The organism is Paenibacillus sp. FSL H3-0310 (assembly GCF_038002785.1).
GTDB classification, from domain to species: Bacteria; Bacillota; Bacilli; order Paenibacillales; family Paenibacillaceae; genus Paenibacillus_AQ; species Paenibacillus_AQ odorifer.
In genome coordinates this window covers 288357-403699 of record NZ_JBBODC010000002.1, presented here as the reverse complement: position 1 = coordinate 403699, position 115343 = coordinate 288357, and the positions used below count along the sequence as shown (strand labels likewise).

Genomic DNA, 115343 nt, shown 5'->3' with positions numbered 1-115343 from the left:
ACGAATTATCAAGCTGATCAATACTGTGGCGGAGGCTGTCAACAAAGATCCGGATGTTAAAGGCAAGATCCGTATCTTTTTCCTTGAGAATTATTCGGTATCTTTGGCCGAGAAGATCATTCCTGCTGCGGATATTAGTGAACAGATTTCTACAGCGAGTAAAGAGGCTTCCGGTACGGGGAATATGAAGTTTATGATGAACGGTGCATTAACCGTAGGTACGATGGACGGCGCTAACGTGGAAATGCATGAGATGGTAGGGGACAACAATATGTTCCTGTTCGGTCTTCGTGCTGAGCAGGTAATGGATTATTATCAGCATGGCGGCTATCACGCACGTGATATCTACAATGGGGATAGCCGTGTGAAGGAAGTATTGGATCAGTTGGTTAATCCGGGACCTATATGCTGTCATGGTGCGGAGTTTGAGACCATTTTCCATTCTCTTTTGGATAATAACGATGAATTCTTTGTGCTTAAGGATTTCGCAAGTTATGTCGAGACTCATGTCGAGATTGACCGGGCATACCGCAACCGTCAGGAGTGGCTGAAAAAGTCTATTATAAATATTGGTCATTCCGGTAAATTCTCAAGTGATAACACGATTAGCCGCTACGCCGCGGAGATTTGGAATATCAGTCCGGTACGGCTATAGGCTCAACAAGAATAGGCTGTCTTATAAGTAGGAGATTCCTACAAATGAGACAGCCTATTTCTTATGCTCTATAGGGCAGAGCTGCTTTAGATAACTTCCGATACCAGGGCTGCGAACCGCTCCAGGAACCGGCGTTCCTCATCATCAAAACGATCTTTCAGCGGACTGTCGATATCGAGTACGCCAAGCAAACGATCATCCTTGATCAGCGGGACAACAATTTCGCTGTTTGAAGCGGCGTCACAGGCGATATGTCCCGGGAATGCATGCACATCTCCAACTACTAACGTGCGTCGTTCCGCAGCAGCCGTTCCGCAGACTCCACGAGACAACGGGATGCGGATGCAGGCAGGAAGACCTTGGAAAGGCCCGAGCACAAGCTCCTTGCCATCAAATAAATAAAAACCGGCCCAATTCGTATCCGGCATAGCGTGTTTAAGCAGTGCCGAAGCATTGGCCAGGTTGGCCGTTGCACTTGGTTCGTCCTTTACTAATGCTTCTAGTTGGATTAGAACCGCTTCAAACTGCTCGTTGCGTGTTCCATCGTAAGGCATAGCTTGAAACATGAAGCATCACCTTCCTGTACTTTAAATTCAAATATGAACTCATAACTGTAATTATCAACATAGTACAGCTAGACATGATACGTCAAGCGACAATACCAATCTGTAACAATATGGAATCTTCCATGAAGTCCATGAAATGCGGAACAGCCACAATAATGTTTCCGGGGATCGGTCAGAGGGTAATGCTAGTATAAATACCGAAGGCTATATAGCCGGAAGAGGTGGAATATGCGCGCTGATGTACAGAACTTGTTCATAGGAATTCATATGCTTTATTGTGCACGGGATAAAGATGTGACGATCTCAGAGATGCTGCTCGGACTTGAAGATCTGGGGTATCGTGTAGGAGAACGCGAAGTGAAACAGGAATTGGAAAAGCTGACACTGGACAACTTTCTGACTGCCCATACCGAAGGGTACAGTATTACGGGGACTGGAATTGAAGAGTTCAAGGATATTCGAGCCAAACTTCAGGTGTTATGCAGTGAAGTTATTCATGAAGCGGAATGAAATCATTGTAGTTAAGTTTAATAAAAAGACGTCTGCATTTAGGGAGTGTTTGCTCCCTGCTGCAGACGTCTTTTTACGTTAACGCGCAGAATTTGTTCTTTTCAATGTTAAAGAATTTAGAACTTTTATCTTAAGGATATACTCTTGAATGATGTATAATTGATAAGTTGAAGGGGGGCAGAGACTTGTATAACTGCAATGGAGTGATACCCACACTGGTCGGCAGTAGAGTGAAGCTGTGTGCTATGACTACTGAACATGCTTCAGCATTGTATCAGATCTGGTCTCATCCAGAGGTCACCCGCTGGCTGGGGGCTCCAGCATTATCCTCTATCGAAGAGACTGAGCAACTGATTGCATTTTTATCACAGATGGCTCAGGAAGAGGACAGCTTACGCTGGAGTATTGTAGGACCCGGAGGTGAAGTTATAGGGAGCTGCGGGTATAACTATTGGCAGTTACAGGGAGCTTACCGCGGGGAAATTGGCTGCGATCTGGCGCCTGCCTTTTGGGGGCTTGGATATATGAAAGAAGCGCTTGGTTTAGTGCTCAACTTCGGCTTCAATAGGATGGGGCTGAATCGGATAGAAGCGCTGTGTCATCCTGATAATAATCGTGCGGAGAGGCTGGTTCAAACGCTCGGCTTTCAGAAGGAAGGTATACTGCGTCAATATCGTCAGACCCCTTCCGGCTTTCAGGATGTGACTCTACATGCGCTTCTGCGTGGGGAATGGCAATGATTTGATTACATAAAGAGAGGGTTTGGAACATTGAAGTCAACAGGGGATTTAGAACGTAAATTAATACTGATAGGGGTGCTGCTAGCTACCTTTTTGGCTGCGATTGAAGGAACGGTAACAGGACCAGCGGGTCCAGCTATCGTAGGTGAATTTCAGGGAATGCAGTGGCTTAGCTGGATATTCACTTCTTATTTGCTGGCAATGGCTATTACTACTCCTATTTTCGGCAAAATCAGTGACCTCTTTGGACGCAAGCCGGTGTTCATGTGGGGGGCAGCTGTTTTTTTATTAGGCTCATTATTATGCGGTATTTCGCAAAGTATGGAACAGCTGATCCTGTTCCGGGCAATACAGGGGATTGGCGCGGGTGCGCTCATTCCAATGACCTTTACCATTATCGGGGATATTTACAGTATTGAAGAGAGAGCGAAGACACAAGGATTACTTAGCTCTGTATGGGGGATTTCCTCTTTGGTAGGCCCTCTTCTTGGAGGATATGTTGTAGATTACCTAAGCTGGCGCTGGGTATTTGTCTTTAATCTGCCGTTTGGTTTACTAGCAATGGTATTTATTGCCCGTTATTTGAAGGAAGAAAAGGTACGCCGGAAAGCACAAATTGATGTGGCAGGTGTGCTGCTGTTCGCTGCTGGTATGGGCGCATTACTCTTCGGTCTCTCCACAGGAGGACAGAATCTGGAGTGGACATCCCCACTGCTAATCGCAACTCTAAGTGTGGCTGTTATCCTGCTAGTCTTATTTTTCTTTGTGGAGCGTCGTGCTCCTGAACCTATGTTGCCGCTGGGTCTATTCTCGAACCGCAATATCGCAGTATCTACAGGCGCTAACCTGCTGGTAAGCACATTAATTATTGGGCTTTCTACGTATGTGCCATTATGGGTGCAGGGTGTATCCGGAAAAAGCGCCGCCATCTCAGGTTTGCTACTGGCGCCGATGTCGGTAGGCTGGATGTTTGGTTCGATCGCCGGAGGGCGGATGATTCTAAAAGCGGGTTCGCGTCGAACCGCAATGCTTGGGTTGATTATGATCGCTGCGGGGGCTATTGGCCTGGCTTTCTTAACAGGGGAGTCTTCACAGCTGCTGCTCTTAAGCTTGATGCTGGTCTGTGGAGTTGGCTTTGGGTATTCTTCTACAGTCTTTACGATTATCGCGCAGTCCTCTGTTGCGTATGAGCAACGGGGAGCATCTACAGCGCTTAATGCGTTCACGCGTTCTTTAGGACAGACTGTTGGGGTGGCTATTTTTGGCTCCTGGCTGAACTTGAATATTGATAAGCTGTTAAGAAAACAACCAGATTCGAACATCTCAGGAGATGATATTAATAAGCTGCTTGGATCACATGCAGGAACCAACCTGTCTGGGGAAGTATCAAACAGTCTGCGTGATGCCCTTGAAGGTGGTCTTCATTCATTATTTATCGTAATGGCAGTTTTCGCTGTTTTGTCGCTGATAATTTCCTGGGGTTTGCGCAAGGGTGTGCCTTCAGTAGAGGATGCTTCATCGTCCTTGAAAAAGGCATAACTTATTAGGTAGATAGCGTGTTAAAGTGGTTGAACCATACGAATTAACTCCCTGGAGTGGAGTACGGAGTGACGCATGGAATGACCGACGGTGTGGCATATGGAATGACGCATGGACTAACGGACGGAGTATCACATGAAATGACGCATGGAGTGACACATGGAATCACGCACGGAGTAGCACATGGAATAACGGATGGGTGGCACGCCAGATTGATGTAACCTCTAGAGTAGAGCGTCGATGGAAGCAGTGGAAGCAGTCGTTAGACATATTTAGTTGTATTTAGTACAACTATAATCCTGCCGTTAACTCTTCAATGGATATAGCTGTATTTAGTACATCTATTTTCTTGATTTACTCGCCTAGGGGTACTTTTTCTGGTTTTTAATTGTACAGAATACACTTAAAGTTAGAATAATCCGATTTGCATACGAAATAGCTGTATAGAATGCAGTTATTCCTTTAGCTACTGCTCAGGTTCCCATCAAGATCGGGCGCTGAAAATATAGCGGGTTATATCAAAAGTGGATTTTACTGAGAGTGGTAGTTACGGTCAGCTAGAAGGGACGTCCAATCGGAAGTGTGTTCGCCAAGTCCAATCGGAGGTGTGCTACGCCAAATCCAGTCGGAAGCGTGCACGCAAGTCATGCCGAATAAGGATGACGATGATCCGAGGTTTGCCAAAAGCGGACCTCAAAGTCCGTCTTCGGCATCGACTTACTGCCCTAACTGATCAGTTCCCAACTAATGTTCGGCTAACGGAGGCTGTAAAAAGGCACTCAAATTTTGCTCAGAGGGGTCATAAGGACTTATATCATCTGCTCAAGTAAACTGCCGCAGAACAAAAGAAAACCAATGGGCGATTCTCAAATAAATCGGAGAATCGCCTATTGGTTTTCTTTTTACCATTAACAGAAATCAACAACAGCTTGTCTAAAACACATAAATAAGCGACTCTTACTTACGAGGAAGAGGGGATAGCTTCTCAGCTTGTAGACCCATCTTTTTGAGCAGAACAATCATTTGTTCCTTCTCATCATCATTCAGACCGCTGAAAGCAAGATGCAGGCGTTCTGAATATTTCGGATACATCTCATTCATGAGACGTTCACCTTCCGTAGTCAGCTCCGCAAAAATCACACGGCGGTCGCTCGGACAAGGCTTACGCTGCAAATAGCCGCGTTCCTCAAGCTTATCGATTACGTAAGTAACGTTGCCGCTTTGCAGCAGCAGCTTGGCGCCAATTTGTTGAATGGGTTGTGGTCCCTTATAATACAACACTTCCATAACGGCAAAGGCAGTCGGATTAAAACCTTCAATTTTGCTGCCGGTAACAGCATGTTCATTAATGCTCTTAAAAGACTTGGCAAATACCCGGTACAAATGTAGTGTTAATTGCGTATCACGTTCGTAAGATTGTATCATGCTTCTCCACCCTCTATCGTTAATCATGTGTGAACTCATCGCACAGTTTGCAATCAATAGTCATTAGTGCACGGGTTACCTGTGCAACGAACCTTGAGATAACCTTAGAATACGTGAAAGAGCGAATGAAGAACATGTGATTTGTCACAATGAGCACACTTTTAATTATTAAAAATCAAACAATTTTTTGAATACGATAAAAACGAAGGTTTTTTTGATTTCAGTCTTTGAAAGGATAAGAATTTCAGTCTTAGGTTCAAGCGCTATTTACGCCTCCAGACGGATGATTGATGTTCTCCAATATTTTACTATTACTTCATCGAGAAATAGTAACGGGGAGTGAAGTAAGATGGAGGAACAACTGGCTCATGATTCAAAAGAAGGAAAGCTAACGGCGAATAAGCCCTTTATGCTGCTTATTGCCGCACAGCTTGTATCGAATGTGGGAGACTGGTTGCATATCCTAGCGCTACTGACAATGGTAGGTTTTAAATGGAATGCGACACCGTGGGAAATTACGGCTATATCTTTATGTATGGCTGTGCCGTTGCTCTTAGGAGGACCGTTCGCAGGTTATTTAAGTGATCGTTTTAACCGCAAGGCGCTGATGATTGGTTCGGATCTAGCTCGTGCCGGAATCGTTGTTTGTTTGGTATTTGCAGGTTCTCTCTGGCAGGTATATGTCCTGCTGGTGGCTAAAGGGATCATGGATGTACTCTTTTCACCAGCCAAAAGCGGAAAGCTCAAGGAGCTTGTCCCTGCGGCCCAGATGGATAAAGCCATGGCGCTTAGCTCATCTATCGAACAAATAACCAAAATTGTAGGTCCTGCTCTAGGTGGACTGCTGGTTGCCGCATTTGGTATTGCCGCTTGTTATGTGATTGACTCGGCTACCTTCATTTTATCGGCGGTCATCTTAATAGGACTGCCGCGTGCGGCTGCACTGAAGAAAGATGCAGCAGAGGATAGCACAGGGGAGAATGGTGCTCGGAAGTCTTTTCGCCAAGAAATGTCGGCGGGTCTGCAGGTGATCGTGGGAATGCCTGTAGTACTTTGCGGGATTGCTATGCTGGTGCTAGTGCTGCTAATGCTGCAAATTGGTGATTCGCAGATTGTAACGTTATTCCGGGAAATTCCGGGTGTGAACGGTGATCTGCTGGGTTGGTGTGTGGCAGCCAGTGGCCTTGGCACCTTACTGTCAGCCCTGCTTGTAAGCCGTATAGGCAGTGGTAAACATACGCTCGTCTTTATGGGATTGGGAGCTGTAATTATGGGGGTTGTTTTCTCAAGTGCAGGAATTGTAACTGACCACGGTCAGGCCGGATTATGGATGAACATCGCTTTATTTGGTTCTTTTATGTTTGCTGGTGTGGGAGCAGGCCTTGCGTTCATTCCCTTCAATTCTATGCTGCAACAGCGGACCCCTGCGGAATACACGGGCCGTGTATTTGGAACTATAGGCAGTCTAACAAGTGCGGCTGTTATCTTGGGACCTGTAGCCGGTGGGGCTTTAGTTACAGCGTCAGGACCTGTCCCGGCTTTCATTCTCTCTGGTTTGCTTACAGCCCTGCTCGGAGTGTTACTGTTAATGCTGCGTGGTAAAATCGAGCGTAGAGATGAAGCGGCAATTAAACGTGAAGAAGAAATTTCAGCAACAAATAACCTAGAGCTTCTGGGACAGACCTCTCTTTAATGGGAGGTTTCTTTTTTAAATAGGAGAGTAGTTCTCTGAGCTGTGAAAAAATCAGTTTGCTTCCTTGGAGAAAGTATATATAGTACGATTAGAGAAGCTATCTTTCTGGATTGGAATTTCGATAATAATATTCATTAGAAATATTTAGGAGTTGGCGAATATGGAGAATGTAGAAATAACAGGGGATACCGAGAGCGACGAAGAGATTGTACTCGATGTTGAGATCGATGAAGCAGGCTATGAAGCAGGTGCCCCGTGCATATTCGATATTTCATTTCAGGTGCGGCGTGGACAGCTGCTCGGACTGATCGGACCAAACGGTGCGGGAAAAAGTACTACAATCAAAACACTGCTCGGTTTGCTTAAGAATACCAAAGCTAAGGTCTCCTTTAATGGAGTTAATAAATCCTATGCTTATGTACCGGAGCAGCCGGTGTTTTATGAGGACCTGACCTTATGGGAGCACTTAGATTTGGCTGCTGCTGCTTATGGACTAAAATATGAGCAGTTTCAAGAAACGGCGGAGAGGTTACTGAAGCAGTTCGGCATGAATCATGTCCGTGATGATCTTCCAGCTGGTTTCTCTAAGGGTATGAAACAGAAAATGATGCTGATGCTTGGCTTTTTGGTGCAGCCGGATGTTTATATTGTGGACGAGCCTTTTATCGGCTTGGATCCTCGGGCCACTAAAGATTTCCTGCGACTGCTGGAAGCGGAGCGGCAGCGCGGAGCTGGTGTATTAATGTCTACGCATGTATTGGATACTGCTGAGAAAATTTGCGATGATTTTGTGCTGATCTCGGGTGGCAGGGTTGCCGCTGCTGGAACGCTCGAAGATATACGTGATTATGCTGGGCTGCCGGAGGCGTCGTTGTTTGATTGCTTCGACGAACTGACATGAGTAAGCAGAAGCAGCGAGGGTTTGCTTTTCCTACCTCCAAAAAGCTATTCTGGCGGCGATTATTTTCTCATTGGCGTGAGCAATCTGCTATTATCCGTACGGCTGCCGATTGGACTGTGCTGTTATATATACTGATTCCCGGGGGATTTCTGGGAGGACGGTTATATTACGGGTTCTGGAACGAGGCATTGCCAGCTTGGAGTGGAGATTTGCCGTTTATGCTCATTCCTTCATTATTAGTGCTCCTGCTCTGTAGAGGGGGACTGGTGCTATTATTGCAGGAAGGCGATCTATTATTTCTAAGACAACGGCAGCGATGGATAAATACGATTATGTTTCGCGGGTTGCTGTACAGCCTGATCGTAACATCGTTGAAGTTCTGTGCAGCTTTTGTGCTGTTATTACCTTTTCTGGTTCGGGGATATGGAATGCTGTCATCAGAGGTATGGGCGCTGTTCGCTCTGACTCTGGCATGTAGCTGGTGCATTAAATTACTGGGGCATATTGTAAAAGTACAAAAGCAAGGCTGGCGGCGCTGGCTGTGGCTGATTCTGGCCATCTCCGTTCCTTGTGGGATCTATTTCCGTGCAGCTGCGTTTTGGAACAACAGTCCAGTTTTTATGCTGCTGATCGCAGCACTCTTTGCAGTCGTAGCGGTAATCGCTCTTCAGCGGCGTATAGTGATGCGTGGGACATTCATGAACGATGTGCGTGAAGATTATAAGCAGCGGATGAAAATAGCGGCCCTATTACTCCGCGGTGTACTGGATAAGCCACGTCCGACCCGCCATAAGCCGTGGATTTTCCGGAAATCACAGCCTTTGCTAAAATCAAAAACTGCCGAGAGCCGTTTCTCTGCGGCAGCGATTAAGGCCCTTGTACGGAATCCTGCTCATTTAAAGCTCTACTTATCGTTTACTGCTGTGTCCCTTCTAGCGATATTTATCATTCCATCAGGGTTCAAATGGCTGGGCTTTATAGTTTTAGTTTCTCTCATGACCAATTGGCTGTTGTCGTTCTGGTCGTTATTCGTGGGAGATGATTACATCGGAATTCTGCCGTTTACAAAGGAACAAAAAGCCGAAGCGGGACTGCGTGCGGTCCCTATCTTACTGCTTCCTTTTTCAATCATTTGTTCTGCGCTGATCTGTATTTCCTTATATGGATGGTTTGGGATTATCCTGTTCATCCCGCTAGGTTATATCGTTGCACTGTTTAGCTCTAGAATATTTGGAACATTTCGCTTAGCGAAATAAAGATATAAATAGAACGGAAGAGTGCCTCATAAGCCGTGAAAAGGCTGCTGGGGCACTCTTCTTTTTTTGTCTTGATTCGATCTATTGCACGCACGTACGTATGAGGTACCTAGCTAGCCTATCGGACACAGCTGCCCCTAAACATACTATTTTTCCACTTTTGGGATGCTAACGGACTCCATAGTTGCTATTGCCATGAAAAACACCATATATGAGTCTCGTTATAATGAATAGCGTCGTTGGAGTCCGAAACACTGCCCATAAGGTGATAAATTCGCAAATAACGTCATCTGGGTCCGAAGCCGCAGTAGCTGATTAGGACAGACGCTCCACATAGCAGCTGAGGAACCCAAAACAGAGGAGCGATTCTCCAATTAATGAGAGAATCGCGCAGACCGCCATTTTCAAAGTAGTAAGCTGCTTGGAGGATATTCACGTTGCATTAGAGATTATCCCAGTCGAATGTCAGCAGCGTGCTTGCCTGCTGTATATCCTGTTGAGAAGGCCGCTGTTATATTGTAGCCTCCTGTATAGCCATGGATATCGAGTACCTCGCCGCAGAAGAATAACCCCGGCATAAGCTTCGATTCCATTCTTTTGGGATCGATCTCCTTCAGGTTTACCCCGCCGCCGGTAACAAAGGCCTCGGATAGGGAACGGGTGCCATGCACATAAACCGGCATGCGTTTTAAAATCCCAGCCAATAGAAGCAACCCATTCTTGGAGACATGATAGCCAGTTGTATCCCCATCTAAGTCAGCTTTAGTCAGCAAGAGGGGGATGAGACGTTCTGGCAACAGTCCTTTCAGCGAATTGCGGATCGCTTTCTTAGGTTCCTGATCCAGCTTATCCTGCAACATTGATTCTACTTCCTGTGTGTTCAGATCAGGGAAGAGATCAATGGACATCTCCACCGTATCTGTGCCGGATTTACGTTGGACTTGTCTCAGAAATTGGCTGCACCGCAGTGCAATGGGCCCTGATAATCCAAAATGGGTGAATATCATATCTCCTCGATGAGAGATGACCTTCTTTCCTTTAGGATTCCACACAGTGAGGGCTACATCACGTAGCGACAGGCCTTGCAGCTCGCCTGACTTAATCCATTCTTCCCGTGAAAGAATCGGCACCTCTGTCGGAAACAGCTCGGTGATCGTGTGCCCTGCGGCTTCTGCCCAAGGGTAGCCATCTCCAGTGGAACCGGTCTGTGGTACAGACTTGCCTCCGGTGGCGATGATAACAGCAGTGCAGGCGATCGTCTTGCCCGAGCTCAGCTGGACTCCCTTAACAGCCTCTTCGTTATAGATTATTCTTGAGACGGGACTGTCGGTCATAATCTGCACGCCTAGACTCCGTACTTTGCTGATTAGGGCAGAGACGACACTAGAGGCCTTATCGGAAACGGGAAACATCCGCCCGTTATCTTCTTCTTTTAATGCAATGCCTAAACCTTCAAAAAAGGCGATGATATCCTGGTTATTAAAATGGTCGAAGGCACTATACAAAAAACGCCCGTTTCCTGGAATATGGGCGATTAGCTCGTCTCTTTCCTTGACGTTGGTAACATTGCAGCGTCCGCCACCAGATATTCCGAGCTTTCGGCCTAGTTTTGCTCCCTTGTCGATTAGCAGAACGGATGCCCCGTGTTCTGCAGCGGCCACGCTTGCCATTAGACCCGAAGGGCCGCCCCCAATGACGATCACATCGTAATTGCTCATGAAATTTTACTCCTTTACATGTTAAGACACGGAAGCGATTTCCGCGGGTATTCCTAACGGAATCATACCATTCTGATTCACATGTAACCAGTCTTGTCCAATCATTAGGTGATTATCGTTGTCAGGAGAGTAATCCTGTGCTTTAATCTAAGCATGTAGGGTAATTTGTCCATTTTGGGGTGTGATTGTAATTATTGGTGCGGTTAAGGATATCTTATTGCAAATATCGGCAGCATGCTCCTTTCTTTTTCTTTTTCAATGGTGGGTGGACCGTAGATTTGTGACTCGGAAAAAGGGGAAGCTCCCAAATGATCAGACCTTTTTAATTTTGGCGTGTACGTTTAGTCTTATCCTGTGCTCTCTTCTTTCGACAACTCTGTTTGGTGTAGCCTATTTGAATTTAGGATTAATCCCTGCGTATATTGGTATTTTATATGGAACTACCCGTTCGGGCATTTTGCTGTCCATTTTCTTGCTTATCTGCAATGTAATCATTGCGGAGCCTACAGGAATCAGTAACGTGATATTGAATTCAGGGGTTTTATTATATCCGCTACTGTTTGGACTGGCCAAACCTTTTAAGAAAGGTACAGTAGTTGAGAAGATCGGTATGTTATGGATGATTCTTTGTCCAAGCATGCTATTTATTGCGTTAGTCCCGATTATAGGCGGGGAAAATATATATGAATCAAATTCCGTGCAAGCATTTCTGATTACGGTGTATCTGTTTTTTACCATCGCGCTAGGTGGTGTTTTTGTATATTTTGTTGAGATGGTTAGAAGTAGATTTCGGGATAAAGTACAAATGGAGAGTATCAGTGAAAGTTTCCAGTGGGAGTCCGAGAAGCTGCAGCAGATTACCAATGTAGTCCCTCTGAGTATTATGTCTCTGGATGAACACGGAGTTGTAACTGATCTTAATGATTGTATGTTAGGAATGATGAGGACTCATTATCCCAATTTGCGAAAAGAGGATATTATTGACGAACCGGTAAAAAAGTTTTTTCACAGCTCAGTGGATACACAGGCATATATGCGGGTAAGTGATAATATCCGCTCTAAACGGCGTTCCAGTGAAAAAATGATTCATGAGTCGCGCATCTATCAGATTTATTCAGCGCCGTTAATGCATAAGAGCTCAGGGGTAACAAGTGGTGCTGTAATTATTGTGCAGGATATGACCAATGAGGAAAAACTACGTGTAGAGCTGGATCATGTGGAACGTTTGAGCTTGGTCGGGCAGATGGCTGCTGGAATTACCCATGAGATTCGTAATCCTATGGCGGTAGTTCGGGGTTTTTTGCAGCTGATGAGAGAAAAGAGTGCTCAAGAATTGGATTCTTATTATCAGATTGTGATGGAAGAGCTGGACCGCGCTAATAGTATTATTAATGATTTTTTATCCTTGGCACAGAGCCGGGTTTCTGATAAAGAGAAGGTGCTGCTGCACCATATTATAGAAGAAGTTAGTCCATTGCTGTGGGCTGATGCTAATCTTCGCGGTCAAAGTGTTGAACTGAAGCTGAGCCCATCACTGCATGAATTGGAGCTAAATGTCCGGGAAATCAAGCAGCTTATTCTCAATTTAGGACGTAATGGTATGGAGGCTATGGGACCCAAGGGGGTGCTGACACTGGAGACACGCAGTACTCATGATAAAGTGGAGTTGATTGTCACCGATAGCGGTGTTGGTATGTCAGAAAGTCAACGCGAGAAGCTGTTTTTACCCTTTTTTACGACGAAAATTCAGGGAACAGGTCTAGGCTTATCCTTGTGTCTTAGTATTGTGGAGCGGCATAACGGTAAAATAAATGTAGAGTCTGTAGAAGGAGAGGGTACGGTATTTACGATCTCCTTCCCATTGGATAAGGAGGAACCCAGCGGGGTTCGCTCTTAGATTGAATCACCCTCTACAGCATCTCTTGCTTTCACAGAGTATGAATGTATAATAAAGTTAGTAAGTACTGCTGTAATATTATCTGACAAACAGTTGAAAAGTGAAGGAGAGTGCAGAGAAATGTCCATGTCTTTTAATCAATATATGAGAGATTCAATTCAGCCTATGCGTGATGACCTGACAAGTATCGGGTTTCAGGAGCTTATGACTCCAGAAGAGGTGGAAGCAACTCTTCCAACCGCAAAAGGAACATCGCTTGTAGTCGTAAATTCGGTCTGTGGTTGTGCTGCTGGACAATGTCGTCCAGGTGTAGCTCAGGCTTTGCAAAATGAAATCACTCCGGATCACTTGTTCACAGTGTTTGCAGGTCAAGAGAAAGAAGCTACTGCTAAAGCACGTGAATATTTTGCTCCTTATCCGCCATCCTCACCTTCCATCGCACTGATGAAGGATGGAGAACTCGTTCACTTTATTGAACGTCATGGTGTAGAAGATCGTTCGGCTGCTGAAATTGCTGCTGAATTGAAAGAAGTCTTCAATCGTTTGTGCCAGTAAAAACAGTTATTCCATATAATCTCGCATCAGCCGGTAAATCGGCTGCATGCGGGATTTTTCAAAATATAAGAGCAATAATGGGATAGAATATGCTTAGAAGCATGAGCTTCGTTTGGGTGGATATTTTGATGGATATGGAACCATTTCTGATGGAACGAGGTGTGTTTGGTGAGTTTACAGAAAGAAATTATTGCGGATCTTGGCGTGAAGCCAACGATTGATGTAGAGGTTGAGGCACGCAAACGGGTTGATTTCTTAAAGTCGTACGTGCTGAACGCAGGGGCTAAAGGATTATTGATCGCCATTAGTGGTGGAGTGGACAGTGCGGTAGCCGCGGGTCTTTGTAAACAGGCTACGGACGAGCTGTCGGCAGAAAAAGGCACAGAGTATATGACGCTTGGAGTATTCCAGCCTTATGGGGTTCAGGAAGATATTCAGCATAGCTATGATGTTGCCAAAGCTTTTAATCTGACTCATACTGTGGAGACCAACATTGAGGAAGCGGTAAATGAAATTGCCCTTGAAGTTGAGCATGGTCTGAAATCAATAGGCCAACACCGCCATATGACGCATCAAGGCAAAGGAAATGTTAAAGCCAGAACACGTATGGTTATGCAATATGCACTCGCTTTTGAGAACAATCTAATTGTAGTAGGAACGGATCATGCTTCTGAAGCGATTACCGGCTTCTACACGAAGTGGGGCGATGGCGCTGTAGATATTACACCACTATCCACACTTAATAAACGTCAGGTACGTCAATTGGCTGCACATATCGGTGTGCCTGCGGATATTGTCACAAAAGCACCTACGGCGGGCTTATGGCCGGGTCAGACGGATGAAACCGAGCTGGGCATTACTTATGACGATAACAGCGACTATCTTGAAGGTAAACAGGTTAACCCTGAAGTAGCTGAGAAGCTTGAGAATTATTACCGGAGAACGGCACATAAGCGTAATGTTATTCCGGGGATTTAGAATAGGTTGAACTAGAAATCGCCACGGGTCTGCGTAGCAGCAGCGCTCGTGGCGGTTTTTGTGAGTTGGATAGCTGGATAGACTAAGAAGAATAATTATTCTGTAAGCGTAAGTGTCTGATCGATAAAATTAGTTGTCGCAGCAATCGCGAGCTCTAATTGCGGAGTCGTGCCAGCAAAAGGATGCACAGTGTTGAACGTATGATTACCCTCAGGAACCTGCACCCAGCTAATATCTGGCCGAAGTTTGATGAGATGCTCAGATCCTTGGCGGAGATGTACTCCATCTTGACTGCCTTGAATAAGGACAACTGGGAAGGACGCTTTCTGTATGCGTTCAAGGATGTTATAGCGTTCTTTGTTGTTCTCCATGTCTTCTAAAATTACAGCATCCAGCGGCATTTGTTGGCCAGTACGTCCATTAAGGACATAGGTTCTTCCTGTTTCCTTCATCTGCTGCTTTTGTTCTTCCGTCAGCAAATCGAGTTTCGTAACCCCGTTCCAGGAGATTACTCCGCTGATCTCATTGGGATGATCAAGCGTGTAGACCAAACAAATTCCCCCTCCGAGACTGTGGCCGAGAAGGAATAACGGCAGGCTGCCGAATTTCGGGTGTTGACTAAGATAGGACAACAGGATTTCCATGTCCTTCAAGCTGCGGCGATAGGTGTTGCGGGCGAACTTCTCAAGTTCAGTGAAATGCAGCAGATCTTCCCCGATGCCAGCATGAGAGAAGTTAAAAGTAATTACTTCATGCTCTTGGCTGAGAGTTGTGGCTATGTAAGGAAACATTCCCCAATCTTTAAAACCTTTGTAGCCATGGGCTATAACTATAACGCTTTTGGCTTTGCCTTGGGCTGGGAAGTGTGAGCAGCGGAGAACAGCTCCGTCTCCGGCAGGTATTTCAAAATTACGATGATTCATAGGGTAATCCCCTCTCCATATATAAAAATGAAGTAAATCAGCTAGTCTATCGTGAAGTCGCTGGATAGTCTTATTAGACTTAGAGCGCATTTTCTTTTAAGATAGCAGAAAGAATCTTGCAGGACTATTACTTTTAATAATACTTCATATGATTGATCATACCATTATTGAAGCAAAATGGGATACACGTCCATAAGGAGCGTGAAGTGTTGATTTACGGAATCGGACATGATGTGTTAGAAATTGAACGAATCTCAGAGGTAATAAATAGAGGACTGGGTAAGAAATTTAACCAGCGGGTCTTAACAGAGCAAGAATATCAACTTGCTGAAGAGCGAAGCGGGAGGTTGGCTGAGTTCGTAGCCGGACGTTTTGCTGCCAAGGAAGCAGTTGTGAAGGCTTTAGGCTGTGGCATCGGCAATGTAGTTGGGTTTCACGATATTGAGATATTGCCTGATGTTAAAGGAAAACCAGAGGTAACTTTATCGTGTGAAGCTTGGAGCAGACTAGATCTGCCAAATGGACAGAGGTACACCATTCATCTTACGATAACACATGGCCGTGATTTGGCTTCGGCTTTTGCCGTCGTGGAAGGGCCAGGTTCATAAATTGAACCCTGATTATAGAAGGGCAAGGAGCGTTATAATGACACAACAAGATCTACAAGTTCAAGACGAACAGGAGCTGCGGGAGGCTAAGCAATATTTCAGCTATCATTTGCTGGAGTGGTATCAAGGGCAGAAACGGGATTTGCCTTGGCGTCGGCACCGCAATCCTTATTATATTTGGATTTCTGAAATAATGCTGCAGCAGACAAGGGTGGATACGGTAATCCCGTATTTCAATCGGTTTATCGAAAGGTTTCCTACCGTGGAGTCGCTCGCCGATGCACCAGAAGAGGACGTTCTTAAGTGCTGGGAAGGCTTAGGTTATTATTCTCGTGCTCGCAATATACAGCATGCGGCCAAACAGGTCAAAGAGCTGTATGGCGGGCAGGTGCCGAATGATCGTGAGGCTGTGTTCAGTTTAAAGGGAGTGGGACCTTATACGGCAGGGGCTATCCTTAGCATTGCGTTCAATCGGCCGGAGCCAGCGGTCGACGGCAATGTGATGCGGGTGTTGTCCCGATACTTCCTGATAGAGGATGATATCGCCAAGGGACCCACCCGCGTAAAAATGGAGCGCCTGGCAGCTGAACTGATCCCGGAGGGGGAAGCGGCATCTTTTAATCAGGCGCTGATGGAGCTTGGGGCGCTCGTATGCACTCCTAAATCACCGCGCTGTTTAACCTGCCCGGTGATGGAGCATTGCGCCGCGCGCCTGGCGGGCTGCGAGACCTCGCTGCCCGTCAAGACCAAGGCCAAGCCGCCGCGCCCTGAGGAGCGGCTGGCGGCTTTGATTGAGGGCCGCGGTGCCAACGCGGGCCAAGTGCTCATCCGGCAGCGGCCACAAAGCGGGCTGTTAGCCCGCATGTGGGAGCTGCCGCACTGGCCGGCGCCGCCTGTGGAAGGCGGCGCCAAAGCGCGCGCGGCTGCCGGAAGCGGCGGCGCTGGACCGGCTGCGCCGGTCACTGCGGGAGGCCGGGATCTCTGCCCGGCCTGAGAAGCACTGGATGGCTGCTGAGCATATCTTCAGCCATATCGTGTGGACGCTGCAGGTGTACCGCTGCAGCGAAGAGGACGCCCTTCCGCTGCCGATAGCGGCAGAAGGACGGGCAGTGTACAACGCGGATGCGGACTTATTCTCGGGGATCGACAGCAGCATGCCTATCGAGAGATTTGAGGACGGGACCGCTAGTCCAGAGGATGGCGGAGCAGTGCGCTGGATCAGCCGCGAAGACATGGCTAACTATGCGTTCCCTAACGTTTTTCTGAAGCTACTGAACCTTTATTTTGATGAGCAGGAAGAGCGGGCGAAGCTAGAGAAGTAGAAGATTCGCCGTGTTGCGTTGCTAAAGTGCTAAATGTACAAAACCTGAGTTTGATGTATGCACCTAAGTAGGGTCGTATGCACCTAGGTATGGTCGTATGCGCCTAAGTAGGGTCGTATGCACCTAGGTATGGTCGTATGCACCTAAGTAGGGTCGTATGCACCTAAGTATGGTCATATGCGCCTAAGTAGAGTAGTATGCACCTAAGTATGGTCATATGCACCTAAGTAGGGTCGTATGCTTCAGTCTGTTCGTAGCAAATATTTGTTTATTTGGTTCAGATTAGTTCAGTCTTGTTCCAACTAAATTCTTCTGGTGTTCTATGGCTACGAGAGTGGTAAAGATTTAATTGGGGAATTCTTCCCTAAAAATAGGTCGATTTGGCTTGTAATTGATCATTTTAGGGAAAACCTCCCTAATAATTGGGAAAATATCGGTTTTATGCCCAAAACGGATAATTTTTAGGGAGTATTTCCCTAATTACTCGTGTTTATGGAGTATATCGCAGAATTTTAGGGAGTTATTCCCTAATCTATTGCTCAGCGACTCCAAACGCAGATTCTCGTAAGCCGAGTATAGATTTATTGCGATTTATTCTCATCTATACCGATCTATTCTGATCTATACCGATCCAGCGCATCCATTTAAGCGACGCAAGCGGCGTGAAATGCGGTGTCTGGGAGGATCTCAATCAATCAGTCAGTCAATCAGTCAGTCAATCTCTGTCTTTATCTTTATCCCTCTATATCTCCAACCTAAACAAAGAAGGTATCCCTTAGCCTATTCGGCTCTGAGATACCTTCTTTTTTAGTTAAATGGCATAAGCCAAATGGAATTTCTTATTTTGCGCTTTCGTAACGTTTGCCAACTTCTTCCCAGTTTACTACGTTCCAGAACGCTTTGATGTAATCAGGGCGTTTGTTTTGGTAGTTCAGGTAGTAAGCGTGCTCCCATACATCCAGTCCGAGGATTGGAGTAGCGCCTTCGCTGATTGGGTTGTCTTGGTTAGGTGTGCTTGTTACTGCCAGTTTGCCATCTTTAACAACTAGCCAAGCCCAGCCGCTGCCGAAACGAGTAGTTGCTGCTGCTGCGAAATCTTCTTTGAATTTTTCGAATCCGCCCAGTTCTTTATCGATAGCTTCAGCCAATGCGCCAGTTGGTGCGCCGCCGCCGTTTGGTCCGATAACTTCCCAGAACAAAGTGTGGTTAGCGTGTCCGCCACCATTGTTGCGAACAGCAGTACGGATAGCTTCAGGTACAGCGTTCAGATCTGTAAGAAGCTCTTCAATGCTTTTGCTTTGCAATTCAGGTGCTTTTTCCAAAGCTGCATTCAGATTAGTTACATATGTGTTATGGTGTCTGTCATGGTGAATTTCCATCGTCAATGCGTCGATGTGTGGTTCGAGTGCGTTGTTCGGATAAGGAAGTGCCGGTAATTGAAATGCCATGGAAAAATCCCTCCTGAGTTATATTAGAATTTTGTTATAGATAAAGAATTCTGGCGAACTAACGTCAAAATCCTTTATTGTAAATATGTACTATAGGGTTTCGCCCAATAGGATACTTTAATTAAACCGTATCTAGACCAATAATGCAACACTAAACAAACATAAATGTTTATAAAGTATAATTGGAGAGGGAAAGGGTTTTACAATTGTATTTAGAATGTTAAAATAAATAGTCCCTAACCTATAGACATATATCCTTATTAATACCCTTTTAATGAAGAAATGAACCCCATCCGAAATGTAAACGCTTGATATTAAGCGCTTTCAAAAGAAAAATGATGATATCACGAGAAAAGTGTGCTTTAATAGATTTAAAAGCAGGTATTCCTCGATATTTGATGCTTTTTTTTATTTTCTCTATGTTAAGGGAACCCCTTCTTTTTGTTAAATTCATAAGCCATAGACAAGGGAGATTTTAAAGAATGCACGTTCGTTCCTTTCAATTAAGCGACGTTAGCCCTGTGACTGATTTGCTGCAAACCGCATTATCGGAAGAGTGTTTCGAGAACACTATCGAGCCTTTCTCCAGGCAGCTTTCTTGGGATTCAGATCTCATTGTAGTTGCGGAAGATGAAGAAGAAATTGTTGGAGCACTGATTGGTACAATTGAGAAAAACCACGGTTGTTATTTCCGGATTGCTGTACATCCTGATTATCGCCGCAGAGGAGTCGGTAGAAGTCTGGTATCAGCTATGGAATCCAGGTTTCAAGCTCGTAAAGTCAGTGGTATCTATGTAGCCGTCGATGAGCATAATTCTTTTGCTTTGCCATTGTATGAAGCTATGGGATATAGCGAGAATCAAATCTTCAAATCTGTCCGGAAGCTGAGCATTGTTGGGTAATTTTGATCACTCAGCTGCGAAAGCGGAAACATTTTCTAGAAAAAAGAACTATAGCTGACGATATAGTCTGTTTCATTCATACTCGAGCGTATTTTCCAGAAGTCCATTGCTAATGGCTGGGAGATATGCTTTTTTATTGTTATAATATCTGCAAGTATAGACTTCAATTATTGAGAACAGAGGTGACATATTGAATCAGGAGCCCCAAGTAGATTACACGAGAAATAGGAAACAAAGACATAGATCCTCCAGATCCAAGACTACCCTGGGCGGTCGTTTGGTCTCGGAAATGAAGGATTGGCTGCTTACAGCTGTGATTGTTTTTGCTGTGATGTCTGTTCTTAATGTTTTTGTGTTCAATATATCAACGGTTAAAGGTCAGTCTATGCAGCCAACGCTCTGGGAGGGTGAGAGGCTCTTCATTAATAAAATTTCATTGCTCTTCGTAAATCCAAAACATGGTGATGTTGTCATTCTTCATGATCCAAGTACCGGACCTAGTCATAAGGAGTATTTAGTGAAGCGAGTGATTGGCATACCTGGAGATATCATAGAGGTACGGAATCATCAGTTATACGTGAATGGAAAAATAGTGAATGAGCCCTATATCGATACTGAGATTGAAGATCCGGATTTTGCAGCGTTAACCGTGGAAAGTGGCAATTATTTTGTAATGGGCGATAACCGTCATGCTTCAGCCAGCAAGGACAGCCGTTACTTCGGCTCTATTTCACAGGATATGATTGTCGGCAGGGCTGATTATATATGGTGGCCTCTGTCAAAACTGAATAGATTATAAGAAAGTCAGCGAAGATATGAAAGGAGAAGGCGGAAATGACCAATACATTTCAGTCATCGTATGCTCCCCCGCCTTCCAAGTGGGCACAGCTTAAAGCAGAGATTCAGGAGGCTGCGACATCACTCGGTATTGATGATATCGGGTTTACAACAGCAGAACCTTTTTTATATTTAAAAAATATACTGCAAGACCACCGGGACAAAGGATATGAATCTGGCTTCGAGGAACCCGATCTGGATAAAAGGACAGTTCCAGCATTGTCTTCTGGAGACAAGCCGTTATCTATTATTTCGATTGCAGTGGCTTACCCTTCTAAAATGGAGAACCCTCCTAAATCTGAGCCGGGTGCACGTAGAGGCATCCTCGCCCGGGCATCTTGGGGCAGGGACTATCACCATGTGCTGAGGGAAGCCTTAAGTAAGCTAGAGGAATTTATTCACGAGCGTGTACCGGAGGCTGTGCTGGAAAGTATGGTGGACACCGGTGTTCTAGTAGATAGAGCGGTAGCGGAAAGAGCGGGAATAGGCTTCAGCGGCAAAAACTGTTCTATCATCTCACCCAAATGGGGATCATGGATTTATCTTGGGGAAATGGTTACGAACATTCCTTTTGCTCCGGATGAACCTGTTGAAGAAGGCTGCGGGGAGTGTACTAAGTGCATTGATGCTTGTCCGACCGGAGCGCTTGTGGGTCCGGGTCAGCTTAACGCACAGGCTTGTATTTCTTTTTTGACGCAGACTAAAGGGTTCCTCAGCGAGGAGTATATGACCAAGATCGGCAATCGTCTATACGGCTGTGATACTTGCCAGATTGTATGTCCCAAGAATAGAGGTAAGAACTGGAATCATCGCCCTCAGATGCAACCTGATCCTGAAATTGTGAAGCCGCTGCTGCTGCCGATCCTTGATCTTAGCAATCGTGAGTTCAAAGAGAAATTCGGCAATAGCTCAGCAGCCTGGAGAGGCAAAAAGCCGATGCAGCGAAATGCGATCATTGCCCTAGGCAATTTTAAGGAAGCCGGGGCTGTGCCAAAGCTATCAGAGATTGTTCTGAAAGAGCCGCGGCCAGAGATGCGGGGCACTGCTGCTTGGGCGCTTGGACGTATTGGCGGTGATGAGGCTCTAGCGGCTGTAGAAGCGGGTTTAGAGCGCGAGGAGGATAGCACGGTGAGGGAAATGCTAAGCCGGGCGCAGGATGTGCTCCTTACTGGGAAGAAGGCACGGGAGGACAGCGATATTAATGGAGGAAAAAGTTCATAGACAGGTTGCATATTGCCAATTGCTGTCCAGTTCCTGAAATGCTATGATAGATTCGCGTGCCATATGGCGATGCAGACAATAGAGTGTAGAGGTGGGCTTTAGATGAGTATCGCATTACCTATTATTACATTGGTCGTAGGTCTCATCGGTGGTTTTTTCATCGGTGTATATTATCTGCGCAAACAAATGACAAACATGCAGAATGATCCTGAAATGCTGCAAAAGGTTGCAAAGCAAATGGGTTATAACCTGAACGGGAAGCAAATGCAGCGTGCCCAGCAAATGATGAAGACTCAGGGACAGCCAGGTGCGCGCCCAGGAGCAGCTAAAGGGAATAAACGTAGAAGTAAGTAACCGGGTCCGGATAACATGTATACGGGTGCGGAAGGGGGAGACATCATGGGGAACATCAAGGAATATGTGAACGGTAAAGTTGCAGAGAACCGTGAGCAAATCGAGTATCACGTTGAGAAAATATTAGAATTAATCGGTGAAGATACCGGCCGCGAGGGACTGCTGGAAACACCGGCACGTGTTACGCGGATGTACGAGGAGATATTCGGCGGTTATTCGATAGATCCCCGCGAGGCGCTCGGCGTTACTTTTGATGAGTCTCATGAAGAGCTAGTGATTGTTAAGGATATCGTCTATTACAGCCAATGTGAACACCACATGGCTCCTTTCTTTGGTAAAGTGCATATAGGATACATTCCGAGCGGACGTATTGCTGGACTCAGCAAATTAGCTCGGCTTGTTGAAGCAGTAAGCCGGCGTCTACAGGTTCAAGAACGCATTACGGCGCAAATTGCTGATATTATGACGGAGGTGCTAGGCCCCCACGGTGTTATGGTTGTTGTGGAGGGAGAACATCTGTGTATGTGTGCACGCGGAGTGAAGAAGCCAGGCAGCAAAACGGTAACTATGGCTACTAGAGGGGTCTTCCGTGAGGATGCCGCCGCTCGTGCGGAGTTTCTAAGCTTGATTAAGGAATAAATATCGGGGTGCATACCTCGAAATTGGAAGGACCCATCGTTCACGTAATGTGAATGATGGGTCCTTTTTGGTCAGGGTGTGGGAATAAGAGTGATGTTCACTGTGAATTGAAATAATATCAAAAAGGCTTCCAGGCCAGTTTACTGGCAGCAGCATAACGTTCTGAGACGTAAGGCCAGTTAACGACCTTCCACCAATCCTCAATATAATCGGCCCGATTATTCTGATGTTTAAGGTAATAGGCATGCTCCCATACATCCAGAGCCAGTAACGGAACCACGTCCCATTGTGACAGGTTCTGATGTTTCTCCGCAGTCAAAATCTCCAGTCTATGACTGCGTGGACTCCAGACGAGAATAGCCCAGCCGCCACCTTCAACCTTATTCGCAGCTTCTGTGAACTGTTTCTTGAAGCTGTCATAGCTGCCAAAGCTTTGTTCAATGGCTTCCAGTAAGGCTCCAGTTGGACGCCCGCCACCTTGTGGAGACATTACGTTCCAGAAGATTGTATGGAGATAGTGGCCTGCCCCATTAAAGGCTAGCTCCCGCTCCCAATGCTTAACGAGATCGAAATCTCCTTTCTTGCGAGCCTCAGCTAGCTTGTTCTCCGCTTTATTTAGTCCATCTACATAACTTTGATGGTGTTTATCGTGATGAATCCGCATGGTTTTCTCATCGATGTATGGTTCCAGCGCATTATAAGCATAAGGCAATGGAGGCAGCGTATGTCCGCCAATTGGCACAGCACTCATTTCACGAATATCAAGGATAGTATCTGTAGAAGGAATAAGTCCCTCATTCCGAGTGACATTGTCCTCTTCTGTTCTTACGACATAGTCGGCTGCTGTATAATCTCTCATAATTTGCGTGAGCTGTCCGGGTGAGCTCAGAGTGTGCAGTACGGCAAGGAAATACTCTGATTCGCGAATAATATGCAGGATCACAGTGGTAGCAAGGGGGACGGCTTTGACGGCTGCGCTACTTTCCATAATGGCAAAAAGCTGCCGAACAAATTCTTGGGATTGGGTACAGGAGATATGCAGCAGCTTTTCTGTTTCCGCAGTGAGTTCAGCCTGACTTGGTGGAGAAGCAGAGAGGGCAGAATTCAATAACTGCTGAGCGGCCATCTCTGTGGCACCGAAGACCACTGCCCATTCATCCAGCAGTTTAACATAGGGTTCCTCCAGGTTAGGTACGATTGCTTTGATAACCTCGGTATGCTCTTTCTCTTGTGTTTTCCAGAATACGATTTCTTCTAAAATACGTACTGGCAGCATCGGCCCGTATACATATAACATTCCAAGAAAACCTCCCGTGATATGTCTTCATCAGTCCATTATATGTGTGCTCATGATAGCTTATGAAGAGCATAAGAACGCGATAATAATATCGTTGACAACCGTTTGATATGGTGAAATAATACAGGAAAATAAAGGCAATGATACCGAAAGGTACAACCTCGCGAAAAGGAGGGTGTACCTTTTTTTGTCGTGTGGCCGATTAATGAAATCCTATGGGGTAGTAGAAAAACTTTGAGAAATGAGATGAGGGTATGAACAAGCTTGAGAAGAAGCAATTTTATAATCAGCTGTTAAAATTAGCGGTACCGATATCCCTCCAAAGTCTAGTCATGGCGGTGCTGTATTTAGTAGATCAATTGATGGTAGGGCAGCTTGGGGGTGTAGCAATCGCTTCGGTTGGGATGGCTAGTAAAATCTATAGCGTGATTTCAGTGGTACTGGCGGGTCTTGCTACGGGTCTTGCTATATACGCGGCTCAATATTGGGGGAGTAAAGACCGAAAGAGCATCACACCACTACTGGGATTAAGTCTTGGAATTGGCCTGATCTTGTCGGGTTCATTTACGATATTTGTTTTTTTCAACCCTCGGCTATGTCTGTCTATTTTTACAACGGATAAAGAAGTGTTGGAGAATGGGTACATTTTTCTGAAAATCGTTGCCCTCAGTTATATTCCAACGATGTTGACGATGCTCTATTCGGCGGTTCTACGAAGTTCAGGACATGTAAAGTATCCAATGATTGTTAGCATAGCTGCTGTAGGAATGAATATTATTTTAAACTATGCGCTTATTTTTGGGCATTGGGGATTTCCAGAGCTTGGACTTGCAGGTGCGGCATATGCAACGTTAATCTCACGTATAGTCGAAAGTGCTTTGATTGTCGGAGCCGTATATCGTGGAAAGCTGCCGGGTGCCGGAGGTATTAAGGAACTCAGTTCGTTTTCGAAAGCGCTGTGCATACCTTTTTTAAGAACGATAGCACCTATTGTTTTAACGGAATTGGTTTGGGTCTTAGGGGAGGCTTGTTATTCCGTAATATATAGCCGTATGGGCACAGCAGAGATGACCGCTATGACAGTGACCTTTCCGCTGCAGGGGTTGACGATTGGGCTTCTGGCAGGGCTTTCTGGTGCAGCTGGCATTATGGTCGGACATAAGCTGGGAGAGAATAATAATGCAGGTGCTTTTCAGTATGCTCGTTTTTTTGTTCGAATAGGAGTAGGGATTTCATTGCTGCTTGGTGTTCTTATTGCTGTTCTTGCCCCGCTCTACGTCTCAGCCTTTAACTTAACAGTGGAAGAGCGACGAATGGCCACTTCCGTTATCTGCTTTTTTGCTCTTTTTTTATGGATAAAGGTGGGCAATATGATGATTGCGGGAGGGATCCTGCAGAGTGGTGGCGATAGTAAATTCGTCTTTATTATGGAAGCCTCCACAACTTGGTTGCTTGGGGTGCCTCTAGGGCTACTGTTGTCATGGGGATGGAAACAGCCTCTTCCCTGGGTATACTTCTTTCTGTCCCTGGAAGAGGCTGTTCGATTGGTTATAGGTTACGTGCGTTTTCGCCGTGGTAAATGGTTGAAGCAGCTGACCCATCAGGGGACAGAGGCGGATTGTAGTGCTTAACTAGTTACTTGCCATCGCCGGCTGATTGCCATTGTAGGTTTTGGCTAGTTGAACATTTCCTAAGAAAGCAGAGACTCGCCGCAAATACTCACGCGGGTGCTCACGGAATAGCAATTCATGATGGCTGCCCTCTACGACCCAGGAATCTGAGAACGGATTGCTTTGGTTCGCGGCCAGCTTTTCGGCAATAGGATAAGGAGCTTTATCATCTTCGGTTCCATGCATGAGTAGAATAGGGAAAGGATAATCTTCGGATTTGACCTTCGCATAAGGAATTTGATTCAGCCCCGTACCATTTAGAACTGGGAACAGCATTTCCATAATCGCCAGGGAAGGCTGGCGGGGCAGATCAATATTTTGCTTAATATTATGATACAGCGTATCTGGCTCTAACAAAAAGGTGCTGTCCAGAATCATCGCGTCAATGTCCTCTGATACTAATCCTGTTTGCAGTGCTGTGCCTGCTCCCATGGAGAAGCCCCATACCACTAACTCCTCAGCTCCACGTTCTTTAGCAAAATCAATAGCTCCTAGAAGCTGCTGGGATTCTTTTTTACCTCCGGTTGCAATATCCTTGTTGCCTTGGGCAGCAAAGCCGTAATCAAACATCACGACATTGAAATTCAGACTGTGTGCATAGTGAGCGAGATCGTACATAGGTACCCAAGATTCTTCCCGGTTGGCGCCATAGCCATGGCTGAACACGATAGTTTTGGTAGCCCCTTCGGAGGGAATATACCAGCCGCTCATCATCCGACTTCCATCTTTAGCTGGAAACGTCACATCCTCGTATGCTAGACCTTTGGCCTGCATGGGATTGGAATACAGAGGTGCGACCGTTGGATTAGATAATACCCAGGCGATATAGCCATGAAGTGAGACAAAGCAGAAGGCTAAGAAGAAAAAAATAGATAATAGCAGTGCAACGATAATATGCTTCACACGAATCATCCGCAGCGATAGCCGGGACGAACTGCCTTGTTTAGGTAGTTTAGGTCGACGGGAGACGGTTGTGCCGGTTTGGCGAGTTGCCAGATCCATATGGTCCCCTCCTAAGAATGATGTGAGTACTAGTGCCTAGAAGAATTTGTAAAAATGATTCTAAAGCATCAGTAGATAATTTAATATGTTAATCGTATGAAAAAGCCCTTACAAAGTCAATGAATTAGATGCTTTTGTAATGTAACTGTAAAGTGCGGCCCAACCTTTTCCGGCACATTTTTGGCACAACTCCGGCGGAGTGAATATACTGGACTTTCCATAGAGTTTTGCACTAAGATAGAGTTAGTTATAATGTAACCGAGTTTCATTTGATGAAACACGAGGGGGAGATTGTCATGGAGGACCGAAAGCTTACAGTGCGTGCGGTAGAACGTGCGCTTGATATATTGCTTTGTTTTACGCAGGACAGAGATTTAGGGTTGACGGAGATCGCTTCAAAGATTGATTTACATAAAAGTACCGTCCATCGGCTGCTGGCAACCTTGGAGGAAAAGGGCTTCCTCATTCGTAATCCGGCCACTGAGAAATATAGTTTGGGTATACGAATTTGGGAATTGTCTACGCATTTGCCTGCTTTTGATGAGTCGGCCGCGGTATTATTGCCGTCAATGGAACGACTGCGGGATCGGTTAGGGGAGACCGTTAGTTTATACTTACGCGACGGCATAGAACGTGTGCGGATTCAGGCGGTTCAGAGCCAGCAGGCCATCCGGCGAGTGGCGCAGATCGGTGCGAGATTGCCTTTATCTGTGGGCGCATCAAGTAAAGTGCTGGCAGCCTATGCTCCTCCAGAGGTGCTGAAAGAATTGCTGGAGAGTTCGGGATGGCCGGACTACGTTGAGAAGGATGTCTATCAAGAGCAGCTTAATGACATTATCCGGCTCGGATATGCCACTAGTTTCGAGGAACGCGAGCCCGGCGCGGCCGCGGTGGCGGTGCCTGTTACGGGCCGCAGTGGAAATGTGATTGCGGCGTTATCACTGTCCGGCCCAGTTAGTCGCCTATCCCGAGATACGCTAGTGGAATATGCCGCGGTACTGAAGGAAGCGGCTAGTGAAATGGGCATGATGATTCCTTAATTCGCTGGCTGAGACATACCTTGTTAAACAGCGAAGCAGCGATCTCTCCGTTACTGGAGGATCGCTGCTTTGCTGTTTTGGGGAGGGACTAGCCTATTGTGGGTAAGTGGCAGGAAACGATGGGTAACTGATGGATAATTGCTGGCTGACTGATGAGTGACTGATGGGTGACTGATGGGTGACTGATGGGTGACTGATGGGTGACTGATGAGTGAGTGATGGATAATTGATGGGTAACTGATGGGTAATCAACAGCTAACTGACGGCTAGCTAATGGCTAGCTAATGGCTAACGGCTCCCCTACCTTGCGTTGGTTTGGTGAGCTTCAGTGAATATACGTTTCTTTGGAAGCCTCAGTAACTCGTAATGCTGAGGCTCGAGCGTTTGAACCCCGGGTCTAGATAGGCAGAGGGACGGAGGGGCGGGAGGGTAGAGAATCCACCGCGAACCTACAAGCCAACGAGCCAACGAACCCACGAACCCACGAGTTAATGAACTCACGAACCCACGAACCCACGAACCCACGAACCCACGAACCCACGAACCCACGAACCCAAGTATCTCATAACTCGTACACAAGTAATCTCGGGTTGATAATTAGATATTCCCTGAGGCTTCCGGACTCAGAAGACGCTATTTGCCCATTTAAAGCCTTTTTGGCAGAGTTTCGGACCCCAGTGCAGCTATTCGGCAAAAATGGGCTCCTGTAGCGTGTTTTTCATGTCAATAGCGACTATGGAGTCCGATCGCACGCCATAAGTCGGATAATAGAGCGTATAGGGTCATCTGAGTCCGATAGCGCGGAATCCTAAGTGTCCCCTGAGACGTGCGGACTCAGGGGACGCTATTTGCGAATAGACAGCCAGTTTGGCGTAGTTTCGGACTCCAATGCAGCTATTCGACCAAAACGGGAATCTTTAGTATGTTTTTTATGCCAATAGCGACTATGGAGTCCGATCGCACGCCAAAAGTTGGATAATCGAGCGTATAGGGTCATCTGGGTCCGATAGCGCCGAATTCTAAGCGTCCCCTGAGACGTGCGGACTCAGGGGACGCTATTTGCGAATTTACAGCCAGTTTGGCGTAGTTTCGGACCCCAGTGCAGCTATTCGACCAAAACGGGAACCTTTAGTATGTTTTTCATGCCAATAGCGACTATGGAGTCCGACCCCGCGCCAAAAGTCGGATAATCGAGCGAATAGAGTCATCTGAGTCCGATAGCATGGAATCCTAGGCGTCCCCTGAGGCGCGCGGAATCCTAAATGTCCCCTGAGCCTCACGCAGCAATGGTGAAGATCCCAAAGACAACAGACAGTGGCACCCCACCCGCCACAAATTGGCTGCTGGAACGACTCCATAAAAAAGGGACTGCTCACAGCCACTCATGGCCGTGAAACAGTCCCTTTTTAAGTTACTTTAAATCTATTCTACCGACACCGCGGAAGAGTCTGTAGCATCTGCCAGCATCTGGCGAAGAACAGTCTGCAGGATACCGCCGTTGCGATAGTAATCAATATCGACTGTACTGTCGAGTCGTGCAATGACAGGGAAATCGAATTGTGTGCCGTCTTCACGGGTAGCCGTGACAGTTAGCTCTTGACTTGGTGCCACGTTGTTATCGAGACCAGTAATGTTGAAGGTCTCGCGTCCGGTCAGTCCCAAGCTGCTCCAGCCGTGGCCTTCTTGGAATTGAAGAGGGAGTACACCCATACCGACCAGATTGCTGCGGTGAATCCGCTCAAAACTCTCAGCGATAACTGCTTTAACGCCAAGTAGAAGCGTACCCTTAGCCGCCCAGTCACGTGAGCTTCCTGTACCGTACTCCTTACCAGCGATGACAATCAGATTTTGTCCAGCATCCTGATAGAGCATGGAAGCATCATAGATGGACATAACCTCGTCGCTTGGCAAGAAGGTAGTAACGCCGCCTTCTGTACCAGGAGCTACTGCGTTACGAATCCGAATGTTAGCGAACGTACCGCGCATCATGACTTCGTGGTTTCCGCGGCGTGAGCCGTAGGAGTTGAAGTCTGCACGTTCTACACCATGATCGCGCAAATATTCGCCAGCAGGACCAGAGGTAGAGATATTACCCGCTGGTGAGATATGGTCGGTTGTCACGGAATCAGCAAGCAGCGCTAGAACGCGTGCATCTTTGATATCCTTAATGTCTCCTAGACCGTCTGCCAGATGTTCGAAGAATGGCGGATTCTGGATGTACGTGGAATTATCATCCCACTCATACAGCTCGCCTTGCGGAACAGGAATCGAATTCCAACGTTCATTAGCGGTGAATACATTTTCGTATTTGCTACGGAACATCTCCGGACTAAGGGAGAGACCAATGGCTTCACGAATTTCAGCAGTGGTTGGCCAGATATCTTTCAGGAATACTGGCTCACCTTGCGGATCAAATCCAAGTGGCTCAGTTTGCAAATCGATATTTACTGTACCAGCCAGTGCGTAAGCAACTACGAGCGGCGGTGAAGCCAAGTAGTTTGCTTTTACCTGAGCATGTACGCGGCCTTCAAAGTTCCGGTTACCGGAGATGACTGCGGCTACGGTCATGTCATTGTCAGTAATGGCTTGACTAACTTCTTCAGGCAATGGACCGGAGTTACCGATACAAGTGGCACAGCCATAACCAGCCAAGTAGAAGCCCAGTGCTTCGAGTGGTTTCAGCAAGTCTGCTTTTTGCAGGTATTCAGTAACCACCAAGGATCCTGGAGTCAAGCTGCTCTTAACGTAAGCTGGTTTGGTCAGACCACGTTCCACAGCTTTTTTCGCCAAAAGACCTGCTCCAAGCATAACGCTTGGGTTGGAAGTATTCGTACAGCTAGTAATAGCTGCGATTACGACTGCACCTGTGCTGAGCTTGCTAGTAGTATCGTTTTTGTGCTGTACTTCTACGACTTGAGCGATTTTCTCATCGCTGAGACCATAACCGCCTTTGTCTACAGGTGTACGGATAATGCCTTCGAAATTTTCCTTCATATGCGTAAGTTCGATCCGGTCTTGCGGACGTTTTGGTCCAGCCAAGCTAGGAACGACAGAAGCTAAGTCAAGCTCAATCACATCGCTGAACTCAGGGTCTGGCGTATCCGAGGTACGGAACATCCCTTGTGCTTTGTAATAAGATTCAACCAACGCCACCAAATCATCCGGACGACCCGTACTGCGAAGATAAGCGAGTGTCTCGTCATCTACAGGGAAGAAACCGATAGTTGCTCCGTATTCTGGCGCCATGTTGGCAACAGTTGCCCGGTCAGCCAGACTGATGTTAGCAAGGCCAGGTCCGTAGAATTCGACGAATTTGCCGACTACGCCCTTTTTACGCAACATTTCAGTTACTGTCAGTGCCAAATCCGTTGCTGTAGCTCCTTCGATAAGGCTGCCTGTAAGCTTGAAGCCCACTACATCAGGTGTAACAAAATAGAGCGGTTGTCCAAGCATTCCTGCTTCAGCCTCAATACCGCCTACACCCCAGCCCACAACACCCAGACCATTGATCATCGTGGTATGGGAATCCGTTCCTACAAGGGAATCTGGATAAACGACAGTTTCACCATCGATAGTTTTAGTAGTGGCAACGGAAGCTAAATACTCTAGATTTACCTGGTGCACGATACCTGTTGCTGGTGGAACTGCACGGAAGTTGTTAAAAGCTGTCTGTGCCCAACGAAGGAAACGGTAACGCTCCTCGTTGCGTTCGAACTCAACGTTCATATTGTATTCCAAGGCGTCTGCTGTACCGAAAGCATCAACCATGACAGAGTGGTCAATTACAAGGTCAACCGGGACAAGCGGATTGATCTGTTTAGGATCTCCTCCGGCTTTTTTTACAGTATCACGCATAGCTGCGAGATCCACGACTACCGGAACTCCGGTGAAATCCTGAAGCACGATACGAGCAGGGATAAATGGAATTTCTTTATTACGGTCAATGTCACCTGACCAATCGGCCAGTTGTTTCACATGTTCTTCAGTAATTGCCCGTCCGTCAAACTGACGTACAGCAGCCTCTAGTAGGACTTTGATCGAAAAAGGCAGGGAAGAAATAGAGCCCAATCCTTGTTCCTCAAGGGACTTCAGATCATAATAGCGATAAGATTTGCCGCCTGATTCTAGGGTCCGAGCCAATGAAAAATGATCCTTGCTTGGCATATATGCGCCTCCTTGTTTCGTCTAATGAAACCCAATTTCAAATTGCTTCTAGCTTAATTATAACGGTTACAAAGTGGGGAGTAAAGTTTTTTTTCCTACATCTAAAGCCCGAATTATGCCTGAGAAAATGCCAAGCTACCCTTCCATTGTTATATTGTATCGTTTCGGGATATTCTTTTTACCTCAAAAAGAGCCATTTAAAGGAGATAATTCGAAAGAATTCACCGGAATCCTTGGTTTTACTTAATTATTAGGCGAAATACACGCTGAATTTCTCTTCCTCAGTCATTAGGTGATAGGGTCCTCATTGTCGATGTTGGATTGAGATGTCGGACTTGGGGTTAGAGTTTTTGCCTGAAACATCCTTAACTATTCAACCGATCTGTATAGCGGCCTGTTTCCTTTCATATACATAGAACAGCAGTTAAAAGGGAAAGAAGGGGCGCGAGTATAATGGAACAACAGTGGAAGCAAAGTCTTTATGTATATGTTGATCAAGTAAATAAGGCCAGGGTGGAGCCTAAGTCATCATCGCATACCGTTTCCGTATCCGTTAAAGATCCGCGTTTTCTGGTAGAACAAGGGGAGCGTTCAAGACGTCTTGCGGAGTGGTATAAAGAACGTGGGATAACTCCTTTGCGCGGAGAGACAGGGGTTAAGACTTTGCGGACCGTCCGGCAGACTCCGACCGAGGTAGTAGCAGAGGTTACACTGCATAGTGCGCTTTATTATGAAAAAGGCGGCGTTAACCACCGCGAGGATATTATCGAGCTGGAGCGGCTGACCTTTGTAAGGGACGGTGGGGGCTGGGAGATTGCTGGTGTGGAACGAAGTGTCCCTGAAAGAAATACGGTTCATCGGGCAGAGGTAGAGCTATCGGGCAGACTATCCAAATGGGGAGAGGCTTTGCCGGCACCGCTGCCATCACAGCCCCTGCTTAACCGGAATGTTCTCGGAGAAATTGCGGGTTCAAGAGAGGTTCGTTATAACCGTGAAGAAGCTGTGGCGTATGCCGGCCGCTGGTGGAAAGACGGCAATCCGGAGTTCGAAACCTTCGAGGTGGATTGCACAAATTATGTCTCCCAATGTCTCTTTGCAGGGGGAGCACCTATCAACTATACTGGTAAAAGAGAAACGGGCTGGTGGTACAAAGGTTACCAAGGCAAACAAGAATGGTGGAGCTATAGCTGGGCTGTATCAGACAGTCTGCAACGCTATTTGAGCGGAAGTCGGAGCAGTGGCTTGCGTGCGGAAGTCATGGAGCGGCCGGAGCAATTGATGCTGGGCGATATCATTCAATATGACTGGGATGGCAACGGGCAGTATCAGCACAGCACAATCGTCACAGCTTTTGATGCAGGAGGCATGCCGCTTGTGAATGCACGTACCGTTAGCAGCCGTCATCGGTATTGGGATTATCGTGATTCCTACGCATGGACTGATCAAACGAAATACCGTTTTTTTCATATTAACGACTACTTATAGTACAGAAAGAGGTTAAGGGAATGGGGAACGCAAAACTAACCGTAGGGCTGGTGTACGGGGGCAAATCAGGAGAACATGAGGTATCGCTACAGACGGCTTTTGCCGTGATGAACTCATTTGATTATGATAAATATGAGATTATACCTTTTTACATTTCAAAACAGGGATTGTGGAAGGTTGGAGAGAAGTTATCAGCGCCTTACAGCCAAGTGGAGCAGCTCAAGCTTGCAGAAGCGACCGAAGATATGGGCACAGCCCTGAACGTGGTATTTAGTGGATTATCCGGTGCTGACCAAACAGTGGACGTAATGTTCCCGCTGCTGCACGGCACGTATGGTGAGGACGGAACGATTCAAGGGTTGTTCGAAATGGCGAATATTCCTTACATCGGTGCTGGTGTTCTTGCCTCTTCGGCAGGTATGGATAAGGTGGTCATGAAGAAGCTGTTCGCTGATGCCGGTCTGGATCAATGCGAGTTTTGTTATTTCAACATCAGCGCTTGGAAAAGAAAACGTCATGAGTTGATTGTTGGTGTAGAGGATAAACTGGGGTATCCGGTATTCGTGAAGCCTGCCAATCTAGGCTCAAGTGTAGGTATTTCTAAGGCTGCCGATAAGGATAGTCTTGTAAAAGCCATTGATTTTGCTTTCCGCTATGATACCAAAGTTATTATTGAGGAGTTTGTGGATGCGCGTGAGGTAGAGGTTGGCGTGCTTGGAAATGATGAACCAGAAGCCTCTGTTCCGGGTGAAATCGTTTCTTCTGGTGAATATTATGATTACGCAGCCAAATATACGGACGGCAAATCGCAAATGATGATTCCTGCACCAGTGGATTCTGAAGTGGCCGATCGTTTGCGGGAGTCCGCGATAGTTGCTTTTCGAGCGATTGAGGGCAGTGGAATTACCCGGGCAGACTTCTTCTTGCGAAAATCAGATGGTAAAATTCTAATTAACGAAGTGAACACGATGCCTGGTTTCACTCCTTACAGCATGTATCCGCTATTGTGGCGTGAGACGGGTGTATCTTATAGAGCTCTGTTAGACCGAATGATTGAGTTAGCCTTGGAGCGCTATAATTTTAAACAAGGTCTTAAGTACGACAACGAGTAATAGAAGCTATAGCGGGAATATCCCGACTGGAAGGAGAGAAGAAACATGGGTTTTCAAACAGAATTCAACTCCGTCTGCAAATTCAAGAGTGAACAAGAGCTGTACGAGCTGCTGGAATATGGGCGCACCAAAATGGTGAAACAAGGCTTTCGTGTGTATCCGACGGGCCAAAAGGTTATTGCTTACACCCCTGAGAACGTAGCTGTAGCCATTGTCAAAATTTCAGCCTCGATTGCAGAGATTAATTTTCAAGGGCATGAGGTTACCGCGGTCGAGATGGAGCTTGTGCGAAAGCTGAATGAAGAAGAGTCCAGAGTGCAGACGGCTTTGGCTGAGGAAATGTTTTTTGGAGCACAGGGATGATTGTCCGCTTCGGATATGTAGCGATGTCCACCGTTATCAAAGACTGCTCCCCATCTAAGACAATGACGATGGCCTCTTTTAAGAAGCTGGATGACCGTGAAGCGGCACTTCGGCGTTTGGAGAACATCGCTAGAATGAATCTGCATAATACGCTGCGGTTGATGAAGCATAATGTGGCTTCGGACATCATGGTGTACCGCCTCACTTCCAAAATCATTCCTCTGGCGACGCATCCGGATTTGCAGGACTGGAATCCGTTTGCGGCGCTCGCCGAGGAATTTGCGGAAGTGGGCCAATATGTGAAAAAGCACGGGCTGCGTGTTTCTTTTCATCCAGATCACTTTACAGTACTTAGTACACCCCGTCCGGAGGTGCTGATAAACTCCGTACGGGATTTGCAGTACCATGTGGACATGCTGGTTGCTATGGGGCTTCCTGCCATGGCGAAGAACAATATCCATATTGGCGGAGCTTATGGGGACAAGCCTGTAGCGGCGAAGCGATTCGAGGAGCATTTCCGCGCGCTGCCGGCAGCGCTGCAGGAGCGTATAACGCTGGAGAATGACGATAAGACATTTACAGCTCCGGAGACACTGGCAGTCAGTCAGAGCGTAGGATTACCGATGGTGCTGGATATTCACCACCAATGGGTGAATAATGAAGGAGAGCTCCCTTGGGAGCTGTGGCCTGACATTTTGCAGACATGGCGAAGCGAGCTAGCACAGAAGGACGTTCCTTCTGGAGAGCTTTTGCCGCCTAAGATTCATGTATCCAGTCCGCGCAGCCCGTCTGATCCGCGCAGCCATGCGGATGGCGTGGAACCTGCGCCTTTGCTGGCTTTTCTGAAACGTATTGCCGCAGATACGCCTGCTGTCGATGTTATGATTGAGGCGAAACTAAAAGATGGCGCGTTATTTGGATTGATGGAGGCTATGAAGGAGCTGGCTGAGGCCGGTAACGGAATTTCCTTATTAAATGGGGCAAGCGTGAATATTGAACCTTAAACAATGAAAATAAGGAGATAGGTCCCGAATACGGGTCCTATCATGACTTGATATGTAACTTGAAATAGGGTACGTTGAATGAAACTTTAATCGCTTATCGTCTTTATATGGACCTGGGGCATTTATGCTCGCAGGTGAGAATTGGGTCCTCTTTTGGCGGAACTTTGGGAACTTGGGGAACGTTTTGACGTATTGCACGGTATTGTGAATAGGATTGCTTTAGAATTAAAGCCATTGGCGATTATGTTCAAGAAAGTGGAGTGAAGATATGAGTCCTTTAAATCCAGAGGGTAAGAATGAACGTGAACCCTATGTAGTAACAAGCAAGGGACATACGGCGGTGGCCATTAATGCGGCTGCCAAAGCAGGAGAATGGATAAAGAGCAGACAGGGTCTCGTGAAGGAGCTGAATACAAAAACTTCAGCACAAGATCTGGTTACGGAAGTTGATAAAGGCGTTGAGCAAATGATTCGCAGGCTGATCCTGACACATTTTCCCGACCATGCCATTCTCGGGGAAGAAGGGGTTTCCCCGGGAGCAGCAGCGGCTACCGCTGCATTGGAAGAAGCTCGTGAGCATGAATATTTGTGGATTGTAGATCCTGTAGATGGTACGACTAATTTCGTACACGGATTTCCTTTTTACTGTGTCTCCATAGCATTGGTGATTCGCGGTGAACTAACTGTAGGCGTTATTTATGATCCGACTCGTGATGAAATGTTCGTCGCTGAAAAAGGAAAGGGAGCTTACATGCACGGTGTCCCTACCTCGGTCTCTACGGAGACTGATTTTGGGGACAGCCTGATTGCTATGGGCTTTCCGCCGGATCGTGAGTTTGCACAACCTGTGAATATGGCCGGACTGCAAAGTATTCTTCCGCAGATTCGTGGTATTCGTGCCGGAGGCGCGGCTGCTCTACATTTAGCTTATGTGGCGGCAGGCCGTGTAGATGGCTATTGGGAAGTGGGCTTAAGCCCTTGGGACTGTGCAGCAGGAGTACTGCTTGTACTTGAATCAGGAGGCAAGATTACGGATACCCTAGGACGTTCATATGATATTGGTACACGCCATGTAGTAGCAAGTAATGGCCACATTCACGAATATTTGGTTTCGTCACTGAAGAATGCTGAAGCAACAGGATATAAGCTTTAGGGAGGACGATACAGCATGAGTGAGAAGGATGATTTGGAACGCAAGCTGAGCGAAATGTTGGTAGATGGTGAGATGGAACAAGGCGATCGTACGGCTAAGGAAATCCGGGAAATCTCACCTAAATATGAAATTCGTATTCAGACTACGCTCGATCCTATTGTGGAAGAAACATTACGTTATCGTAAGATTGGATATGAGCTGGATGACCGTTATGATAAATATCTGGAGCGTGCAGGGCAGAAGTTAGAGTCAGATGAAGATTCAGACAATAATAGCCAGTGATTTGCGAGGGCGGTTTCCTGAATATAGGAGGCCGCTCTTTTGCGTTGCTATCCTGGGATGGTAGAATGGAATTAGAACAATTTGGGAGGGATACGATGCTAGGCAATTGGAAAAAAATTTGGGCAGCTGGCATAAGCAGCCTGCTTTTGTTATCTGCGCTGATTAGCGTAGGAGCAGGCACGGCAAATGCGGCTGACACGACTGCAATACAAGACTCTGGGCAAGATGTCTTTCGCATCGTAGCTCTAGGTGATTCCATTACTGCTGGCTACGAGCCAGGAATGACGGACGTGAATACTAAGCCATACGGCTATGCGGAGAGATTGCTTGAGCAGGGCTGGTATCATGGCAGAAGTGCACTTACTAATTATGGTATTCTAGGGCTGACTACGGCCGGATTACGTAATTACACAGGAGCGATCAAGGATGGTTCAGTGATTACTGTTGAAGGAGTTCAGGCAGGTCTCCCAGATCCACGAATAGAGCAGTTCGTGAAGCTAACTCCGCAGATCGCAGCAGAGCTTAAGGAAGCTGATCTGATTACCATTACGATTGGTGGGAATGATGTAAGCAGTCTGTTCTTGCAGTTCAAGGAGCTGACGGATGCAGATTTCCAAACACAGCTGGACCAGCGGCTAGCGGATTATCAAACAAATGTGAAGGCAGTGCTGGAGAATATTCGTGCGGTAAGTCCGCAAACGACGATTATACTGGCCGATCAATATCAGCCTGCCCCTAAGGTTGCGCTTGGTCAAATGTACAACAGATTAATGACGGCAGCGGGCAAATTTACGGAAGCAGCGGATAGTGTAGCTGCAAGCGTGAACCAAGAGGGAGCGAAGGTGCTTGTAGCTCATGTTGCGGCTAAGTTTGCCGGGGTAGAAGGCTCGCTGACACATATTATTGGAGCAGGGCAAACTGATTTTCACCCGACGCAGCTTGGATACGAGACTATTGCTAAGGTCTTTGCGGAGTTACAATGGGGAGAGTATCGCGTTCCTACTGTAGCTACAATGGCTACTGCATCGGTACCGATGGCGATTGTAGTGAAGGGCGTGGAGTTGAATACACCCAATAAGCCTATCCTTAAAAATGGGCAGAACTTTTTGGCGCTAAAAGATATTCTAAATGCCGTGGGCGCAAGCGGGAAGTGGGATAACAAAACCTCCAGCGCTACCATCGTGTATGGTGGAAGAACCGTTGTGATCACCATTGGCTCGAAATTTATTAAGGTGAATGGAGAGAACGTGGCTATTGATACTCCAGCTTTTCTGCAAAAGGTAGGCAAGGAGGACAAAACCTACTTACCCCTTGCCGCTTTGGCGACAGGACTTGGATTCGATGTTAATTACAGCAGCAAACTGCGAACTGCTTTCATAAATCCATAAAGCTGCATACTATACATCATAAGAAATTAAATTAAGCCCGTAAGGAAAAGGTGGATGGAATATTGTCTAGTTCAAAATATAATGCTGAATATATCATCACCATGGATGATATAGTGCGGGAGGGTCATCCCGTACTTCGTACCGTAGCACAACCAGTGGAGCTTCCATTACACGCGGAAGATCGTGAGGCTTTGCAATGTATGCTTCAATTTCTGAAGAACAGTCAGGACCCGGAGATTTCCGAAGAATATAAGCTGCGCTCTGGCGTAGGTCTGTCGGCGAATCAAATCGGACTGGAGAAGCGTATGTTCGCGATGTATCTTACAGACGAGAGAGGGCGGGCTGTAGAGCATGCTTGGGTTAACCCTAAGATCATAAGCCACTCCTTGTCTATGGTGTACTTACCAGAAAGCGAGGGCTGTCTGTCCGTTGATCGTCCCGTGCATGGCTTTGTACCTCGGTATGAAACCGTGAAGGTGAAGGGTTATGATCTGGAGGGCAAGGAGGTTGTCCTTAAATTTAAAGGCTACCAAGCTATCATCATCCAGCATGAAATAGACCATCTCGATGGGATTATGTTCTATGACCGAATTAACAAGGAGAATCCGTTTAAGCTGCCTCAGGGCGTGGAGATCCGGAACTTATATGAGTAGGAGAGTAACTCTGAATTAAAAAGCGGGCGACCTTACAGCGTAAAGCTGATGGTCGCTTTTTTTTTTTTTACCTATCGGCAAGATTATGATATTTCAAATATTTTAAATCAATCGAAAGGATGTACCCTTACAATTAATGGATTTAAATTAGTAATAAGAGGAGGACCTTAAATGAACTGGAGCAGAATGCCAATTAGAGGATTCGCCAACGAATACAATGATGAGGTTAAAAAGATTGATGAGCAGATTTTGAGCCTGATTCATGAACGTAAAGCTATAACAGGCAAGAAACGATTATCCCCTGATAGTAAGCTACTTGAGGAATGGGTAACTAGATTCGAGATGAACACTACTCAGATTGTGCAGCATTTGCATCTTATGAATGAAACTGTACCCAGAAGACAATATTGGGAAGAGCCTGGTTTATTGCTGGGAGTGCTTCCGATTGTGAAGCGGACGGTCGTTGAAGAATGCGAGTATATACTTACGCATGCTATGCAGTATGAAGCCTTCAGCATAGTTACTGTGGAAATCAAATATTTAAAAGAAGCTGTAGGACATATTCATCTTCGAACGGCTTTAACGCTTGAAGTGGCGGGTGAGAATGAATATGAAGTGCAGCCGCATGGTGGTCATGGAGGTGGAGCGCATACACAAATGCAATTCTTGGTCGCCCCCACGCTGCCGGAGCATCTGGAGGGTGTAGAGTTTTCACTGGTACCTGGGAGCGAGCAAATGTTAAGACCGTTAATGACTGAGATTACGTTGGACAAGCAGGTGGATTTTACATGAGAGCAGTAGAATATTTGGACTTCCAAACGCTGTTAGCGGATGAAATCCATAGATAAAGGTGGTCACTATCGCTCACACTCTTACAAAACGATTCTTTCTTTAACCCCTAGAACTATATACGGTGTGTATTTGAGCTTTTTGCGGTGTGAGCTACAGAGCCATTAGGGAAAAACTCCCTGAAAATAACCTATATTCTCTGTAAATGAACAGAATTAGGGATTTTCTCCCTAAAAAACGGGGTAAGTTCCTTGTTTTCCACTAAATTAGCTAAATTATAGGGAGGATTTCCCTGATTATCTATTCAAGCTCCCTAACCCTTGTACTAAACTCCGGGAATGTCTGGCGATACCTGTTACGTAGCCTAGAGAAATTGACGCTTGAGATAAGCTGGCTTAAGCTTGCCACAAGCTACAGAGGCAGGCCGTGGATGAGTAAAAATGCAGAGCAGCGATCCTCCAATATAGGAGAATCGCTGCTCTTTTAACATTTGCGGTTTATGGGACTGGGACAGCTCCTTAATCTATTCAGCTTTTTTTAGCTTATGAAGCACTGCCGTTTCAAAACAATCTTATTTCTCAGCCGCCATAGCGCGGAAGGATTCTTCAGCTGCGATAAGTGTAGCATCAATATCTGCATCAGTATGTGCTGTGGTCAGGAACCAAGCTTCGTATTTCGAAGGGGCAAGGTTAATGCCACGGTTCAGCATATGCCGGAAGAAGCTGGCGAACAATTCGCCGTCTGTATCCTGAGCCTCGTCATAATTCGTAACCGGATGATTACAGAAATGAGTGGAGAACGAACCACGGATGCGGTTGATTGTCAGTGGAATGCCATGACGGTCTGCAGATGCTTTAAGTCCATCGGCGAGGCGGATTGCAAGCCGATCCATTTCTTCGTATACACCCTCTGCACTCAGAACCTCTAAACAAGCAATCCCTGCAGAGATAGACGCAGGATTGCCCGCCATTGTGCCGGCTTGATATGCCGGTCCAAGTGGAGCTACCTGTTCCATAACATGCTTGCGGCCGCCGTAAGCGCCGATAGGCAGGCCGCCACCGATGATTTTGCCAAGTGCAGTAAGGTCAGGAGTAATGTCCTCATGATTATCCAGCCCCGCATAGGTTTGTGTAGAACCATAATGGAAGCGGAAGGCAGTAATGACTTCGTCATAAATAACAAGGGAGCCATTATCGTGAGCCAGCTTGCAAAGTCCTTCGAGGAAACCAGGCTTAGGCATCACCATGCCGAAATTCCCCACAATCGGTTCAACCATAACAGCTGCGACATCTTCGCCCCATTTCTCCAGCGCCTCTTTCAGGCTGTCCAGATCATTAAAGGGAACGGTGATTACCTCCTGGGCGATACTGCTTGGAACACCGGCACTGTCTGGAATGCCAAGTGTAGAAGGTCCGGATCCTGCTGCTACAAGCACCAGATCAGAGTGGCCGTGGTAACAGCCAGCGAATTTTACGATTTTGCTGCGTTTTGTATAGGCACGGGCTACACGAATCGTTGTCATAACCGCTTCGGTTCCGGAATTGACGAAACGTACTTTATCCATAGATGGAATGGCTTCTTTTAGCATTTTAGCAAGTTTAATTTCGAGCTGGGTTGGGGTTCCGTAAAGAACACCATTTTCTGCTGCTGTAGTAATTGCTTTGGTAATATGAGGGTGGGCATGGCCGGTAATGATCGGTCCATAGGCTTGGAGATAATCGATATATTCATTGCCGTCTTCATCCCAGAAGTGAGATCCACTGGCGCGTTTCATAAATACAGGTGCTCCGCCGCCAACGGCTTTGAAGGAGCGGGAAGGGCTATTTACACCTCCAACGATATGCTGGAGGGCTTCGTGATAAAGTTGTTCAGATGTGGAACGATTCATAATGTGATCATCCTTTCGATTGTTGGTGCTCAAGGGAACGGGCGAACAACGGTGTTTTCCGTTGTCCGCCCGTATTATACCAAGTCACAGCTTTGTGTACATGTGAACTTTGCTTGTCAGGCCCTTAATGGGTCCCGGCAGAACTGCTATTGGAGGTGTTCTCCGATGTAGGGGTTGGTGTTGGCTCAGGACCATTTATGGTATCCTGTATAAATTCTTTTAGCTTCTTTTCGCTACGAATTCCGATAACCTGTGATCCGTCACTTGTAGTCTCCTCAGTGAGCAGATCCATTGGCGGAATTTGCTCACTGCCACCCATACTGCTATTATACCCTACGCTTGCCAGCTTCCACATATCATTAACTGACATATTGGTTTCAATATAAGGCGTAACCTGCGACAGGATATTTGGCAGCTTGACAATGGAGGTGGTGCTGATCAACTTATCAGCCACAGCCTTGAGAAAACCGCGTTGGCGCTCGGTTCGAGTGAAATCGGAGGTAGCGTCATGCCGAAAGCGAACATATTGTAGCGCCATGTTGCCGTCAAGATGCTGATATCCTTTTTTTAGATCAATATCATATTCCGGACCGTCTGCAACGGTTTTGTAGACCATATCTTTTTCGACTTCATAATCCACACCCCCAACGGCATCAACCAGCTTGATGAATCCTTGGAAGTCCGTGTAGACATAATATTGAATTGGGATACCGAGCAGATCGCTGACGGTCTGCATCGCAGTATTAGGTCCATAAATAATCGCTGTATTAATACGTTTCTCGCCATGATCTGGAATCGGAACGTACGTATCTCTCAGTATTGAAAATACACTGATTTTCTTCTTCACAGGGTCAAGAGAAGCGACGAGCATTGTATCTGAACGGGGGATTTCCCCTTTCTTCACACCTCGGGCATCTACACCCATTAATAGGATATTAACAGGCTCTGTACCTTCCCACTTAGGAGGCTCAGGGGTATCGACATCAACGGTCTCTGCATTTTGAAAAGGTGAATCTTCAGTATTCGACATGCTACCAAGCTCATTGTAAATGGTTGTAATGTAGAAAATGGCCCCACCGATAATAAGGAGGAGTATAATGGCCAGCGTCCAAAGCAGCGGTTTCTTTTTTGACTTACCAGTCTTTGCGTGCCTTTTCTTTCTAGGTGGCATTTCTCGTTCTTCCTTTCGCATTCACGTTGACTACATTATAATTTCTTTTGGGGATACGTGCAATTTAGGAATAATTACCCAATCTTAAGAAGGAGTGGATATATCTTGATCGAAGTAGCTATTGGACAAAAAGTACCCAATTTCACCCTTCCCTCTTCCAATGGGCATGAGGTTAGTTTGAGTGATTTCTTGGGCCGAAAGGTCATCTTATATTTTTACCCTAAAAATATGACACCAGCCTGCACGCAGGAGGCCTGCGAATTTCGTGATGCTTTTGATCAAATCACGGCGGTGGGTGCGGTTGTTCTGGGCATTAGTCCGGACTCTTTGGCATCACACGCTAAATTTACAGAGAAGCATAGTTTGCCCTTTCCACTGTTGTCTGATGAGGATCATAGGGTAAGTGAAATGTTCGGCGTATGGCAGCTCAAGAAACTTTACGGCAAAGAATTTATGGGAATTGTGCGATCTACTTTTCTGATTGATGAGCAGGGGATATTAGTGGAAGAATGGCGGAAGGTACGGGTAAAAGGGCATGTCGCAAACACGATAGCAGGGATAAGCGAATCATAAATTTTACTAATTACTTTTTATAGATGTCTATTACATTTTTAACAGCTTATATAAGGTGTTGTCATGATATAGTTTCCTCATAATTGCTTCAAATTTGGAGCAAGAAGAGGTGGTGGAGTGATAATGCTGCATATTGGGCTTGATATCGGATCAACTACTGCTAAATTAGTTGTCATAGAGCGGGACATCATTGTTTATCAAGACTATATAAGACATTATAGCGATATTAAAAAAGCGGCCCTCTCTCTTCTGTCTGATGTACGCGACAGATTCCCAGAGAGGGGAGCTAGGCTTACTGTAAGCGGTTCCTCGGGGTTGTCTTTATCCAAATTAGGTGGAGTTCCCTTTATTCAGGAGGTGATAGCCTGCACGAAGGCGATCAGTGCGCTGATTCCGGAATGTGACACGGCGATTGAACTGGGTGGAGAGGACGCTAAGATAATATATCTTCGGGGCGGCATTGAGCAGCGTATGAATACAGCCTGCGCGGGCGGAACGGGAGCGTTCATCGATCAGATGGCAGCGCTGCTGCAGACCGATCCGGCAGGCTTAAATGTTTTGGCGGAGAAGCATGAGCGAATCTATCCCATAGCTTCACGCTGTGGTGTATTTGCCAAAAGCGATGTACAGCCGCTGCTTAATGAAGGAGCACGCCGGGAGGATGTGGCGGCTTCGATCTTTCAGAGTATCGTTAATCAGACGATTAGCGGTCTTGCTTGTGGACGTCCGATTCGAGGACGGGTGGCTTTTCTTGGCGGCCCGCTGACCTTCCTGCCTGCCTTGCGGCAGCGTTTTGCGGAAACGCTGGAGCTGGCGGAGGAGGATATCCTGTTCCCGGAACGCTCACAGTATTTCGTGGCGATTGGAGCTGCGCTCTCCGAAGCTGATCCAGTCGTATTGCCACTTTCAAGCTGGATCACGCGAATTGCGGCGGTTGATTTTACTGCGGATCGAGCTGCGGATGCTGAATTGCCTCCGCTTTTTGAGAATGCCGCTGAGCTTGCAGAATTTCGGCTTCGTCACGGCAAAGCCTCTGCAGCGAGATCAGATTTAGCCTTATATCGTGGACCCTGTTATCTAGGAATTGATGCCGGCTCAACCACAACTAAACTCGTGTTAACCGGTTCGGCTGACGAAATTCTCTATACCTTTTATGGCAGCAACAAAGGCAACCCGCTGCATTCGGTCAGCGATGCACTGAAGGAGATCTACCGGGTTCTGCCTGAAGGCTGCCATATTGCAGGCTCATATGTGACAGGGTACGGTGAAGGGTTAATCAAGGCCGCTCTGCGGACGGATGGAGGAGAAGTAGAGACTGTTGCACACTATAAGGCAGCTTCCAAGTTCATGCCAGAAGTAGATTTCATACTGGATATCGGTGGTCAGGACATGAAGTGCATCAAAATCCGTGGCGGTGCTATCGACAGCCTTATGCTCAATGAAGCTTGTTCAGCCGGTTGTGGCTCTTTTCTGGAGAGCTTTGCCTCTGCCCTCGGACTTGGGATCGAGGAATTTGCCAAAACTGCACTCGGAGCGACTCAGCCTGTTAATTTGGGCTCGCGCTGCACGGTGTTCATGAACTCTAAGGTCAAGCAGGTTCAGAAGGAGGGCGCATCATTAGCGGATTTATCGGCGGGTCTTGCCTACTCTGTGATCAAGAATGCTCTGCAAAAGGTAATTAAAATCCGCAATCCGGAGGATTTAGGGCGAAATATCATCGTTCAGGGCGGTACCTTCTATAATGAAGCTGTATTGCGCGCCTTTGAGTCCTTGACGGGGCGGACGGTGGTTAGACCGGATATAGCTGGCGTAATGGGAGCTTACGGCTGTGCACTGATTGCGCGTGAGCAAGCAGGGGTTAACGGATCCAGTACGCTGCTTGGACCAGAGGAGCTTGCCAGCTTTAAATATGAGGTCTCCTCAGGCCGCTGTGGCCGCTGTGGGAATAACTGTGCGCTGACGATCAGTCGTTTTCCGGATAAGAGCTTTTATGTGACCGGCAATCGCTGCGAACGCGGCGCAGGAGTCAAAAAAGAGAAAAATGTCCTGCCGAATCTGATGCAGTATAAATATGAACGGTTTTTTGAGTACGAGAGTTTACCGGAAACAGGGGCATGGCGGGGGACCGTCGGGATTCCGCGTACCATGAATATGTTTGAGAATTACCCGTTCTGGCACACTTTTTTCACCAAACTGGGCTATCGGGTGATTCTCTCCCCTAAATCAAGCAAGAAGCTCTTCGAAAGCGGCATGGATACGATTCCTTCAGAATCGATATGTTATCCTGCGAAAATGGCCCATGGACATGTGCAAAGCCTGATCGGTAAAGGTGTCGATTTTATTTTTTATCCAGCGGTGGTGTATGAGAAAAAAGAAGATGAAGCTGCGGATAATCACTTCAATTGTCCAGTGGTCGCCTCTTATCCCGAAGTCATTCGCAACAATATGGATGGGTTAAAGGACAATGGAATCAAGCTTGTCAGTCCATTCCTGACCTTTGATGATATTTCTGCGCTGACCAAAGGGCTGGTGAAGACATTTACCAGCATTCCGCGAGAAGAGATTGCGTCCGCGGTGCAGGCGGGACTTACAGAGGCTGATAACGCCAAAGGTGATGTGCGTACCAAAGGGGAAGAGACCCTTGTGTACCTAGCTGATACTGGAACCAAAGGAATCCTACTCTGCGGGCACCCTTATCATGCCGATCCTGAGATTAATCACGGGATAGCGGATATGATAACCGGGATGGGACTCGCCGTGCTGACAGAAGATTCTGTCTGCCATCTGGACCACAGCGAAGGGGATGTGGCTGTTGTTAATCAGTGGACCTACCATGCCCGGATGTACCGTGCAGCCCGCCTTGCTGCAGTCCGCTCGGATCTGGAGCTTGTTCAATTGACTTCCTTCGGCTGTGGGATCGATGCGATCACTTGTGATGCCGTACAGGATATTATGGAAAGACATAACAAGGTATATACATTGATCAAAATCGATGAGATCAGCAATCTTGGTGCAGCGCGCATTCGGCTTCGTTCATTGCTGGCGGCAATGCGTGAGCGTGAAAAAGGTAAGGTAGTGCCGCAAAAGCCGCCAAAAGTGCAGGCTAATGTGTTATTTACAAAGGAAATGAAAGAGACCTATACCATTCTTGCGCCACAGATGTCGCCTATTCATTTTGAATTGTTTGAGCAGGTGTTTCGCGATGCCGGATACCGCCTGAAGATACTTGAGACGACCGGACCCGAAGAGACAGAAGAAGGTCTGAGATACGTTAATAATGATGCGTGTTATCCGGCAATTGTGACGATTGGCCAGATTCTGTCGGCGCTGAAAAGTGGGGAATACGATCCAGATCGTACTGCTGTGATTATGTCACAGACGGGTGGCGGCTGCCGGGCTACGAATTATATTTCTTTGCTGCGCAAAGCCTTAAAGGATTCAGACCTTGAACAAATTCCGGTGATTTCACTCAACGCTTCAGGGATGGAGAATCAGCCGGGTTTCCGTATCAGTCTTAAGCTGGCGAATCGGTTGATAGCTGCCGCTTGTTATGGTGATCTTATGATGCGGATGTTAAATCACTTTAGGCCGCATGAGGTTGTTTCAGGAAGTGCGGAAGTTCTATTCCGCAAAGGGATGGAGCGTTGCAAGGCAAGCTTATCCAACTTTTCATTCCGAGAATACAAACGCCTGATTCGTGAGATTGTTGCAGAGTTCTGCAAGCTGCCCGTTACAGGTATTACTAAACCAAGAGTAGGCATTGTCGGTGAGATCCTGATCAAATTCCATCCGGATGCCAATAACCGCATTATAGAGATGATCGAGGCAGAGGGCGGGGAAGCGGTAATGCCGGATTTCCTGGATTTCATTTTCTATTGTGTATATAATCCGATCTACAAAGCTGAGCAATTCGGCAAAAGCAAACGGCTCGGCTATATCAATCCCATGCTGATCTCTTATCTGGAAATTTACCGTAAGCCGATTAAGGTTGCCCTTGAGGATGCGGGGCTGGCTAAAGGACGGGAGAATATTTATGGTCTTGCCGAGAAGGCCAGCCGACTGGTGTCCGTAGGGAATCAGATGGGTGAGGGCTGGTTTTTAACCGCAGAAATGATGGATTTGTTGGATAATGGTGTGAACAACATCGCCTGTATTCAACCGTTCGCGTGCCTGCCCAACCATATCACCGGGCGTGGGATGATTAAAGGTCTTAAGGAATTATATCCGGGTGCAAATATCGTGGCGATTGACTATGATGCTGGAGTTAGCGTAGTCAACCAAGCGAATCGGATTAAGCTGATGATGTCAATTGCCAGCAGCCAGGAAGAGACTAAGCCATCTAATTTAAAACTGCAGGATAAGCCTCAGCAGCAGACTTTACCTGAAAGTTCATACAGCTTAACCTGAGCATTGTTCAGACGAAAAAGCGGGCCAAGGATCTACCTTGGTTCGCTTTTTTTATGCTTTGTGCACTTATGTATGATTTTCATGTTTTTCCTGCAATATAAAATTACCTTTCAGAAAGTTACAGCAAAATATTGACCGAAATTTAGTTAAGGTGTAAAATAGTACGCATGCGAACTATTAGATGGTCTAACTAATTAATTCTTTGGAGGTGAAGATTTGGAAGATAAGGAGCAGCAATTAGATGATATTTTCTCCTCTTTTCGCCGGATTAGCCATGCATTTCAGCAGTTGCTGTGGAAGGATGCCGAAGAGCTGGACATCACACCAACACAGTTGATGGTTCTCCGCAAAATATCTGCAAATCCCGATATTGGCATTACAGATCTTGCCGAGCTATTACATTTGGGGAACAGTGCAGCGAGCGGCGTAGTGGACCGGATGGTGAAAGCCGATTTGATCACAAGACAGCGCTCTGAGGTAGATCGGCGTATATACAACTTGGCGATTACTGAAAAGGGCAGAGAGATCAGGGAAAGAAGTAAGCAATCGCTCAGAAGACACTTACTTCCACTATCCAATATACCTGCCGAGGATGCAGGCGAATTACTTAGGATTCATACCGAAATCATTCAGATCTTAGAGCAGGGGAGAGACAAACAGAATTTATGAGTACAATTACAGGTAACGCTGCAGCGGCAACTAAGGGAATACGTAGAGGACCGATTATTGCAGCGCTCTTAATAGGTGCATTTGTCGCACTTTTGAACCAAACACTTCTTAATGTGGCATTGCCGAGCATAATGGACGATCTAAAAATCGCAACGAATACGGCACAGTGGCTAACAACGGGATTTATGCTCGTGAACGGTGTGCTGATACCGATTAGTGCGTTTCTGGTGGAAAAGTTTACGACCCGCCAGCTATTCATCACCGCGATGTCACTTTTTTCGTTAGGTACACTTGTCTGTGGAATCGGAACAGGCTTTGAAATGATCATGGTCGGCAGAGTCATTCAGGCGGTTGGCGCAGGGATTTTGATGCCGTTAATGAATATTGTGTTTCTTCGCATCTTCCCAATTGAAGAGCGGGGAAAAGCGATGGGGCTAATGGCGGTAGCCATGATTTTTGCTCCAGCTGTAGGTCCAACGTTGTCAGGGTGGGTAGTTCAGAACTATTCTTGGCGCGTATTGTTCTTTATCGTTCTTCCGCTGGCTATTCTTTCTACCTTGCTAGGTATGAAAACAATGCAAAATGTAGGGCAAACAACTTCTCCGAAGCTGGATAAAACGGGTGTTATCCTGTCTACCATTGGTTTTGGGGGATTGTTGTACGGCTTCAGTGATGCTGGAACCGATGGTTGGGGAAGTGCAACAGTCATTACCTGCCTCATTGTGGGTGTGATTGCACTGGCTTTATTCGTATGGAGAGAGCTTAAGGCTGAGACACCACTGCTTGAGTTCCGGATTTTCAGATACAATATGTATTCACTCACGACATTAATCAATATCATCATTACGATGGCTTTATATTCGGGTATGATTTTGCTGCCGATTTATTTGCAGACGATCCGTGGCTTTACGCCAATGGAGTCCGGTCTTATGCTGTTGCCGGGAGCCATTCTAATGGGAATTATGTCTCCAATCACGGGGATTATATTTGATAAAATCGGGGCAAGATGGCTGTCTGTGGTAGGCCTGATTATTACAGTAATTACGACCTGGCAATTCAGCCAGCTTACAGACAGTACGACGTATACGCATATGATTATTACTTATACGGTTCGGATGTTAGGCATGTCGATGTTATCGATGCCGATTGTAACGGCTGGACTTAACCAGCTTCCACAGCGTTTAAGCTCGCATGGTACAGCAATGTCGAATACGTTGCGGACGGTCGGAGGCGCGCTGGGAATGGCGTTGTTCGTCAGTCTAATGACCAATAAGACGAAGAGCACAATCACTGATACGCTTATGAGCGGAACGGTTTCGTTAAACGATAAAGCAGCGATGCTTAAGCTTACGCAAGAGGCTACAATTAGCGGGGTTACGCATGCCTTTAACATTGCTACCTGGATCACTGTAGTTGCTTTGGTATTGGCTTTCTTTATTAAAAAGACTTCACCGCAGCCAGACTTCCTGAAGACGGAAGAAGTGCAGCCACAGCAGGACAATCAATAAAAAACTGGGTTAACAAAGAATGGAAAAAGGAGCGTCCTACGAACTGTTATGGTTCCGTAGGGCGCTTCTTTTGTTGTGATGCTATTAGTTAGCTGGAGACACAGCTGCAGGATCGCTCCAACGTTTCAGATGTGGCAGCTGCTCCGCGAGAAGTTTACGGGCAACATTCTCATCCATTCCTTCTTCGACCATATAGCCTGTACAAATGTCAGCCATTTCTTGCAACGTGATGTTAGGCTGTTTGAATGCGCCATTCTCATAGCAGTACACGCAGTAATCTTCGATCTTGTTGCCATTCTGGTCCGTTCCAAGCAATTCCGCCGTAGGCATTGGCATCCCACAGCTTTGACAAATTTTAAGATCTCCTTGCTCTACATGTTCATGTCCCATATTTAACACTCCTTTAAAGGTATGCAAGCTCTCGAGCGCCCGCTTTAAGTTCAGTATAGAACAATAAACCTGACGACATTCCGTCAGGTTTATTGTTAGGTTGTATATTTTGCTGCTATGCCTGCTGCAAGCTGCCCCAGCTTTTGCCGAATATGCGGTGGCTCTAAGATTTCTACATGCATCCCGAAGCTTAGCAGGAAACCATACAGCCATCCATCCTCAGGATAGTTGATGGTAACCTTGTAACCTCCATTACCGTCGGGCAGTAGCTCGGTAGAATCAAACCGCTCTTCCGCTAGATGTTTGCTTTCAGCCTTAAACTGCAAAACGATGGGTGTTGCTGTTGTTACGGTTGATCTCTGATACTCGTTGCTCCAAGGCAGCTCGCTTGCATCCACATCTTTTGCAATAAAAACTTGGGTATTCTTAACGAGCTCTTTCATGCGCAACAGCTTAAATAGACGGAAATCCTGACGATTGAGACAAAATCCATATAAGTACCATGCTTGCCCCTTTAGCACTAAAGTATAGGGCTCTACCGAACGCTGGCTTGTCTGACCCGCAGCATCCACATAATCAAAGTTTACGGTCACGCTTTCCTCAAGTGCTTCTTTTAGAGTGGCAAGCTTTTCTTCCAGAATACGTTGAAGACCCCATGGGGAGAAGTCGATGATGAGCTGAGTCGTTTTGCTGCGGAAGGCGGCGGATTGGGAGGGCGGGATTACGCTGCTGATTTTTTCCATGAGCAGAGTATGTTCATTTCCTCCATAAGACGAGATGCTCTGCAGAGCCGTGAAAATATCCGCCAGCTCACGATCCGTCAAAACATTGCGGTCCAGCCGGTATCCTTCCATAAGCCCGATCCCACCGTTCGCTCCCTGATAGGTAACGATAGGAATTCCGGCCCCATTAATGCTTTCAATATCACGATAAATCGTGCGCACAGATACCTCGAACATATCGGCTAGCTCCTTCGCCTGAATTAGGCGGCGGTTCATTAGCAGGATAACGATAGAGAGCAATCGATCTATTTTCAAAAGACAATTCCTTCTTTCCCGGAGATTTCCGTGAAGTAATGCTGTATTTCATCTTAGCAAATCCTTGAAAATAAAGCATTGTCATAAATTAATGATTCGATTAATATCTAATTAGATATATGTTTAAATAGATGAAATGAGGTTTATTTAATGAATAATCACTCAGCTGTTGCGATGTTTAGGAGTCACAAGGGATATTCACGATTGTTCACAGCCGGCTTGATCAATGGAATTGGTGATCGTTTTACTAGCGTTGCAGTACTAGCGCTGGTTCTGCAGTTGACGGGATCAGGCATGGCGGTAGGAATTTCGTTAGGTGTGAGACTGCTTCCTTATTTATTTCTGGCCCCGCTTGGAGGCATACTTAGCAGCAAAATTCCACGCAAATATATCATGATAGCTACAGATATGCTGAGGGTCCCAGTAGCCTTAGCCTTTTTATGGGTGGATGGGGAGGAGAAGCTGTGGTTGTTATATATGGCAAGTTTTTTGCTGGCAGCGGGCGAAGCCATTTACAGCCCTGTTCGTAGGTCCACTATCCCCTTGCTCGTCACCAAAGATTCTCTGCTGACCGTCAACGGACTAGAGCAGTTAATGAGCGGCTGCGTGCTGATCCTTGGAGCGTTCAGTGGAGGGGTGGTGTCGATGTGGTTTGGTCCGGAGGCAGCGTTCATTATGAATGCAGTGTCTTTTTTAATCGCAGCGATGTTAATTTACGGTATCGATTTTCCACAACATACGGAAATGGTGACGGTGGCTAAGAAGGCTACATATTCTCCTGAGGGGGACTTAGAAAAATCCGATAAAGAAGCACAATACGGTCGGCTGCGTGCTCTGGGAATGGTAATTGGCGGAAGCTTAACGTTGCAGGTCATTTTCGGTTATGAGCTGTTGGTGCCGTTGCTAAATGGTCTGGATAATGTACTGATCAGTGTCTATGCGATACAGGTATTTCACGCGGGGGATATTGGAGTAGGGGCATTTTATGCGGCGCTTGGCATCGGTCTTAGCCTTAGTTTTTTTACCTCACGTTATTTAAAAAAGGGGCTGCTGATTGTAGCCATCGGAGGGCTTTTACTAGAAGGTGTATTACTGATGGGCATCAGTGTCAGCAATCATTTTGCGGCAGCATTTATGTTATACATCCTGCTGTCATTTGCCGGGGGGACGGGGAATGCCTGTCTGGATACGCTCGTTATGCAGGAAACCCCATCTGCTATGCAGCCCTTTGTGTTTGGACTCCTGTCTGCAGTAGGAAATACGCTGCTGGGATTATCTATGCTGTTCGCCGGGTGGCTATTAGAAGGGGTAGAACCAAGAATGGTAGGGTTTGCTGGGGGAGCGGGATTTGCCATAGTTGCGCTTTTACTCGCAGGATACGCGGGGGTACGCAGCAAGAAAAAACGTACTTAAAAAGGGCGGTGGCTTCACCGTCCCTTGGAAGTTTTTTTAACCTGAGTCTGTAGCTTAATGGCAGCTTTGCGCGGGAACAGGCGGATGCTTATCTTTTTGCGGTAGCGATACAGGATTACAAGGGCAGCTATAGCTACACCGCCAGAGATAATCCATAGTGCATATAACTCGAATAAATGGAAAATACCCATCCACTGCGGACCAAATACCCGTCCTATGCCAAGAAACAGCACTACCCAGAATAACGCTCCACTATAAGCGTAGAGGGCGAATTTACGGAAGGGCAGCGCAACTATACCAGCAAAATAGCCGGTAAAGTGACGAACGCCTGGAATAAAATATCCGATGGAAATAAGGATACTGCCGTATTTCTCGAACCATTTTTGCGTTTTATCCAGCTTGGCAGGGGAGAACAGCAACCACTTTCCGTATCGCTGGATGAAGGGCATTCCGGCTTTTAAGCCGACAAAATAGGTGAGGGTCATCCCGGCTGTGGTCCCAGCAAACGCCACTAGAATCAACGTTATGAAATCAAGTCTTCCCGTATAGGAAAGAAAACCTGCAAAAGCCATGGTAGTTTCTCCGGGAAACGGCAAGGCAACGAATTCGAGCAGCAATCCAAAAAACAATACGCTATATCCATATTTGCTGAATAATTCTTGTATAAAGTTCAGCATTTCCATAAGATTCTCACTCTCCAAGGGGCAGTTGCCTTATTCTATTTTGAAGCTTGTCTTCATACAATCTACCAAATGGCTTTTGAGCCAATAGAATGCTGGAGGTAGAGAAGATGAAAGGTAACAAAAACACTCACGGCCGCCGAAACTTGATAAGCGGATTGCTTGTTATGGTTGTAATCGTCATCGTAATGCTGGGATGGAACGCAGGGGAGAGTGTAGATTCTTGGATGAATCGTTCATTACAGTCCGCAAGTGCGGAGTCTGTCTCTGTTAAGAATAATCTCCCGTTAGTGGCGATGCAAGAATTGCCTCCTAAAGCAGAGTCCATTGTGACTGCTTCTCCAGAAGTTAAATTGAATTCCAGTACGGCACAAGTATCCAAGGTGTCGACAACATATTCAGCAATTGCGGCCGCAAAGAAAGCTTCAAAAACGGTCTATATTACATTTGACGACGGACCGAGTGACAATACCTTCAACGTTCTAAAAATTTTACAGCAGCAAGGTGTGAAGGCGACCTTTTTTGTCCTTGGTAATCAAGCGAAAAGCCATCCAGAGCTAATTAATGCCATATGGGAACAAGGACATGCTATTGGCAATCATACCTATAATCATAATTACCATGATTTATATAGTGGATTCACTGAATTTTGGAGCCAGATTAAAAAGACCGAAGAAATTGTTCGGGGCATTACAGGGGTTCGCCCACAACTTATCCGCGCCCCGGGCGGAACCTTTGATCACTTTGATAATACCTACTTCAATTTGTTGAAGCAAGCCGGTTATATCGTTACGGATTGGACGGTGGACAGCGGGGATTCCAAACGCAAAGGGGTACCGGCGTCAGAAATCTTAAAAGAGTCAACTGCAGATCTGAAGTCCTCTCGGGTTATTCTGCTGCTGCATGATGGCGGCGGCCATCAGGAGAGTGTTAAAGCACTGCCTGATATTATTGCGCGCTATAAGGCTGCTGGGTACAGCTTTGGCCTTTTAGATGAGACGGTGGAGCCTGTACAATTCAGAGTCTCCTCAAAAGCAAATAGCTTGGGCAGAGTGAAACCTTCGGAAGCTTGGATCACCTCGAATATCATACCGAATGCAGAGCTGTTTGCGCCCGGCAAACCTTTAGTGCTGGAGGTTGGAAAGCTGGAGACGAAGCTGGCGCCAGGTGAATATGCTCTGCAAAAAGGGAAATATATGGTGCCACTTCGCGCTGTGATCGAACGGCTGGGAGGGCAGATTAGTTGGGATGCGGGCAGTCGCAGTGGGAAGATTGCCTGGAACGGCAAAGATATCATCGCGGATGTGGCGAACAAGGAACTCCTGTTAAATCTTCCTGATCATGTTCAAAAGATAAACGGTGCCAGTGTGGAGATGATTGGCGGTTCTATCTGGGTATCGCTGCGTGAGCTGCTGGAGACAGCCGATCATCCTCCTTTAAATATAAGCGTGACGGAAGGTGAGCGCCGGGTAATAGCCTTCTGAGATTTAGCGCTCAGGCAGTTTTTTTAAAAGAAAAAAACAATGTCTGGGCACCCTTTTTCATGGGAAGAATAGATAGTAATAAGTTCCTCAGCTGGGAACAAGTCTAGACCCAAAGGAAGGGTGTTCGTTCCATTGTCCTCTTCAAAAAAAGTAGAACACAAATTAAATAACAAGACTGAAAGAGTTAGAAGCTATCCGCGTAGCCGTAGTGCGTTGGCTGAATGGCTGCGGATGCTGACTGTGGCTGGAATTATAGGTGTTTTATATGCATGGCGCGGAGGCGCATCACTCTTATTTCTGCTGATCGCTGTAGGCGTTATCATGGTTGGCGGACTGATTGTTCAACTTTCAGGTCCACGGGCGATAAAGATTGAACGGACAATCACTCCAGTAAGACCGATAGCTGGAAGTACACTGCTTGTGAAGGTGCGGGTGAATTTCTCTGCCCGGCTTCCACTGCCATGGCTGACTATCGCTGATTTTTGGGGGGACAGAGGACATCACAAGCTACTGTTTCCGGGATTCAGACGCTCTTTTGAATACACCTACCTTCTTGAGAACATGCCGCGGGGACATCATCATTTGCAGGGCTGTAGAGTAACCTGGGGAGATTTGCCCGGCTGGTTCACAGGCCGATCTGAGCCTGCTGAAGAGCATAGCGTTAAAGTGCTGCCAGCCCCCCTATATTATGGCGGAGCAGTCCCGGACAGCGGCTTTATTAGCGGTAATTCGCTCTATTCCAGAAGGGGAAGAAGCAGCAATGATGAGACCATGGAATCGCGGGAATATGAGCCCGGTGATCCGCTTAGCCGAATTCATTGGAAGAACAGCGCCCGGCTAGGAAATCTGCAGAGCAAAGTTCCAGAGCGTGAAAAGGCAAGAATGAGCTGTATCGTGTTGGCTAATGATCCCAAAAGCTATGAGATTCCAGCCAATGCACTTACACCTCGTGGCAGTCGGGAGGAGCAGCCTCCGGTATTTGAGAAGGCGGTGTCAACGGCGATGGGGCTGATGCTCTTTGCTGAGCAGTCAGGTGCTTATGTCCAGTTATTTAGCGGAGGCTGGCCGGAAGGAATGGCTAGGCATGAAGGACTGGGTAAAATCCCAGGGAGAGTGCTGGATATTCTAACTGATATTTCTCCGAATGGAACAAGAACCCTGTCCGAGCTGTTGGAGGATGCTTCTAGAGGCTGGATTCCGGGAATGACCGTTGCTATAGTGACCGGAAGATTAGAGGAACAATCCGCTAAGGTTATCGCTAAATTCTTAGTGCAAGGTGTAAAAGTTGAGCTCTATTATGCTTGGGATCAGCCAGCTCCGCTGCCTGCTGAGGTAATGCTGCAGGAGATCCGCCAGCCTGTGCGGGGAACGGTCGGGGATAGTCTGGGTCGTCTGGGAGCACGGATGTTTTGTCTGGATGATGCATTGCCAGCTTACAGGCTCAGGGAGGTAGAGTACCATGAATCATCCGGAAAACCAACGCTACGGTAAGCGGATACCGGGTGACACAAGCTTCTCTATGAATGAGCACAGTGGGAAGGAACCAAAGCAGCTCCATTTGGAAAAACTGGAGAACAGTCATGCCGGTAAACAGAGAAAGATACCTCTGTATTATCGCATGCTGTTCTCTTTGGCTATTTTGGGGCTGTTTTTAGAATGGCTGCTCCCTTTATATAGAACGACTTCATTGGAAGATACTGCTAGATTGCTGCAGATTCTGATGATTTCTGCTGCCGTGCTGTTGATGTGGGGAATCCTTCAGATTCCCGGGTGGCTATTGCTAAGTATCCAATGTTTGATGATCGGCACAGCTTGGCTATATCTATGCAGCGAGGGCGTAGGGACAGGATGGCTGGGCATTTATGCAGTAGAAATTCCAAATGATCTGATTTTGCTCTTTTCCGGGCATGTCTCTCAGCTAAGCGAGATCAGCAGACTTTTGATTTTGATTGTTGGCTGGGGGCTGCTGGTATCTTCGGTGCAGCAGCTTGCACTTTTCAGAGGAAGCACGCTGCTGTTTACGGCGGTGACCCTCATTTATCTATTAGTTCTGGATATTGGCTTTGGCGTTAATACGACAACGGATGTTGTAATATCAGTCGGGCTTATTGTATGGATGCAAGCAATGAGTGGTTTGCTCCGTCTGCGGGAACGGGTGGGCAGCATTCACCTGCCGTATGCCCGATGGGGAGTTTTGGCATTAGCGGCTGCTATATTCGTCATGATGACAGCATGGTTTGGTGGGCAGGTATATGAAGTACGACCGCCTAACCAAACTACACTCCAGTCAACCTTTGAAAAGCTGCAGGAATGGGCTTCGGGCCATATGCCGGAAGATAATGAGGCTATACCTGCAGGAACAACAGGGTATAGTACAAATGATGGAGAACTGGGTGCTCCATTATCACGCAATACCGAGCCAGTCTTCACAGCGTTGACCAGTCAGCGTACCTATTGGCGCGGGGAGAGCATTGCCTATTATGACGGTCGCCGTTGGATCAGAGGTGGTGAGGAGTTTACTCCGCTTAACTTGTCCAGCCTGCCTCAGATTCCGGCGACGGTAACCACTACTAATGGGGGGCGGACTTTGCAACAGCGGATACAATTTGCTATTCCCTCTTCCGGTGGAATTCCTGTATTCAATGCGGGTACCATAACGGATGTTGAGACAGTTCAACTATCCAATGGCAGCCAGCTTGGTTATGTTCTGGCGAATAAGGACAGGGATACCTTTCGTCTGCCAGATTCGGTGGGGTCAACTCGGATCACTGAGTATATAGTTGATTCTATACTTCCCGAGAGTAATCCAGTACTGCTGCGCGGTTTGGGTGACGCTGATCCACAAGAAATAAAGAATAAATACTTGCAGCTGCCTGATTTATTACCTGAGCGAGTGAAAGCTCTGGCAGAGAAGCTCACAGCTTCCTCGGGCAACCGATATGATTCCGCAACCGCCATTCGGGATTATTTGCAAAACGGGTATTCTTACACGCTGGATACCATGGTTCCGCCAGCTGGGGCTGATTTTGTGGATCATTTCCTGTTTGAGACCAAACAGGGTTACTGTGTGCATTTTGCCACAGCGATGACCGTATTGCTGCGAAGCACAGGTATTCCAGCGCGGTATGTTCAAGGCTACGGACCTGGAACCCAGCAGGAGGAAGCCATGCCGGCGAAGTATTTAGTCACCCAAGGGGATGCGCATGCTTGGGTAGAGGTTTATTTTTCCGGCGCAGGTTGGGTTCCTTTCGATCCGACGCCGGGTCCTGCGCTTGCGGCTGGCTTCCCTGCGCCGGCACGGCCTGCGGCCGCAGCAGTCGCACCGCAAGCAACGCGCGCAGCGCGGAACTGCCCGCCCTGCCGCTGGCCGGCGGGCCCTTTTCAGCGCCGCTCGCTGCCGCGGCGCTGCTTCCCGCCGCCGCTTGGCGCTGGCGGCGCAGCCTGGCTCTGCTGCTGGCCGCGCGTCGCGGCAGCAGCTTGAGCCGGGAGAGGCAGCTGCGCGCGGCCTCTCTGGCTTGGCACGGGCTGGCGGAGCGGTTTGGACCGCCGCCGCCCGGCGTTACTGGCAGGGAGTATGTGGACTCCCTGCGGATTTACGATGCCGGACTAGATGTAGCCGTCCGGCAGTTTGTCCGCCAGTGGGAGACTCTGGCGTACGCGCCAGCTTCGGCCTCCACAGCCGTGATCTCTGCCCGCGACAATCCCGTAGACTCCGCTCCCGCCCTTGGCGGCGAACCTGCGGCTTCTGATGCGGCCGCGTTTATTCGCGAATGTCTGCTCATTACCTTCCGTTTAACATAAACGGCTAATAACGCTTAGATCCGCTATCTAATTTATGCCATAGCAAGGAAGGTTCTGCATGAAGTTTTATCACTCTCTGATTATGAGAGGCGTGTCCTCCTTTCCTTGACGATGAGAATTAACCATGAGTATAATGAATCCAATAATCAAGGGAGGCACGTAATGAACAAGCCAAATGAAATTATCGTCGTTCTCGATTTTGGGGGACAATACAACCAACTTATCGCGCGCAGAATTCGGGACCTGGGAGTATACAGCGAACTTTTGCCGTACAATACGCCAGTTGACAAGATTAAAGCACTTTCGCCTAAAGGAATTGTCTTCTCTGGCGGACCTAGCAGTGTATACGCTGAAGATGCACCACACGTAGATCCGGCTATTTATGATCTAGGAGTGCCGATCTTCGGTATTTGTTACGGTATGCAGCTGATGGCTCATCAGCTTGATGGTAAAGTAGAACGTTCGGCTAAACGGGAATATGGTAAAGCTGATGTTGACTTTGCAGAAGGAACTGCTTTAGTTGCAGGATTGGAGAACCGCCAGACTGTATGGATGAGCCACGGTGACCATGTAGTTGAGCTTCCAACAGGCTTCAAGCTGGATGCAGGTACAGAAAGTGCTCCAATTGCAGCAATGAGCAACGCGGAGCGCAAACTGTTCGCTGTGCAATTCCACCCAGAAGTACGTCACTCCGTTCAAGGTAACGAGATGATCTCGAACTTCTTATACCAAGTTTGTGGTTGCGACGGCAAATGGACAATGGAATCGTTTATCGATGAAGCCGTTCAAGATATTCGCAATCAAGTCGGAGATAAAAAAGTACTCTGCGCTCTTAGTGGCGGAGTGGATTCTTCCGTTGTGGCTATGCTTATCCACCGTGCAATCGGAGATCAATTGACCTGTATGTTTATTGACCACGGCCTTCTGCGTAAAGGTGAAGCAGAAAGCGTTATGGAGACTTTCGTAGGCAAATTCGATATTCATGTAGTGAAAATCGATGCACGCGATCGCTTCATGAGCAAACTTGCAGGTGTTGAAGACCCTGAGCAAAAACGTAAAATCATTGGTAACGAGTTTATCTACTGCTTCGACGAAGAGTCAGCTAAGCTCGGAGATTTTTCATTCCTTGCACAAGGTACGCTTTATACGGATATCGTTGAGAGTGGAACAGCTACAGCGCAAACCATTAAATCCCACCACAATGTGGGCGGCCTGCCAGAAGATATGAAATTCAGCTTGATCGAGCCGCTAAACACCTTGTTTAAGGACGAAGTTCGTAAACTCGGTGAAGAGCTTGGCATGCCACGTGCGATCGTATGGCGTCAGCCTTTCCCAGGTCCAGGTCTTGCTATTCGTGTCTTGGGTGAAGTAACAGAGGACAAGCTTACCATCGTTCGTGATTCTGACTACATTCTGCAAGAAGAAATTGCTAAAGCGGGATTAGACCGTGAAATTTGGCAATACTTCACTGCCCTGCCTAACATGAAGAGTGTCGGAGTTATGGGTGATGCTCGTACGTATTCCTACACAGTAGGTGTTCGTGCAGTAACTTCCATCGATGGCATGACCGCTGACTGGGCACGTATCCCATGGGATGTTCTTGAAAAAATCTCTGTACGTATTGTCAACGAAGTTGAGAATGTAAACCGCGTAGTGTATGACATTACTTCGAAACCACCTGCAACGATTGAGTGGGAATAGCATATAGCAATAAGAAACCTGCAGCTCCTTATTTATTAAGGGACTGCAGGTTTTTTATTAACCGTGAAGCTTGTGACGGACCCTATATAGCAACTTTAGAGAATGTGATAAACTGGGAAAAATATACTTATAGGAGCCATTAGAATGGGATTCTCACTTATTGGAACACTGATAGCTATGGTTATTCTTGCCCCAAGTTTACTGATGATTAAGTTTCCGCCCGATCATGTTCCCAGCGGTTTAAAAGATGCCGGCATCGTCTACACTCTTTTGGAGAGAGTAGGGCAGTTGGGGTGTATAGCCATTCTTGCGATTTCAAAGGATAACTTTGAAAATGTAGAATTCGGGATCTGGGCTGCACTTATCTTTGTGTTTATCACGATTTATTACGGTTTATGGATTCGTTATATGGTTAAGGGACAGCAATTCAGATTATTATGGGCTCCATTATTGTTTCTTCCGATTCCCATGGCAGTTCTCCCTGTTTGTGCATTTGGATTTGCGGCTATATGGGGCAGATCTTTCTGGTTGGGTATTGCAGTGATTTGTTTAGCTATAGGGCATTTTGCTAATTCTTGGCATAGCTATCAGTATTCCAAAGGGCAATAAGCCAGGGAACATCGAAATTGTTTTATAGGGAAAAATACCCATTTGATAAGGCTTTTGATAGTTAATAAGCTGCATGATTTAAAGGATTTTGGGGTTGAAGTTAAAGATAAAAATGTATGAATTACGAACAATAGAAAAAATAAAGTCGAAAATGTTCGCTTTTTTCATTGACAACTTATGTGATGTCCACCTAAAATGATAAAGCACAACAACATAATTCTTTCGTATATTTCCGGGAATAGGCCTGGAAGTTTCTACGAGGTCACCGTAATGACCTGGCTACGATTAAGAAGAGCTGAGCAACCCGTATTGTCCTGAATCTAGGGCTATAGTCATGGGTGCTACTCTTTTTTTCGAGCCGGTGTCGATCAGATACCGGCTTTTTGTTGCTGTCAGCCACAACATACCTTAGGGGGAGAACAATTTGAATCGGTTTTTCAAGTTGAAAGAGAACGGCACTACAGTACGTACAGAGATAATGGCCGGCTTGACTACGTTCATGGCTATGGCTTACATCCTGTCGGTTAATCCGAGCACATTAACAGCATTTGGCCGCATCGATATGGGCTGGTACTCTGTATTTCTAGCGACTGCGCTGGCAGCAGGTATTTTCACCATTGCAATGGGCGTGTTTATAAACTTTCCAGTAGCATTGGCACCAGGTATGGGACTTAATGCATACTTTGCTTCCGTAATTTTGTCTTCTGCAACCTCAGAACATCCATTCACTTGGCAAATGGGTCTGACCGCAGTATTTATTTCCGGTTTGATCTTCATCCTGCTTACGGTTACCCGAGTGCGGCAGATCTTACTGACAGCCATTCCTGACAGCTTGAAGCATGCCATTACCGTAGGTATCGGGATGTTCATTACAATCCTTGGGCTTAAGAACAGTGGTTTGATGACGATTGGTGTCGAAGCTGGTAAAGATATTTCCGCCAATACATTCACAGATGTCCTATCCTTTGAAACAATTATTCATATGGGTAGCCTAGAGAACACTGATGTACAATTGGTAATTATCGGATTGCTTCTTATTTCCATCCTGATGGTACTGCAAGTTAAAGGTGCGATTTTATTCGGTATCTTGGGTACAACCCTCGCGGGTATACTGATGGGTGTAGTTGATTTTGGCTCTTTGTCCAGTCCGACAACCCCTTGGGTGCCTGACCTGACGCAATTGAACTTTTTCGAATTTGACTGGGATGGTATCCTGCACACCGGTATTGTTTCAGCAATCGCAACATTCACTTTTGTAGAATTGTTCGATACATTTGGTACACTTGTAGGTACTGCTCAACGCGCTGGTATTATGGACAACCCTGAAGAAGGTAACAAACGTGTAGGTAATGCAATGTTTGTCGATGCCATCGCTGTAGCTGGTGGTGCGGCATTGGGTACTTCCACTACTACTGCTTTTGTAGAAAGCGCGGCAGGTGTTGCTGAAGGTGGACGTACAGGTCTTACAGCTGTAACAACGGGTGTGTGCTTCTTGCTTGCGTTATTCCTTGCACCAATAGTGGCTCTGATCCCTGGATCTGCTACAGCCGCAGCATTGATTGTCGTAGGTGTGCTCATGGCACAATCGATTCGCGAAATTGATTTTCAAGATATGGTTGTTGCGATTCCAGCGTTCCTTACTCTAGTAATCATGCCTTTCACTTATAATATTGCTAATGGTATTTCCTTTGGTATCGTAACTTATGTAATCCTTGCTTGTGTAGCTAACCTTGCTGGCAAGAAAAAATACGATATTCACTGGATGATGTGGGTACTTGCTATTCTGATTATTCTTCGTTATGTATTTCTTGGTAGTGCGGGCTAACTCATATATAGCATACAGATGTGCATTCAACGGCTCCTTCATAACTGAGGGGGCCCTTTTTTTATATTTTTGTTGGCACTTAACCATTCAGGCTAGTCTATGTTTCTAGCTTTTCATCATCTATGATTTAGATTATATTGTTGAAGAGGTGATGTTCAGGACGAGGCAGCCTTGGCGTTAGAGTCCAATTTGTTCCCTCCTTGATCCTGATCTCTGTTGATTTTGTACTGAAAATACTTCAAACCCCTAGGTGGTCCTATGGTCTTACCATTTTGTTAGTTCTCTCGCTTTATGCTGATAGAATGGCCTGTTTTTTTGCTCCGGTATTTGCTTTAGCCACTGCGATTCTTCTATTCTATATAAGAGTCTATATAAGAGCCTTGAAGCTTAGAGCGATCCTATGGAATGGAATATTGTGGATGGAAGGGTCTGCGATCCAGATAAGGTTAACATACCCTATATTTATATGCTCTTTTATGAGAAAATCAATCCAAATGATTTCTTAGCAACGGTGAAATACACTAATTCGGGAGTTGTTTTTCAGAAGGGATATGCTTTTGGCTGGACTAAGATGAATATAGGACGAGGTGAGGTTGGGACGATGATCAAGAGTACACGTGCGGCCGTAATGACTGTATTGATGCTGTTATTGTTTGTGCTTCCTGTAACAAGCATTTATGCAGAGGGGAATCTATTGCAGAACCCTGGCTTTGAGGAGGGGGGAGATGATGCGCCTTCTAACTGGACTAAGGATATGTGGATTTCAGGAGATAATTCAGGCCTACTTTCAATCCAATCGGAGGAAGTTCATTCCGGCAGCAAGGCGGCAGTCATTGAGAATATCGAGCCCAATCATTCGAAATGGGTGCAGACGATTGAGGCTACGCCGAATAGTTATTATAAAATCTCTGGATGGATCAAAGTAGTAAGTACAGCAGGGGAGGGAATGGGCGCCAACATTCTTGCCGTTGGAGTAGGCGGGGGGTATCCCAGCGTAACTGATACGGCAGGTGAATGGCAGTATCTTGAATATATCGGCCAGACAGGACCGGAGCAGAAGTCATTTGGCATAGGTGCAAGTCTGGGCGGCTACTCTAGCTTGATTCAAGGTAAGGCTTATTTTGATGATTTTGCTGTAGAAAAATTAGACGCGGCTCCTGAAGGGGCTAACGTCATTTCGCTGGATAGTTCAGCGGTTAGTCCAGATGCCGGCGACAAAAAGGCAGACACTCCACATAAAGTATCTCCAACTAAGATGTTGCTGATTTCAGCGCTGTTTAGCGTGTTTTTTGCAGTGCTTTATACTAAGGCATTCCGTAGTGAGAAGCTTATGAAGCAGCCTGAGAATATTTATTCCAAATGGCTGAGCATTGCCATCGGAATTGCTTTTATCCTGAGGGTGTGGATTGGTCTTACCGCGCAAGGTTATCAGAATGATATGAATACCTTTATTTCTTGGGGACAGCGTATGGTGGATTTAGGTCCTGGCAAATTTTATGAAGAAGGTTATTTTGCCGATTATCCTCCTGGCTATTTGTACATATTGTACGTGCTTAGCGCCATTCGTGGCGTTTTAGGATTCACTCAGGGCTCAGGTGGAGAGAATTTGCTCTTCAAGCTCCCTGCGATCCTTTCTGATTTGGTGCTCGGCTACTTCATTTATCAAATGTCACGCAAAAAACTCGGCACAGGAATAGCTTTCGGCTTAATGTTGTTGTTTCTGTTTAACCCAGCGGTACTTATTAATTCAGCGGCTTGGGGACAAGCAGATTCATTCTTTTTGATCTTCCTGCTGCTCAGTATCCATGGCGCTGCGAACAAAAAGTTTGTCCGCTCCGCAATTTTGTTTGCCTTAGCGACGCTAATTAAACCGCAAGCGTTGATATTCACGCCGGTATTGTTGTTTGCTTTTTATCATCACCGCGCTTGGAAGCAGCTTGGATTCGGAGCTTTGTATGGATTAGGGATCTTCGGATTGCTTGCGGCACCGTTTTTCTGGAATAACGGAGGTCTGGTAGGGATTATTGATCTTTACAAGAGTACGTTATCTTCCTATCCGTATTCTTCAGTGAATGCATTTAATCTGTATGCACTGACTGATCCGATGTGGTCATCCCTTGATCTAACCTGGCTTGGCATTCCATACCGTGTATGGGGCTTCATATTTATTTTAGTGGCTGTAGCTGTTGCGGCATTTTATTCCTTTAAAAAGGATCGCTTGGATCTGACCAAATCCTATTTTATCGGGATGGTGCTTATAGTAGTGGTCTTTGTGCTTGGCACCAAAATGCATGAACGTTATATGTTCCCTGCTCTTATTCTTTGTTTGTTTACTTATATAGAAAGTCGGGACCGCCGCTTTTTATCGCTATTTCTCGGATTCAGCTTAACGCAATACATCAATGTGGCGTACACCTTATCCCACCTGAATGCAGATGTTAGCCCGGGTGCAGACGGAATCGTATTAGTGACTGCTATAGCTAATCTAGCATTGCTGCTTTATATGCTGAATATCGGATACGATGTGTATGTCCGCAAGGGAATAAAACCTCTTCCAGCGCCAATTACACCGGAAGAACAGTATGAAGAAGATTTGAGAGTTGTCGGGCAAATTAAACCGCATCAGAAGGGAGGGCGATTTAACGATGAAGTTTAAGCGTATAGATTGGATATGCATAATAGCTATCACGGCCGTTTACGCAGCGCTTGCTTTATATAATCTTGGCTCTACTAAATCTCCAGAGACCTTATGGGAGCCTGCTGCCAGTGGTGAAAGCTTCTATGTAGATTTGGGGCAGAGTAAACCATTGGAACGGGTCAATATCTTTGGTGGCGTGGGCACGGGTAAGTTCAAGCTGGAATTCAGCGACAATCCTGAGGTCTGGAGCAGTCCGATGGATGTCAGTGAGGATGTCGGGAATGTCTTCATCTGGAAAAGCCAACCCCTGAACGTTACAGCGAGATATGTGAAGTTAACAGTTACCTCTCCAGGGTTCACTTTGAACGAAATGGCCTTTTATGAGCAGGGGGGAGAAAGAATCCCCCTTCCTATTGCCGGTGTGACACCAGATGCTAACGCAGTACCTAAAAGAGGAGCAGCGGCCAATCTTTTTGACGAGCAGGCGCTCATTCCGGAATATTCTAACTTTATGAATAGCACTTATTTTGACGAGATCTATCATGCGCGAACAGCTTATGAATATACACACGGGATAGTGCCTTACGAGAATACGCATCCACCGCTTGGCAAGCTGTTGATTGCCATAGGTATGGAGCTGTTCGGAGTCAATCCATTCGGCTGGCGTATTATCGGAACCTTGTTCGGAGTTGCCATGTTACCTCTTATATATGTAATGGCGCTGCGTTTGTTTAAGAAAAGCAAATACGCCGCCCTCGCGGCAGGATTGTTTGCGCTGGATTTCATGCATTTCACACAGACAAGAATCTCCACGATTGACGTATACGGAGTATTCTTCATTATGTTGATGTTCTATTTTATGCAGCGGTATTACACAATGAATTTCTACAAGCAGCCTTTAAGAAAAACATTAATTCCGTTATTCTGGTCTGGCTTATTCTTCGGAATCGGCGTAGCTTCGAAATGGATTGTGCTCTATGGAGGAGCAGGGCTGGCCATTATGCTGGCTATCTCCCTTTTTGAACGCTACAGAGAATACCAAGCCTCCGGACGCCTGCTGGCAGAGGGGAAGATTAAAGACAAGGAATTGCTGGGCACCTGTCGTGAAGCAGTAGATTCTTTTTGGAAAAAGACTATTATTACGTTGGCTAGTTGTATCGGGTTCTTTGTAATTATTCCAGTAATTATTTATAGCTTATCTTTTGTACCGGGGTTATCTGCATCAGCAGAGGGCTTCACTATAAAAGGTTTGATTGATTCCCAAAAGAATATGTACAACTACCACAGCCAGCTTGTAGCTACACATCCTTTTGCTTCCTCATGGTGGCAATGGCCGTTTATGAAGAGACCGGTCTGGTTCTTTAGCGGCGGTGAAGGTTTGCCGGAAGGTCAGGTCAGCAGTATAGTGACTATGGGGAATCCTCTTATCTGGTGGACGGGTATTTTTGCGATGCTGGCAACGCTGTGGATTACGCTGAAACGTAAAGATAAGAATCTCTACATGATTTGGATTGCCTTCTTCTCGCAATATGTTCCGTGGATGCTTGTCCCAAGAGAAACATTTATTTACCATTATTTTGCTATGGTACCATTTATGATTCTTGGTATTGTATATATAATGAAGTTGCTGGATACTAAATTCCCTGAGGCCCGTTACGTACAGTATGTCTATGTAGCTGTTGCTTTGCTGCTCTTTATCGCTTTCTACCCGGTACTGTCAGGGATGCAGGTCAGTGGAGATTACGTGAAAGATATGCTGCGTTGGTTCCCTACTTGGGTTTTCTAGGATTTAATAAAAATCTATAAAATAAGTTTATGCATGCAGCGTTATTATGAAGTGTAGATGGATGTAACGCTCCAAAAAGCTTGTAGGAGGAATAAAGGTGAAAGCCAGATATAGTGTGATTGTACCCATGTTCAATGAGGAGCAAGTAATTAGCCATACTTATGAACGTTTGAAAAAAGTAATGGACGAGTGCGGCGATACTTATGAGCTGGTCTTCGTCAATGACGGCAGTCGTGATCGTTCCGCCCAGATGATTCGGGAGATCTGTGAACGAGACGAGCATGTCAAGCTGATTGACTTCTCGCGTAATTTCGGACATCAGGTAGCGATTACAGCTGGCATGGACTATGCCGAAGGTCAAGCGGTTGTTGTTATTGACGCTGATCTTCAGGATCCTCCGGAGGTCATTTTGCAAATGATCGAGAAGTGGAAAGAGGGCTACGACGTTGTATATGCGAAACGCCTGAAGCGCCACGGAGAAACGATGTTCAAAAAGGTCACCGCGAAGCTTTTTTACCGCCTGCTCAGCAGTATGACAAGTGTGGATATTCCTACGGATACAGGCGATTTCCGTCTTATTGACCGTAAGGTATGTGATGTCCTGCGGGGACTTAAAGAAAAGAACCGCTATGTCAGAGGTTTGGTGAGCTGGGTTGGCTTCAAGCAGACTATGGTGGAATATGAACGGGAAGAACGTTTTGCCGGAGAAACCAAATATCCGCTGAAGAAAATGATTCGTTTTGCGTTAGATGGCATCACCTCTTTTTCACATAAGCCGCTTAAGATTGCTACGTATATTGGATTCTTCCTTTCATTCTCTAGCTTTCTCTATTTATTTTTCGTCTTGTTTCAAAAGATATTTTTTACCTCCTGGACGGTTCCGGGCTGGGCTTCCATTGTAGGCGTTAATCTGCTCTTTAACGGTATCGTTCTGATGCTGTTGGGTGTGATTGGGGAGTATATCGGACGGATTTATGACGAGTCTAAAGATAGACCGCTATATATTGTTAGTGAGACTAAAGGCTACCAGAACGAAGAACAACTGGACCGCCGGAAGGACCACAATGATGTCAGATAAGAACTTGCGCGCTGCATTCATACAGTTCCTCAAATTTAATGCCGTAGGTTTGCTCAATACGCTTATTGATTTTGTGATTTTTACATTGTTGAATTCACTAGGGATGGTATACGCATTGGCGCAGGTGATCTCCTATAGTGCAGGCACGGCGAATAGCTTTATTTTGAATAAAAAAGTAACCTTTCGTGATCGCAACCGGGGGAATAAAGAAGGCTTCGACCGCGTGCAGCTGGTCAAGTTTATCGTGCTGAATCTGGTAGTGCTCGGAATATCACTGCTGCTAATGCATCTGTTGACAGACAAACTAGGTATTCAAGTCTTGATCTCCAAGGTGCTGGTTACCTTTATCACGGTGATCATCAATTTCTTTGGAAGTCGTAAATGGGTATTTTAAACATTAATTTCAGGCAGAAGGAGTTGCTATGCTTAAAGGCAAGTAGCTGTTTCTGCTTGATTTGTATATAACCATAGAAACAATATACGGAGGTGAATAACATTGCGTAAATTCTCCTATCTACTCATACTGGCTGGGATACTTATCATGTTATATCCGACAGCTAACGAGTGGTACAACGACAGGCAGCAGGAGAAGTTATTAGAAACGGCTGAACTAAGCACTGCCGATAGTACTCCCCAGCCAGATCTAAAGAGCAGGTATGCTGAAGTTACTCAGCTGTTAGCAGAGGAATCGGTTCTGGATGCCCAGGCACAGCCCCAACCCCAAGAGACAGAAAAGCCTGAACCGGAGATTGCAGTCGGTGGCAAAGTAATCGCACTAATTGAAATCGATAAGATTGATTTGAAGCTGCCTGTATTAGAAGGGGCTACAAAAGCTAATATGAAACATGCTGCAGCCCATATGAAAGAAACGGCACCCCTTGGAGAGATCGGGAATGTTGCAATCGCGGCGCATCGGGCTAGAACTACGGGTCGTTTGTTTAACAGATTGAATGAGGTTGTTGTGGGGGATGTTATCACGATAAAGACTAGTGATCAGGTGTTTAACTATGAGGTGTATGATATTTCTGTAGTAGATCCGAGTGACGTCTCCGTTCTTGACGGGAATGACAAGGATAAGATTCTTACCCTGATTACATGTGATCCGCTAGTGAATCCAACGCATCGGCTGATTGTTCATGCCAAATTAACAAAATGAGAATAGTGAATGACAAGAAAACACAAATACCGGGAGATATTTATAAAATAATGGGTAATCTAGTAAATTAGGTCTTGTTCACAACTATAAATATGATAGTATTATACTATGAAAGCTAAACACGATAACGGCAAACCTTCCGAAAGGTAGGGACGCAAAGCTAAAGGGCCTTTTCCCAAAAGGATGGCAGCCAGCTACCGAATGAAGAGGCTTTTTTTGTTTGTTTCAAATGGATTCTATCAATTATATCTAGTAAAGCTAGAACAGATAGAACTTATACGATAACGGCAAACCTATCGAAAGGTAGGGACGCAAAGCTAAAGGGCCTTCCCGAAAGGATGGCAGCCAGCTACCGAAAGGAGTTTTATCCGTGAAAAAGGTTTATTTTATGCTGGTGGCGTTGTTCGTCCTAATGACTTCAGTTCCAGTAAGTACAGCTCAAGCTGCAAGTGCAGATGCCAGCTGGTTGATTACATCCAAAGTGGCTCAAGGTGTGATTGGTATTAACTATGATATTCCGAAAGATAAAAGAATCAAACTCATGATCACCAAAGATAACAGCAGTTATACATATAACTTGTATGCTTCTGGACAAGCTGAGGACTTCCCTTTGCAACAAGGAAATGGGACTTATAAGGTTTCTGTTCTGGAGAACACAACCGGCAATAAATACAAAGCATTATATTCCGAAGTAGTAGACGTAACCATGAGTGACTCGAATTCCGTATATTTGGGCTCCGTACAGAATGTGAAATGGAGTTCTTCTGATAAAGCGATTGTCAAAGCTAAACAATTAGTACAAGGCAAAACAACAGACGAAGAGAAAGTTAAAGCGATCTATAACTATGTAGTTGCGAATGTACAATATGATTACTCTCTTGCTAATAGTGTAACTACTGATTATATTCCAAGCATCGATAAGACATTGACTACTAAAAAAGGAATTTGCTATGATTACGCTTCTCTATTTGCCGCAATGCTGCGGAGTGTAGATGTTCCTGCTAAGTTGGTAATGGGGAATACAAGCTACGTTACGCAATATCATGCCTGGAACGAAGTGTTGCTTAATGGGAAGTGGGTTACCATTGATACTACAGTGGATGCAGGACTTGCAAAGAGTGATAAGAAAACCGATTTAATTAAAGCCTCAAGCAAATATACTGCGGCAAAATACTATTAAGTTCGTCGCTAGAAAGATAACTCTATTAAATAAACAACTAGCTTAATTATTAAGCTAGTTGTTTATTTTTATATTAGGGGTTGCTTTTCTATTAATAGTTGGGGTATTATAGGTAAGCGTTGTTAGACAGCGTACAGGCGATATAGACGAGGCTGATAAAAAGCTTCGAAAAATAAAGCTTGCATTTCTGAAAACAACATGATATAGTATAAGAGTTGCTGCTGAGACATTAAACGGCGCCAACGAGAACTTGATCTTTGAAAACTGAACAACGAGTGAGTAGGAAATCACGTAAGTGAAATCCAAAATTAGAGAATTAATTTTCTCGTCAGATGTTTCAAAATGAGCATATCGCTCTTTTCAATACTAATTGGAGAGTTTGATCCTGGCTCAGGACGAACGCTGGCGGCGTGCCTAATACATGCAAGTCGAGCGGAGTTACTTTGAAAGCTTGCTTTCAAAGTAACTTAGCGGCGGACGGGTGAGTAACACGTAGGCAACCTGCCCTTCAGACTGGGATAACTACCGGAAACGGTAGCTAATACCGGATAATTTCTTTTTTCTCCTGAGAGAAGAATGAAAGACGGAGCAATCTGTCACTGAGGGATGGGCCTGCGGCGCATTAGCTAGTTGGTGGGGTAACGGCCCACCAAGGCGACGATGCGTAGCCGACCTGAGAGGGTGAACGGCCACACTGGGACTGAGACACGGCCCAGACTCCTACGGGAGGCAGCAGTAGGGAATCTTCCGCAATGGGCGAAAGCCTGACGGAGCAACGCCGCGTGAGTGATGAAGGTTTTCGGATCGTAAAGCTCTGTTGCCAGGGAAGAACGTCCGGTAGAGTAACTGCTACCGGAGTGACGGTACCTGAGAAGAAAGCCCCGGCTAACTACGTGCCAGCAGCCGCGGTAATACGTAGGGGGCAAGCGTTGTCCGGAATTATTGGGCGTAAAGCGCGCGCAGGCGGCTATTTAAGTCTGGTGTTTAAACCTTGGGCTCAACCTGAGGTCGCACTGGAAACTGGGTGGCTTGAGTACAGAAGAGGAAAGTGGAATTCCACGTGTAGCGGTGAAATGCGTAGATATGTGGAGGAACACCAGTGGCGAAGGCGACTTTCTGGGCTGTAACTGACGCTGAGGCGCGAAAGCGTGGGGAGCAAACAGGATTAGATACCCTGGTAGTCCACGCCGTAAACGATGAGTGCTAGGTGTTAGGGGTTTCGATACCCTTGGTGCCGAAGTTAACACAGTAAGCACTCCGCCTGGGGAGTACGGTCGCAAGACTGAAACTCAAAGGAATTGACGGGGACCCGCACAAGCAGTGGAGTATGTGGTTTAATTCGAAGCAACGCGAAGAACCTTACCAGGTCTTGACATCCCTCTGAATCTGCTAGAGATAGCAGCGGCCTTCGGGACAGAGGAGACAGGTGGTGCATGGTTGTCGTCAGCTCGTGTCGTGAGATGTTGGGTTAAGTCCCGCAACGAGCGCAACCCTTAACTTTAGTTGCCAGCAAGTAATGTTGGGCACTCTAGAGTGACTGCCGGTGACAAACCGGAGGAAGGTGGGGATGACGTCAAATCATCATGCCCCTTATGACCTGGGCTACACACGTACTACAATGGCCGGTACAACGGGAAGCGAAGCCGCGAGGTGGAGCCAATCCCATCAAAGCCGGTCTCAGTTCGGATTGCAGGCTGCAACTCGCCTGCATGAAGTCGGAATTGCTAGTAATCGCGGATCAGCATGCCGCGGTGAATACGTTCCCGGGTCTTGTACACACCGCCCGTCACACCACGAGAGTTTACAACACCCGAAGTCGGTGGGGTAACCCGCAAGGGAGCCAGCCGCCGAAGGTGGGGTAGATGATTGGGGTGAAGTCGTAACAAGGTAGCCGTATCGGAAGGTGCGGCTGGATCACCTCCTTTCTATGGAGAATCGTTCTCTGCAATGAGAACATTCAAATCGGAAGCTCAGCTTCCAAAACTCAGGTTTAGGCCTGTTACTCACTCGTTGCTCAGTTTTGAGAGTTTAAGCTCTCAGTAAGACTTGATCCTTGAAAACTGGATACCGAAACGAATTTGCGTTTTAGAACATCTTTTAGCAACTTGTGCAAACAAGTAAATGTTATTAGTGAGATTTTTCTTCGGAAGAATCAAGGTTAAGCTAATAAGAGCACACGGAGGATGCCTAGGCGCCAGGAGCCGACGAAGGACGTGGCGAACAACGAAACTGCCTCGGGGAGCTGTAAGCAAGCTTTGATCCGGGGGTGTCCGAATGGGGAAACCCAGCTGTGGTAATTCGCAGTTACTCATTTCTGAATACATAGGAAATGTAGAGGCAGACCAGGGGAACTGAAACATCTAAGTACCCTGAGGAAGAGAAAACAATAGTGATTCCGTCAGTAGCGGCGAGCGAACGCGGAACAGCCTAAACCTAAGAGCTTGCTCTTAGGGGTTGTGGGACGTCTCACATGGAGTTACAAAGGAATATGGTAGGTGAAGAGGTCTGGAAAGGCCCGCGATAGAGGTAAAAGCCCTGTAACCTAAACTGTATTCTCTCCGAGACGGATCCCGAGTAGTGCGGGGCACGTGAAACCCCGTATGAATCCAGCAGGACCATCTGCTAAGGCTAAATACTACCTGGCGACCGATAGTGAAACAGTACCGTGAGGGAAAGGTGAAAAGCACCCCGGAAGGGGAGTGAAATAGAACCTGAAACCGTGTGCTTACAAAAAGTCAGAGCCCTATTAATGGGTGATGGCGTGCCTTTTGTAGAATGAACCGGCGAGTTACGTTTAACATGCAAGGTTAAGCCGAGAAGGTGGAGCCGCAGCGAAAGCGAGTCTGAATAGGGCGAATTAGTATGTGGACGTAGACCCGAAACCGTGTGATCTACCCCTGTCCAGGGTGAAGGTGCGGTAACACGCACTGGAGGCCCGAACCCACGTACGTTGAAAAGTGCGGGGATGAGGTGGGGGTAGCGGAGAAATTCCAATCGAACTCGGAGATAGCTGGTTCTCCCCGAAATAGCTTTAGGGCTAGCCTCGGTATAAGAGTAGTGGAGGTAGAGCACTGATTGGGTGCGGGGTCCGCAAGGATTACCAAGCTCAGTCAAACTCCGAATGCCATATACTTATTGCCGGGAGTCAGACAGTGAGTGCTAAGATCCATTGTCAAAAGGGAAACAGCCCAGACCATCAGCTAAGGTCCCCAAGTGTGTGTTAAGTGGGAAAGGATGTGGAGTTGCACAGACAACCAGGATGTTGGCTTAGAAGCAGCCACCATTGAAAGAGTGCGTAATAGCTCACTGGTCGAGTGACTCTGCGCCGAAAATGTAACGGGGCTAAACACACCACCGAAGCTATGGCTAGATACTATGTATCTGGGGTAGGGGAGCGTTGTGTAGGGGTTGAAGGTGTACTGAAAAGAGCGCTGGACACTACACAAGTGAGAATGCCGGTATGAGTAACGAAAAGATCAGTGAGAATCTGATCCGCCGAAAGCCCAAGGTTTCCTGAGGAAGGCTCGTCCGCTCAGGGTAAGTCGGGACCTAAGGCGAGGCCGAAAGGCGTAGTCGAAGGACAACAGTTTGAAATTACTGTACCACCGTAATCCGCTATGAGCGATGGGGTGACGCAGGAGGGTAGTGACGCGGACTGATGGATGTCCGTCTAAGCAGTGAGGCTGATGTGTAGGCAAATCCGCACATCGATAAGGCTGGGCTGTGATGGGGAGCGAAAATTATAGTAGCGAAGGTCATGATCTCACACTGCCAAGAAAAGCCTCTAGCCAGGAGAAGGTGCCCGTACCGCAAACCGACACAGGTAGGCGAGAAGAGAATTCTAAGGCGCGCGGAAGAACTCTCGTTAAGGAACTCGGCAAAATGACCCCGTAACTTCGGGAGAAGGGGTGCCCCGGTAGTGTGAATAGCACGAGGGGGCCGCAGTGAAAAGGCCCAAGCGACTGTTTAGCAAAAACACAGGTCTGTGCGAAGCCGCAAGGCGAAGTATACGGGCTGACGCCTGCCCGGTGCTGGAAGGTTAAGGGGAGTGGTTAGGGGTAACCCGAAGCTATGAACCGAAGCCCCAGTAAACGGCGGCCGTAACTATAACGGTCCTAAGGTAGCGAAATTCCTTGTCAGGTAAATTCTGACCCGCACGAATGGCGTAACGACTTGGGCGCTGTCTCAACGAGAGATCCGGTGAAATTTTAATACCTGTGAAGATGCAGGTTACCCGCGACAAGACGGAAAGACCCCATGGAGCTTTACTGCAGCTTGATATTGAATTTGGGTACGATCTGTACAGGATAGGTGGGAGCCGTAGAAATCGGAGCGCAAGCTTCGGTGGAGGCGCCGTTGGGATACCACCCTGATCGTATCTAGGTTCTAACCTAGTGCCCTTACCGGGTACGGGGACCGTGTCAGGCGGGCAGTTTGACTGGGGCGGTCGCCTCCTAAAGAGTAACGGAGGCGTTCCAAGGTTCCCTCAGAATGGTTGGAAATCATTCGCAGAGTGCAAAGGCATAAGGGAGCTTGACTGCGAGACCTACAAGTCGAGCAGGGACGAAAGTCGGACTTAGTGATCCGGTGGTACCGCATGGAAGGGCCATCGCTCAACGGATAAAAGCTACCCTGGGGATAACAGGCTTATCTCCCCCAAGAGTCCACATCGACGGGGAGGTTTGGCACCTCGATGTCGGCTCATCGCATCCTGGGGCTGAAGTAGGTCCCAAGGGTTGGGCTGTTCGCCCATTAAAGCGGTACGCGAGCTGGGTTCAGAACGTCGTGAGACAGTTCGGTCCCTATCTGTCGTGGGCGCAGGAAATTTGAGAGGAGCTGTCCTTAGTACGAGAGGACCGGGATGGACGTACCGCTGGTGCACCAGTTGTTCCGCCAGGAGCATGGCTGGGTAGCTACGTACGGACGGGATAAGCGCTGAAAGCATCTAAGCGTGAAGCCCCCCTCAAGATGAGATTTCCCAATTAGTAAGACCCCTTGAAGACGACGAGGTAGATAGGTTGGAGGTGGAAGTGCAGTAATGCATGGAGCTGACCAATACTAATCGGTCGAGGGCTTATCCTATACGTAGAATGCAGATTCGTTTCGGATTCAGTTTTCAGGCATCAAGCCTGTAACACGCTTAGAAATTCATTGTCACTTCTGGTGATGAACCGAATTTCACGCGGCAGCGTCTGTTTCACAGACGCATGTTTGGTGGCGATAGCGGAGGGGTTCCACGCGTACCCATCCCGAACACGACCGTTAAGCCCTCCAGCGCCGATGGTACTTGGACCGAAGGGTCCTGGGAGAGTAGGACGTTGCCAAGCACACGAAGCCATTGTTGATTTATCAACAATGGCTTTTTTGTTCCCTTTACCGCTTAATTTTAAAAATGTGGATAAGTTATGGGGAATTAACGAAATTATAAAAGTTACTAACATGTGGATGAAATAATAAAATATATTCAAAAATGAAAGTAGTCCCCAATTTATGTGGATAGAGCAGTGGTATATGTGGATACTTCAAGTAAATGCAAGGATATTTTGCATGGCAGGAGGATAAACAATGGACAACAGTAGCAATCTTGTGTGGATAGAAGATTTTTCTGTACATGCGAGCGACACGGATTATCGTTCGCAGGGTAAGTTATCCTTTATTCTGGATATCATGCAATGTGCGGCAGACTTCGCAGTGGGTAATTTGGGGATAAGTGTGGAAGAAATTCTGAATGCAGGAATGGGCTGGATGATGATTACGTTAGATCTTGATTTTAAGCGTATTCCCCGCCCGAATGATGTGCTTAGCGTACATACCTGGAGTAAAGGAACTAAAGGGGCACTGTGGCAACGGGATTATCGTATTTTCGATGCAGATCATATAGAAATCGCCACAGCACGATCCATATGGGCTTTAGTAGATATTGAGAAGAGAAAGATACTTAGACCGAATGCCCTTCCGGTTCAGGTTAAGCACTATAATGGCGATTCAGTAGGCGATATGCCTGTTAAGGTAACGATCCCTTCTGATATTACTATGGAAGAAGCTTATCGGTATCAGGTAAGATATAGTGGGCTTGACAGCAACGGACATTTGAATAATGCCCGATACGGGGATTTATGTTGTGATGCGCTCACTTTAGCGGAATGGGATAATGCAGAGTTCACACGCTTCCGGATTACTTATCTACAAGAAGCTAAGTTTGGGGATGAACTGACTATTTTACGTTCAGCTGTAACGGATGATGGTATATATGTACGCGGTCAGAATAGTGATACTGTATATTTTGAAGCATGTATAGCGTTAAAAAGTGTCCAATAGTACGAATAAGTAAGTAATTTATAAATATGGAATATTATTATAAAAGCGATTTCTCCGAACATCAATCGGGGCAATCGCTTTTTTTATTGAAAACGGATGATGTTTCTAACATATTTGGAAATTTTTTTTGAGCCTGTCACAATTAAAGGGATCACATTCGTTATATAGTTGTAGTCAATAACAAGGAGGTGATTCTTTGGAACGTCGCAGCCCCGGGGTCCAAGTGAATCAAACAATAATTGAAGAGGCTATCGATCAGGTTCTTGCGGGTAACCGCGAAGCCTATAGAACTATAATACAAGCCTATGAAAGAAAGATTTATACGTATTGCTATTATATTTTGAGAAGTCATGAAGAAGCAGAGGATGCTGTGCAAGATATATTTGTAAAAGTGTATCAGGAACTCAGACGTTATGAGAAACGAGTCTCTTTTAGTGCATGGCTGTATAAAGTGGCCTATCATCATTGTCTGGATCAGGTTCGCAAACGCAAGCGAAGAAACCGTCTGTTGTCGCTATATAAAGAGCAGCAGCCCAAAGCCTATTATAATCCTAACGATGAGGAGCCATTGCAGAAGTTATTTATGGATGACCTGACAGCCGAAGAGAGCAATCTCCTGATTCTTAAGGTGGTTGAGCAGTACAGCTTTGAAGAAATGGGTCAGATTATGGATTGTAATTCAGCTACTTTACGCAAGAAATTTGAACGTCTACGCAAAAAGTTAGTCCGGCAAAGAATGAATGAAGGAGGCAGCCCTCATGGAGAAATGGCAAGATCGAACTGAAAGTCAGAAGATGGAGCACATTCGTCAAACATTCCAAAATCATGAAATGCCGGTAGACAGTTTCAGCGATTCAATTATGAAGCGGATAGGAGACGAGGGAATGGAAAAACGAGCGTCAAGAAAGAATGGAAATAAGTTTCTGAAAAAATCATTGGTGGCTGCCTCGGCAGCAGCAGTGTTGGGTGCGGGGATAATCGGTAGCGGATTTGTATCCCCGGTCATGGCTGAAACATTGAAGCAGATTCCTGTTGTAGGAAGTATTTTTAAGGGGATTGACGATAAAGGTCTAAATGCTGCTGAGGAAAAAGGATTATCTACTGCCCCTAACCAAAGCGTTACCCATGATGGAGTGACCTTAAAGGTTACCGATGCCTATTATGACGGCTCGCGGTTGGCTTTTGCGATTGAACGGGAAGGCATTGATAATGATAAGATGATGGCTGAGATGATTATTGAACCGATTGAGTTCGATCCATCGCTAACAGAACAACATGCGAAAGTGACAATGAACCAGTCCGAAAAAGGGTTGTTGGGTTCAGCAGAAGTGAAATTGCCGAATGGGAAAAAACTGGAGAGCCAAATGTCATCTTTTGGTGATGTTGAGGGAAAAAAGAATGCTATTTTATACGATTACAGAAATCTAAATAATATAGAGGCTTTGGGGGATGAATATGAATTAAGCATCAGTGTGCCGGTTACACAAATTGCAGAGCCTTTTGTAATCAAGGTGCCGGTGAAAAAAGTAACGGAAGGAATTATCAAGCTTGATCTGAACCAAACAAAAGAGGCAGAAGAATTCAGCTATACGATTACCAAGCTGGAATTAACTCCAGCCACAAGCAGATTACAGCTCAGCGAAGAAGGTAAAGCGCCAACTGTGAAAGAAAAGGATGGATACACAACCTCTGAAATGTTCTATGAAATCGTTGATGAACTAGGTAATGCGTTCTCATCGGGTGGTTCATTTAACTTGCCAGCTATAGTCTATCCTTTGGTAGACAAAGATTTCATACCGTTCGCGCAAACACCAAAGACAATTACAGTTAAGCCGTTTACTTACTCCATTGATGAAAATCATAAAGCATTAAGGGATGAAGAAGGAAAACAAGTTAAACATTATTATCCGGAGCTTGAACAAACGATTCAGGTGGAGCAAAAGTAACTATTAATCCCATAAGCAAAAAAAGCCCGTGTCTGCATAGCAGATACGGGCTTTTTGTTAAAAAATGAGAATTTATAAGCTGCAAAACTATAATATCTTTATATTTCTAAGAGTAACGGTTGTCATCTATAAAAGACGACAACGTAGTCTCTTCTTGTAAAAATTCTAATGGAATGTAGATTTCACTCACCGAGTTTTCGTTATCTGGTCCAAGGTACAATTCACCATAATATTCCAATTCAAATGGAATGGACATCCTGTATTCTGTTTTCGGCAGCCAGATTCCGTAGATATATTTATAGGTAGAAGGGATATCACAAGAGCGGCCTTTATGGATGAATTTCAGATAACGTATGGGTGGTAAGATCTGAAGGGGGAAAGTCTGATTGTGGTCTGCTTTTATAGGACTAAGCTCGCAGGCACACATGATCGAAAACCCATTACTCTCATAGTCATCTGGCCAGAAGCCAAGCTGATAATATTTTTCAGGCTGTATTCTATCCGATATAGTGGCTACCTTATTGAAAAGCAAAGGCCAAGTATCAGAAATGACGGAGAAATCTAGGTCTACTTTAACTACGGGTCCTTGAAGTATAATTTCTCCGAAATCAACGAGCTGGGGGGAGAGATCACTATCAGAAAGGACTTGAAGTAGATCCTGTTCATATAGTCTAGGGAGCAAAGGGAGTTTCGTTTCAGTAAGTCTTTTTCGAACAAGAGAGGGAGTCGTGTGCAGCATTCTTTTGAAGGCACGGGTAAAGGTCTCATAGTTACTAAAGTTATAGTCTAATGAAATGTCCTGGAGTGAACGTTCTGGCATTCGATGAATGTCTAAGGCTGCTTCAGTGATTTTGCGTCTGGCTATATAGTCGCCGGGTGCTATCCCAGTGACTGCTTGAAATAGACGGGTGAAATGATAAAGGGAGTATCCCATTTCTTTGGAGAGGACAGCTACAGGAAGAAACGTGGTTAAGCGATCCTCAATGAGATCTAAGGCTTGAATGATTAGTTGGCGATTGTTCAAGAGATGTCCTCCCATAACAGTTAATAGAAATGGTGTCTAGCACGATTACTTCAATGATTTGCTGTCCAGTCGCCCCAAACAGCAGCCCAATCGGGAACTGTCACTTCCATTACGCGATCTGCACTAGGAAAATAGGCTTTGATGTCGAGAACAGGTGTACCCGGATAGGCATCAAGCCCGGCCACCTCCACTATTCCAGAGTCTACATCGACAGAGAGGATTGCTGCTACACTTAGCCCAATCGGATTAGGGCGAATAGGGGAACGGGAAGCGAATACTCCAGTTAAGGTCGCATCATAAGGAGGCTGAATCTGTGTAGTCTGCCGGAAATGATCCTCTGCAAACTCATGCAGCCACCAAAGTACTTGGCAATGACTAAACTGAGATAAACCTTTAAGCGCTGGTCTGAATTCCGGGTTGATTTCAAGCCGCAAATTATGTGCTGTACCTCTAACCGATCCTATAGATAATATATTATAGCTTTCTTGTTCATTCATTGACTATGACTCCTTTCGGGTATCAGATATGATCTAGTGTATAACAGAGGCATACGGTAAAGCCTGACGATATTTGCTAACATTCATTTAATGCTATAATGAAATTTGATGTGGAAAGGGGAGCATTATGAAGACACTAGTATTGGCGGAGAAGCCGTCTGTTGCACGCGAGATTGCACGGGTCATGGGATGCAATAATAAACAGAAGAGTTATATTGAAGGTCCAAAATATGTGGTTACCTGGGCGCTGGGTCATTTGGTCGGCCTGGCAGAGCCAGAGGATTATAATAAAAAGTTTGCAACTTGGGCCTTGGAGGATCTGCCGATTTTGCCGGAGAAGACCAAGCTGAAGGTGCTGCGGGAGACCAACCAGCAATATAAAGCTGTCCAGCACCTAATGAAGCGTCAGGACATTGAGGAGCTTATTGTTGCTACAGATGCTGCCCGTGAAGGGGAGCTGCTGGCTCGTTGGATTATGAATATGGCAGGGTGGAAAAAGCCATTCCGGCGGTTATGGATATCCTCGCAGACTGATAAGGCAATTAAAGAGGGATTTGCAAAACTCCGTCCGGGCCGGGAATTTGATCGGTTGTATGAATCTGCACGTTGCCGCGCAGAGGCGGATTGGATGATTGGACTGAATGTCACAAGAGCTTTGACCTGTAAGTTCGGTTCGCCGCTCTCAGCAGGACGGGTACAAACGCCGACATTAGGGATGATCATGGATCGTGAACAGGAGATTACGGGTTTCCGTTCCGTCGATTTTGAGACGCTGACTGCTGATTTTGGGGATTTCCAAGCGGCATGGCGGGCCAGTAACGGTGATGGTCGAATATTCGAAAAGGATAAGACAGCCAGCTTAAAGGATAAGCTTACAGGACGCAGCGGCCGTATTATTAAGGTACAGAAGAGTGAGAAAAGTGAACCTCATCCACTGGCTTATGATCTGACTGAACTGCAGCGTGATGCGAACCGGAAGTTCGGCTTCTCCGCGAAGCAGACCTCCAGTGTGCTGCAGCGGTTATATGAGCAGCATAAACTTGTCACATACCCGCGTACGGACAGTCGTTACTTAACTTCAGATATGACGGGCACACTCAAGGAAAGACTGGATAGTGTTGCGGTCGGTCCATATGCAGCGTTAGCACGTCCATTGCTGCGCAAGCAGCTGCGGATTACGAAGCGAATCGTGGATGATAGTAAAGTCAGTGATCACCACGCTATTATTCCTACAGAACAGACCGTATTGTTAAATGGTCTGAGTACTGAAGAACGTAAGTTGTATGATCTGATTGTGCGGCGTTTTATAAGCTTGTTCTATCCGCCAGCTCGTTATGATGCGGTAGCTGTAACCGTCAATGTGGAAGGCGAAAGCTTCCATGTCAAAGGGACGACAGTAAAAGATGCCGGCTGGCGCGAAGTATACGGCGGAGATATGAGTAGTGATGACGAGGAGGAATCTGCGGACGAGCCGGCAGCGGGCAGTGTAAAGCTGCCTGAGCTGCGCGAAGGGGCTGCTGTCACGATTGGCCGCTGTATGGTGCGTGCTGGCCGAACACAGCCACCGAAGCGTTATAATGAAGCTTCGCTGTTGACGCAAATGGAGAAGCACGGCCTCGGAACCCCGGCTACACGCGCGGATATTATTGAGAAGCTGGTAAGCTCCGATACAATTGAGCGGCAAGGTAATCTCCTGCATCCGACAGGAAAAGGTAAGCAGTTAATCGAGCTGGTATCCACTCAGCTACGAACCCCGGATCTAACCGCACGTTGGGAAGCTGAGCTGGAGAAAATAGCGCGTGGTCAAGGCAAACCGGAGCTCTTTTTACAAGGTATCCGCGGTATGGCACAGGAATTGGTAACAGGTGTGAAAACTAGCGGAGCAGAATATAAGCCGCATAATGTCTCTAACAGTCATTGTCCGGAATGCGGTACAAGACTGCTCGAGAAGAAGAGCAAACGAGGGAAGCTGCTGGTGTGTCCTGCAGATAACTGTGGTTACACCCGTGCAGGTGAGAAAAGACTATCGAATCGCCGCTGCCCACAGTGCCATAAGAAAATGGAGCTTAAAGAGGGTAAAGCAGGCATGTTCGTACAATGTCTAGGCTGTGGAATCACAGAGACCTTAGATAAGGATCACAAGCATGTTAATAAACGTGAACAGCAAAAGCTGGTGCAGCAATACAGCAAGCAGGAAAGCATTGGTTCTAACCTTGGGGAACTGCTGAAAGCAGCGCTTGAAGGACAAAAGAAGGATAAGTAGTAGGAATCATCGGATGGTTAGCTTCAATTAAAACGAATGATTAGAATAATGAAGGCTGCTGAGTGTGCTCAGCAGTCTTTTTTCTGTCCTAGTAAGTTTATGTGGTCTACGGATAGGCTTTGAATTAGAATGGTAAGCAAATGAGTGGAGCAGGTGATTAGGTGGCAGCTGAGCAGCAGGCGAATCCGTTGAAAGCGGCAGATCGCCCACAGGGGCAAGGAAGCAGCAGGTTTTTCTTTTTGGTTATTGTATTTATGTTTTGGTTCTCTTCTTATATTTATGTGCCGGTGCTTTCACCATATGTTGAGCATTTGGGAGCATCGTATTTTATGGTGGGCATGGTGCTTGGGATATATGGGTTAATGCAGATCCTATTCCGTATACCCATTGGCATCGGTTCAGATTATTTAAATAGGCGGCGGCCGTTTATCTATCTGGGATTGATTGCGAGTGGAGTCAGCTGTTTTCTTTTTATGTGGGGAGCACAGCCGGGTTGGGCGTTGGCAGCACGTGCGGTATCCGGGATAGCAGCATCGGCATGGGTTGTGTACTCTGTGATGTTCGCAGGTTATTTTCCAAAAGAGGAAGCTGGAAAAGCGATGGGCATGCTGCAATTCACTACAGTAATCGCCCAATTGACCAGCATGATGATCAGCGGCTATATGGTAGAGCATTGGGGCTGGAATGCCCCCTTCCTGATTGGTGGAATTGTAGCTATTGCGGCACTAATACTTGCGCTTCGGTTACCGGAACAAAAGCAGGAAAAACGGCAAAATGCCATACAGATCAAGGAACTGGCTGGTGTCGTAAAGGAACCTCTGCTGGTAAGAGTATCACTGTTGTCTGTGCTGGCGCACTGTGTGCTATTTATAACGATGTTCGGATATACTCCGAACCAGGCGCTGAATATCGGAGCAAGCAAAGAAAGCTTGGGCTGGCTAACACTCGCTTTTATGATTCCGCATGCCATCGCAACGCTCTACGGCTCACGTCTGTTTGGAGGGCTGCTGGGTGATAGAGGGAAGCTTATGCTAGGCTTTGCGGGAAGCGCACTGTTTACGCTGCTCATTCCTTCTATGCCGACGTTAGCGGCGCTTTGTCTGACTCAGGTGGGGAATGGTTTTATGCAGGGACTTATTTTTCCGCTGCTGTTGAGTAAATCCGTATCAGAAATAGATCCTTTTAAACGGGCTACAGCTATGGGCTTCTATCAGGCCGTTTATGCGATAGGGATGTCAGCAGGGCCATTCGTAGCAGGTTGGATGAGCTCTGTATATGGCTTGACCGGAGGATTCTGGTTAGGTGGAATTGCGGCGGTGTTGGCTACAATTTTATCCTGGGTATGGATGAAGGATACGAAGCAGAAGCAGCTAAAAGAAACTTAAAGACTTGGCAGAGCGTGTAAGGATGATTGGTTTTTTGTGCAAAAGGGGAATATAATAGAGATAGGAAGCAAGGAGGAGGAGCCCGGGAGAATGGTCAAGGTTGTAATGTTGTGGTTTGTGGTAATTAATATAATCGGGTATGTAGTGATGTCCGAGGACAAGAACAAAGCCCGCAAAAGGCGGGAACGTGTACCTGAGAAAACACTTTTTCTGCTGGCAGCCATGGGCGGCGCACTAGGTGTGCTGATTGCCATGTACCGTAAGCGCCACAAGACGCGTCATACATCTTTCAGGATCGGAATTCCGCTTCTGCTGCTGCTGAATATCTTTTTGTACAGCTATTTTTTAAGATAATAGTCTTTAGGATTACAAACTAGAAAAAGAGGTGGCGTACATGTTATTCTCTAAAATTTTGCTAGCCTATGACGGTTCAAAGGCTTCTAATCAAGCATTGGAGCGCGCAATTGAACTCGCTAAAGTCACACCAGGTTCTATATTGCATGTCGTACACGCATTTGAATTCCCAAGATTTTTTATCGGAGAAGCTCTTGCACCATTACCAGCTTCAGTAAATAAAGAATATTATGATTTGGCAGTGCAGACAACCGAGGAAGTGAAGGGACGCCTTGAGGCTGAAGGCCTGAATGCTGAGGTTGAGCTTTTACAAGGATCTCCTGCGGAAGTGATTTTGAAATATGCTAAGGAAAATGCTATAGACATCATAGTTATCGGCAGCCGTGGGCTTGGCGGTATACGTGAATTTGTTCTGGGCAGTGTCAGCCATAATGTAGTACAAAGCGCTCGTATTCCAGTGCTGGTTGTAAAATAATATAGAGTTCAAAGGGACGCTGATAGCGTTCCTTTTTTTCAATTTAAGGCTGTACAGGTCTTAATCTGGAGCTTAAACACCATAGAGCGCTAGAGGTAGGAGCGTACGGAAAGAAGTACTTCTTCACAAAATATAAGGTTATTGAGAATTTAAATTCGCCCAAAAGCGAACATTTATTATGGTGATTTTACCAATGTTCGTGTTTGAGTTGACATCATGTGTAGGGGATTGTTAAACTGATGTCATGAAGAGCTCGTATAAAACCGGGAATATGGCCCGGAAGTTTCTACCCGGGAACCGTAAATTACCGGACTACGAGGAAATAGGATGCTAGAATGCGATAATGCAGTCCAGATAATGGAGTGATGCATTGTGCAGCTTTCCGCGCTTAATGCCAGTTTGGTGAGAGGCAAGCGGGAGTGTTTTTTCCTAATTCCTTTACTAGTCCGATCCTCCCGCAGCAAAATGCGTCTGGACATCGGGCTTTTTTAATATAAGGAATAAGTTACACATAATACATCAACCTTATATTATTAAGGAAAACGATAGTCATCCCTGAAGGACGAGAATGTAGTCTCTGCTTGTTCGGATTTACAAGATAAAGATATCTCATACTAGTGATTGGAAGGTAGGTCGAATCATGTCTGTGCAGGTAGCTGTCATCATGGGTAGTAAGTCGGATTGGGATACGATGGAGCACGCTTGTGGGGTGCTGGAAGAGCTGGGTTTGTCTTATGAGAAGAAGGTAGTATCCGCGCACCGTACACCGGACTTGATGTTCCGCTATGCGGAGGAAGCCGCTGGCCGCGGTATTCGTGTGATTATTGCAGGAGCAGGCGGCGCCGCACATTTACCGGGTATGGTGGCTGCAAAGACGATCCTGCCAGTGATTGGAGTGCCCGTGCAGTCGAAAGCACTTAATGGGCTGGATTCGCTGCTCTCCATCGTGCAGATGCCTGGAGGCATACCGGTAGCAACGGTAGCTATTGGTAAAGCAGGCGCTGTAAATGCGGGCCTGCTGGCCGCACAGATCATCGGAGCGTTCGACCCTGAAGTGCAGCAGCGTGTGCAGCTGCGTCGGGATGCGATCCGCGATGAAGTATTGGAAAGCAGCGACAGCTTATGAGGCCGGAGGAGCTGAAGCTGCAGGAGGCTGGCGGCGCAGCTTCGCCAGCCGCACAAGCGTCCGGTGCAGACACCGTCCGGACGCTGCTGCCCGGCTCGACCGTCGGCGTGCTCGGCGGCGGGCAGCTCGGGCGCATGATGGCGCTGGCCGGCAGCGCCATGGGGTACCGCTTCGTGGCGCTGGATCCTGCGCCGGATGCGCCTAGCGGTCAAGTTACGCCGCAGATTACGGCGGCGTATAACGACCGGGACGCGGCGCGGGAGCTGGCCCGCCGCGCGGACGTCATCACGTACGAGTTCGAGAACGTCGACGCGGGCGTAGCCGCGCTGCTGGCGGAAGAATCGTACGTGCCGCAGGGCAGCGCGCTGCTGTATACCACGCAGCATCGGCTGCGCGAAAAAGCCGCCATCGAGGCGGCGGGCGTTCCGGTCGCCCCGTACCGGAAGGTGGACAGCCTTGCGGAGCTAAAAGAGGCGGCGGCTGAACTTGGACTACCTTGTGTGCTCAAGACAGCCACAGGCGGTTATGACGGCAAGGGTCAAGCTGTGATTCGTCAGGAAGAAGAGCTGGAAGAAGCTTTCCGGCAGGTTGCACCCGGTGAGGTGATTCCGGAGCTGGTGCTTGAGAAGTTTGTAGCTTTTCAATGCGAAATATCCGTTGTTGCTGCACGTAGTGCATCTGGGGAGGTCAAAAGCTTCCCGCCTTCTGAGAACATTCATGTAAACAATATTTTGCATCTGTCCATTGTGCCTGCAAGAGTGTCAGCGGACATTCAGCGCAGAGCTTGCGAGCTGGCTGAGACTTTAATCGCAGGCCTGAATGCGGTTGGACTGCTTGCCGTGGAAATGTTCGTCACAGCGGACGGTGAATTGTTCGTCAATGAGCTGGCACCAAGGCCGCATAATTCCGGCCATTACACCATGGATGCTTGCGTGACCTCACAGTTCGAGCAGCATGTCCGGGCGATTTGTAATCTGCCGCTGGGCGATACAACGCTTTTGACACCTGTAGTTATGGTAAATGTATTAGGTCAGCATTTGGATGGTGCGATTAAAGCGACCTGTACACATGAGGAAAAAGATAATAAGCTGGGTATTGTACCTAAGCTTCATATATATGGCAAGACTGAGAGTAAGACTGGTCGTAAGATGGGTCATATCAATCTGCTGTGCAAGGATACCGGAGACGGCTTATCCTGGGTGGAGCAATCTAAACTTTGGAGGAACTAAAGAATATGATCGAACGTTACAGCAGACCCGAGATGCGGGCCATTTGGACTGAGGAGAATAAATTCAAAGCATGGCTGGAAGTGGAAATATGCGCTTGTGAAGCATGGGCGGAGCTGGGAGTCATCCCACATGAAGACGCTGCTAAGCTGCGTAAGGATGCTAAATTCGACATCGCACGTATTGATGAAATCGAACAGGAAACACGTCATGACGTAATCGCCTTTACTCGTGCGGTTTCCGAAAGCCTTGGCGCAGAACGCAAATGGGTACACTACGGCCTTACTTCCACAGATGTGGTGGATACAGCACTGGGTTACTTGTTGCGTCAAGCGAATGAGATTCTAGAGAAGGATATTATTAACTTCATTGAGATCCTTAAAGATAAAGCTATTGCTTATAAAGATACACCGATGATGGGCCGTACACATGGGGTTCATGCTGAGCCAACTACTTTTGGTCTGAAAATGGCATTGTGGTACGAAGAAATGAAACGTAACCTGGAGCGTTTCCGCCATGCTGCGAACGGTGTGCAATTTGGCAAAATCTCCGGAGCCGTGGGTACGTATGCCAACATCGATCCATTCGTAGAAGAATTTGTCTGCCGTAAGCTGGGTACAAGCCCTGCACCGATCTCGACACAAACTCTACAGCGCGACCGTCACGCTGAATATATGGCAGCTCTTGCTCTGGTAGCAACCTCGCTAGACAAATTCGCTACCGAAATCCGCGCTCTGCAAAAGAGTGAGATTCGCGAAGTAGAAGAAGCTTTTGCCAAAGGTCAAAAGGGTTCATCTGCTATGCCGCATAAACGGAATCCTATTGGCTGCGAGAATATTTCCGGTCTGTCCCGCGTGATTCGCGGACATATGGTTACAGCTTACGAGAACGTGCCGCTCTGGCATGAACGCGATATCTCGCACTCTTCAGTGGAGCGTATCATCCTTCCGGATGCAACAATGCTATTGAACTACATGCTGAACCGTTTCGGAAACATCGTGAAGAACCTGACTGTATTCCCAGAGAATATGAAGCGTAACATGAACCGTACCTTCGGCGTTCCTTTCTCTGGCCGGATCTTAACCAAGCTGATTGATAAAGGCTTCAGCCGCGAGCAAGCGTACGATACCGTTCAACCACGTGCGATGCAAGCTTGGGAAGAGCAAAAGCAGTTCCGTGATATCGTGGAAGCTACACCTGAAATCACTAATGTCCTCACCCCAGAAGAGATTGAAGATGCATTTAACCCTTCTTGGCACCTTAAGCATGTGGATACCATCTTCCGCAAGCTAGAACTTATCTAAGAAAAGATAAGTTAGTGGTGAACTAAGGAGCTAGGAATAGTACGAGCGGTTAAGGTTGTGCAGAATTGAAATGCAACTGGTCGATAAGGAACGGAGAGAAATTTTGGAACTGTAGAAGCGTTAGCGTTCGCCTTTATCCTCGGATTTCTACCACGTGCAGTGGTTCAAATCAGGAAATCTGAGGATAACAGCGATCGGAAGTCCAAACATTCCTCGGAGTTACGCCTTTGAGACTCTAAAAAAGATAAGTTAGTGGTGAACTAAGGAACTAGGAATAAAAGAAATCGGTCGAAGGAGTAATGGAGAGGAAGTTTGGAACTGTAGAAGCGTAGCGTTCGCCTTTATCCTCGGATTTCTACCGCGAGAAGCGGTTCAAATCAAGAAATCTGAGGATAACAGCGATCGGAAGTCCAAACATTCCTCGGAAGTGCTTCCTCCTAGACCAGCCCAACTTAGGAAGATCATTAGTTCAAGGGAGGAAAGGTCATGACATCATCGGCCGTATCCACAGCCGTGGAACTCATCAATGCGCCGCTGCTCTACAAAGGGAAGGTTCGTGAGCTATACGATTTAGGGGAAAATGTACTGATCGTAGTTACAGATCGGATATCTGCTTTTGACTATGTGCTGGACCCGGCAGTCCCTGAAAAGGGCAATGTGCTTAACCGTCTGAGCGCGTTCTGGTTCGGACAGACTAAAGAGCTGATGGAGAATCATGTCGTTCATATCGATGTGGATCTGCTCGGCGACGTAGTTAAGGACAAAGAGGCTCTCAGAAACCGTGTCATGGTGGTACGTAAAGCTGAGCGTATTGATATCGAATGCGTAGTGCGTGGATGCATCACTGGCGGCGGCTGGAGACAGTATCAAGAAACCGGCAAGGTAAATGGTATTGAACTTCCTGCTAACCTCCGCAAAAACGCGCTGCTGGCAGAACCGATTTTTACTCCTGCGGCTAAAAATGATGTAGGTCACGATGAGGATATTCCGTTTGAGAAAATGCAGGAATTAATCGGAGCTGATCTGGCGCTTGAGCTGCAGGAAAAGAGCTTAAAGCTGTTCGCTTTTGCTAGAGAGTATTGTGCTGAGCGTGGGATCATTCTTGCGGACTGCAAATTCGAATTCGGCTTGTTGGACGGTAAGGTGATTCTGATCGATGAGATTTTTACACCGGATGCTTCCCGCTTCTGGGCTAAGGATAAATACGCGCTTGATATTGAAATTGATAGTATGGATAAAGAGCCTGTTCGTACGTATCTATCTGCATCTTCCTGGGACAAGAATAGTAAACCTGATCCGCTCCCACTGGAAGTAGTAGAAGAAACTACACGGCGTTATCTGGACATTTATCATCGTCTTACTGGCAAGTCTTTATAGTTCAACATAGTGTGTGCACTCATGGGAATAAATTCAGTATATATTTTTGAAGCTAAATGTACTCATTGTAGAATTTCAGTTTCAGAGGGTATGCTCATTAAAATTTAGGAGGAACTACAAGCATATGTTAAAAGCGACGGTATATGTCACCATAAAGAAAAGCGTTCTTGATCCACAAGGGGTAGCAGTACAAGGAGCACTTCATTCGGTAGGCTTCCAAGAAGTTGAAAGCTTGCGTATCGGGAAATATATGGAGCTGACTTTGGATACGGATAACCGTGCTGAAGCGGAAGTTCGTCTCAAGGAAATGTGCGAAAAGCTACTTGCCAACACGGTGATCGAGGATTACCGCTACGAATTGGAGGACTAAACGACATGAAATTTGCTGTACTTGTCTTCCCAGGCTCCAACTGTGATATTGATTGCTACAAGGCGGTAGAGGACAGTCTCGGCGAACCAGTCGATTATGTGTGGCATACAGCGACGGATTTGTCGGCGTATGATTGCATTTTGGTTCCAGGCGGATTCTCATATGGTGATTACTTGCGCTGTGGCGCGATTTCGAGATTTGCTCCTGTTATGGCGGAAGTTGCTAAAGCAGCAGAGCAAGGGAAATATGTGCTAGGCATTTGCAATGGGTTCCAAATTCTTACTGAGGCTGGTTTGCTGCCAGGTGCGCTTCGCCGCAACATGTCGATGAAGTTCCGCTGTCACGATACAGTGCTTAAGGTTGTTAATAATGAAACCCCATTTACTATTGACTATGCTAAAGATGAAGAAATCATCATCCCAATCGCACACGGTGAAGGAAACTACTACTGTGATGACGAGACTTTGGCAGAGCTGAAAGCTAACAATCAGATCGTGTTTACCTATAGCGATAATCCTAACGGCTCCGTAGCCGATATTGCGGGTGTTAGTAACGTACAAGGGAATGTGGTTGGCATGATGCCTCACCCTGAGCGCGCGGCTAATAGTTTACTTGGTTCAGAAGACGGCAAAAGAATGTTTACATCCATACTGAAGACTTGGAGGGATCGTCATGACGCAGCAAGTATCCGTTAAGGAACCGACCGCAGAACAGATTGCGGAGCAGAAAATTTACAGCCAGTTCGGTGTGTCGGACAGCGAATATGAGCTGATCAAGTCTTTTATGGGACGTTTGCCGAACTACACTGAAATCGGCGTATTCAGCGTAATGTGGTCCGAGCACTGTGCCTATAAGAACTCCAAACCCCTCCTGAAACGTTTCCCAATTTCCGGACCACGTGTCCTGATGGGACCTGGCGAGGGTGCAGGGATTGTAGATATCGGTGACAACCAAGCGGTTGTTTTCAAAATCGAAAGTCATAACCACCCTTCAGCGGTAGAACCTTTCCAAGGTGCGGCAACGGGTGTCGGCGGGATTATTCGTGATATTTTCTCCATGGGCTCCAGACCTATCGCAATCCTCAATTCACTACGTTTCGGGAAGCTGGAAAGTGATCGAGTGAAGTATTTGTTCGAACATGTAGTGTCTGGTATTGCTGGTTATGGTAACTGTATCGGGATTCCAACGGTTGGCGGCGAAATCATGTTTGATGATAGCTATGACGGCAATCCGCTAGTTAACGCAATGTGTGTGGGTCTGATCGATCATGACAAAATCCAACGTGGTGTAGCTAAGGGCGTAGGCAACCCTGTCTTCTATGTAGGCCCTCCTACAGGACGTGATGGAATTCATGGTGCTACTTTTGCATCGGTAGAGCTTAGTGAGGAATCAGAAGCTAAACGTACCGCTGTACAAGTCGGCGATCCATTTATGGAAAAGCTCGTTATGGAATCTTGTCTAGAACTGATCGACAGCGGCATCGTTATCGGGATTCAGGATATGGGCGCAGCGGGTCTTACATGCTCTAGTGCGGAGATGGCAAGTAAAGCAGGCAATGGTCTGGAGCTGTATCTTGATCAGGTGCCACAACGTGAAGAGGGCATGACGCCTTACGAAATGATGCTTTCAGAATCACAAGAACGGATGTTGTTCGTCGTTGAGCCGAAGGATGAGGCCCAGGCACAAGAGATTTTTGACCGCTGGGGTGTTATCTGCTGTAAAGTCGGTAAAGTTACGGATGATGGCCGCTTGAAATTGTATCATCACGGCGAGGTTGTTGGTGACATGCCAGTAACGGCGCTCGTGGATGAGTGTCCAGTATATAACAAACCTTCTGAGGTTCCTGCTTATTATATTGCGAATGAAAAGGTAGATACCCTTCGTTATGAGGAAGTTACGGATCTGGGCGGTGCATTGCGTACAGTACTTGGATCACCAACCGTAGCAAGTAAAGCATGGGTATACAATCAATACGATTACATGGTGCGGACGAGCACAGCTGTACGTCCTGGATCTGACGCGGCTGTAGTTACCATTCATGGTACTCGTAAAGGACTTGCGATGACTACAGACTGTAATGGCCGTTATGTTCATCTTGATCCTGAAGTGGGTGGACGTATTGCAGTCAGCGAAGCGGCACGTAACATCGTTTGTTCCGGTGCTGAACCGCTGGCTATTACGGATAATCTGAACTTTGGAAATCCTGAGAAGCCTGATGTGTTCTGGCAAATGGAGCGTGCGGTTGATGGTATGGCTGAAGCATGTCGTGTGCTGGATACTCCGGTGATCGGTGGTAATGTCAGTCTTTATAACGAAAATACTACGGGTTCCATCTATCCAACGCCGGTTGTCGGCATGGTTGGTTTAGTAGCGGACACGGATCATATTACGACTCAAGGGTTCAAGCAAGAAGGAGATTCCATTCTTCTGCTGGGAGTGACCAAGGCTGAGCTGGGCGGCAGTGAATTCCAATATGCTGTTCATGGTGTGACCGAAGGTCGTCCTCCGGCTTTGGATTTGGCTACTGAGAAAAAACTGCTGAATGCAGTCCTTACCTCAATTCGTGGCGGTCTGGTGCGTTCCGCACATGACTTGTCCGAAGGTGGACTTGCCGTAGCGCTTGCAGAGAGCTGTATCAGCGGCGGAATCGGAGCGAACGTTGAGCTTTCAGCTAATGGTCTTAGATCTGATGTAGCATTGTTCAGCGAAAGCCAATCACGCATTGTGCTGACAGCAGCTCCTGAACGTGCCGAAGAGCTGAAAGCAGCGATTGCAGCCAGCGGTGTTCCCGTGGAGATCATCGGAACTGTAGGTGGAGACAGACTGCGCGTAAATCTGGACGGCGTGTCCGCACTAGATGAAGCTGTAGCAGAATTGAAATTCGTTTGGGAGGATGCTATTCCATGTCTTATGAAATAAAGACCGGGAAAGAGCAGGAGACTCCTATCCTGTGGACTGGTGACTTTTACAATGAAGGAACGGGCTCGGGAGATATTTTTGACACATTAAAAGAAGAATGCGGCGTTTTCGGGGTCTTCGGACACCCGGAAGCGGCGTCCATGTCTTATTACGGCTTACACGCCTTACAACACCGTGGAGAAGAAAGTGCGGGAATCTGCGTAGCAGACGGTCGCGATTTCAACTATCACCGCGGGATGGGGTTAGTAAAAGAAGTATTCGACAAGGACAAAATTGCCTCATTGGTTGGAGACATGTCCATTGGGCATGTACGTTATTCCACTAGTGGAGACAGTCGCTTAACCAATGCGCAGCCACTGGTATTTAAATATCGTGACGGCGATTTGGCAATTGCTACGAACGGCAACATAGTAAATGAACCGTTGATCCGCAAACAACTGGAGCAAAGCGGATCGATCTTTCAAACTACGAGTGATACAGAAGTGCTGGCGCATTTAATTGCCCGTTCGCCAAAGGATTTTGTTGAAGCGGCAAAAGATGCGCTGCAGCAGCTCGTTGGCGGGTTTGCTTTTCTGCTTATGACAAATGATAAGTTAATTGTCGCTTCAGATTCCCATGGCTTGCGTCCGCTAGTGATGGGACGGATTGGTGAAGCTTATATTTTTGCTTCCGAGTCCTGCGCATTAGAGGTCATTGGGGCACAGCTGGTTCGAGATATTGAGCCGGGTGAACTGCTAGTCCTCGACAAAAACGGTCTCTTGGAGGACCGTTTTACCGAACCCAAACGTAAAGCGCTGTGCGCGATGGAGTATATTTACTTCTCACGCCCAGACAGTGATATGAACGGCTCTAACCTGCACTCCGCCCGTAAGCGGATGGGTAGCCGCATGGCACTGGAAGCTTTTGTCGATGCTGATCTCGTAACCGGTGTGCCGGATTCCAGTATTTCAGCAGCCATCGGGTATGCCGAGCAAACGGGAATTCCTTATGAGCTTGGGCTCATTAAGAATAAGTACACTGGACGGACCTTCATCCAGCCGAGCCAAGAACTGCGTGAGCAAGGTGTGAAGATGAAGCTGAGCGCCGTGCGCAGCGTAGTTGATGGCAAACGTGTCGTTATGATCGATGATTCTATCGTTCGTGGCACGACCTCACGCCGAATCGTCAATCTGCTTAGGGAAGCGGGAGCTGTTGAAGTGCATGTGCGGATTACTTCGCCACCGTTCAAGAATCCTTGCTTCTACGGCATTGATACACCAGACCGCCGCGACCTCATCGCGTCCTACAAGACCATTGAGGAAATGTGCGAAGAGATCAACGCCGATTCCCTGGCATTTTTGTCGCCGGAAGGCTTAATCTCTTCCATTGGTGGACACAACAAAGATGACTACAAAGGCGGACTTTGCCTTTCTTGCTTTGATAATGATTACCCGACACAGGTGGATTTTGGCGGGGCAGAGAAAGATGGCTGCTCGTGTTGACATCCCCCTAAGTCCCCCTTTCAAAGGGGGATTCCGAAGGGCTCTGCCCTCCGGCCACCCGAAAGCTCGGCGGTAGGAGTTAGGTTATAACTTGCTAAGAAGACTTGGGTACGAGTGCTCGCTTTGTCCCTGTGTGCTGCGCACGGACGGGACACGCTTTACGGCGCTCCGCCCCCCGGCTGCATCCGCCGCCGGGACTGGCTCGCCAAGCTTCCCTCTGTTTGCTTCGCAAATACGAGGGCCGCTTGTCTCGCTAAGGTGGCGCTCGGTTGCACCCTAAGCGCCAAGAGCAGCTCCCCAAGCTCGTCCCTGTTTGCTACGCAAATGCGCTACTCGCTTGTTTCGCTAGAAGAGGTTGCATGGCGCAGCTCATGCACCGAGGTCTTGAGGTCCGTGTGCAAGGCGCGCACTGCGGCTTGCAATAGGGACAAACCGGTGGTTGGAGGGAGTTATGGAGAGGAAGTTTGGAACTGTAGAAGCGTAGCGTTCGCCTTTATGGTTGGATTTCTACCGCGAAGAGCGGTTCGAATCAGGAAATCCAACCATAACAGCGATCGGAAGTCCAAACATTCCTCGCAATAACTCCCCTGCAACCACCCAAAAGCCGAATGCGCCCAAACGCGCTCTAAACTATTAAAAGATGAGGTGTCCAATAGTGTCGGAAGCTTATAAAAACGCCGGAGTGGATATTGCGGCTGGTAATGAAGCGGTAGAACGCATGAAAAAGCACGTAAAACGTACTTACCGTCCAGAAGTAATGACGGATCTTGGTGGGTTCGGAGCGCTGTTTGGCCTCAATAAAGATAAATATGAAGAGCCAGTGCTTGTATCGGGAACCGATGGTGTAGGCACAAAGCTCAAAATCGCGTTCGCGGCAGATCGCCATGACACGATTGGCATCGATGCTGTAGCTATGTGCGTGAACGACATTGTAGTGCAAGGCGCAGAGCCACTCTTTTTCCTCGACTATCTGGCTTGCGACAAAGTGGTGCCGGAGAAAATCGAGGCTATCGTAGCCGGAATCGCTGAAGGCTGTCACCAAGCGGGTTGTGCACTGATTGGCGGCGAAACGGCTGAGATGCCGGGTATGTATTCAGCAGGTGAATATGATATTGCTGGATTCACAGTGGGCGTAGCTGACAAAGCGAAGCTGGTAACAGGCGCTAACATCGCTGCTGGAGACACAGTGATTGGTCTGGCTTCCAGTGGTGTGCACAGCAATGGCTTCTCGCTGGTGCGCAAGCTTTTGCTTGAGCAAGAGGGTTATGGCCTGAATGACGTGCTTCCTGAGCTTGGTGCTCCGCTGGCGGATGTACTCCTTGCACCAACTAAGATTTATGTGAAGCCTTTGCTGGCACTGCTGGAGCAGCTTCCGGTAAAAGGTATGGCTCATATTACGGGTGGCGGATTCATCGAGAATATCCCACGCGTATTGCCTGATAATGTAGATGTGGAGATCAATTACGGATCGTGGCCGATTCTGCCAATCTTCGGGTTGATGCAGAACAAAGGTAACGTAAGCAACCGTGATATGTTCACTACTTTTAATATGGGAATTGGTCTTGTTCTGGTAGTTAGCGCTGCTGATGGAGAACGCGCTCTTGAACTGCTTAAAGCTAGCGGAGAAGAGGCGTATATCATTGGTAAAGTAACAGAAGGGGAACGCAAAGTAACCTTTACTGGAGCTGAAGTGTGATGCAATCAAGTCGAATCGCTGTTTTTGCTTCGGGGCAGGGCAGCAATTTTGCAGCACTGATCGAGGCACAGAAAGCAGGTTTGCTTGGAGACGGCAGGATTGAATTGCTTGTCTCGGACAAGCCGGAAGCGCCTGTAGCACAACGTGCGGAGGATGCGGGAATTCCCGCCCTCTTGCTGCGGCCAAAAGACTTCGCCAGCCGTGAACTCTACGAAGCAGAGATTGTAGCAGAGCTTCAGCGGCGGGAAATCGGGCTGGTTGTGTTGGCAGGGTATATGCGCCTCATTACACCAGTGCTTTTAACGCCGTATGCGGGTCGGATTATTAACATTCACCCATCGCTGCTGCCTGCTTTTGCTGGAAAGGATGCGATCGGACAAGCGCTGGATTATGGCGTGAAGCTGACGGGAGTCACTGTGCATTTTGTCGATGGAGGTATGGATACCGGGCCAGTTATTGCTCAGCGTAGCGTAGTTGTGTTGGATAACGACACGGCAGATTCATTGGCGGAACGGATTCATAAGGTTGAGTATGAGTTGTACCCTGAAGTGGTTGGCGCTTTTGCCAGCGGGAAAGTGGAACTGAGTGGAAGAAAGACGATTATCCGCGAAAAGTAAGCCACACTGTAGCCATTCGAAGTTTTGGATCGACATTTGGTGACAGGCGGAGAGATTTCAGGGTATTTCTCGGGAAATATTGCATAAGCGGCATTATGTGTCGTGTAGTAGGTAATAGAGTCAGATTCTTTCTTATAGTAATTTCCCAAGCTTTTAGATGTCATCACATTAAATCGCACGTACAACCCGAAGGAGGACTATTCAAAGTGAGTATCAAAAGAGCGCTAGTTAGCGTATCGGATAAACAAGGTATCGTGGATTTTTGCCGCGAGTTGTCTGCATTAGGCGTAGAGATTATTTCCACAGGTGGAACAAGCACGCTTTTGGCTAAGGAAGGTGTTCCAGTCATCGGTATTTCCGATGTTACAGGATTCCCGGAAATCATGGATGGACGTGTCAAAACCTTGCACCCGGCTGTACACAGCGGATTGCTAGCGGTTCGTGACAATGAGGAACACACGCGTCAAATGAAAGAGCTTGGTCTGGACTACATTGATCTGGTAGTAGTAAATCTGTATCCGTTCGCGGAAACCATTGCTAAACCGGATGTATCGTATGAAGAAGCCATCGAGAATATCGATATCGGCGGACCGACGATGCTGCGTTCTGCGGCGAAGAACCATGCTTTTGTAAGTGTAGTGGTAGATGCTAACGACTATGCTACAGTGCTTGAAGAGGTTCGCGCAGGTGGAGATACAACGCTGGAAACACGCAAACGTCTTGCGGCAAAAGTGTTCCGTCATACGGCGGCTTACGATGCCTTAATTTCCGATTATTTGGCTAATGTTACTGGCGAACCGCTTCCTGAGCGCTACACCGTGACTTATGAGAAAATTCAGGATCTGCGCTATGGCGAGAATCCGCATCAAAAAGCGGCTTTCTATCGCAAGCCTTTGGCTGCGGGGGATACTCTTACAGCAGCTGAGCAATTGCATGGCAAAGAATTATCCTACAACAATATCAACGATGCTAACGCAGCGCTGCAAATCGTGAAAGAATTTGAAGAACCTGCTGTCGTAGCCATTAAACATATGAATCCTTGTGGTGTAGGTGTCGGTGAAAGTGTATACGAAGCTTATCAAAAAGCTTACAACGCAGACCCAACCTCTATCTTTGGCGGAATTGTAGCCGCTAACCGGATTATCGATGCAGACACTGCTAATCTGCTGAAAGAGATTTTCCTCGAAATCGTATTGGCGCCAGGGTTTACGGATGAAGCACTGGAAATCCTTACGAAGAAAAAGAACCTGCGTTTGCTCAAAATCGGCAATCTTAGCACGGCTAGCGCGCGTAAGAGCAGCTTCGTAGTCACCTCTATTGATGGAGGAATGGTTGTACAGGAGAGCGATGTGCATTCTGTGAACCCGGATGATCTGCAAGTTGTTACGGACCGTAAGCCAACCGAAGAAGAATTGAAACAGCTGTTGTTCGGCTGGAAGGTAGTTAAGCATGTGAAATCTAATGCGATTGTATTAGCGGCGGATGATATGACAGTTGGCGTAGGTGCAGGGCAAATGAACCGCGTTGGCGCGGCAAAAATTGCGATTGAACAAGCTGGCGAGAAGTCCAAAGGATCAGTCCTTGCCTCTGACGCCTTCTTCCCAATGGGAGATACACTTGAAATGGCAGCTAAAGCAGGCATTACCGCAGTTATTCAGCCAGGCGGCTCCATTAAAGACGAAGAATCGATCAAGGTCGCGAATGAGTATGGAATTGCTATGGTCTTCACAGGCGTCCGTCATTTCAAACACTAGAACGCTGGGAGGATTTTATTCTAATGGATATTTTAGTGGTTGGCGGCGGCGGCCGGGAGCATACGATTATTTGGAGCCTGTCCCAAAGCCCCAAGGTTGGTAAAATCTATTGCGCACCCGGCAACGCCGGGATCGCGCAGCTAGCAGAATGTGTGCCTATCGGTGTGTTCGAGTTCGATCGTCTGACGGCTTTTGCCAAAGAGAAGGAAGTTGGCCTTGTCGTAATCGGACCGGATGATCCGTTAGCAGGGGGCATTGTGGATGCTTTTGAAGCACAGGCTATTCCAGTGTTTGGTCCACGTAAGAATGCAGCTGAGATCGAAGGCAGCAAAACCTTTATGAAGGATCTTTTGCACAAATATAATATTCCGACAGCAGCCTATGAAAAATTTGATGGCTATGAAGCTGCACTGGCTTACTTACGCGAGCAACCGCTGCCGATCGTAATCAAGGCAGATGGGCTTGCCGCAGGAAAAGGCGTGACCGTTGCCTATTCACGGGAAGAGGCAGAGCAGGCACTAGCTGATATTATGGTAACCAAAGTGTTTGGTGAGGCTGGTGCTCAAGTTGTCATTGAAGAGTTCCTAGCGGGTCAGGAAATGTCGATTTTGGCTTTTGTTGATGGAGAGACAGTTCGTCCGATGGCTGCCGCTCAGGATCATAAGCCCGCTTACGATGGAGATAAAGGTCCTAATACCGGTGGAATGGGTACCTATTCGCCTCTGCCGCATATCGACGAGGCGATTATCCAAGAAGCGATTGAGACCATCATTAAGCCAACAGCCAAGGCTATGGTAGCTGAAGGCCGTTCTTTCAGCGGCGTTTTGTTCGCAGGGCTGATGATTTCTCCAGAAGGTAAACCAAAGACCATCGAATTTAATGCCCGGTTTGGGGATCCGGAGACACAGGTCGTGCTGCCTAGATTGAAGAGCGACTTGTTAGAAATCTTTTTGGCAGTAACCGAGGGCAGACTTGCGGATATCGACATTGAATGGAGCGACGAAGCAGCGGTGTGCGTGGTTCTCGCTTCTGGAGGATATCCAGGCTCTTATCCTAAGGGAGTGCCGATCGAAGGGCTTGAGGACAGCCAAGGAGGGCTGATCTTCCATGCCGGTACAGCACGGGGGGCAGATGGCAGCTGGGTAACGAACGGCGGACGGGTCTTAGGCGTGGTAGGCCTGGGTGCTACGATTGCCGAAGCTCGTTCAGCAGCCTATGCTAGGGCTGAAGGAATCTCTTTTTCCGGGAAACAGAATCGCAGCGACATCGCTATGAAGGCTCTGGTATAAGGATAAAGCACTGTATCTAGCAATTTTTTGCGCTTTAAGTCCTAAAAAAGGACTGACAAGTGATAGAAGAAGTGCTATAATACTACACGTACGGGGGAAAATGTGCGGATATATACAGATAAGGGCCTTTCCGATCATGGGAAGGCCCTTTTAAATCGGAGTCCTTCAGACTTTGTGCAGTAACCTTATAAAGGATGCCTCGTGCCTGAAAATGTTGATACTTATAGTGCATACTAGCGATACGCTTATGGCGAATGGCTACTCACAGATTTAAGGGGGAATTCGTTTTGAGTAAGATTGGAAGAAATGATATGTGTCCTTGCGGAAGCGGGAAAAAATATAAGAAATGCTGCCTAGGGAAAGAAACTTCTGCAGTGGAATCCATCATGCGACTGGTAACAACGGAAGAATCCGCTGCTACTGTGGCTGTGGCCGAGAAACCAGAAGCGGCAGCAATTCCTGAAGCTAAGCTTACCCTAACTACGCTCAAAAAAAAGGTGTCACGTGATCTGAAATGGGAGCATCCGGCGCATGAACAATTGGCTCTGCATCTTATTGAGACCATGAGAGACAGCTATGACCGGGAGCTAATCTGGGAAGGCCTGGTTCTATGGAATGGTTATTCCCGTCACATCAAGCCTGCAGTGAAGAAAATGGGCTCCTTCTGTGCAGCTATCGAGTTTATCTTGTCTGAGGAATATGGATTCCTTCAAACTCAAGCTGATCTAGCGATCAAACATGAGGTTACTGCACCTACCATCTCCAGAAAAGTTAAAGAGATGCTTAATTATATCGAACAGTACGGCATGGGCGGGGCAGAGGAAGAATTACTTTTGCTCAACGTTTCAGGCACTCCGAAGGATCAGGAACAGGCTTTGCTGCAAAAAGCAATGGAAACTAAAGCATCCAATCGTCGGATCCAGCTAGCAGAAGCGGCATTGGAAGTTTATCCGGACAGTCCGGACGCCTATCTCATTTTGGCTGAGGAAGCCGAGAATGAAGCAGATGCCCGTGCTTATCTGAAAGCAGGGATGGAAGCGGGTGCGCGTGAGCTTGGAGAAGCCTTTTTCACTGAGAACAAAGGACATTTCTGGGGTCTTTACGAGACACGTTCGTACATTCGAATCTGCAAAAGCTACGCTGACTCCTGCTGGTTTAGCGGAGATGCAGAAGAAGCACAAAAGACGCTGGAGCACATTCTAGAATTGAACCCAGAAGATAACACAGGTGCACGTTACCTTCTAACGGCAACGTACCTTTACACTAATAAGCTTAAGAAGACTGAGAAGGTACTGGAGAAGTTCGGCAAGGATGCAGCAGCAACAGTAGCATATGACCGAATGGTTTTAGAATATAAGAAGAACGGGATCACTTCCCAGCTCAAAATGCTCTACCGCGTGGCGAAGAATGTGAACAAGCATGTGCCGGATTATCTGTTAGGTATCAAAAGATTGCCGCATAACCTGCCTGATTTTGTAGGCGTGGGTGACGCTAACGAGGCTATCGAATATGTTATTGTACATTCACGTTTGTGGACAAGCTTACCAGACCTGGTGAAGTGGATGCTGAAGCAACAGGACTAGTAGGTTTCATAGCATAGGGATAGCAAATATTAGTAAGAGACTATAGGGTTCCTTTAGTCTCTTTTTCTTTATCACTGATTAGGATGCTTGAAAAAATGTCCTCGGGAGAGTATGTTACAAGAAGTAGAATAACAGATAGATAGTGAGGCGAGAGGGTTATGAGAGAAGAGGAAGACCGAATCGTAGGAATGGAAGATATTGTGCGGGCTCATCACGTACTGCGTGAAGTCATAATCCGGACACCCCTACAACGTGATGCTGTATTGTCAGCCAAGTATGATTGTGATGTGTATTTGAAGCGCGAGGATTTGCAGATTGTACGTTCTTTCAAAATCCGCGGAGCTTATAATATGATTCGTAGTTTGTCAGCAGAAGATAGAGCAAAAGGGATTGTCTGTGCGAGTGCGGGCAACCATGCACAAGGCGTAGCCTATTCCTGTAAGGCGCTTGGAATTAAAGGCAAGGTCTACATGCCAAGCACTACGCCTAACCAGAAGGTTAAGCAGGTGCGGCGGTTTGGCGGTGAGTTTGTTGAGGTCATTCTGAAGGGCGATACCTTTGATGACGCTTATGATGAAGCACTGCAAGCTTGTATAGATCATGGGATGACGTTGATCCATCCCTTTGATGAGCCACGAATCATTGCGGGCAACGGCACCATTGCAATGGAAGTGATGGAGAGTCTGGACAACCCTGCAGACTTTATGTTCGTAACCATTGGTGGAGGCGGCTTGGCAGCGGGCATAGCCACCTATGTGAAGACTGTTAGTCCTTCTACCAAGTTGATTGGTGTGGAGCCACTCGGAGCAGCTTCTATGACGGAAGCGATCAAGCTTGGAGAAGTGGTGACTCTAAAGGAAATTAATAAGTTCGTGGACGGAGCGGCTGTAAAACGTGTTGGCGGATTGACGTACGATATTTGTTCCCGTCATCTGGATGACATCGTGATGGTGCCTGAAGGTAAAGCTTGTACCACGATTCTGGAACTATATAACGAGAATGCCATAGTGGTTGAGCCAGCAGGTTCGCTGCCTATCGCAGCGCTTGATCAATATCGTGATCAAATCCGCGGCAAAACAGTTGTCTGTATCATAAGCGGCGGCAACAACGATATTGACCGGATGCAGGAGATCAAAGAGCGTTCATTGATTTACGAAGGCTTAAAACACTATTTCATGGTGAACTTCCCGCAACGTGCAGGTGCGCTGCGTGAGTTCTTGGGCGAAATCCTTGGACCTCACGATGATATTACCCGTTTCGAGTATATCAAGAAGCATGATAAAGAAAATGGTCCCGCGCTTGTTGGCATTGAATTATTGTCAACGGATGCCTACGAACCTCTCATCGAACGGATGCAGCAGAAGGGCGTCGATTATGTAGAGATCAATAAGGATTCTAATCTCTTTAACATCCTTATTTAATTCTCGCATCCACTTCATAATCACGTTAATGAACATAAATAAGCCCGTCCCAATTCAACTCAGGGACGGGCTTTTGTGATTTCTTTATTAGAGAGGTAACGAAGTCTTACGATATTGCTCGACCTCATCGGTCAATTTATAGCTATTGTCTTTCATTAATTTCATGAAGCTATCCAGCTTTTGTAGAAATGGGCTGTTGTCATTATTTTTGGTCAGAATACTGGAATAAGCCTTTTGCGCCTCCAAATCCATTTCCAGATTGTCATAATGGAAGAGAGGAGTGTTATTCTGGCCGTAAAACGTATTATTCACATACATAGTATACAAGGCTTTTACAGCAGAAATTCGGTTTGATTTCGGATGATTTTGAATGAATTGCTCTTGAGATAAAGCTCTGGCTGCTACCTCAGTCCAGGCGATAACTAGCCCATTGTCCTTGGAAGAGGGCAGGTCCGATTCGGTGGCCATAATGGTAATATAAGCGCTGATATCATTGGTGACGTATAGCTTGTACTTGCGGTAAGCCCCATAATCGATCACCGGGAAAAAAGTACCCTCTGCTGTCTCCAGCTTATATCCGCTTTCGCTGGCACTTTTCAGCAGTGTACGTAGCTGGAGATCATCAGTAATAGCGGCAAGAGAAGACATGCTGGCGCCTGCTTTATAAATGGCGGTGAGCTTCCGCTGGACAGTGCTGGTACTGAATTTACTCTCCCAGGCTTGCAGCGCAGCTTTATGCAGATTCTCAAGCTTCAGCGTCAGCATTGTTGCACGATACGAACCTACCGCATACATATTGGAGTTCAAATATTTTATGGCTTCGGGTAACTTGTCAGAGGTAGATAACAGCGGTAACGCAGCTTTATAGACAGCCTCTGCATGATTATTGCTAGCTGCTTGGGTTATTGCCTTAGCGCCTTCCCCAGGAGGGCTGGTAGCACCTTCGGCGTGAATAGCACTGGGCACTATGCCTAGCCCTAAGGCTATAGCTAGAACGGAGTAGAGAATATAATGCTTCTTAATCATGGAAGTTTCCCCCTATCTATCGGATGGAATAAAGTTTTCAGCCTAGGTATTTATTTTTTGAAAAATATAAATTTCAGTCCCAACCCCCCAATGATGCACAGAATTAAGCTTACCCACGGGGATATTGTAATGACCGGAAATAACCGATCGAGGAACATGCCGATAAATACAGCAGCTACTGCGATGCCAATATAGATGCCAAGGCTTTTTATATCAAAAGGTTTGGCACTGGGTGCATCGCTTTCCGACAAGGAAGACATCCATTTCATAATGAGTTCAATTAAGATAATGGAGCCTACTCCCACAGCGAGCAGGGTGAAAAGGCTGATCTGTCCGAACATTCCAGGTGAATCGTCAGTCCATTGGAAGAAGAGTCCACCGATTGCCAATATCCCAAAAAGACAGGTCAGAGCTGCGCAGGGAATCATCAAGTAATAGTTCCATTTACTGCGCACCGGGCGCCCGGGAACACTGTCTATGATTTCTTTAAAATAATCGTGCGGATTCTCGCCGAATACTTGCTTGGCATTTTTCCCTTTACGTTGTTCCTTCAACAGCAGCTTGGCCGCATCCAGCAAAAGTTCTTCTCCGCGCAGGGGTTCAATTCGACTGGCCCGCACCGCAAGAATCATATCTTCTAAATAGGAGCGATTGAAGGGCGTCAACTGCTCACGCAGGGCGTTATTTTCCTTAATCATATCTTTCACTTTCATAATTTGGATGTAAACCTCCAGTGTTGTTAATCGGTATAGTCTTTAACCTAGAGTATACGTTTGCATGACAGGTCTACGCAAGGACAACCATTTCTATGGCGATATGCATAATCCTTTTAGAAGAGTAAACACTGATAATGTTGTTGCTTGATCAATATAGCATTGGGAAAGGTTGGGAGCTTTATGGAACATGAGAATAAGAAAGAACAGGGAAGATTCATGGGCAACGGTTTCGAGCCTACGCCCAATAATTCAATGGGGGATTGGGGCGGCTCCGATGGATTCAGCATGTGGGATTCCGCAGAAGATGCTCCCGAGGGCTTGCTTAAGGATTGGGAAGGCAGCCATGAAACCCATGAGATGTTTAACGACAGCTACGATTGATTAACAACCCTGGTCATTCATCTCGAAAAAACAACAGAGCAGCGATCCTCCGATACTGGGATCGCTGCTCTGTTGTTTTTTGGTGGGGTTCTGAAACCCCGGGAACCCCAGAACCCCGGGAACCCCGGAACCCCGGAACCCCGGAACCCCGGAACCCCGGAACCCCGGAACCCCGGAACCCCGGAACCCCGGAACTCCGGGAACCCCGGAACCCCGGGAACCCCGGGAACTCCAGAGCTCCCAGACCCCCGGTTGTCGTAGTATCCACGATCTTTCGGACTCAGATGACGTTATTAGCCAAATTATCGCCTTTTCAGCACAGTTTCGGACCCCAGTGACGCTATTGCTCGAAAAGTAGCTCTTATTTGCTGTTTTACAGGGTGATAGCGACTATGGGGTCCGATAGAATTCAAAAAGTGTGCTAAATCTGCGAATAGGGTCTTCTGAGTCCGCTGGAGCTACTGAGTCCGTTGAAGCTACTGAGTCCGAAGGAGCTACTGAGTCCGCTGAAGCTACTGAGTCCGATGTAGTTTCTGAGTCCGAAGGAACTGCTGAGTCCGATGAAGCTACTGAGTCCGATAGAGCAGCCGAGTCTGCTGGAGCTACTGAATCCGATAGAGCTGCTGAATCCCGGATTGGCGGTTTCAATCCACTCGACGTGGGAGCCCTAGAGTCATGTTCATATCTTACGGGACACCCTGTTTGTCGCGCAGACTCTAATGCCCAAATACTCCGTGCGTTTATTAAGAATTGTCCCCTTGCTGTTGACAATATGAACGAAATCTTTATAATTAGATTATAATTCATACTAAGTTAATCGGAATTCTAATAAATTAAAATAAATTAAATTATAAATATAATTATAGGAGGATGCGGCAATGGAACGGAATATTGTAATCCGGCATAACGGAGAAGAATTGACGGCGAGCATACATTACCCGAACAAAGAGAAGGGAACCTCTTCGCGTTGCAAGGATAGACTGCCATTAGCCGTGATCTGCCACGGATTTGTGGGGAATCGGATTGGCGTAGACCGGATTTTTGTGAAGGCGGCTCGTGAGCTGGCACAAGAGGGATATATGGTTATTCGTTTTGATTATGTGGGCTGCGGCGAGAGCAGCGGGAATTATGGCGGCGAAGATATGGAATCGATGATCGCTCAGACTAGAGCGGTGCTTGATTACGGAATTAGCTCTGCTGATGTGGACCCACAGCGCGTGACGCTGATTGGCCATAGCCTCGGTGGCGCGGTGGCGCTGCTGACAAGTATTCGCGATCGCCGCGTGAAGAATCTCGTGTTATGGGCCTCTGTTGGTTATCCTTTCAATGATATTGTGAAAATTGTAGGGCGGGAGGCGTATGATCGTGCTGTGAAGAATGGGTCAGCGGATTATGTGGGCTATTCGTTTACACCGGTATATTTTAATTCTTTGGCGGCTTTTCAGCCCTTCCAAGAAGCGAGCAAATTTAGCGGCGATGTACTCGTCATTCATGGCACCTCTGATGATGTCATTCCGGTGGATTACGCTTTTCTTTACCAGAAGCTGTTCTGGACACGTCCCGAAGGACGTTGCGACAAAGAGATCATTTTTCAAGGGGATCACACCTTTTCTTCTGGACCGGCGCAGCAGCAGCTGCTTAAGCGGACTATAGAATGGATGAACGAACAAGAGCATCTGCAGACAGAGTGGCAGAATTGGATGATTTAGGAGAAGGTTTTTATTCGCATTAACTTGCAATAAGCGGTAAAATAAAGATGCACACCATATACTGGGTTATGGAGGTTGGCATCCTATGAAATTACCGTCATTTTTTATTGCGCACGGTTCTCCGCTCCTCGCACTGGAGGATAACGAGTATACCCGTTTTCTGGAGCGGCTTGGTCAAGAACTTGAAGCGCCACGCGGTATAGTAGTTTTCTCAGCGCATTGGGATAGCCCTGAACAGCTACTTACCGTTGATGAACTGCACGAGACACAGCATGACTTCTACGGATTCCCTGAAGAAGTTTACACGCTGACCTATCCGGCCCCGGGCGATCCGGCCCTAACAAGACGGATTTCTGAGCTCTTCAAGGATAACAATCTATCACATCAGCCCGTTCTGGGGCGAGGACTCGATCATGGAGTCTGGGTGATACTGAAAAAAATGTTCCCGAACGCCGACATTCCGGTAGTTGCTTTATCCGTCGATTCCCTGCGCTCTCCCAAGGAGCAGTACAATATCGGGCGGATGTTAGCACCGCTTCGTGACGAAGGCATACTGCTGATTGGAAGCGGTGGACTTGTTCACAACTTGCGGATGCTAAGTGAAAGTGAGCAGCCTGAGGATTGGGCACTTGAATTCGATGCCTGGATTGCCAAGGAACTAGAAGCCTGGGATTTGCCTTCACTTTTTGCGTATGAGAAAAAAGCTCCACATGTACGCGATGCGGTTCCTTCTTATGGAAGAGAGCATTTTGCACCTCTCTTTTACGCGATGGGAACAGCGGATGGCAGCAGGAAGGCAGAGCGGATTTTTCAGGCTTATCAGTATGGGACATTAAGTCTTAATTGCTGGAAGCTAGACTAACTGAATGAATAAGAGACCCGCAGGGTGCAGCCGCAATGGCTGTACCCTTTTTTTAATATAAGAATTTATCTATTCCATGCTATAAAATTTCCTTATGCTCGCTATGAAAAAAGGGAGAAGGTGATCAAGACAAATGGGACTGACTGTGATTAAATGGAAGGAATCAGTGAGTTTCATAAAACGTTTAGGAGGAACTACAAGCTTATGAAAGTAAATTGCTCTTCTTCCCGTCTGTTATCTGCCATTGTATTGACCACCCTATTGCTCTCCGCTTGCGGAACACAGAGTGCAAATAATGAGATCACCCCGACACAGCAGCCTACCGCAGAGCCCACGCCTATCGAAACGATTCAACCCTCACCTACTATTGATCCCGCTGCTGAGCTCGTATCCGGATTAACAGGTCTTCCAGTTTCTGAAGACAGTCTTCCACGTCCCTTGGCCGTAATGATAAATAATGCTCCTGCCGCCCGGCCGCAATCGGGGGTTAGTGAAGCAGATATTTTGTATGAGATTCTTGCCGAAGGTGGCATTACGCGTTTGATTGGTATTTTTCAGAGCCATACAGGTGTGGTGAAAATCGGACCGATTCGCAGCATCCGCCCCTATCTGCTGGATATTGGCGAGAGCTACGGCGGTGTGACGGTGCATGCCGGAGGGAGTCCGGCGGCTTATGCCATTTTGCAAAAAGAGAAAAAAGAAGATATGGACGAGATCGGCCGTGCCGGAGCTTATTTTTGGCGGGATAAAGCGCGAAAAGCACCACATAACCTGTACAGCAATGCAGCCAAACTGCGGGAAGGTGCCGAGAAGCTTGGATTTGCGCAAAGTGTGAAGGTGCCCGGGTATCTTTTTAACAATCCAGATTACATACCGGCGGACGGAGAGAAAGCCGCTGAATTTAGCATAAACTATCTACTCAAAAGTTATAAAGTTGACTATAAATATGATCCTAAACGTCAGACCTATCAGCGTTATGTGAATGACAAACCTCATTTGGATCTAAATAACGATAATCCGGTGGAAGCGGCCAATGTGATGGTTATAGGAGCCGATCACAAAGTGCTTGATGATGTCGGAAGACTTCAGATTGATGTGGAGCTTGGCGGGGAAGCGTTGCTTTTTCAGCGGGGACAGGTCACCAAAGGCAGATGGTCGCGTGAACCAGGGGATGTGATCCGCTTTGTGAGGGATGGAAAAGAAGAGCTGATGTATCCAGGAATTACCCATATTTTGGTGGTCCCTAATGCGCCTTCATTTAGCAGTCATGTGGTATATGGCGGGGCGGATGGTACAACATAAGAAAGTCGGAATATCCAGTGTTATACAGATTTGTGTTCGGAATAATGGGTATGTGTTAATAGAGTGTAAAAAAGTTCATTTCTATAGCTTCTATACCTTGTACGGATATGATAAGATAACAAGGGTTGTCATTCATTTTCATGCTTTTTACATATGAATGGCTCTGTATTCACGGTAATTTTATGTAAAGGGGTTTAAAACAATGAAGTTGAGAAAAAAGGACATATTCTTTGAGACGCTGGAAAATATGGCCGATACTATTGTCCAAGCTGCAGATTATTTTGCTCAGAATATCACTGATCTCCGGAATAATGTCGATAATTTCGCTGCAGAGATGAAAAAGTACGAATCCCAATGTGATACTTACACGCACACCGTCATCAAAGAATTGAACAAGACGTTTATTACGCCGCTTGAACGTGACGACATTATGGACTTGATCACAAGCATGGATGATGTCATCGATGGTCTGGAGGCATCCGCCTCACGTTTCTATATGTACAACCTTCTTGACCCGGATGAATACATTGTGCAATTCGCCGAAATTCTTCGCCAGTGTGCTTATGAAATCCAAAAAGCGGTTCATTTGCTCTCCCAGAAGAAATTGTTGGCGATCCGTGAATATACAATCCGTCTGAATGACCTTGAGAATCAAGGGGACGAAGTGCTGCGTATTTGTACTAAGGTCCTGTTCGAAACTGTAAAAGACCCGATTGAGCTGATTAAACGCAAGGAACTGTATGAGCGGCTCGAGACCACTACAGACAAATGTGAAGATGTAGCCAACATGTTGGAATCGATCATCATGCGCAACTCATAAGGGGTACTAGAATATGGAAACATCTATATGGATTCTTGGAATTGTTATATTTCTCGCGCTTGCGTTTGACTTTATCAATGGATTCCATGATACGGCCAACGCAATTGCTACCTCTGTCTCAACACGTGCCTTAAAACCGCGAACAGCAATTATTATGGCAGCACTGATGAACTTTGTTGGGGCCTTGATGTTTACAGGTGTGGCCAAAAAAATCGGCGGAAGTATCACCGACCCGACCTTGCTTGAAAATGGGTTGGATATCATAATAGCCACGCTGATTGCTTCGATTATTTGGAATTTGATTACTTGGTGGCTCGGAATTCCATCCTCATCGTCTCATGCACTGATCGGCGCTTTAGCGGGTGCAGTATACGTGGGGGCAGGCTCAGCACACATCAATTGGGGCGGGTTTGTGGAAATTGTCGAAGGACTGATTTTCTCCCCAATCATTGCGTTTGTTATTGGTTATATTATCATGACCATCCTGAAATGGATCTTTGCTAAGCGTAGTCCACATACGGTCAACAAGGGCTTCCGCTCTATGCAGGTCCTTACGGCAGCGTTACAGTCGTTCACACATGGTACGAATGATGCGCAAAAAGCGATGGGGATCATTACTTTTGCACTCGTTACCTCAGGACGTCAAGAAACTATGGATGTTATCCCTTTGTGGGTTAAGATAGCTGCAGCTACGGCTATGGCGCTCGGTACCTCCATCGGTGGTTGGAAGATTATTAAGACTATGGGTACGAAGATTTTCAAAATCGAACCTATTAACGGTTTCGCGGCTGATATTTCCGCGGCATCTGTTATTTTCTCAGCAACGCTGCTGCATTTGCCAGTAAGCTCAACGCATGCGATCACATCAGCGATCCTTGGGGTAGGCTCTGCCAAACGTTTCTCTGCAGTGAAATGGGGAGTAGCCGGACGTATTGTGGTCACTTGGTTCATCACGATTCCAATCAGTGCGGTATTAGCAGGTCTGATTTTCAAAATCATTTTTTAAACACCCTTTAATAAAGATGTCAGTTAGCCATTGGGCTGCGGACATCTTTTTTTGTTGTGTGGACATGAGGATGGGTGAAGAATGTACGGTATAAATCCCGTAGAAATGACGAAGTTTGGCGCTAGAGGGGGAATGTACGGTATAAATCCCGTAGAAATGATGGAGTTTGGCGCTGGAGGGGGAATGTACGTTATAAATCCCGTAGAAGTGACGAAGTTTGGCGTCGGAGGGGGAATGTACGGTATAAATCCCGTAGAAGTGACGAAGTTTGGCGATGGAGGCGGAATGTACGGTATAAATCCCGTAGAAATGACGGAGTTTGGCGTTGGAGGGGGAATGTACGGTATATATCCCGTAGAAATGACGAAGTTTAGCGCTGGAGGGGGAATGTACGGTATAAATCCCGTAGAAGTGACGAAGTTTGGCGTCGGAGGGGGAATGTACGGTATATATCCCGTAGAAATGACGAAGTTTAGCGCTGGAGGGGGAATGTACGGTATAAATCCCGTTGAAATGACGAAGTTTGGCGCTGGAGGGGGAATGTACGGTACAAATCCCGTAGAAGTGACGAAGTTTGGCGTCGGAGGGGGAATGTACGGTATAAATCCCGCTGAATTTACCAAATTCGGGGTGGTGACAAAAAGAAGAGCATAAATGCCCTAGAATTAGGGACACTTCGTCGAAGAAGCAGAAAGAAAGGCATAAATGCCTTAGAATGACGGAACCTGACTTGTATGAGGTTGGACCAGCCCAACTTAACACATTTCAAGGGAACCCAGCGCACCTAAATCCAGTCCATCGTAACGTAACCTAGCCCAAATTAACTCAACAGCCTAACGTAATACATTTCAACGGAATCCAGTGCACCCAACCCAACCCAACCCAACCCAACCCAACCCAACCCAACCCAACCCAACCCAACCCAACCCAACCCAACCCAACCCAACCCAACCCAACCCTTACCTTTCTCCCTGCTTTTCTGCCGTCGAAGAATATCGCCTTATTTCCATTATCCCGCCCGCATTCAACTTTACAGGCAAGAATTACATCCCTATCCCACAAGTATTTAATCAGCCCCAAAGTAAAACATATGTTACTTACGGTAAATGAACGCGAGGCGATGGACTCAACCTTTTGCGAAATCAAGGTCAGTCTGCTTACGATCGAAGGGTTGTTTACTATCCCTTATGAGCACCTTTTCACCAACTAATTAGTAAAAATAGCGATAGTAATTCACAGCTATGAATTCATCTCACTCATAAACCCGATACCGACAGCAGAGAATAAGGACAGCTCGCCCCCAGCGCAACCAACCTTACACAAATGAATCGAGCATTAACGAACGACGAAGCACCAAATGTTTCTTAGTCTAGCTTGAGCGGTGCTGCTGGCTATGTTTTTTGCTTTTTGGAAGAGTTGTCTTCTTGCTGTACAATAGAGGCGTGGAAGAAGATGAAGCGGAGGAACATTTATGATACGTACACTTGTTGTCACACATAAAGGTGAGGTGCTGACAGAGATCCCTCTGCAAAATATCCGGCTGGAGGATTATGCTTGGATATGGGCAGATTTTGCTACGCCTACGCCAGAAGAAACGCTTTTGCTGGATCAATATTTTCATTTTCACCCCTTAGCGATAGAGGACTGTATGCATGTGTTGCAGCGGCCGAAGCTGGATCATTATGAGAATGTGCAGTTTTTTGTGCTGCATGCGCTGAATGAGCGGACGTTGGATGCTGAGGAGGTTGACCTATTTTTAAGCGCGAACTTTCTTGTCTCCTATCACCATCAGGAAAAAGCAGAGATGAATGAAGCGTGGGAACAGGTGAAGAGCGAAATACATAGTCGAAAAGGCTGGTCGGGTGGGCCGATGGCAGCTGCATATACGGTGATGGACAAGCTGGTGGACAAGTATTTTCCATGTCTCTACAGTTTAGAGGACGAGCTTGCGGATCTGGAGAGCAGCGGCAGCAGTGAGTCGGTGGAGGAATTGATGAGCCAGGTGTTTGGCGTGCGCGGAAGACTCCTCAAAATGCGGCGGACGATTGTGCCGATGCGCGATTTGATGTACCGGATCGTGAATTCACAGCATGTCCAGAGCAATGGCGAGGAACGGATTTATTTTGGCGATATTTATGACCATCTGCTAAAGCTCTCCGATATGATTGAGGCTGATCGGGAAATGACAGCGGATTTGCGTGACAGCTACATTTCACTCAATTCCAACCGGATGAATTCGATTATGAAAACACTAACGGTAATCACGACGGTATTCATGCCGCTGACGCTTATCGCCGGGATCTACGGAATGAACTTTGTGAAGATGCCTGAACTAGAGTGGAAGTATGGTTATTTTGCCGTGTTGTTGTTTATGCTGGTGGTTGGTTTTGGGATGTTCCGATGGTTTCGACGGAGTGGCTGGTTTAAGTAAAAATAGAGCAGAAGCGCTAACAGCAAATCTCTTTCCTGCGAGAATTGCTGTTTTTCTGATACATAGCTAGAAAACGTCACCGCTATTTGCGGCGACGTTTTCCGGTGGAAGAAGTAGAGCGTCGGCGAGTAGTTGTAGTAGATTTGCGACGGGGTGAGGTGGAGCGCTTTTTTTTGCGGCGATTAGGACTGTACAGGGCAGCATCCTCTTCGGCGGCTAGTGCGCCTGCTGCGCCTTTGTTTTTACCGAAGCTACCCATGAACAGCTTAACCATTGGAGCCATCTGCTGGAAGCCGGACATCACCTTTTGTACTTTACCCATAGAGTTTACGATCCCGTCAATGCCGCCCATACGATCGATGATACCTTTGATTTGCTCCATATTCCCACCAATTCCGCCACCGCCGCCTAAGCCGCTGAGCAGTCCGGCAAGCCCGCCGCTTGCCTTTGTTGCAGCTTCAGCTGCAGGGAGCGCTAGTGCAGTTTCGGTGGCAGCTTCTGCTCCTAAAGCAGGAAGGATTCCGGTCTCACCTGGGAGAGCTGAGGGCGCATATGAACTGAGGCCGGGGTAGGCAGAGGCATTATACGAATCGCTCAGTGAACGCTGATTCCGGCGGGAATGATTATAGTAATGATCAGGCATAATATCACATTCCTTTGTTAGTGGTCTGCTATACTGTATGTCATGGGCGAACATACGGTATAGACGAATGCCCGGGTAATAGGGATAGGAGCGGAAAAGGGCGTATGCCTATAAACAGGTTAAAGTAGTGAAGAAACCGTGTACGAGCTTGATTTTCGGCGCTTTTGTAGTACTATAGTGTAGGCGATAATTCTTATGTAGAGAAAAATACTTGTATTGGGGTACATAAATGGTGTACGCGTGGGGTGGACGTTTGTCCATCATTTTCGTTCTTTACAGCGTGAAATCGTTAATGCTTGAAAAATGCGCTCCAGTGCAATATAGTAAAGGCAGGATAGTGACATTAGGTTGATGTTTCCGGAGCTAGTTTTGTACGGAGCTTAATCAGAGAAACTAATGCTGATAGAACTTTTAGGGGATGAAAAATTGATGCAACTTAAGAAGTTAAATGATAAAAGTATAGACCAATTATTTGAAGCCATTTTAACATTAAAGAATATGGAAGAATGTTATGTTTTCTTTGATGATTTGTGCACCGTGAACGAGATTCAATCGCTGTCGCAACGACTGGAAGTAGCGCGTATGCTTGGCAAAGGTTCGACCTACAATCAGATCGAAGCAGAGACAGGAGCAAGTACAGCTACTATTTCCCGTGTAAAACGTTGCCTGAACTACGGAAATGATGGTTATAAATTAACGCTGGAACGTTTGGGACGCTAATTTATGGTACCGGGCGTACTTATTATCAGTCACGGCTCCCGCGACGAGGTTTGGGTGTCGATTGTGGAAGAGGCCGTAAGCGAATTATCGCTAGATGAAGAGATGCCAGTGGTGGTCTCTTTTTTAGAGCTGGTAGAGGGCCGTCTGATTCAAGATGGAATAAATGAACTGGAACATGCAGGGGTCACAGATATAATTGTGATCCCATTGTTCGTTTCC

Annotated in this window: 95 protein-coding genes, 3 rRNA genes, 2 pseudogenes and 4 riboswitches (2 of these 104 cut by a window edge); of the genes and pseudogenes, 81 read left to right on the top strand and 19 right to left on the bottom strand. The window is 46.9% G+C overall.

The window, feature by feature from the left end; all coding sequences use genetic code 11:
* On the top strand, positions 1-655 hold the final stretch of the coding sequence (locus MHH63_RS21240; RefSeq protein WP_036676789.1) for a glycogen/starch/alpha-glucan phosphorylase. Its footprint begins 1778 nt before the window's first position; the window shows 655 of its 2433 coding nt (coding positions 1779-2433); the start codon falls outside the window, past its left edge; it ends in the stop codon at positions 653-655.
* Between the two features lie 86 nt (positions 656-741).
* On the opposite strand, the gene MHH63_RS21235 is transcribed toward MHH63_RS21240, so the two are convergent.
* Entirely contained in the window at positions 742-1221 is a 480-nt protein-coding gene (locus MHH63_RS21235; RefSeq protein WP_036676791.1) for a GAF domain-containing protein, read from the bottom strand.
* Between the two features lie 228 nt (positions 1222-1449).
* Between MHH63_RS21235 and MHH63_RS21230 the strand changes: the two genes are divergently transcribed.
* From MHH63_RS21230 to MHH63_RS21215, 4 genes are all read left to right on the top strand, one after another.
* Entirely contained in the window at positions 1450-1731 is a 282-nt protein-coding gene (locus tag MHH63_RS21230) for a hypothetical protein (RefSeq protein ID WP_036676794.1), read from the top strand.
* Between the two features lie 185 nt (positions 1732-1916).
* Positions 1917-2471, top strand: a complete 555-nt coding sequence (locus MHH63_RS21225; RefSeq protein ID WP_248549067.1) for a GNAT family N-acetyltransferase — start codon at positions 1917-1919, stop codon at positions 2469-2471.
* Positions 2472-2501: 30 nt separating this feature from the next.
* Entirely contained in the window at positions 2502-4010 is a 1509-nt protein-coding gene (locus MHH63_RS21220; protein ID WP_341172086.1) for an MDR family MFS transporter, read from the top strand.
* Positions 4011-4078: 68 nt separating this feature from the next.
* Positions 4079-4231, top strand: coding sequence for a hypothetical protein (locus MHH63_RS21215; RefSeq protein WP_341172085.1), 153 nt, complete (start codon positions 4079-4081; stop codon positions 4229-4231).
* A gap of 736 nt (positions 4232-4967) precedes the next feature.
* Here MHH63_RS21215 and MHH63_RS21210 read toward each other — a convergent pair.
* Complete coding sequence (locus MHH63_RS21210; RefSeq protein ID WP_036676802.1) at positions 4968-5435, bottom strand: MarR family winged helix-turn-helix transcriptional regulator; 468 nt, start codon at positions 5433-5435, stop codon at positions 4968-4970.
* 349 nt (positions 5436-5784) lie between these two features.
* On the opposite strand from MHH63_RS21210, the gene MHH63_RS21205 reads away from it, so the two are divergent.
* The 3 genes from MHH63_RS21205 (at position 5785) to MHH63_RS21195 (ending at position 9285) form a co-directional block, all read left to right on the top strand.
* The gene (locus MHH63_RS21205) at positions 5785-7128 is read left to right on the top strand and encodes an MFS transporter (RefSeq protein ID WP_340977545.1); all 1344 of its coding nucleotides are present in this window, start codon (positions 5785-5787) and stop codon (positions 7126-7128) included.
* A 160-nt stretch (positions 7129-7288) separates the two neighbouring features.
* Complete coding sequence (locus tag MHH63_RS21200) at positions 7289-8029, top strand: ABC transporter ATP-binding protein (RefSeq protein WP_036676805.1); 741 nt, start codon at positions 7289-7291, stop codon at positions 8027-8029.
* Positions 8026-9285 carry an ABC transporter permease gene (locus MHH63_RS21195; protein WP_341172084.1) on the top strand — a complete coding sequence of 420 codons (1260 nt, stop codon included), beginning with the start codon at positions 8026-8028 and terminating at the stop codon, positions 9283-9285. The genes MHH63_RS21200 and MHH63_RS21195 overlap by 4 nt, the downstream gene beginning before the upstream one ends.
* 449 nt (positions 9286-9734) lie before the next feature.
* Here the strand turns inward: MHH63_RS21195 and MHH63_RS21190 are convergent, their stop codons facing one another.
* Entirely contained in the window at positions 9735-11003 is a 1269-nt protein-coding gene (locus MHH63_RS21190) for a BaiN/RdsA family NAD(P)/FAD-dependent oxidoreductase (protein ID WP_341172083.1), read from the bottom strand.
* Positions 11004-11397: 394 nt separating this feature from the next.
* Here MHH63_RS21190 and MHH63_RS21185 point away from each other — a divergent pair, with 394 nt between their 5' ends.
* The 3 genes from MHH63_RS21185 to nadE all read left to right on the top strand — a co-directional run bounded on the left by MHH63_RS21185 (position 11398) and on the right by nadE (position 14433).
* Positions 11398-12900, top strand: a complete 1503-nt coding sequence (locus MHH63_RS21185) for an ATP-binding protein (protein ID WP_341172082.1) — start codon at positions 11398-11400, stop codon at positions 12898-12900.
* 120 nt (positions 12901-13020) lie between these two features.
* Positions 13021-13455, top strand: a complete 435-nt coding sequence (locus MHH63_RS21180) for a BrxA/BrxB family bacilliredoxin (protein ID WP_036676813.1) — start codon at positions 13021-13023, stop codon at positions 13453-13455.
* 168 nt (positions 13456-13623) lie between these two features.
* The gene (gene nadE, locus MHH63_RS21175) at positions 13624-14433 is read left to right on the top strand and encodes an ammonia-dependent NAD(+) synthetase (RefSeq protein WP_076124401.1); all 810 of its coding nucleotides are present in this window, start codon (positions 13624-13626) and stop codon (positions 14431-14433) included.
* Between the two features lie 95 nt (positions 14434-14528).
* Here nadE and MHH63_RS21170 read toward each other — a convergent pair whose 3' ends face one another.
* A complete protein-coding gene (locus MHH63_RS21170) occupies positions 14529-15356 on the bottom strand; it encodes an alpha/beta hydrolase (RefSeq protein WP_036676817.1) in 828 nt (275 codons plus the stop codon).
* 209 nt (positions 15357-15565) lie between these two features.
* Here MHH63_RS21170 and acpS point away from each other — a divergent pair, with 209 nt between their 5' ends.
* Both acpS and mutY read left to right on the top strand, forming a co-directional pair.
* On the top strand, positions 15566-15964 hold the full coding sequence (gene acpS, locus MHH63_RS21165) for a holo-ACP synthase (protein ID WP_076186292.1): 399 nt from the start codon (positions 15566-15568) through the stop codon (positions 15962-15964).
* Between the two features lie 37 nt (positions 15965-16001).
* Positions 16002-17286 (top strand): annotated as a pseudogene (mutY, locus tag MHH63_RS21160) (A/G-specific adenine glycosylase).
* Positions 17287-18125: 839 nt separating this feature from the next.
* Here the strand turns inward: mutY and MHH63_RS21155 are convergent.
* Entirely contained in the window at positions 18126-18734 is a 609-nt protein-coding gene (locus MHH63_RS21155; protein ID WP_036676820.1) for a superoxide dismutase, read from the bottom strand.
* Between the two features lie 482 nt (positions 18735-19216).
* Here MHH63_RS21155 and MHH63_RS21150 point away from each other — a divergent pair, with 482 nt between their 5' ends.
* The 5 genes and pseudogenes from MHH63_RS21150 to folE all read left to right on the top strand — a co-directional run bounded on the left by MHH63_RS21150 (position 19217) and on the right by folE (position 22687).
* Entirely contained in the window at positions 19217-19636 is a 420-nt protein-coding gene (locus MHH63_RS21150; RefSeq protein ID WP_036676822.1) for a GNAT family N-acetyltransferase, read from the top strand.
* 190 nt (positions 19637-19826) lie between these two features.
* On the top strand, positions 19827-20435 hold the full coding sequence (lepB, locus tag MHH63_RS21145) for a signal peptidase I (protein WP_076101394.1): 609 nt from the start codon (positions 19827-19829) through the stop codon (positions 20433-20435).
* Between the two features lie 35 nt (positions 20436-20470).
* A pseudogene (queG, locus tag MHH63_RS21140) lies at positions 20471-21667 on the top strand (tRNA epoxyqueuosine(34) reductase QueG); the annotation flags it as partial.
* 129 nt (positions 21668-21796) lie between these two features.
* A complete protein-coding gene (locus MHH63_RS21135) occupies positions 21797-22048 on the top strand; it encodes a YneF family protein (RefSeq protein ID WP_036676828.1) in 252 nt (83 codons plus the stop codon).
* A 45-nt stretch (positions 22049-22093) separates the two neighbouring features.
* Positions 22094-22687, top strand: coding sequence for a GTP cyclohydrolase I FolE (folE, locus tag MHH63_RS21130; protein ID WP_036676830.1), 594 nt, complete (start codon positions 22094-22096; stop codon positions 22685-22687).
* Between the two features lie 118 nt (positions 22688-22805).
* Here the strand turns inward: folE and MHH63_RS21125 are convergent, their stop codons facing one another.
* On the bottom strand, positions 22806-23984 hold the full coding sequence (locus MHH63_RS21125) for a Fe-Mn family superoxide dismutase (RefSeq protein ID WP_076138416.1): 1179 nt from the start codon (positions 23982-23984) through the stop codon (positions 22806-22808).
* A 254-nt stretch (positions 23985-24238) separates the two neighbouring features.
* Between MHH63_RS21125 and MHH63_RS21120 the strand changes: the two genes are divergently transcribed.
* Positions 24239-25615 (top strand): MATE family efflux transporter, encoded by a 1377-nt coding sequence (locus MHH63_RS21120; RefSeq protein ID WP_076277871.1) that lies wholly within the window; start codon positions 24239-24241, stop codon positions 25613-25615.
* Here MHH63_RS21120 and MHH63_RS21115 read toward each other — a convergent pair whose 3' ends face one another.
* Positions 25616-26656, bottom strand: coding sequence for an alpha/beta hydrolase (locus MHH63_RS21115; RefSeq protein WP_139329954.1), 1041 nt, complete (start codon positions 26654-26656; stop codon positions 25616-25618). It lies immediately after the preceding gene.
* Positions 26657-26952: 296 nt separating this feature from the next.
* Between MHH63_RS21115 and MHH63_RS21110 the strand changes: the two genes are divergently transcribed.
* Entirely contained in the window at positions 26953-27696 is a 744-nt protein-coding gene (locus tag MHH63_RS21110; protein ID WP_036676839.1) for an IclR family transcriptional regulator, read from the top strand.
* 1422 nt (positions 27697-29118) lie between these two features.
* Here MHH63_RS21110 and acnA read toward each other — a convergent pair.
* The gene (gene acnA / locus MHH63_RS21105) at positions 29119-31860 is read right to left on the bottom strand and encodes an aconitate hydratase AcnA (protein ID WP_038568617.1); all 2742 of its coding nucleotides are present in this window, start codon (positions 31858-31860) and stop codon (positions 29119-29121) included.
* 453 nt (positions 31861-32313) lie between these two features.
* Here acnA and MHH63_RS21100 point away from each other — a divergent pair, with 453 nt between their 5' ends.
* The 9 genes from MHH63_RS21100 to MHH63_RS21060 all read left to right on the top strand — a co-directional run bounded on the left by MHH63_RS21100 (position 32314) and on the right by MHH63_RS21060 (position 40092).
* Entirely contained in the window at positions 32314-33345 is a 1032-nt protein-coding gene (locus tag MHH63_RS21100; RefSeq protein ID WP_081383524.1) for an amidase domain-containing protein, read from the top strand.
* A gap of 20 nt (positions 33346-33365) precedes the next feature.
* Positions 33366-34457, top strand: a complete 1092-nt coding sequence (locus MHH63_RS21095; RefSeq protein WP_076130522.1) for a D-alanine--D-alanine ligase — start codon at positions 33366-33368, stop codon at positions 34455-34457.
* Between the two features lie 45 nt (positions 34458-34502).
* Positions 34503-34820: a hypothetical protein gene (locus MHH63_RS21090; RefSeq protein WP_036679853.1), complete on the top strand. Its 318-nt coding sequence runs from the start codon at positions 34503-34505 to the stop codon at positions 34818-34820.
* Complete coding sequence (uvsE, locus tag MHH63_RS21085; protein WP_036679855.1) at positions 34817-35824, top strand: UV DNA damage repair endonuclease UvsE; 1008 nt, start codon at positions 34817-34819, stop codon at positions 35822-35824. Before MHH63_RS21090 ends, uvsE begins: the two co-directional genes overlap by 4 nt.
* A gap of 268 nt (positions 35825-36092) precedes the next feature.
* The gene (locus MHH63_RS21080; RefSeq protein ID WP_036679857.1) at positions 36093-36977 is read left to right on the top strand and encodes an inositol monophosphatase family protein; all 885 of its coding nucleotides are present in this window, start codon (positions 36093-36095) and stop codon (positions 36975-36977) included.
* Between the two features lie 15 nt (positions 36978-36992).
* Positions 36993-37259, top strand: a complete 267-nt coding sequence (locus MHH63_RS21075; RefSeq protein ID WP_076130524.1) for a hypothetical protein — start codon at positions 36993-36995, stop codon at positions 37257-37259.
* 95 nt (positions 37260-37354) lie between these two features.
* Positions 37355-38647: a stalk domain-containing protein gene (locus MHH63_RS21070; protein WP_341172081.1), complete on the top strand. Its 1293-nt coding sequence runs from the start codon at positions 37355-37357 to the stop codon at positions 38645-38647.
* Positions 38648-38748: 101 nt separating this feature from the next.
* The gene (def, locus tag MHH63_RS21065; RefSeq protein ID WP_076186335.1) at positions 38749-39300 is read left to right on the top strand and encodes a peptide deformylase; all 552 of its coding nucleotides are present in this window, start codon (positions 38749-38751) and stop codon (positions 39298-39300) included.
* A gap of 171 nt (positions 39301-39471) precedes the next feature.
* Positions 39472-40092 carry a hypothetical protein gene (locus MHH63_RS21060; protein ID WP_341172080.1) on the top strand — a complete coding sequence of 207 codons (621 nt, stop codon included), beginning with the start codon at positions 39472-39474 and terminating at the stop codon, positions 40090-40092.
* 568 nt (positions 40093-40660) lie between these two features.
* Here MHH63_RS21060 and MHH63_RS21055 read toward each other — a convergent pair.
* Together MHH63_RS21055 and MHH63_RS21050 are read right to left on the bottom strand one after the other, a co-directional pair.
* Positions 40661-41977, bottom strand: a complete 1317-nt coding sequence (locus MHH63_RS21055) for a glutamate-1-semialdehyde 2,1-aminomutase (protein ID WP_076307388.1) — start codon at positions 41975-41977, stop codon at positions 40661-40663.
* 124 nt (positions 41978-42101) lie between these two features.
* Positions 42102-43148 (bottom strand): LCP family protein, encoded by a 1047-nt coding sequence (locus tag MHH63_RS21050; RefSeq protein ID WP_076282484.1) that lies wholly within the window; start codon positions 43146-43148, stop codon positions 42102-42104.
* A gap of 105 nt (positions 43149-43253) precedes the next feature.
* On the opposite strand from MHH63_RS21050, the gene bcp reads away from it, so the two are divergent.
* The 4 genes from bcp (at position 43254) to MHH63_RS21030 (ending at position 50305) form a co-directional block, all read left to right on the top strand.
* Positions 43254-43721, top strand: coding sequence for a thioredoxin-dependent thiol peroxidase (gene bcp / locus MHH63_RS21045; protein ID WP_076130528.1), 468 nt, complete (start codon positions 43254-43256; stop codon positions 43719-43721).
* Positions 43722-43844: 123 nt separating this feature from the next.
* A complete protein-coding gene (locus MHH63_RS21040) occupies positions 43845-48128 on the top strand; it encodes an acyl-CoA dehydratase activase-related protein (protein WP_341172079.1) in 4284 nt (1427 codons plus the stop codon).
* A gap of 216 nt (positions 48129-48344) precedes the next feature.
* A complete protein-coding gene (locus MHH63_RS21035) occupies positions 48345-48797 on the top strand; it encodes a MarR family winged helix-turn-helix transcriptional regulator (protein ID WP_076130529.1) in 453 nt (150 codons plus the stop codon).
* The gene (locus tag MHH63_RS21030; RefSeq protein ID WP_076106051.1) at positions 48794-50305 is read left to right on the top strand and encodes a DHA2 family efflux MFS transporter permease subunit; all 1512 of its coding nucleotides are present in this window, start codon (positions 48794-48796) and stop codon (positions 50303-50305) included. Before MHH63_RS21035 ends, MHH63_RS21030 begins: the two co-directional genes overlap by 4 nt.
* Positions 50306-50389: 84 nt before the next feature.
* On the opposite strand, the gene MHH63_RS21025 is transcribed toward MHH63_RS21030, so the two are convergent.
* Together MHH63_RS21025 and MHH63_RS21020 are read right to left on the bottom strand one after the other, a co-directional pair.
* Positions 50390-50695 (bottom strand): zinc ribbon domain-containing protein, encoded by a 306-nt coding sequence (locus tag MHH63_RS21025; protein ID WP_052096752.1) that lies wholly within the window; start codon positions 50693-50695, stop codon positions 50390-50392.
* A 95-nt stretch (positions 50696-50790) separates the two neighbouring features.
* Positions 50791-51732 carry a helix-turn-helix transcriptional regulator gene (locus MHH63_RS21020; protein WP_076303427.1) on the bottom strand — a complete coding sequence of 314 codons (942 nt, stop codon included), beginning with the start codon at positions 51730-51732 and terminating at the stop codon, positions 50791-50793.
* 150 nt (positions 51733-51882) lie between these two features.
* Between MHH63_RS21020 and MHH63_RS21015 the strand changes: the two genes are divergently transcribed.
* Positions 51883-53145, top strand: a complete 1263-nt coding sequence (locus tag MHH63_RS21015) for an MFS transporter (protein ID WP_076303426.1) — start codon at positions 51883-51885, stop codon at positions 53143-53145.
* A 14-nt stretch (positions 53146-53159) separates the two neighbouring features.
* On the opposite strand, the gene MHH63_RS21010 is transcribed toward MHH63_RS21015, so the two are convergent.
* A complete protein-coding gene (locus MHH63_RS21010; RefSeq protein ID WP_076106058.1) occupies positions 53160-53828 on the bottom strand; it encodes a DedA family protein in 669 nt (222 codons plus the stop codon).
* 107 nt (positions 53829-53935) lie between these two features.
* On the opposite strand from MHH63_RS21010, the gene MHH63_RS21005 reads away from it, so the two are divergent.
* From MHH63_RS21005 to MHH63_RS20995, 3 genes are all read left to right on the top strand, one after another.
* Positions 53936-55309: a polysaccharide deacetylase gene (locus tag MHH63_RS21005; protein WP_280753248.1), complete on the top strand. Its 1374-nt coding sequence runs from the start codon at positions 53936-53938 to the stop codon at positions 55307-55309.
* Between the two features lie 132 nt (positions 55310-55441).
* Positions 55442-56800, top strand: a complete 1359-nt coding sequence (locus tag MHH63_RS21000) for a DUF58 domain-containing protein (protein ID WP_076186321.1) — start codon at positions 55442-55444, stop codon at positions 56798-56800.
* Entirely contained in the window at positions 56769-58790 is a 2022-nt protein-coding gene (locus MHH63_RS20995; RefSeq protein WP_341172078.1) for a transglutaminase family protein, read from the top strand. The genes MHH63_RS21000 and MHH63_RS20995 overlap by 32 nt, the downstream gene beginning before the upstream one ends.
* Before the next feature lie 112 nt (positions 58791-58902).
* Here the strand turns inward: MHH63_RS20995 and MHH63_RS20990 are convergent, their stop codons facing one another.
* Positions 58903-59091 (bottom strand): hypothetical protein, encoded by a 189-nt coding sequence (locus tag MHH63_RS20990; RefSeq protein WP_312151757.1) that lies wholly within the window; start codon positions 59089-59091, stop codon positions 58903-58905.
* Positions 59092-59272: 181 nt separating this feature from the next.
* Between MHH63_RS20990 and guaA the strand changes: the two genes are divergently transcribed.
* The 15 genes from guaA to MHH63_RS20915 all read left to right on the top strand — a co-directional run bounded on the left by guaA (position 59273) and on the right by MHH63_RS20915 (position 79347).
* Positions 59273-60811 (top strand): glutamine-hydrolyzing GMP synthase, encoded by a 1539-nt coding sequence (guaA, locus tag MHH63_RS20985; RefSeq protein WP_036679874.1) that lies wholly within the window; start codon positions 59273-59275, stop codon positions 60809-60811.
* Between the two features lie 144 nt (positions 60812-60955).
* Positions 60956-61420 carry a hypothetical protein gene (locus tag MHH63_RS20980; RefSeq protein ID WP_076106071.1) on the top strand — a complete coding sequence of 155 codons (465 nt, stop codon included), beginning with the start codon at positions 60956-60958 and terminating at the stop codon, positions 61418-61420.
* Positions 61421-61622: 202 nt separating this feature from the next.
* Positions 61623-61722, top strand: a riboswitch (purine riboswitch).
* Positions 61723-61844: 122 nt separating this feature from the next.
* A complete protein-coding gene (locus MHH63_RS20975) occupies positions 61845-63245 on the top strand; it encodes an NCS2 family permease (protein WP_036679893.1) in 1401 nt (466 codons plus the stop codon).
* A gap of 400 nt (positions 63246-63645) precedes the next feature.
* On the top strand, positions 63646-65901 hold the full coding sequence (locus MHH63_RS20970; RefSeq protein WP_076195066.1) for a glycosyltransferase 87 family protein: 2256 nt from the start codon (positions 63646-63648) through the stop codon (positions 65899-65901).
* On the top strand, positions 65891-67669 hold the full coding sequence (locus tag MHH63_RS20965) for a phospholipid carrier-dependent glycosyltransferase (RefSeq protein WP_341172077.1): 1779 nt from the start codon (positions 65891-65893) through the stop codon (positions 67667-67669). The genes MHH63_RS20970 and MHH63_RS20965 overlap by 11 nt, the downstream gene beginning before the upstream one ends.
* Before the next feature lie 97 nt (positions 67670-67766).
* A complete protein-coding gene (locus tag MHH63_RS20960; RefSeq protein ID WP_038568643.1) occupies positions 67767-68747 on the top strand; it encodes a glycosyltransferase family 2 protein in 981 nt (326 codons plus the stop codon).
* On the top strand, positions 68734-69141 hold the full coding sequence (locus MHH63_RS20955) for a GtrA family protein (protein WP_076130538.1): 408 nt from the start codon (positions 68734-68736) through the stop codon (positions 69139-69141). The genes MHH63_RS20960 and MHH63_RS20955 overlap by 14 nt, the downstream gene beginning before the upstream one ends.
* Before the next feature lie 102 nt (positions 69142-69243).
* On the top strand, positions 69244-69903 hold the full coding sequence (locus MHH63_RS20950; protein WP_341172076.1) for a class D sortase: 660 nt from the start codon (positions 69244-69246) through the stop codon (positions 69901-69903).
* A 119-nt stretch (positions 69904-70022) separates the two neighbouring features.
* A riboswitch (cyclic di-GMP riboswitch) is annotated at positions 70023-70105 on the top strand.
* Between the two features lie 74 nt (positions 70106-70179).
* Positions 70180-70260, top strand: a riboswitch (cyclic di-GMP riboswitch).
* 13 nt (positions 70261-70273) lie between these two features.
* Positions 70274-71083 carry a transglutaminase-like domain-containing protein gene (locus tag MHH63_RS20945; protein WP_038568647.1) on the top strand — a complete coding sequence of 270 codons (810 nt, stop codon included), beginning with the start codon at positions 70274-70276 and terminating at the stop codon, positions 71081-71083.
* 367 nt (positions 71084-71450) lie between these two features.
* A 16S ribosomal RNA gene (locus MHH63_RS20940) occupies positions 71451-73008 on the top strand.
* Between the two features lie 231 nt (positions 73009-73239).
* Positions 73240-76165: ribosomal RNA gene (locus tag MHH63_RS20935) — 23S ribosomal RNA — on the top strand.
* 128 nt (positions 76166-76293) lie between these two features.
* Positions 76294-76410, top strand: a 5S ribosomal RNA gene (rrf, locus tag MHH63_RS20930).
* The 16S, 23S and 5S rRNA genes sit together here, the layout of an rRNA operon.
* Before the next feature lie 238 nt (positions 76411-76648).
* The gene (locus MHH63_RS20925) at positions 76649-77401 is read left to right on the top strand and encodes an acyl-[acyl-carrier-protein] thioesterase (RefSeq protein ID WP_076219763.1); all 753 of its coding nucleotides are present in this window, start codon (positions 76649-76651) and stop codon (positions 77399-77401) included.
* 196 nt (positions 77402-77597) lie between these two features.
* Positions 77598-78185, top strand: coding sequence for an RNA polymerase sigma factor (locus MHH63_RS20920; RefSeq protein WP_076128449.1), 588 nt, complete (start codon positions 77598-77600; stop codon positions 78183-78185).
* A complete protein-coding gene (locus MHH63_RS20915) occupies positions 78160-79347 on the top strand; it encodes a DUF4179 domain-containing protein (RefSeq protein WP_341172075.1) in 1188 nt (395 codons plus the stop codon). Before MHH63_RS20920 ends, MHH63_RS20915 begins: the two co-directional genes overlap by 26 nt.
* A 106-nt stretch (positions 79348-79453) precedes the next feature.
* On the opposite strand, the gene MHH63_RS20910 is transcribed toward MHH63_RS20915, so the two are convergent.
* Together MHH63_RS20910 and tsaA are read right to left on the bottom strand one after the other, a co-directional pair.
* Entirely contained in the window at positions 79454-80371 is a 918-nt protein-coding gene (locus MHH63_RS20910; protein WP_076195118.1) for an AraC family transcriptional regulator, read from the bottom strand.
* Between the two features lie 50 nt (positions 80372-80421).
* Positions 80422-80868, bottom strand: coding sequence for a tRNA (N6-threonylcarbamoyladenosine(37)-N6)-methyltransferase TrmO (tsaA, locus tag MHH63_RS20905; RefSeq protein ID WP_076148050.1), 447 nt, complete (start codon positions 80866-80868; stop codon positions 80422-80424).
* Between the two features lie 127 nt (positions 80869-80995).
* Between tsaA and MHH63_RS20900 the strand changes: the two genes are divergently transcribed.
* The 19 genes from MHH63_RS20900 (at position 80996) to ilvA (ending at position 103508) form a co-directional block, all read left to right on the top strand.
* Positions 80996-83131, top strand: coding sequence for a DNA topoisomerase III (locus tag MHH63_RS20900; protein ID WP_076195116.1), 2136 nt, complete (start codon positions 80996-80998; stop codon positions 83129-83131).
* Positions 83132-83292: 161 nt separating this feature from the next.
* A complete protein-coding gene (locus MHH63_RS20895) occupies positions 83293-84516 on the top strand; it encodes an MFS transporter (protein WP_081393633.1) in 1224 nt (407 codons plus the stop codon).
* A gap of 90 nt (positions 84517-84606) precedes the next feature.
* Positions 84607-84870, top strand: a complete 264-nt coding sequence (locus MHH63_RS20890; RefSeq protein ID WP_036680925.1) for a DUF1294 domain-containing protein — start codon at positions 84607-84609, stop codon at positions 84868-84870.
* A gap of 40 nt (positions 84871-84910) precedes the next feature.
* On the top strand, positions 84911-85345 hold the full coding sequence (locus MHH63_RS20885; protein ID WP_036680923.1) for a universal stress protein: 435 nt from the start codon (positions 84911-84913) through the stop codon (positions 85343-85345).
* Positions 85346-85578: 233 nt separating this feature from the next.
* A riboswitch (purine riboswitch) is annotated at positions 85579-85680 on the top strand.
* A gap of 305 nt (positions 85681-85985) precedes the next feature.
* Positions 85986-86471: a 5-(carboxyamino)imidazole ribonucleotide mutase gene (gene purE, locus MHH63_RS20880; protein ID WP_036680920.1), complete on the top strand. Its 486-nt coding sequence runs from the start codon at positions 85986-85988 to the stop codon at positions 86469-86471.
* Positions 86440-86676, top strand: coding sequence for a hypothetical protein (locus MHH63_RS20875; RefSeq protein ID WP_256721077.1), 237 nt, complete (start codon positions 86440-86442; stop codon positions 86674-86676). The genes purE and MHH63_RS20875 overlap by 32 nt, the downstream gene beginning before the upstream one ends.
* Positions 86579-87700: a 5-(carboxyamino)imidazole ribonucleotide synthase gene (gene purK / locus MHH63_RS20870; protein ID WP_254848780.1), complete on the top strand. Its 1122-nt coding sequence runs from the start codon at positions 86579-86581 to the stop codon at positions 87698-87700. The genes MHH63_RS20875 and purK overlap by 98 nt, the downstream gene beginning before the upstream one ends.
* Before the next feature lie 5 nt (positions 87701-87705).
* A complete protein-coding gene (gene purB / locus MHH63_RS20865) occupies positions 87706-89001 on the top strand; it encodes an adenylosuccinate lyase (protein ID WP_036680917.1) in 1296 nt (431 codons plus the stop codon).
* 486 nt (positions 89002-89487) lie between these two features.
* Positions 89488-90378 carry a phosphoribosylaminoimidazolesuccinocarboxamide synthase gene (locus MHH63_RS20860; protein WP_076279486.1) on the top strand — a complete coding sequence of 297 codons (891 nt, stop codon included), beginning with the start codon at positions 89488-89490 and terminating at the stop codon, positions 90376-90378.
* 124 nt (positions 90379-90502) lie between these two features.
* Positions 90503-90748, top strand: coding sequence for a phosphoribosylformylglycinamidine synthase subunit PurS (purS, locus tag MHH63_RS20855; protein ID WP_036680912.1), 246 nt, complete (start codon positions 90503-90505; stop codon positions 90746-90748).
* Positions 90749-90753: 5 nt separating this feature from the next.
* On the top strand, positions 90754-91443 hold the full coding sequence (purQ, locus tag MHH63_RS20850; protein ID WP_036680909.1) for a phosphoribosylformylglycinamidine synthase subunit PurQ: 690 nt from the start codon (positions 90754-90756) through the stop codon (positions 91441-91443).
* Positions 91421-93667 carry a phosphoribosylformylglycinamidine synthase subunit PurL gene (gene purL, locus MHH63_RS20845; protein ID WP_038568661.1) on the top strand — a complete coding sequence of 749 codons (2247 nt, stop codon included), beginning with the start codon at positions 91421-91423 and terminating at the stop codon, positions 93665-93667. The genes purQ and purL overlap by 23 nt, the downstream gene beginning before the upstream one ends.
* On the top strand, positions 93652-95148 hold the full coding sequence (gene purF / locus MHH63_RS20840; RefSeq protein WP_036680905.1) for an amidophosphoribosyltransferase: 1497 nt from the start codon (positions 93652-93654) through the stop codon (positions 95146-95148). Before purL ends, purF begins: the two co-directional genes overlap by 16 nt.
* Before the next feature lie 655 nt (positions 95149-95803).
* The gene (gene purM, locus MHH63_RS20835; RefSeq protein WP_076128465.1) at positions 95804-96844 is read left to right on the top strand and encodes a phosphoribosylformylglycinamidine cyclo-ligase; all 1041 of its coding nucleotides are present in this window, start codon (positions 95804-95806) and stop codon (positions 96842-96844) included.
* Positions 96844-97461, top strand: a complete 618-nt coding sequence (purN, locus tag MHH63_RS20830; protein ID WP_076128467.1) for a phosphoribosylglycinamide formyltransferase — start codon at positions 96844-96846, stop codon at positions 97459-97461. Before purM ends, purN begins: the two co-directional genes overlap by 1 nt.
* 206 nt (positions 97462-97667) lie before the next feature.
* Positions 97668-99215, top strand: a complete 1548-nt coding sequence (gene purH / locus MHH63_RS20825; protein ID WP_076279485.1) for a bifunctional phosphoribosylaminoimidazolecarboxamide formyltransferase/IMP cyclohydrolase — start codon at positions 97668-97670, stop codon at positions 99213-99215.
* Positions 99216-99238: 23 nt separating this feature from the next.
* Positions 99239-100504: a phosphoribosylamine--glycine ligase gene (gene purD, locus MHH63_RS20820; RefSeq protein WP_341172074.1), complete on the top strand. Its 1266-nt coding sequence runs from the start codon at positions 99239-99241 to the stop codon at positions 100502-100504.
* A gap of 287 nt (positions 100505-100791) precedes the next feature.
* A complete protein-coding gene (locus MHH63_RS20815; RefSeq protein WP_341172073.1) occupies positions 100792-102087 on the top strand; it encodes an SEC-C metal-binding domain-containing protein in 1296 nt (431 codons plus the stop codon).
* Between the two features lie 158 nt (positions 102088-102245).
* The gene (gene ilvA, locus MHH63_RS20810) at positions 102246-103508 is read left to right on the top strand and encodes a threonine ammonia-lyase IlvA (protein ID WP_076104158.1); all 1263 of its coding nucleotides are present in this window, start codon (positions 102246-102248) and stop codon (positions 103506-103508) included.
* A gap of 87 nt (positions 103509-103595) precedes the next feature.
* On the opposite strand, the gene MHH63_RS20805 is transcribed toward ilvA, so the two are convergent.
* Both MHH63_RS20805 and MHH63_RS20800 read right to left on the bottom strand, forming a co-directional pair.
* Positions 103596-104534 (bottom strand): hypothetical protein, encoded by a 939-nt coding sequence (locus MHH63_RS20805; protein WP_280753609.1) that lies wholly within the window; start codon positions 104532-104534, stop codon positions 103596-103598.
* Between the two features lie 50 nt (positions 104535-104584).
* A complete protein-coding gene (locus tag MHH63_RS20800; RefSeq protein WP_076187230.1) occupies positions 104585-105247 on the bottom strand; it encodes a DUF1129 family protein in 663 nt (220 codons plus the stop codon).
* 183 nt (positions 105248-105430) lie between these two features.
* Here MHH63_RS20800 and MHH63_RS20795 point away from each other — a divergent pair, with 183 nt between their 5' ends.
* From MHH63_RS20795 to corA, 8 genes are all read left to right on the top strand, one after another.
* On the top strand, positions 105431-105631 hold the full coding sequence (locus MHH63_RS20795; protein WP_076309274.1) for a hypothetical protein: 201 nt from the start codon (positions 105431-105433) through the stop codon (positions 105629-105631).
* Positions 105632-106509: 878 nt separating this feature from the next.
* Complete coding sequence (locus tag MHH63_RS20790) at positions 106510-107340, top strand: alpha/beta hydrolase family protein (protein ID WP_076195105.1); 831 nt, start codon at positions 106510-106512, stop codon at positions 107338-107340.
* A gap of 85 nt (positions 107341-107425) precedes the next feature.
* Positions 107426-108202 (top strand): DODA-type extradiol aromatic ring-opening family dioxygenase, encoded by a 777-nt coding sequence (locus MHH63_RS20785; RefSeq protein WP_076308431.1) that lies wholly within the window; start codon positions 107426-107428, stop codon positions 108200-108202.
* A gap of 204 nt (positions 108203-108406) precedes the next feature.
* Positions 108407-109504, top strand: a complete 1098-nt coding sequence (locus tag MHH63_RS20780; RefSeq protein ID WP_076104156.1) for a DUF3048 domain-containing protein — start codon at positions 108407-108409, stop codon at positions 109502-109504.
* Positions 109505-109706: 202 nt separating this feature from the next.
* Entirely contained in the window at positions 109707-110324 is a 618-nt protein-coding gene (locus MHH63_RS20775; RefSeq protein ID WP_036686871.1) for a DUF47 domain-containing protein, read from the top strand.
* Positions 110325-110337: 13 nt separating this feature from the next.
* Entirely contained in the window at positions 110338-111330 is a 993-nt protein-coding gene (locus tag MHH63_RS20770) for an inorganic phosphate transporter (protein ID WP_036686873.1), read from the top strand.
* 81 nt (positions 111331-111411) lie between these two features.
* A complete protein-coding gene (locus MHH63_RS20765) occupies positions 111412-111984 on the top strand; it encodes a hypothetical protein (RefSeq protein ID WP_341172072.1) in 573 nt (190 codons plus the stop codon).
* Positions 111985-112801: 817 nt separating this feature from the next.
* On the top strand, positions 112802-113761 hold the full coding sequence (gene corA / locus MHH63_RS20760; protein WP_076190057.1) for a magnesium/cobalt transporter CorA: 960 nt from the start codon (positions 112802-112804) through the stop codon (positions 113759-113761).
* A gap of 82 nt (positions 113762-113843) precedes the next feature.
* Here corA and MHH63_RS20755 read toward each other — a convergent pair whose 3' ends face one another.
* The gene (locus tag MHH63_RS20755) at positions 113844-114404 is read right to left on the bottom strand and encodes a hypothetical protein (RefSeq protein WP_038568686.1); all 561 of its coding nucleotides are present in this window, start codon (positions 114402-114404) and stop codon (positions 113844-113846) included.
* Between the two features lie 429 nt (positions 114405-114833).
* Between MHH63_RS20755 and MHH63_RS20750 the strand changes: the two genes are divergently transcribed.
* Both MHH63_RS20750 and MHH63_RS20745 read left to right on the top strand, forming a co-directional pair.
* Positions 114834-115124 carry a YerC/YecD family TrpR-related protein gene (locus MHH63_RS20750; RefSeq protein ID WP_019913624.1) on the top strand — a complete coding sequence of 97 codons (291 nt, stop codon included), beginning with the start codon at positions 114834-114836 and terminating at the stop codon, positions 115122-115124.
* Between the two features lie 3 nt (positions 115125-115127).
* Positions 115128-115343, top strand: the beginning of a protein-coding gene (locus MHH63_RS20745; RefSeq protein WP_036680721.1) for a sirohydrochlorin chelatase. 555 nt of this gene lie beyond the right edge of the window; only the first 216 of its 771 coding nucleotides appear in the window; the start codon lies at positions 115128-115130; its stop codon lies beyond the right edge, outside the window.

Bases quoted from the DNA above. Each gene is read 5' to 3' on its own strand.
- MHH63_RS21235 (WP_036676791.1), bottom strand. From the start codon at position 1,221: ATGTTTCAAGCTATGCCTTACGATGGAACACGCAACGAGCAGTTTGAA.
- MHH63_RS21230 (WP_036676794.1), top strand. From the start codon at position 1,450: ATGCGCGCTGATGTACAGAACTTGTTCATAGGAATTCATATGCTTTAT.
- MHH63_RS21210 (WP_036676802.1), bottom strand. From the start codon at position 5,435: ATGATACAATCTTACGAACGTGATACGCAATTAACACTACATTTGTAC.
- MHH63_RS21205 (WP_340977545.1), top strand. From the start codon at position 5,785: ATGGAGGAACAACTGGCTCATGATTCAAAAGAAGGAAAGCTAACGGCG.
- MHH63_RS21200 (WP_036676805.1), top strand. From the start codon at position 7,289: ATGGAGAATGTAGAAATAACAGGGGATACCGAGAGCGACGAAGAGATT.
- MHH63_RS21195 (WP_341172084.1), top strand. From the start codon at position 8,026: ATGAGTAAGCAGAAGCAGCGAGGGTTTGCTTTTCCTACCTCCAAAAAG.
- MHH63_RS21190 (WP_341172083.1), bottom strand. From the start codon at position 11,003: ATGAGCAATTACGATGTGATCGTCATTGGGGGCGGCCCTTCGGGTCTA.
- MHH63_RS21180 (WP_036676813.1), top strand. From the start codon at position 13,021: ATGTCCATGTCTTTTAATCAATATATGAGAGATTCAATTCAGCCTATG.
- MHH63_RS21170 (WP_036676817.1), bottom strand. From the start codon at position 15,356: ATGAATCATCGTAATTTTGAAATACCTGCCGGAGACGGAGCTGTTCTC.
- MHH63_RS21155 (WP_036676820.1), bottom strand. From the start codon at position 18,734: ATGGCATTTCAATTACCGGCACTTCCTTATCCGAACAACGCACTCGAA.
- MHH63_RS21150 (WP_036676822.1), top strand. From the start codon at position 19,217: ATGCACGTTCGTTCCTTTCAATTAAGCGACGTTAGCCCTGTGACTGAT.
- MHH63_RS21135 (WP_036676828.1), top strand. From the start codon at position 21,797: ATGAGTATCGCATTACCTATTATTACATTGGTCGTAGGTCTCATCGGT.
- folE (WP_036676830.1), top strand. From the start codon at position 22,094: ATGGGGAACATCAAGGAATATGTGAACGGTAAAGTTGCAGAGAACCGT.
- MHH63_RS21125 (WP_076138416.1), bottom strand. From the start codon at position 23,984: ATGTTATATGTATACGGGCCGATGCTGCCAGTACGTATTTTAGAAGAA.
- MHH63_RS21120 (WP_076277871.1), top strand. From the start codon at position 24,239: ATGAACAAGCTTGAGAAGAAGCAATTTTATAATCAGCTGTTAAAATTA.
- MHH63_RS21115 (WP_139329954.1), bottom strand. From the start codon at position 26,656: ATGGATCTGGCAACTCGCCAAACCGGCACAACCGTCTCCCGTCGACCT.
- MHH63_RS21110 (WP_036676839.1), top strand. From the start codon at position 26,953: ATGGAGGACCGAAAGCTTACAGTGCGTGCGGTAGAACGTGCGCTTGAT.
- acnA (WP_038568617.1), bottom strand. From the start codon at position 31,860: ATGCCAAGCAAGGATCATTTTTCATTGGCTCGGACCCTAGAATCAGGC.
- MHH63_RS21100 (WP_081383524.1), top strand. From the start codon at position 32,314: ATGGAACAACAGTGGAAGCAAAGTCTTTATGTATATGTTGATCAAGTA.
- MHH63_RS21095 (WP_076130522.1), top strand. From the start codon at position 33,366: ATGGGGAACGCAAAACTAACCGTAGGGCTGGTGTACGGGGGCAAATCA.
- MHH63_RS21090 (WP_036679853.1), top strand. From the start codon at position 34,503: ATGGGTTTTCAAACAGAATTCAACTCCGTCTGCAAATTCAAGAGTGAA.
- uvsE (WP_036679855.1), top strand. From the start codon at position 34,817: ATGATTGTCCGCTTCGGATATGTAGCGATGTCCACCGTTATCAAAGAC.
- MHH63_RS21080 (WP_036679857.1), top strand. From the start codon at position 36,093: ATGAGTCCTTTAAATCCAGAGGGTAAGAATGAACGTGAACCCTATGTA.
- MHH63_RS21075 (WP_076130524.1), top strand. From the start codon at position 36,993: ATGAGTGAGAAGGATGATTTGGAACGCAAGCTGAGCGAAATGTTGGTA.
- MHH63_RS21070 (WP_341172081.1), top strand. From the start codon at position 37,355: ATGCTAGGCAATTGGAAAAAAATTTGGGCAGCTGGCATAAGCAGCCTG.
- def (WP_076186335.1), top strand. From the start codon at position 38,749: ATGGATGATATAGTGCGGGAGGGTCATCCCGTACTTCGTACCGTAGCA.
- MHH63_RS21060 (WP_341172080.1), top strand. From the start codon at position 39,472: ATGAACTGGAGCAGAATGCCAATTAGAGGATTCGCCAACGAATACAAT.
- MHH63_RS21055 (WP_076307388.1), bottom strand. From the start codon at position 41,977: ATGAATCGTTCCACATCTGAACAACTTTATCACGAAGCCCTCCAGCAT.
- MHH63_RS21050 (WP_076282484.1), bottom strand. From the start codon at position 43,148: ATGCCACCTAGAAAGAAAAGGCACGCAAAGACTGGTAAGTCAAAAAAG.
- MHH63_RS21040 (WP_341172079.1), top strand. From the start codon at position 43,845: ATGCTGCATATTGGGCTTGATATCGGATCAACTACTGCTAAATTAGTT.
- MHH63_RS21030 (WP_076106051.1), top strand. From the start codon at position 48,794: ATGAGTACAATTACAGGTAACGCTGCAGCGGCAACTAAGGGAATACGT.
- MHH63_RS21025 (WP_052096752.1), bottom strand. From the start codon at position 50,695: ATGGGACATGAACATGTAGAGCAAGGAGATCTTAAAATTTGTCAAAGC.
- MHH63_RS21015 (WP_076303426.1), top strand. From the start codon at position 51,883: ATGAATAATCACTCAGCTGTTGCGATGTTTAGGAGTCACAAGGGATAT.
- MHH63_RS21010 (WP_076106058.1), bottom strand. From the start codon at position 53,828: ATGGAAATGCTGAACTTTATACAAGAATTATTCAGCAAATATGGATAT.
- MHH63_RS21005 (WP_280753248.1), top strand. From the start codon at position 53,936: ATGAAAGGTAACAAAAACACTCACGGCCGCCGAAACTTGATAAGCGGA.
- MHH63_RS20995 (WP_341172078.1), top strand. From the start codon at position 56,769: ATGAATCATCCGGAAAACCAACGCTACGGTAAGCGGATACCGGGTGAC.
- MHH63_RS20990 (WP_312151757.1), bottom strand. From the start codon at position 59,091: ATGAGCAGACATTCGCGAATAAACGCGGCCGCATCAGAAGCCGCAGGT.
- guaA (WP_036679874.1), top strand. From the start codon at position 59,273: ATGAACAAGCCAAATGAAATTATCGTCGTTCTCGATTTTGGGGGACAA.
- MHH63_RS20980 (WP_076106071.1), top strand. From the start codon at position 60,956: ATGGGATTCTCACTTATTGGAACACTGATAGCTATGGTTATTCTTGCC.
- MHH63_RS20970 (WP_076195066.1), top strand. From the start codon at position 63,646: ATGGAATGGAATATTGTGGATGGAAGGGTCTGCGATCCAGATAAGGTT.
- MHH63_RS20965 (WP_341172077.1), top strand. From the start codon at position 65,891: ATGAAGTTTAAGCGTATAGATTGGATATGCATAATAGCTATCACGGCC.
- MHH63_RS20955 (WP_076130538.1), top strand. From the start codon at position 68,734: ATGATGTCAGATAAGAACTTGCGCGCTGCATTCATACAGTTCCTCAAA.
- MHH63_RS20925 (WP_076219763.1), top strand. From the start codon at position 76,649: ATGGACAACAGTAGCAATCTTGTGTGGATAGAAGATTTTTCTGTACAT.
- MHH63_RS20915 (WP_341172075.1), top strand. From the start codon at position 78,160: ATGGAGAAATGGCAAGATCGAACTGAAAGTCAGAAGATGGAGCACATT.
- tsaA (WP_076148050.1), bottom strand. From the start codon at position 80,868: ATGAATGAACAAGAAAGCTATAATATATTATCTATAGGATCGGTTAGA.
- MHH63_RS20900 (WP_076195116.1), top strand. From the start codon at position 80,996: ATGAAGACACTAGTATTGGCGGAGAAGCCGTCTGTTGCACGCGAGATT.
- MHH63_RS20890 (WP_036680925.1), top strand. From the start codon at position 84,607: ATGGTCAAGGTTGTAATGTTGTGGTTTGTGGTAATTAATATAATCGGG.
- MHH63_RS20885 (WP_036680923.1), top strand. From the start codon at position 84,911: ATGTTATTCTCTAAAATTTTGCTAGCCTATGACGGTTCAAAGGCTTCT.
- purE (WP_036680920.1), top strand. From the start codon at position 85,986: ATGTCTGTGCAGGTAGCTGTCATCATGGGTAGTAAGTCGGATTGGGAT.
- MHH63_RS20875 (WP_256721077.1), top strand. From the start codon at position 86,440: ATGAAGTATTGGAAAGCAGCGACAGCTTATGAGGCCGGAGGAGCTGAA.
- purB (WP_036680917.1), top strand. From the start codon at position 87,706: ATGATCGAACGTTACAGCAGACCCGAGATGCGGGCCATTTGGACTGAG.
- MHH63_RS20860 (WP_076279486.1), top strand. From the start codon at position 89,488: ATGACATCATCGGCCGTATCCACAGCCGTGGAACTCATCAATGCGCCG.
- purS (WP_036680912.1), top strand. From the start codon at position 90,503: ATGTTAAAAGCGACGGTATATGTCACCATAAAGAAAAGCGTTCTTGAT.
- purQ (WP_036680909.1), top strand. From the start codon at position 90,754: ATGAAATTTGCTGTACTTGTCTTCCCAGGCTCCAACTGTGATATTGAT.
- purL (WP_038568661.1), top strand. From the start codon at position 91,421: ATGACGCAGCAAGTATCCGTTAAGGAACCGACCGCAGAACAGATTGCG.
- purF (WP_036680905.1), top strand. From the start codon at position 93,652: ATGTCTTATGAAATAAAGACCGGGAAAGAGCAGGAGACTCCTATCCTG.
- purN (WP_076128467.1), top strand. From the start codon at position 96,844: ATGCAATCAAGTCGAATCGCTGTTTTTGCTTCGGGGCAGGGCAGCAAT.
- purD (WP_341172074.1), top strand. From the start codon at position 99,239: ATGGATATTTTAGTGGTTGGCGGCGGCGGCCGGGAGCATACGATTATT.
- ilvA (WP_076104158.1), top strand. From the start codon at position 102,246: ATGAGAGAAGAGGAAGACCGAATCGTAGGAATGGAAGATATTGTGCGG.
- MHH63_RS20805 (WP_280753609.1), bottom strand. From the start codon at position 104,534: ATGATTAAGAAGCATTATATTCTCTACTCCGTTCTAGCTATAGCCTTA.
- MHH63_RS20800 (WP_076187230.1), bottom strand. From the start codon at position 105,247: ATGAAAGTGAAAGATATGATTAAGGAAAATAACGCCCTGCGTGAGCAG.
- MHH63_RS20795 (WP_076309274.1), top strand. From the start codon at position 105,431: ATGGAACATGAGAATAAGAAAGAACAGGGAAGATTCATGGGCAACGGT.
- MHH63_RS20790 (WP_076195105.1), top strand. From the start codon at position 106,510: ATGGAACGGAATATTGTAATCCGGCATAACGGAGAAGAATTGACGGCG.
- MHH63_RS20785 (WP_076308431.1), top strand. From the start codon at position 107,426: ATGAAATTACCGTCATTTTTTATTGCGCACGGTTCTCCGCTCCTCGCA.
- MHH63_RS20780 (WP_076104156.1), top strand. From the start codon at position 108,407: ATGAAAGTAAATTGCTCTTCTTCCCGTCTGTTATCTGCCATTGTATTG.
- MHH63_RS20775 (WP_036686871.1), top strand. From the start codon at position 109,707: ATGAAGTTGAGAAAAAAGGACATATTCTTTGAGACGCTGGAAAATATG.
- MHH63_RS20770 (WP_036686873.1), top strand. From the start codon at position 110,338: ATGGAAACATCTATATGGATTCTTGGAATTGTTATATTTCTCGCGCTT.
- MHH63_RS20765 (WP_341172072.1), top strand. From the start codon at position 111,412: ATGTACGGTATAAATCCCGTAGAAATGACGAAGTTTGGCGCTAGAGGG.
- corA (WP_076190057.1), top strand. From the start codon at position 112,802: ATGATACGTACACTTGTTGTCACACATAAAGGTGAGGTGCTGACAGAG.
- MHH63_RS20755 (WP_038568686.1), bottom strand. From the start codon at position 114,404: ATGCCTGATCATTACTATAATCATTCCCGCCGGAATCAGCGTTCACTG.
- MHH63_RS20750 (WP_019913624.1), top strand. From the start codon at position 114,834: ATGCAACTTAAGAAGTTAAATGATAAAAGTATAGACCAATTATTTGAA.